Source organism: Dyella psychrodurans (genome assembly GCF_003363265.1).
Lineage (GTDB): Bacteria > Pseudomonadota > Gammaproteobacteria > Xanthomonadales > Rhodanobacteraceae > Dyella_B > Dyella_B psychrodurans.
Map to the genome: position 1 here is coordinate 57,672 of NZ_QRBF01000001.1, position 111,684 is coordinate 169,355.

Sequence of the window (111,684 nt, forward strand, 5' to 3'; positions counted from 1 at the left end):
ACCTGGACAGCTATGGCGCCAAGCAGGACTCCGATTCGACTGTCGCCAGGAACGCGCCGCCGCAGCCGTCCAAAGTCAGCGAATATCACTTCGATTTCGACCTGACGCCGCATCACGCCGAGTCGCCTGCCCAGGCTACGCACGCAACGGCAACGGCGGTGAAGCCGGAGCAGGAGCCGGTATCGACCTGGAATTTCGAGGAGCCGGCTGAATCGGCCCAGGCTCCGCACGCCGATCACGCCGAGCACGAAGCGGACTTCGGCGAATTGCACGACGATCCTATCGATACCAAGCTCGACTTGGCGCGCGCCTACCTCGACATGGGCGATCCCGACGGCGCTCGCGCGATGCTTGATGAGGTGATGCAGGAAGGCACCCAGATGCAGAAGGATGTGGCGAAAACATTGATGGCCAAGATCCACTGACCGTCGCATCGCATGTTTTATCGACCATCGGGCCGGCTATGCCGGCCCGATGCTTTTGGGGCGATTGAACCCGCACAGGCACGGGATTCTGGCGACAAGCTGCTACGCTTGTCGTCTTGCGGTTTCTTAGACACTCATGCGCATTGCTCTCGGTATCGAATACGACGGCACGAACTTCCTCGGCTGGCAGCGGCTGAGTCACGGTGCGAGCGTGCAGGCCAGCGTGGAGAAGGCCCTTTCGTTTGTCGCGGCCGAGCCGATCGAAGTCACCTGCGCGGGCCGCACGGATGCGGGCGTGCACGGGCGTTGCCAGGTCGTGCATTTCGACACCGAGGTACAGCGCGACATGCGCGGCTGGGTGCTCGGCACAAGTTCGAATTTGCCCACCGAAGTGGCCGTGTTGTGGGCGCAACCCGTCGCGGACGACTTCCATGCGCGCTTTTCCGCACGTAGTCGCCGCTATCGCTACACCATCCTCAATCGCGCCATTCGTCCGGCGCTGGATGCACGCTTCGTTTCCTGGGAGCGCCACCCGCTGGATGCCGCGCGCATGCACGATGCTGCTCAAGCGTTGATCGGCGAGCATGATTTCAGCGCTTTTCGAGCGGTCTCGTGCCAGGCTGCGCATGCGCGGCGACTGGTGACGATGATTCAGGTGCGCCGCGAAGATGCCTGCGTGATCATCGAAATCGAAGCCAACGCTTTTTTGCATCACATGGTGCGCAATATCGTCGGTTCGCTACTGCCGGTCGGACGCGGCGAGCAGCCAGTGGAATGGGTCGCAGAGCTGCTTGCAGGGCGCAATCGTGAAGTGGCTGGCCCTACCGCCGCGGCATCCGGCCTGACCTTCATCGGTCCGCGTTACGAACGACATTGGGGACTGCCTCCCGAGGTGAGCCAATGACACGCATCAAGTGTTGCGGCATGACCCGCATCAAGGATGCGCTGCTCGCCGCGCAGCTCGGCGCCGATGCGATCGGCGTGGTGATGACGTCGCGCAGCAAGCGACAAGTGGCGCTGGAGCAGGCCAAGGCCATCGTCGATGCCATGCCTCCCTTTGTCACGACGGTCGCGCTTTGCATGGATGACGAAGCCGATTTCGTACGGGCGGTGATCGAAACGGTTCGGCCCGCGATGCTGCAATTCCACGGCATGGAAAGCGACGAGTGGTGCGCGCAATTCGGTCAGCCGTACCTCAAGGCCATTGCGATGGGCGAGGGAGCCTCCGCACGTGCGCAGCTTCGCGCCTATCCGCGTGCGGCGGGCTTGCTGCTCGATGGTCATGGACTCGGCGAAGCAGGCGGCACAGGTAAAACTTTCGATTGGTCGCTGATGCCGAAAGACATTAGGCAGCCGCTGATTCTGGCCGGCGGCCTGACGCCGTCGAACGTGCAAACGGCCGTGCGTACGGCGCGACCGTGGGCGGTGGATGTGTCGAGCGGGATCGAGTCCGCGCCGGGCATCAAGGATCCCGCGAAGCTGCGCGACTTCATCGCGGCAGCGCGCGCGGCGACCTAGTTGCTATTTAGCTCGTTGCGCAGCCAGGTCGCGAGCGAGTCGACGCGACTGTCGTTCCTGCGCCGCGGCGTTGCCAGAATCCACGACGCCGATGTCTGGCGGAATCCCCAGGGAGCAAGCAGGCGACCGGCGCTCAAGTCATCGCGTACCAATTGCTCCGGCGCGATGGCGACGCCGAGTCCGGCAACCGCCGCTTCCAGCAGATAAAACAATCGGGCGAATCCTTGTCCATGGCGCAATGACTTCGCGGGTACGCCGCTGGCCTGCGCCCACTCGGGCCACGCTTGCGGGCGCGATGTCGTGTGCAACAGGGCTTCGTCGCACAACACCGATTCGTCGCGACCCAGCAGGCGTGCAAGGCCCGCATAGCGAGGACTGACCACCGGGCCTATGCGCTCCGGAGCCAACGCATGCACTTGCCACGCGGCCGGCCAGGGCGGTGCAGCCAGCGCCAATGCGGCATCGGGCTCCGCGCGTTGTGGTGAAAGCGGATCTTCCTCCGGCGAAAGATGGAGCCGGAGCATGGGTAGATCGCGTTCGAGTCGATCGAGGCGTGGAATCACCCAGCGCGCGAGCAGGCTGCTGGCGCAACCGAGCACGAAAGGCGAATCGTTGCCGGGGCGGCGCAGCTCCGACCAGCCGTCACGCAGCTGGTCGAATGCGGTCGTTACGCGATCGCGTAGCTGTTCGCCGATGGCGGTGAGCGTGATGCCGCGGCCTTGGCGGGTGAACAAGGGTTGCTGGAGCGCTTCTTCCAACACGCGCAGCTGCCGGCTGATCGCACCGTGGGTGACGCTCAGCTCTTCGGCGGCGCGGCTGACGCTGCCCAGCCGGGCGGTGGCCTCGAAGGCCCGCAGCGCATTCAGCGATGGCAATTCGCGGCTCACCAATCTGTGAGTTTTCCTGACGTGTTGCGGCCATCATATCGCTTTTTTGCCATGGCAATTCGCTGTATTTTTAGCATCCGGTGGTTCTATCCCAACCCCAAGCATCCGCGATTTGCACAGGATTTCTGACAGATGCCCACGATCCAGGATTACCAGAGCTGGCCCGACGCCCATGGGCGTTTCGGCGACTTCGGCGGCCAATACGTCGCCGAGACCCTGATGGCGCCACTGGCCGAACTCACCGAGGCCTATCTGCGCCTGCGCGAAGATCCCGATTTCCTCGCCGAGCTGGATCGAGACCTGACCCACTACGTAGGGCGCCCCAGCCCCATCTATCACGCCGAGCACCTCTCCAGGCACGTCGGTGGCGCGCGCATCCTGCTCAAGCGCGAGGATCTCAATCACACCGGTGCGCACAAGATCAACAACACCATCGGCCAGGCGTTGGTCGCCAAGCGGATGGGCAAGCCGCGCATCATCGCCGAGACTGGCGCAGGCCAGCATGGTGTGGCCAGCGCCACCGTTGCCGCGCGTTTCGGACTCAAGTGCGTGGTCTACATGGGCGCCGTCGATATCGAGCGCCAGAAGATCAACGTCTACCGCATGAAGCTGCTTGGTGCGGAAGTCGTGCCGGTGACGTCGGGTTCGAAAACGCTGAAAGATGCGTTGAATGAAGCCATGCGTGATTGGGTCACCAACGTCGCCGACACGTTCTACATCATCGGCACCGTCGCGGGGCCGCATCCGTATCCGATGATGGTGCGCGATTTCAACGCCATCGTCGGACGCGAAGCGCGTTCGCAGATGTTGGCGCAGTATGGTCGCTTGCCGGATGTGCTCACTGCATGCGTGGGCGGCGGTTCCAATGCGATCGGTTTGTTTCACGCGTTCCTCAACGACAGCGATGTACGCATCGTTGGCGCCGAGGCGGCAGGCGAAGGCATCGCCACGGGACATCACGCAGCATCGCTCGCGGCAGGGCGTCCCGGCGTGCTGCATGGCAATCGCACCTATGTTCTATGCGACGACAACGGGCAGATCACGGAAACGCATTCGGTTTCCGCCGGCCTCGACTATCCCGGTGTCGGCCCCGAGCATGCATTCCTCAAGGACGCCGGACGCGCCCAATACGTCGGCGTGACCGACGACGAAGCGTTGGAAGCCTTTCATCTGCTGGCGCGCACCGAGGGCATTCTCGCCGCGCTCGAATCCAGCCACGCCGTTGCGCAGGCCATGAAGATCGCGCGCGAACTGCCGAAGGATGGGATCGTGCTCTGCAATCTTTCCGGACGCGGCGACAAGGACGTACACACGATTGCAGCGCGCGAAGGAGTGCAGGTATGAGCCGCCTCGATCGTCGTTTCGCAGCGTTGAAGGCTGCTGGCCGAACCGGGTTGATTCCGTTTGTAACCGCAGGCGACCCGTCTCCGGAGCATGCCGTCACATTGATGCATGCGTTGGTGGATGCGGGCGCCGACGTAATCGAACTGGGCGTTCCGTTCTCCGATCCGATGGCCGACGGCCCGGTGATTCAGCACGCGAGCGAGCGCGCCATTGCCAAGGGCGTTGGTCTTGCCGCCGTCTTGGGCTGGGTCGCAGCATTCCGCGAACGCGACGAAGACACACCGGTTGTGCTGATGGGTTACCTCAATCCTGTCGAAATCCACGGCTATCAGCGTTTTGCCAGCGAAGCGATTGCTGCAGGCGTGGATGGCGTGTTGCTGGTGGATTGCCCGCTGGAAGAAGCCGCCGTGCTCGCGCCTTTGCGTGCGGCCGGATTGCAGCAGATTTTGCTGGCGGCACCCACCACCGCACCCGCGCGTATGGCGGAATTGTGCAAAGCGGCCGAAGGTTTCCTGTACTATGTATCGTTCGCCGGCATCACCGGGGCAGGTCGCTTGAGCACGCAGGATATCGCCGCACGCGTGGCGGATATCCGGGCTCATGCGAAGGCACCGGTTGCCGTGGGTTTTGGCGTGAAGGATGCGCAGAGCGCAAAAGCGATCGCCGGTTTTGCCGATGCCGTCGTGATCGGCAGCGCTCTCGTCGAGCGGCTCGATGGCGCGACGACGGCGCAGGATATCTCGGAGCGAGTCGAGCATTTCCTCGGCCCGATCCGCAAGGCGCTGGATACGCCGTCAAGTTCCTCTTGAGGAGGGGGAACGGGGCATGGGGTCGATGCCCGCGACAGTACGGCGATGGAACGTACTTTTCGCGGAGCGGTCATACGCATGACCGGGCTCGCGCTTACCGTCCTTGAAAAAGGTCTGGTGTCGCACGAAGTCGCCCCCATGAAGTTCTGACGGTCCCTGGTCGTCAGATTCAGACTGAGGTTTTTATGAATTGGTTGCAGAAAATCATGACACCCCGCGCGCGGACGCAAGGTTCCGCGGCAGGCAAGGGCAAAGTACCCGAGGGTGTATGGGAGAAGTGCGCCGGCTGCGGAGCCGTGTTGTACAGGCCGGAACTGGAACGCAATCTGATGGTGTGCCCCAAGTGCAGCCATCACCATGCCATCGGTGCGCGCGAGCGGCTGTTGTCGTTCTTCGACGAAGGCACCACGCAGGAACACTGGGCCAGCATGGAGCCCAACGATCCACTGAAATTCCGCGATTCCAAGAAGTACCGCGACCGCATCATCGCCTCGCAGAAATCCACCGGCGAAAAAGATGCGCTGATCGCCATGAGCGGCAAGCTCAAGGAAAGGCCGCTGATGGCCGTTGCGTTCGAGTTCTCCTACATGGGCGGCTCGATGGGTTCGGTGGTCGGCGAGAAGTTCACGCGCGCCGCGGAGCGCGCACTGGCTGAGCGCAGCGCGCTGGTCTGCTTTTCCGCCACGGGCGGTGCACGCATGCAGGAAGCATTGTTCTCGCTGATGCAGATGGCCAAGACCTCGGCCGCGCTGGCGCGTCTGCGCGAGGCAGGCGTGCCGTACATCAGCGTGCTGACGCATCCCACCACCGGTGGCGTGTCCGCCAGCCTCGGCATGCTGGGCGATATCAACGTGGCCGAACCGAAAGCGCTGATCGGCTTCGCCGGCCCGCGCGTCATCGAGCAGACGGTGCGCGAGACCTTGCCTGAAGGGTTCCAGCGTTCGGAATTCCTGCTCGACCACGGTGCCATCGACATGATCGTCGATCGTCGCCAGATGCGCGACAAGCTTGCCGACGTGTTGGGCATTCTGCGCAAAGTGCCTCGCGCGGCGTAAGCGCGACGTGTGCAAACAAGAACGATGCCGCCTTCGGGCGGCATCGTCGTTTTCGCGCTGTTATTTTCAACGTGTCATCCCCTCACCGTCATTCCGGCGCAGGCCGGAATTCAGTACAAACATGCTGTGCAACGCACTCAAAATAGGTTTTGTGTGCTTCGTACTACGTATTCAAACTGGATTCCGGCCTGTGCCGGAATGACGATGAGGGCGCCACAGTTTTCCACAGCATGTGTGGACGCTTTCCGGAAAACCCTGTGGAAAACTCGCATACGCGACTTAGCGATCAATCACTTGCCACAGCGTGATGAATTTTTGCGCAGATAGTTCGCGTACTTTTCCACAGCGATTGTGGAAAGTATCCGGTAGAGCCTGTGGATAGATACGCTATCTCGTTGAACGCAAAGCGCGTAACGACGGCGTGTGCAATGATTGATCACGCCAACAATTGCGGTGCGCTGTGCACGATCCACAGCGACAGCGCACCGAGGCCACTGCCAACGAAGATCGCGGCGAGCACGTCGCTCGGATAGTGCAGGCCGAGAATCACGCGCGATGCAGCCACCAGCGCCGTGAAAGTGAGCAGCAGCGGCGCAAGCAGCGGATACCACGCGAGTGCAACGATGGTGAAGCCCACCGCCTGCAAGGTATGTCCGGATGGGAAACTGAATTCGTCCAGCGGCGGTACGTGGGCGATCACGCCGGGGCAGGTGCGAAACGGGCGCGGCCGGCGCGTCCAGCGCTTCAGAATGCGATACAGCAACAAGGCCACCAGACCGGTGACCGCCATGTGCGCCGCCGCTTCGAGGCCGCGCCGGCCATCGATCAGCGCGAGCGCGAGCATCAGTGCGTACCAGAAGATACCGTCGCCAAGGCGACTGATGATGCCAAAGAACAACCCCACGGCGTGCCGTGCGCCCCAACGATTGGCGGCAATGCACATGCGTCGGTCGAACGCATGGCGCGGAAGCACGACCTGGTCAGGCAGGTGCGATGGTGACATGGCGCTCATGCACGTTCTCCTCGACCAGTTCGCGTAGCTGGGTTTCGAATTCGCGGATGACTGCATCGGGCGAAAGCCGCGCGACACTCGCTTCGGCAGCATGTCCCATGTGGCGGATCAGGCCGATGTCGCTGGCCAGCGTTACCGCCGCCGCAGTGAAAGCGCTGGCATCGCCGGAAGCTATGCGGAATCCGTTGATGCCGTCGATCAAGTGCTCGCGTGCCGCGCCTTCGGCATAGGCCACGACCGGAAGACCCGCGGCGAGCGCTTCCAGGATGACGTTGCCGAAGGTTTCGCTCAGGCTCGGAAACGGGAACATGTCCGCGCTGGCGTAATGCACGGCCAGTGCTTCGTCGCGTTTCATGCCGGCGAAGATGAAATCCGGATTGGCCTCTTGCAGCGCTGCACGGGCCGGACCGTCGCCCACCCACACGTAACGCGCCTTCGGTGCGTGCTGCTGGATGGCGCGGAATGTTTCAACCGCCAGTTCGAGATTCTTTTCCGGCGCGATGCGCCCGACATACAGCACGACCGGCGTATCCGCCTCCGCGCCCCAGCTTTCGCGCAACAAGGGATCGCGCCAGGACGGATTGAACAATTTGGTGTCCACCGCGCGGCGCAACAGGCGCGCATGATCGACACCCATTGCCGTCAATTCCTGCGCCAATGCATCCGTGGGAACCAGCGTGATGTTGGCGCGGCAGTGGAAGCGGCGCAGATAGTTGTGCACGATCGGCGTCAGAAAACCCACGCCATAGTGATCGGCGTAGGTGTCGAAGCGCGTATGAAATCCGGTAGCGACGGGTATGCCCAGGCGCACCGCTGTTTTGACTGCGGAGCGACCCAAGGGGCCTTCGGTGGCCACATAGATGGCATCCGGGCGCCGTTGCATCCAGCGCTTGCGCAGTGTGCGCGGTGCCGGCAAACCAAAGCGCAGGCCGGGATAGCGAGGCAGTGCCGCGCCGCGCGTTTCGAGTGCGTCGATACCGGGTTCGTCGACGTGGCTGACGGCTTGGCGGGGACGGATGAGGTCGATCTCGTGGCCTTTGGAGGCCAGACCGGTCGCCAGACTATGAACGGTGAGAGAAACACCGTTGATCTCGGGCGGATACGTCTCGCTGATGATGCCGATACGCATGGCGCATCCTCGTCTTGTACGGCGGTAGCTTGCGCCGAGGTCGTTTCGCGGGCGTGGCGGGAACGTGACAACGTGGTTACGCGTGTGACGAAACGGTGCAAACGCCGCCGACACGCGAACATCGCGATGCGAATGGGCTAGATTGATCACTCCACTGGACCAGGAGAGGCACCCATGAAACGTCTGTTGCTTGCTCTAGCGCTGGTAACTACCGCAGGGTCGATCTTTGCCGCCGATGCGCCGGGCTTGCCGGTCACCAAGGCCACGGCCGGTGCGGAGGTCTACATCATTTCCCCGCAAGATGGCGCCACCGTTTCACAAAGCTTTACGGTGCGCTTCGGACTCAAGGGCATGGGCGTGGCGCCGGCGGGCGTCGTCCATGAGAACACTGGCCACCACCATCTGTTGATCGATGTGAAAGAGCTGCCCGCTGCCGGGCAGCCGATCCCCAAGGACGAGCAGCACCTGCACTTTGGCGGTGGCCAGACCGAGACGACCCTGAAACTCGCGCCCGGCACGCACACCCTTCAGCTGGAACTGGGCGACTCCAACCACATTCCCTTCGACCCGCCGATCGTGTCGAAGACGATCACCGTCCACGTGAAGTGATTCCGCAGCGCCCGGCCCTCTACCCGTAAGGAAAGGGGGCCGGGTGAGGGTGGGGCGATATCGGCTAAAATGCGCAGTTCCGTATCGCGCCACACGTGAATCCATGACCGTTCGCACCCGCTTCGCTCCCAGCCCTACCGGTTTCCTGCACATCGGAGGTGCCCGTACCGCGTTGTATTGCTGGCTGGAGGCCCGTCGCCGCGGGGGCGAATTCCTGCTGCGCATCGAGGACACCGACCGCGAACGCTCCACCGACGAAGCGGTGCAGGCCATCCTCGACGCCATGCAGTGGCTGGACCTGAGCGCCGACGAGGCGCCGATCTACCAGACGCATCGCCTGGCCCGCTACAAGCAGGTTGCCGACGAGCTGCTGGCGGCCGGCAAGGCCTACTACGCCTACGAAAGCAAAGAGGAAATCGAAGCGATGCGCGAAGCCGCCATGGCGCGAGGCGAAAAACCCCGCTACAACGGCTATTACCGTGATCGCAACGAACCCTGTCGCGACGACCCGAACCGTGTGATCCGCTTCAAGAACCCGCTCGAAGGCTCCGTGGTGTTCGAGGACAAGGTGAAGGGCAGGGTCGAATGGTCCAATGCCGAACTGGACGATCTGGTGATCTTCCGTTCCGACGGCTGGCCGACCTACAACTTCGCCGTGGTGGTCGACGACATCGACATGGGCATCACCGAAGTGATTCGCGGCGACGACCACGTCAACAACACGCCGCGGCAGATCAACATCTATCACGCGCTCGGCGCGAAGGTACCGGAGTTCGCGCACCTGCCGATGATCCTGGACAAGGAAGGCAAGAAGCTCTCCAAGCGCACCAATTCGGTCAGCGTGATGGAATACCGCGAGAACGGCTTCCTGCCGCACGCGATCCTCAACTATCTCGTGCGCCTGGGCTGGTCGCATGGCGATCAGGAAATTTTCTCGCGCGAAGAAATGGTGAAGCTGTTCGACGTCGCCGACGTCAACAAAGCCGCATCGCGTTTCGATACCGAAAAGCTGGAGTGGCTCAATCAGCACTACCTCAAGACGGATGATCCGCAGACGCTGGCACCCGAATTCGCGTGGCATCTGGCTCGCGCGGGTATCGACGCCAGCCAGGGTCCCGCGCCCGCGGACGTGATCGTCGCGCTGCGCGACCGCGTGCACACGCTGAAGGAAATGGCCGAGCGCGCGAAGATCTGGTACGGACCCCTCACCGAATGGGACGACAAGGCCGTCGCCAAGCATCTGAAGAACGACAGCGCCGTGCAGGTGCTGCAAGCCGCGCGTGAGCTACTTACGGGATGCGAATGGAAGCCGGAGCCGATCCATCAGGTGATCGAGCAAGTCGCTACCAGGCTCGAACTGGGCATGGGCAAGATTGCGCAGCCGTTGCGCGTGGCGATGACGGGTACCCAGGTGTCGCCGTCGATCGATCACACCATTTACCTCACGGGTCGCGAAGCGGCGCTCAAACGCATCGACGACGCGATGGCCAAGGCGCAGGGTTGATCGTTGGAACCCACGGCTTTCGAAGAACAGCCGCACGTCACTCTCCAATCTCGACGGCGGCTGTAATCTAAAGCACCGTCATCGATCAGCTTCACGACAGCGAAGCGGGTCAATGACGAGCACAGAGCGTGGCGTTCCGTCAGCTAACGAGGCACAAATGGAAGAACTGCTGGCCAAGGCGATGAAAGGCGTCGATCCCGATTCTCCCGGTGCGTTCTTCCACATCTTCATCAACCTCATGAACATGGTGCCGTGGGCAGCCTTGTTCTGGTGGAACCTGATCTTCGTTGCGGTAGGCGCCTTGCTGGGCTGGTGGCGTGGCCGCCTGATGAGCGGGATCGTCTGGGCGCTGGTGTTGGGGCCGATCGGCTGGATTATCGTGTTGATGACCCCCAAATTGGCCAAGCCCCCGCCGCTGCCGCGCTGAGGTAGGTGCCGGGGTGTATGATCGAAATCGAGGTGAACCCGTTGAGCGAAAGTTCCTCCATCAAAGCGCACGCGCATCATCATCACGAAGGTCCCAAGGAATTCGTGGCGGCGGTGGAGCACGCCAGTGAAGAACGCGGATTGCGCCTGACGCCCTTGCGCAAGGAAGTGCTGGAACTGATCGCGGCTGCCGGCAAGCCGGTCAAGGCCTACGACTTGCTCGACCATCTGCGCGAGCGGCACGGCAACGCGGCGCCGCCCACGGTGTATCGCGCACTCGATTTTCTGCTCGAGCACGGCTTCATTCACAAGCTGGAATCGATCAACGCATTCGTTTCCTGCCATCACCCGGCCGAAGCGCATCAGGTGCCGTTCCTGATCTGCGATGTCTGCTCCAGCGCGCAGGAAGTGTGCGACGAGCGTGTCGCCGAATTGATCGAGGCGCAGGCCAAGGCGTTCGGTTTCCGTCCTCAGGCGCAGACGCTGGAAGTGCACGGCGTCTGCAAGCAGTGCCGCAAGGCCTGAGTTGATCCCGCGTCGATTGCCTGGCCCTTAGCGGGGCGGGTTGCGTGCAGGCCAGAGATGTTATATTGTATCAAAACCATGCCGGGCCCCACCGGCTAGCCAGTACGGTGTAGTCCCTACATGGATTCCACGCCAACGCCGCCGCCCACCCGCTGGTGGAACCTAGCCGACAGAATCGGCGCGACCGCCTCGTTCCTGTGCGCGATCCACTGCGCGGCGTTGCCGTTCGTGCTGGCGATTCTTCCTCTGCTGGGCCTGAGCTTCCTTGCCGATCATGGCTTTGAGCGAGGTTTCGTGCTTTTCGCCAGCACGCTCGCGCTGTGGGCCCTGGTGAACGGATATCGCCGCCATCATCGATCGCTGCCGCTGCGGCTGGCCTTGCCTGGCCTCAGCTTGCTGGTGATGGGCGTCACCTTCGCCGAGAACTACTCCATCGTGCTGCACAGCGTGCTGGTGACGTGCGGCGGTCTGCTGGTTGCCAGCGCGCACTTCGTGAATCTTCGATTCGATCGCACGTACGGCCACGTGCACGGTGCCCACTGCGCTCACTGAATGCTTTGTGCGTCAGTGATTGTGTAACGGCGGCACCGCTTCCTAGCATTGTCGAATGAATCACGCGCACAGCCACGCCTGCGACCATCACGACGATCATTCCCACGCGACGGGAACGGTCGGTCGCGAGCGCAAGCTGCTGTTCGCTTTCGTGCTGACCACGGGCATGATGCTGGCCGAAGTGGTGGGCGGATGGTGGTCCGGCTCGCTGGCGCTGCTGGCCGATGCCGGCCATATGCTGGTCGATGCGCTGGCGCTCATGCTTGCCTTGCTCGCCGTACGCATGGCGCGGCGTCCCGCCGATGCGCGGCGCACGTATGGTTACGGCCGCATGGAAGTGCTGGCCGGTTTCGTGAACGCGCTGACGCAATTCGTGCTGGTCGGATTTATTGCCTACGAGGCCGTCGAGCGACTCTTCAAGCCGGTGCAGATTCTTTCTGGCGTCATGCTCGGCGTGGCTTTGGTGGGACTGCTGGTGAACCTCGTCGTGCTTCGCAGCCTGCACGGTCATGCGCATGACGACGTGAACCTCGGCGCGGCCAGCCTGCATGTGCTGGGCGATCTGATGGGTTCCGTCGGCGCGGTGCTTGCCGCGCTCGCCGTACGCTGGATGGGTTGGAATTGGGCGGACCCGGCTCTGTCGCTGCTGGTATCGCTGCTGATTCTCAGCAGCGCATGGCAGCTTCTGCGTCGCTCTACTCACATCCTGCTCGAAGGCGTGCCTGAGGGGATGGACCCGCACGAGGTCGAAGCAGCATTGCGGGGTGCCGATGCATCGATCCGCGATGTACACCATCTGCACGTCTGGCAGCTCGCATCCGGGTCGCGCATGGCCACGCTGCATGTCGAGCTTCATGATCAAGGCGACGGCGCGCGCGTACTCGCCGCAGTGAACCGGACGCTGTTGGATCGCTTCGGCATCCGACACGCCACCATCCAGATCGACCCGGGTGACTGCCCAGACGAAGGCCCGGGCTGTAACGCCCACCATCACCACTGACCCAGCGCCGGCCTTGCGCTTTGGGCCGCCGCTGCTAGGATGTTAGGTCGTCAACAGCATTACGAGTCAAGGAGTTTCCTATGGGTAAGGGCGATCGCAAGACCCGTCGCGGCAAAACCTACCGTGGCAGCTACGGCAATACCCGCGCGCACTCCGTGCAGCCCGCCGTGGCCGGCGCCAAGCCGACCGTAACCAAACCGGCCGCTGTCAAGAAAGCCGCACCGAAAAAGAAATCGGCCTGAGCCATTCGCTCGCCGACACAAAAGCCCCCGCGTGCGGGGGCTTTTTATTGGGGGCGAGTCCAGGCGTGCAGAAGAGCCTGGTTGCACGTTCATAAAGCATTCCTCCTAGACTCTTCTCGCCGGTAACAGCCGGCTGGTGTGGGCACTGTCGATGTTTCTGTTCTTGCTGCATTTCTGGTGGTGGGAGTTTCGCCTCACCACCGTGCAGCACTGGAGCTTCAACCTGTATCTGTTCGTCGTGATCTACGCGCTGCTGCTGTATCTGCTTTGCGCCCTGGTGTTCCCGGAGCAGATCGGCGATTACAGCGGGTATCGCGAGTATTTCTATTCGCGTCGCGCGTGGTTTTTCGGAACGCTGGCGATGATGTACGTGGTCGATTACGCCGATACCTGGATCAAGGGCTCGGACTACTTGCGAAGCTTTGGTGCCGAGTACGCGATACGCAACACCTGCTGTGTGGTGTTCAGCCTGATCGCCATCTGGACCCGTCGTCCGCGTTACCACGCAGCATTTGCGTTAGCGGGCGTCATCTATCAGCTCTCCTGGATCGCTCGCGAGTTCGAAACGCTTTGAGCGCCGATCCACACCCGACGCACCTACGCAATTCGCTCGCTTGGAATATTGGATTACAGTTCATAGCGGCGTTCGAGTTCAAAACGACCCTCTACCGGCGATGCGATGACATTCTGGTGCACGCAACCGGGAAAGATGTTGCTGGTCTGCTCGGCATGATTGTCCGCGTTATAGAGATACGGGACATGAGACCAACAGCGATAGCCAAGATCCTTGATGGCTTGTATTTCAGCCTCGACCTGTTCGATGCCAGCCAAACGGTAGTACAGGAACGGACGATGTTTGCGAATGGTCTCGGTCGCGCCCGCCAATAATTCGAGCAAGCTGCCAGGCACGTTGATTTTAAGCAAATGCAATGCCTCGAGACCGAGGCCGTCGACGGTAGTGATGTTTACGATTTCGTCCTGTGCATGCTTCAAAGTGGCGTTGTGCGGTAGTGATGCCAGTGATGACGGGCCTGTCGATCGACCCAGCCAATTGAGGTGGGTGTAGACATTCGTCAATTGATTGATCGCGATATTGGCGCATAGTTGCTGGAACGGAATGCGGCGCGGCTCGGCGACATGCACTTGTCCTTTCTCGCCGACGGCACGGGCCAACCAAAGTGCGTGAGCACCGTATTCGCCGCCAAATTCCATAACGCTCTGACCATCTTGAATCAGGCCGCTCAGCAGATTGATTTCTTGTTCGGCCCATTCGCCGTAAAGCTGCAGCGAGCGGGCGGCCGGGGTGTCGGCTTTTACAGCGGTCATTAAACCGTAGCGGGTATTCCACAGCCGCGAGGTTTGCTCGGAGGTGTTGACTTGTATGTTCATGGCTGAAGATCTCGAGGTTGAAGTTGATGGGAAATCCGCTTTAGCGCATAGCGCTGGCGATTCGCAGTTGTCTTACCGCGTCACGATACGCTGCTTCTGTATCCGATTGCGGCCCTGACAGAGCCCATTGATCGCAGGCTTCACGCCAGGTGGATAGAAGTTCTGCTGTCACGCTACCGAGTTGCCAGGCCCTTTCGCATAAGTGGCATGCACGGATGAAATCGGCGTTGCGTAGAAACATCTCGGCCATACGCCGGAGGGTTTCTGGCCGCTGGCCCGTTAGCGTTTCGAGTCTGCTTGCCAGGGTCACGGCGACGTTGCCTTGAACAGGCATGCCGGGAAGTCGTTCATAGGCAACCTGTATGGCCAGCCGACACTCCATGCTTTCGGTGCGCCAGCGAGGATCGGCTTCTGCCAAAAATGTATGCATAAGGGCGTGCGAATACGCTTCTTTCGCTTGTTCGGGTGGCAGTACGTCTCCCTTGTCCAAGGCGACCTGAGCGATGGCCAGGGCAATGGCCGCCGTCGGTGCGCGTGCATACAGTTCGTCTAGCAGTGCTTGCGCCGTTTCGAGATGCTGTAGTCGCAGACCGCCATCCTCGATCGCAGCGCGTTGTCGAAGAATGTCAGCGTGGCATTGCTGGGCGTAATCAGCGTGCGAAGGCAGTCCGTGTAGGCGCATGCAGAGCGCCTGAGCTTCCGTATATTTCGATAGTGCGCCATCTCCATATTGGCACTGTGCCCAATATACGATCACCTCGATCCAGGCTTTCAGCAACACGGGTTCGCCACGCTCGATGTCGGACGTGTGACGGGCTTGCATATCCCGCAAGTGAAGCAAACGGGAGGCCCCCTTTTGCCGCTTGGCTTTGGCAAGGTCGATACCGATCCGTTGCGCCTGCCAGTAGGGCTGTTGGACCACGTCGACGGCAATGTAGTGGTGCAGAGCGAGTTCGGAAGCCTCCGTATAGAGCCGATCCGCTTCGACTTTGCTGCAGCCTTCCGCGCGCATCATGAGCGTCTGCAACAGCAGCCACGTCATGGCGATGCGGTCTTGCGTCTTATCGGCCATCGCTTCGCGAATGGCAGACTCCCATTGCAACAACAACGCCGCAGGCGGTGGCTCTTTTGCAAGTCTGCGTATGTTGGGAAGGACACTGTCGCGTTCGACGAGCAAGGCAGGAGGTGCGTCGGGACGTTGCGCTGCCAAGTTTTCCAGGCGGTCGAATAGTGAGAGCTCAGCATGTTTGTCGTCGCCTGGAGGTGCGGACAGAGCCGGCTCCTCATGCGATTCCGCTGGGACTAGTGCGTTAACAACAGGTTCGGTCGTAAACATATCGGTGTCTTCGATATCATCAAATATTTCAGGCTGAACCGAACGGGCCTCGGCTGGATCTGCCGCTGCTTGTCCGGAAGAAAAAAACGGCGACGTCATAAGGTTGACCGGTTCATAGTGAGACCATGCCCGCAGAGTGCCGGCGTCCTGCGGATCGCCATCCACTGGCCGGTAGAACCATGGCTCTGGCGGACGATACGACTGCCTCGGGTCATGCCAGTTAGGCCGGCATGGGGTGGCTTCTGACGAGGGCGTCGCGATTGCCGCAGGCTGTTTTTCCGCCTGCGGGATGGGTTGGTGACGCGTGTCGTCGGGTGTGAGCCTGATGCCATCGATGGTTCGAGATGGAGCAGATGGCAAGCGCGATCGCAGGAGCCACAGCCCAAAGCTTCCGCAAATTGCCGCGACAAGCAGCAGCAATCGCCAGAGCGAAGATTTGTCGAGCATGCCGCTTTTGTCGCTGACTGCCATGCCGGGTATGGCAGACGAGGGCGACACGTTGGCAAGGGCAGGTGAGCCTTCGCCCGAACGTGCGGCGCTTGACGGAGAAGACGATGCGGATGCTGCCGTTGGCAGCGTGGTGGTGTCCGCACCGAGCTGATCTTCACTGGCGGCGATGGTTGACGATGCGACGGTGTTCGTTGATGCATGGGTTGCGTCGTTTTGTACGTACGGCATCAGGCCGTGTTTATCGGCGTGTGCTATGGCTGAAGGCGAGCCTTGTCGTGCAGACGATGTATCGGTCGATTCGGACTCGCTCGATGAACCTTGCGTCCTATCGGCCGTGCCGTCTTCGGCGGCGTCTTGCGCAGGTTTTGATAGCGAAGGTGCAACCGTTCTTGATGCTTTATCGGCAGTCGATAAGTGTCGCGAATGCATGCCCTGGCTATCGATAAACGGATGGCTGCAAGCCGCCAGCAGGGCAATCACCACGATCAACCAGTGGCCATGTAGGTGACCTGCCGTGGACCGGATGATCACTCCCATTCCCGCACGCGACAGTCCAGCGAGGGGTAGTGACAGGCGACGCGCTTGGTTTGTTGAAGCCCCCATGATCACTCCTGGCCAACCATGCCGTATCGAACGTCATGTCGACTAGGCAAGGGGTCTATCGGGATGAGGTAGTACGCTGCACGCTCGATAATTCATCGAGAAGAAATGCATCGGATGGTGCTCGAATGCATCGGGAATTCATTGCCTTGCACGCGTCGACAGTGACTGGTTGCCGCCATCGTGAAGGCGCCCAGGCATAGTACGGATATGTAGGGGGTGGTCCTATGGGACGAGTCTTAAAACACTCGATCGTTCAAGTGGCGCGACAGCCATTCAGCTGCACGTCGGGGCGACTTTATGGAGCTGCGAGCGTCGCTTTCATATCGGCGATACGGCCACGCCACCGATCCACACCTGACGCACCAGCCCGCCGCCGATCCAGTAGCACAGCTCGGCAGGTTGTTTCGCATGCCATACGACGAGATCGGCCCGCTTGCCGATGGCGAGCGTGCCGCGATCCGCCAAACCCAGCGCACGCGCAGCGTTCACCGTGATGCCGCGCAGCGCTTCCTCCGGCGTGAGCCGAAATAGCGTGCATGCCATGTTCGCTGCCAGACGCAACGAGAGCAGCGGCGAGGTGCCCGGATTGCAATCGGTGGCAATGGCGATGGAAACGCCGTGCGTGCGCAATGCATCCACCGGCGGCAGCTTTGTTTCGCGCAGTGCATAGAAAGCGCCGGGCAACAACACCGCCACCGTGCCGGCACGCGCCATCGCCTGGATGCCCGAGTCGCTAAGGTATTCGAGGTGATCGGCTGACAACCCCTTGAATTCGGCCACCAGGGCAGCACCGTCCAGGTCGGACAGTTGCTCCGCATGCAGCTTTACCGGCAAGCCCAATAGGCGCGCATGCTCGAACACACGCTGCGTTTCCGCGCGACTGAAACCGATTCCCTCGCAGAACGCATCCACGGCATCGACCAGCCCTTCGTCGGCCAGTGCGGGAAGCAATTCATTGCAGACCAGGGCGACGTACTCATCGCGTCGGTCCTTGTATTCGGGCGGCAACGCATGCAGCCCAAGGAACGTGGTTTGCACGCGAATGCCAAGCGCAGTGCCCAGGCGGCGTGCCACGCGCAGCATCCTTCGCTCCGCGTCCAGTTCCAATCCGTAGCCGGATTTGATTTCCAGCGTGGTTACGCCATCGGCAAGCAGCGCGCGGGCGCGGGGCAGCGATTGAGCAAACAGTTCGTCTTCGCTCGCGTGGCGTGTGGCGCGCACGGTGGAGACGATGCCGCCGCCGGCGTGCGCAATGGCTTCGTAACTGGCGCCATTGAGGCGCAATTCGAACTCCTGCGCGCGATCGCCGCCGAAAACGAGATGAGTGTGGCAATCGACCAAGCCGGGTGTCACCAAAGCGCCGTCGAGGTCATGCACCTCTCGCGCTGTCGAAGCGGATGCCGACGGCAGATCTCGCATGGCGCCAATCCAGACGATGCGTCCATCCTGGCAAGCCATCGCCGCGTCGGTAAGCAGTCCGTGGCTGGCTTCACCGACGAAGGTCGCCAGGGACGCATTGGTCAGGAGCAAATCCCAGTTCATCGGTCGGAGTCTTTTGCGGGTGTCTCGGTGGGTTCGACCGGTTCGCCGTAGGCATCCGTCGCGCCGATCTCTTCTACGTCATCGACGTCGTTTTGCTGCTTTTCCGCTTCCGCATGCCATGCGTGCTGACGCTCGAAATCCTGCATCATGCGTTCGGCGAAATCCTTGTATACCGGCGTGGGGCTGAAAATGGACGCTGCCGCTCGCGCCAGCAGGCACGCCGCCATGATCGGAATCACCATATCCTGATTGTTGGTCAGTTCCATGGCGATGACGGCTGAAGTCAGCGGTGCGCCCGTCACGCCGGAAAGATAGGCGCTCATGCCGAGCAGCACCACGGCCGCCTCAGGCGCATGCGGCAGGAAATAGGCGATGTTGTGGCCGATGCCGGCTCCCACCGCCAGCGCCGGCGAAAAAATACCGCCGGGAATGCCGGCCCAATACGACACGACATTCGCCAGCAGCTTGTAAAGACCGAATGCGTGTCCTGCCGTGACCGGGTCCTGCTGCACGAACTCACGCGCTTGCGCATAGCCGGTACCGTAGACGGCGTTGTGGGAAATCACACCGAGTACCGCCAGCGCGAACCCGCAACCGACGGCAAACGAAACCGGGTAGCGCTCGCGCAGGCGACCGACCGCGGCCAGCGGCCCGCGCCGGCTCAAAAGGATCAACCGCGCGAAAAGACCGCCCAGCAGACCACCGACGACGCCACATTCCAGCACCGCGAGCCACGCATGCCCCAGCGGAAGGCTGGTTTCCACCGTGCCGAAGTAAGCGTAATTGCCGTTGATGCCCAGCGACACCACGCCGCCCACGATCACAGCCGTGAGCAGCAGGCCGCTGAAGCGATGCTCGAACGTGCCGGCGAGTTCCTCGATGGCGAACACCACGCCGGCCAGCGGCGTATTGAAGGCTGCGGCAATGCCCGCCGCGCCACCGGCAAGGATGAAGCGAGAAATCGCCTTGGCGTCTGTAAAGCCGAAGCGTCGACCCAGCGAATAGAACAGGCCCGCGCCCACGTGCACCGTGGGGCCTTCGCGGCCGATCGATGCGCCGACCACCAGCGCGAGTATCGTCAACACCATCTTGCTGGCCGCGATAGGCAACGCCAGCATGCGTGCGCGAAAGCTCTCGTCTTCGATATGGATGGAGGCGATGGCCTGTGGGATACCGCTGCCGCGCGCCGCGCGCAGACGGCCTTGAGTGACCCAGCACAACAGGCCGAACACCGTCGGCGTCATGATCAGCGGAATCCAGATGCCATGGGCCACGATCTTCTGGAACAGGCCAAACGCCCAGTCGCTGGCCCTTGCGAACAGAATGGCCGCCAGCGCCACCAGCACCGCACCGCTCCACAAGGCGATACGCCGTTTCCACAAGTAGGGAGCGAAGAACTCGTGCCCCAGCACGGCGCGCAACCGTGGGTTGGAGGCTTTTGGCGTGGGCGATGGCGATTCCGGCATCCGCGCATTATGGCAGGCCGTTCGTGCCGAAGTCAGCGCGGGTGCCTCAACCAGCGCGTTTCGTACAGATCGAAGCGGCGATCCTTGAGGTTCTGTACGGCGCCGGCATTGCGCGCCATCGCCAGGCTTTCCAGCCGCAGGTCTGCAAACAGCACCGTTTCGATATTCGGCGTGGAGTCGGCGGCGACGCCGTCGCGCGCGAACGGAAAGTCGCTCGGCGTGAGAATGCAGCTTTGCCCATACTGGATATCGAAGTTGTTGACGCCCGGCAGATTGCCCACGTTGCCGGAAAGCACGACATAGCACTGGTTCTCGATCGCACGCGCCTGCGAGCAATAACGCACGCGCAGATAACCTTCACGCACGTCGGTGCAGAACGGCACAAACAGAATCAGCGCGCCCTGGTCGACCAGATGCTTGGCGACTTCGGGAAATTCCGCGTCGTAGCAGATCATCACGCCGATGGGGCCGCAGTCCGTCAGGATGGTCGCCGCCGTATCGCCACCCGTGACGTTCCACACATTCCTTTCGCTGGGCGTCGGGTGGAGTTTTTCGCGTTCGTGGATGGAGCCGTCGCGCAGACACACGTAGCAGACGTTGTGAATGTCGCCGTTCTCCTGCTCGGTCGGATGCGAGCCGGCGATGATGTTGATGTTGTAGTTCATCGCCAGGCGGCTGAAAAGCTCCTTCACCTGCGGCGTGTAGTGGCTGAGTTTGCGGATGGTATCGACCGGCGACAGTTCTTCGTTCTCGATGGAAAGCAGCTGCAACGTGATCAATTCGGGGAACGTCACGAAGTCGGCGCTGTAGTCCGCAGCGATGTCGGTGAAGTATTCGACGTGCGTAACGAATTCGTCGAACGATTTGATGCGCCGCTGCAGGTACTGCACGGTCGCCACGCGCACGGAGTCGGGCAGGTTGCGCGTGGATTTCACGGCCGGAATATCCGGTTGATCCAGCAGGGCCGGATTTCGCCAGACCAGGTGCGCGGCGTAGCCGAGCGACTCGTAGTCGGTCGGCACATAGGCGCGCAGCAGTCCGATGATTTCGAAATCGTTGGCGAGTTGAAAACTCAGCGTGGGATCGCGGCGGCGTCCCTCGACCACAGCCTGCACGTATGCTTCCGCGCTGCCGTAGCGCTGAATATTGCGCGACAACCCCGGAACGCGTCCGCCGAACGTGATGCCGCGCAGTTTGAGATCGGTGCACAGCCGCTTCCGTGCCTGGTACAGGCGTTGGCCGATGCGCATGCCGCGATAGTCCGGGTGCACCACCACTTCCATGCCGTACAGCCAGTTGCCGTCCGGATTGTGGCGCGAGGCCATGCCGCCGCCGGTAATCTGCATCCAGGTATGCGGTTTCAGGGCGACCGATTCGTCGATACGGAACGTGGCGCAGTAGCCCACGATATTGCCCTCGTATTCGACGACGAACTGCCCCTCGGGAAAGTGCGTCTGCTGGGAGCGCAGCATTTCCGCCGAATGACCCCATTCGGGCGTGTAAATGCGGGCGGTGAGATCCACCAAGGCAGGGACGTCACCGAAAACAGCCTGCCGCAAGGCCAGTATTGGCGCATTTTCGTTCTTCTTGGCCATTTCTCCATCCTTCCTTAAGGAAAGTGAAGAGGACGCGAGTGAGCAGGTTACACTTTGTAAGTCTTACGGAGATTGTTCATGAGCGATATGGCCACGGTTCACGCTTTCCAGGCACGGCAACTCTGGCATGAGGCGGGTTGGCGCAGCGATGCCACATTCGCCGTCGACGAGCGTGGCCGGGTTGCGCACATGGAGAGCGGGACACCGCAATACCTCGATGACTGGGTATTGCCGGGCATGCCCAATCTCCATTCCCATGCGTTCCAGCGTGCCATGGCGGGTCTGGCGGAACGACGTGGTCCCAGCGACGATTCGTTCTGGACCTGGCGCGAAACCATGTATGCCTTCGCGGCGCGTGTCGATCCCGATACGCTGCAGGCGATTGCCGCCCAGCTCTACGTGGAAATGCTCAAGGCCGGTTACACGCAGGTCTGCGAATTCCATTACCTCCACCACCAGCCCGACGGAACGCCTTATGCGCAGCCGGAAGCGATGTCGCTGGCTTTGATCGAGGCTGCGCGCGAAGCAGGCATCGCGCTCACCTTGCTGCCGGTGCTCTACATGAGCGGCGGTTTCGATGGTCGCCCACTCTCGCCGCGGCAGCGTCGTTTTGGTCATGACGTCGACAACTATTTTCGATTGCTTGCCACGCTGCGCAAGCTGGAAAGCGACGACGTGCGCTTGGGTGTTGCACTTCATTCCCTGCGCGCGATTCCCGAACAGAGCTGGCGTGGCGTGGTCGAAAGCGAAGCGCTGAAAACCGGTCCTGTTCACATCCATATTGCCGAACAGATCGGCGAAGTGCAGGACTGCATCGCCACGCGCGGCGCGCGTCCGGTCGAATGGTTGTTTCAGCATGCGGCGGTCGACCGGCGATGGTGCCTGGTTCACGCCACGCATCTCACCGAATCGGAAACCGCGCAACTTGCGCGCAGCGGTGCGATTGCCGGCCTGTGTCCCACCACCGAAGCCAATCTGGGCGACGGTCTTTTTCCGCTCGCGCGCTATCTCGATGCGAACGGCGTGATCGGCATCGGTTCCGATTCGCATATCTCCATATCGCCCGTGGAAGAGCTTCGCTGGCTCGAATACGGCCAGCGCCTGCAGACACGCCACCGCAACGTGGCTGCGCGACATGCCGGCGACAGCGTGGGTGAAACCTTGTGGCGCGCGTCGCTACGCGGTGGCGTGCAGGCCGCCGACATGGCGATCGGCTCCCTGGAACATGGAAAGCGCGCGGACTTCGTCGTGCTCGATCACGACTCGCCGCTACTGGCCGCACGCGATAGCCGTTCCGCCATGGACAGTTTTCTGTTCGCGGGCAATGTTCCGCTGGTGCGCCACGTCATGACGCGAGGCAGATGGGTGGTGCGCGATTTCAAACATCACGATGAAGCGCGCATCGCCGCGCGTTACCGTTCGGCGATGGAACGACTGACGAACGCATGATGCGATGGCGCGCAGCGATGGCTCGCGCGGAGGATCGTGTTGTTCAGAAGGTTTGCAGCCGGAGCCGGGTCATTGGGAGGCTGCTGCCCGCTACCTCGCATGGCGGCTTCCGGCTGCAAGCCTTCTGAACATCAGCGCGTTGTCTTTGCCGTCCTGAGTCGGCGCGATGCGAATGATGGCGAGGCCGGCATAGAAATCGGATAAAAGATCCGATCACTGGCGTAGAAATTGCGTAATTTCCGAACGCGGCCGATGGGTCGACGAACCCGCCTGAACGCTTCAATCTTTCGCGCCGTTGACTTTCTTTCGAGGCGCGCGCGGCAGCAACGCACTGGCTTTCACTTGCCTGACGCTGGGGCTGAACCATTGGCATCGGTTCAGGTTTGTCGCGTCATCGCGGCGCGTCGAGGCCGCGTTTCCCGGCGTGAGTTTCCACTCACGAGGAGAAACACCATGCGCCGTTATCTGTCTGTTTTCCTGATCGCTCTCGCTGTGCTGGGCGGCACACTGGCGCAAACAGGTTGCATTGTCGTCGCACCGCGCCCGGCTCGCGTGTGGGTGCCCGGTTACTGGGGTCCTAGCCACGTTTGGGTTGGCGGTTATTGGCGTTATCGCTGAGTGGGCTGACGTTTGATCGCGAGGCGGCTCTTCGCAGCTGCCTCGCGTTTGCCCCATTCACGAACGAAGTCGATAAATACGCGCAGTTTTGGCGGTACCTGGAACCGGCTCGGGTAGTACAGGTAAAAACCGTCAAAGGGCGGCAGCCAGGGGTCGAGTACGCACTCCAGTGATCCCGCGTCGATGGCGGCGCGCGCGGATGCTTCCAGCAAGCACGTCAGGCCGATGCCGTCCTGCGCCGCACGCAAGGCAAGCGAGATGTCGTTGACGGTCAGGCTCCCGTCAACGGCCATCTCGAACCAGCGACCTTTTTGCGCGCCACTGCGATGCGCAAATTCCCAGCGATAAATGGCGCCGCTGCTCGCCATGCTGGCGATCACCGTGGATGCCCATTGATACATGGGGACTATCGAGTCGTACCTGCCGAATTATCGATCATCCGCGTGTCACGGATTATGCTTGTGCCATCTTTCCCGATCCCATCGCGATGAGCACAAGCCTATCCGAGCAGGCACCGGCCAAACCGGTGGCCTGGAGCGACGAAGACCTGATTCGCCACGGTACGCCGGCGTTCCGGCATACCAATCTGGCGTTGTTCGCCGCCGGTTTCGCCACGTTCGGCCTGCTGTATTGCGTGCAACCACTGATGCCGCAATTCAGCCAGCACTATGGCGTCAGTGCGGCAACCAGCGCCTTGTCGCTGTCGCTGACGACGGGCGTGCTTGCGTTTGCCATGCTGTTCGCCGGCGGCGTTTCCGACGCGGTGGGGCGCAAATCGGTGATGGTGGCGTCGCTGCTCTCCTCCGCCGTATTGGTATTGCTGACCGCGTTGATGCCGACGTGGTATGCACTGTTGACGATACGCACCTTGCTCGGCCTGACATTGAGCGGCTTGCCGGCGGTGGCGATGACCTACCTCACCGAGGAAATGCACGTCGAATCGATCGGCCTCGGCATGGGCCTGTACATCAGCGGCAGCGCCGTGGGCGGCATGAGCGGGCGCCTGATTGCCGGCGTAGTGGCCGATTATTTCGGTTGGCGTGCCGGCGTCGGCGTGGTAAGCGTTGTCGGCCTGATTTCAGGTTTGATCTTTTGGCAGGCGCTGCCGCCATCGCGTCATTTTCGTCCGCGTCCATTGGAGTGGCGCGCATTGTTCGGCCGCTTCGCGGGCATGTTTCGTGATGCCGGGTTGCCGTGGCTGTTCGCCGAAGGTTTCCTGCTGCTCGGCGCGTTTGTGACGGTTTACAACTATCTTGGTTATCGTTTGCAGGCGCCGCCATACAACTTGAGCCAGACCGTGGTCGGCCTGATTTTCGGCATCTATCTGGTCGGTACCTTCAGTTCTGCATGGATGGGTCACCTCGCGGGCCAGCTGGGTCGCCGCAAGGTGTTGTGGACGGCCCTCGCATTGATGCTGTTCGGTGTCGGTTGCACGATGATGGCACCGCTTTGGTTCATCGTGCTTGGCATCACAGCCATCACCTTCGGTTTTTTCGGCGGGCATTCCATCGTCAGCAGCTGGGTCGGCAGGCGCGGTGGTGCTGCGAAGGCGCAAGCCTCGTCGATGTATCTCTTCAGTTACTACATGGGTTCGAGCGTGGCTGGCGCCAGCGGCGGTTTGTTCTATGCTGACCACGGCTGGACCGGCGTGGCGTTGTTCGTTGGCGTGATGGTGCTCGCCGGACTGCTGATCGCCTTGTGGCTTTATCGCGTCAAACCGCTGCCGCAACTCATCACGCCACCCACGCCGATGAGCAAGGGAGCCATGCCATGAAGCTCGACGATATCTAGGTTGCTTGACGCGTTTCCGCCAGCAACAGCTGGACGAAACGCGGCACGAGCGGCGAGCGTTCGTCTTCGCGATACACCACGTGAATCTCGGACATGCTCTCCGCGTCGGCCAGCGGCACGTAGCTCACGCCGTCGACGCCGCTGTGACTGCATGAAGCCGGCAGAATCGATACACCGAGGCCAGCAGCAACCAAGCCGATGATGGTTGACGCTTCGCGCGCCTCCTGTGCGATGCGAGGCGTAAAGCCAGCGTTGTGGCACAGTTTGAATACGCGCTCGTAGACGCCTGCGCCGGCACTGCGCGCGAACACCACAAAGGGCTCTTGCGCCAGGACCGCGGTCGAAAGCTTGCCACGCGAGCCAGCGCGCTTGAGAACCGGATGATCCGAACGAAGCACGACGACGAGCGGATCGCGAAACAGCCGCTTCGATACCAGCGAGCTGGGTAACGAGTCGGGACGCAGAATGCCGATCTGCAGGCGTCGCTCAAGCAAGGCATCGATCTGTTGTAGCGAATTCAATTCCTGCAGTTGCAGATGCACGGCGGGAAAGCGCTGCCGGAATTCGAAGATGGCGCGAGGAATCTGCTGCGACAACGGAATGGTGCGAGTGAATCCAATAAACAGCTCGCCAAGTTCACCGCGTTGCGCACGCTTGGCCATGTCGGCGGCGCGGTCCACGCGCGCCAGAATATCGCGCGCCTCCTGCAGGAACAGTCTTCCCGGCTCGGTCAGGGCAACCCGGCGGTTGGTGCGCGTCAGCAGGCGCGCACCCACCGTCTCTTCCAGTTGACGGATCTGCTGGCTGAGCGGCGGCTGCGACATGCCCAGCCGTTCCGCTGCCTTGCCGAAATGCAGGGTGTCGGCCACGGCAACGAAATAGCGCAGATGGCGCAGTTCGATATTCATGCCGCTACTTTCGCGGCACGGCCTTCGATACTCAAGTGGTTTCTAGCCGGGCCCGCGTTTCATTGCGCGGCTGGCTGCGCCGTGGGTTTGAACATGCCCTGGACGTCTTCGAGACTGCCGTCGTTGAAGCGCGGCGGAATGCGAAGCAGCTGGGCCATCAGCGGGTAGACATCCACGTTGGAAAAGCTGTGGAAGCGCGCGCCATTCTGGAACGCCGGGCCGTGGGCAACAAAGATGGCCTGCATCGTCGGATCGGCATTGTCATACCCATGCTCGCCGACGTGCGCAGGGTTCTTGCGCTTGGCCAAGGCTTCGGTAGTGGTGATGCGCCAGCCCACGTCGGCTAGGCATACCAGTTGCGGCACGCGTGCGTTGCTGCCGTAGTTGAGGCGCCTGGGTACACGGGTCTTGTCCCAGCAGTGCATGTGCTGCTGCGGTTGTTCCAGTTGCTCTTCGATCGCATTGAAATCGTGCTTGCGCCTGGGATTGAAGCCGGCGAGGACGCCGAGCGTCACCGTGTCCACATCCTTCATCGAAATCAGTTTGTCCATGAGGATGTTGTTGTCGGCCGGAGCGCTGGCCATGCCGTGATCGGCGACCACGATGATGTTCATGTGATCGTACAGGCCCCGCTGCTTAAGACCCTCGACAAGGCGTGTCATCGCTTCATCGGTATCCTGGATGGCCTGATTCACCTGCGGCGAATCGGGACCATGCTCGTGGCCTGCGGTATCTACCGCGTTGAAATAAAGGGTGACGAAGCCGGGGCGCTGATCGGCCGGAAGATCCAGCCAGGCAAGTACCTGATCGACGCGTTGATCCGCCGTCACCTTCGCGTCGAACGGTTTCCAGTAGTCGGGATGATGTCCCTGGATCGGCGCTTCGGAACCAGGCCAGAACATGGTCGCGGTGCGTATGCCATGCGCGTCCGCCGTTTCCCAGATTGGCGTGGCCTGGTCCCACCAGAACTCGTTGCCCACGGCCTTGCGATCGCTAAGCGTGAACTTGCCAAGTTCGGGATCGAACATGGTGTTGTTGACGATGCCGTGATGATCGGGCACCAGTCCGGTCACCATGGTGTAGTGATTGGGAAAGGTCAGGGACGGAAAGGATGGTTGCATTGAAGCGCGCACACCGGATGCGGCGAGTGCCTGCAAGGTGGGGCTGAGGCCGCGGTCCAGATAGTCCGCGCGATAGGCGTCGATGGAGATCAACAGCAGCGGTGTGGTGGCAGTTGCCTTGGTCTGCTGCGTTGTCGTTTCGGTTGCCTGTGCCGGCGTGGTGCTGTGCGATGCGCAGCCTGCGCCGACGGCGACGAACGAACAGATCAAGACGCGGGACAACCAATTCATAAGGGACGATCCGTGAATGACGATGGACAACCCCTTCATGATGGCGCAGTTGTGTGACTAAAACAGCTCTTGCGCAACGAGCAGACATGCGTTCTCGCGCAAGTTCTTGTGGGCAATGCTGTCCTTCATGCGCATGGCCAGGGCCCTTTCCCGCAGGAAAGGGCCTGGCTCAAACGGCGGGGATCCATCAAGCCGCAGGCCGCATCAACACCTTGCCGGTAGCCAATTCGTATACCGCGCCAACGACGCGTACGCTGCCTTGCCGCACGGCCTCGGAAATCACCGGTTGTGCCGACGCTACGCGCGATACGTTGTAGTCGACGTTGCCGTCGATGGCATTGGCCAACATATTGCCTCCGCCAGTTTCCACGGCCTTGGCGACACCGGGCCGAATGGCATCGACGATGTCCCAGATATGTCCGGGCAACGGAGCGGGTTGCTTGATTTCGTTGAGCGTGGCCTTGACGGCGCCGCAATCGGCATGTCCGAGAACAAGGATCAAAGGCACCTTGAGTACCCCCACGGCGTACTCAAGGCTCGCCAGACTATCGCTGCTGAGGTAATTGCCGGCGACGCGCACGACGAACAGATCGCCGGGACCTTGATCGAACACAAGCTCCGGCGCGACGCGCGAATCCGCACAGCTCAATATCGCGGCAATGGGGTATTGCGCCTTGGCGCGCGCCGCACGGCCCACCGAGAAATCCTTGGCATCGATCTTGTTGGATGCGTAGCGCGCGTTGCCGTCGAGCAGACGGCGCAAGGCGGCATCGGGTGTAATGGCGTTCTGCGGCGGCGACGCATCGGCCCACGCAAGAGGCGAGGCGAATGCACTTACTGCAAGCAATCCCAGGCTTGCTTCAAGAAACTGACGGCGGGACTGCATCGAATGCGAAGGAAGGTCGCACATGGCACGTCTCCAATCAGGTGGGTGAGTTGTTCCCCTGCAAGGTCAGCTACAGCGTTCCGGAGGGTACAACCATCGACCTGAGAGCGTCGTGATGACTTGCATTATTGCGGTGACAGGTTCTTGAACCATGCTGCGGCACCCAGTCCCGCCCGGCGGCCGCTCGCGAAGCAGGCCGTCAGCAAATAACCGCCGGTGGGCGCTTCCCAGTCCAGCATTTCACCCGCGCAGAAGACCCCGGGAAGGCCATGGAGCATCATGCGATCGTTCAGGGCTTCAAGCCGCACACCGCCTGCGGTGCTTATCGCCTCGGCCATAGGGCGTGCTTGCTTTAGGTGCAGCGGCAGTCGCTTGATCGCTTGCGCAACGACGCTGCCGTCCAGCAGCTGTGGCTTGTGGAGCGCTTCGTAGAGCAACGCCGCCTTGACGCCGGCGAGGCCCGCTTGGCGGCGCAAATGTTCGCTGAAAGATCGGCTGCCGCGTGGCTTGGAAAGTTCGTGCTGCAAACGCTCCAGTGTCCGATCCGGAGCGAGATCGAGTTCGAGCGTGGCATGTCCGTGTTGGGCGATGGCATCGCGCAGCGATGCCGACAGGGCGTAGACGAGACTGCCTTCGATGCCTGTACTCGTAATGACGCACTCGCCTTGACGCAGATGTTCCTGCCCATGCGCGTCGCGCCAATAAGCAGCCACCGGTTTCAATGGCGCACCCGCGTGATGTGTGGCGAGATGTTCGCTCCAGCCGATATCGAAGCCGCAATTGGACGGCTGCAGCGGCGCGATATCCACGCCACGGTCCGCGAGCCAGGGTGCCCACGCGCCATCCGAACCCAGTTGCGGCCAGCTGCCGCCACCCAGCGCCAGGACAACGGTCGACGCGGATACGGAGCGTTCTCCCTCCGGTGTCGCGAAGCGCAACGCACCGTGTTCATCCCAGCCGAGCCAGCGATGATGGACATGGAAATGCACGCCGCTTTCGCGCAAACGATGTACCCACCCGCGCAACAGCGGCGCGGCTTTCAGATCGCTCGGAAACACGCGGCCCGATGTGCCGACAAACGTTTCTATGCCCAGATCGCGTGCCCAGGCACGCAGCGCATCGGCATCGAAATCGTCGAGCCACGCACCGACTTCATGCGCACGTTTGCCATAACGCAGCACGAAATCGGCCTTGGGTTCACCGTGCGTCAGGTTCATGCCGCCTTTGCCGGCGATCAGGAATTTGCGTCCGACGGAACCTTTGCTTTCGTACAGATCGACCTCGATGCCTCGTGTGCGCGCCGTTTCGGCCGCCATCAATCCGGCAGGGCCGCCGCCGATGATGACCAGTCCCGGGGGATTGGAATGCGCAGAAGACATGCTGAAACGAGAGAGAGACGGCTGGGTATTGTACATCGACCCGTCTGGCCTCTTCTTTCGAAGATAGCGCGGAAGGCGTGATTGCGAGACGGGCAGCCAGACTTATCCGCTCAGTCGATTTCCTCGCCACCGCCGAGCATTTTTCGCTGAATATGATCGAGATACTCGTCCAGTTCGTCCATGCTTTTGAACACCTCGTTGACGGGAACGGCCTTGACGATCTCGAACACCTTGCCGACCTGCGGCTGCGGATTGAGCAACAAGGTGTAGCCGTTGCGCGCACGCATCGTTTTGCGGATCTTGGCGACGCTTCGCAATCCGGCGCTGCTGATGTATTCGAGCAAGGACAGATCGAGCACCAGCGTGCTTCCTTCCTCCAAGTGCTGTAGCTCGCGCGCGGCCGCTTCGTCGAACTCGCCGAAGGTCAGCGCATCGAGTCGGCCCTGTAGATGGAGTGTGGAACGCATGGGTGACGTGGCGTCACTGCGAAGGCTGAAGGTCATGGTCTTGCTCCGGCCGATTGGCGTGAACGAAACGAAGTTGCAGATGATTGCCGTGCTCGTCGTGCGTGTAGTTCAGATCGCTGGCCATCGCACGCACCAGGTGGATGCCGAGTCCGCCCAGTTCTTCCGCATCGGCGCAATCGCCGCTGAGCGCGGGAGGGGGCGATTGCAGCGGATCGAAGGGTTTGCCGTCGTGATGCAGCTCCACCAGCACCGCATCGTCGGCCAAGGTCAGGTGCAGGCCGATGTTGCCCTGGTGTTGTTCGAGGCAGCCATGCTGCACCATGTTGACCATCAATTCTTCGAGCACCAGTCGCACGTCGTCGCGGACATCGTCTTCGATGCCGGCGGCTTCCAGCGTCTGGTCGCAGCGTTCGAGCGTGTCGAACACGTCTTGCATGGATGCGGCGAAGGTGATGTCGAGCATCGATGCGCTCCTTTCCGTTCCGGCGTGATGCCAACGCAATGCCAATACGGTGATGTCGTCGGCCTGGCCATACCCGGCCGCGAAACGTTCGACATCGGCCACCAGGCCCCCGACAGGATCCTCGTCCGGCGTGTCGGCGTACCTAGCCAGGCAGGCGAGCATGCGTTCTTGCCCGTATAACTGCAGCGCCTCATTGGTTGCTTCGGTAATGCCATCGGTATACATCAACAAGGTCTCCCCGGGCTGAAGACGCACGCGATGCGCCGGGTAGGTGGCCTCTTCGTCCAGCCCAAGCGCGGGACCGGTCTCCAGCTGCAGCAGGTGCGGCGCTTCGCGTCCCCAGCGCACGGGAGGTTCATGACCGGCGCTGGCCATGATGAGGTGGCCGCGAACCGTATCGAGAAATCCGCACAGCAAACTGACGAACATGCAGCCGTCGTTGTTGCGGCAGAGCTCCCGGTTAAGCAATTGCAGCAATTGCTGCGGCGATTGCGCTCGCGGTGCGAGAGCCTTGGCCAGCGTGATCGCGCGCGCCATGAACAGCGCGGCGGGAATGCCCTTGTCCGAGACGTCGCCGACCATGATGCAGAAGCGTTGGTCGTGCAGCATGAAGTAGGTGTACAGGTCGCCGCCGACGGTTCGAGCGGGCTGAAGCGCGGCGTGCAGTTCGAAATTGCTGCAACGTGCATCCAGATAGTGCGGGCCGGGTAGCAGGGCGGTCTGGATCTGGTGCGCGATTTCCAGCTCGCTCGCCAGGCGTTGTTGTTCGCGTGCCACCCTCGTCAGCTCGGCGATATGCATGGCCAGTTCGTTGCGCATGCGATCGAACGCATGCGTGAGGCGGCCGACCTCGTCATGTTCGCGCGTTGCCGGCAACGCAAAATCGAGCGCGCCGCGCGCGACCTGTTCTGCGCGGTCCGTAAGCACCACCAGCGGCGTGATGATGCGCCGGATGATGACCAGCATAAGTAGCGAAAGAATCAGCAGCGCCAGTGCGCCGACGATGAGTGTCGCCATGAAGGCGTGCCGAACGCCCGCATAGATTTTCGCCTCGGGCACGGTGAGTCCCAGCTGCCAGTTCGTTCCCTTGATCGGCGCGCGATAGATCCAGATCGGTTCATCGGCGTTGTTCGACTCCGACGGCAGCATCCGAATGGCCGCGGCGCCGTGGGTGTTCAAGGTCCGAAGGAGTTCGGCATCGGCATGCTGCCCCACCAGTTCGGTGGTGTCGTTCGCCAGAAAGGTGCCCTGCTGATCGACGACGAAGGCATTGGTGCCTTCAGGCTTGTCCAAGTCCTGCAGGATGCCTTGAAGCCATTCGAGGGTGATATCCGCATTGAGAACGCCTACTGCCTTTCCGTCCGCGACGATTGCCGTCGAGTAGCTCACCAGCCTGCGGCGCCGGGATTGCGAATAAAAAGGCTTCTGCCAGCAACCGTTCATGCAGGACAGGCCTGCCTGGAACCAGCTGGCATTCCAGTAAGGGGTAGGGTCCTTCAGCAGATCGCGGTGGGTCAGCGAGCCATCATCCGTTCGGCTGACAAAGGGGGACTGCCCGGATGCCAGCGCCGCAGCGGAGCCGGGAACGAATGCCGAAGCCAGGCCTGACAAGTCGGGATTGTGCGAGATGGCATCGCGGAGCAGGGGTTCCGCATCGACCGGTCGCGGACCGATGATGGCCGCGAGCACCTGATCGGTGTTGGTGACCATGTCCAGTCGTTCCTGGATGCGGTTGCTCGCGTCGCTGGCCAGCGCTTCGGATTCTCGATGCGTTTGCGCCAGGATCTGGTGCCCCACCAGCTGAAAAAGCAGGATTCCGCCGACGCTCAGCACTGTTACGGTCCCCAAAAGGACCCACAGGGCCAGCTTTGAAGCAATACTGCGCAACGCCATCGGATCCCGTCCCCTTATGGTCAGAATCTTGCTAGTCGGCGCGAACGCCTGCAAGAGAACCCCGTCTCAAAGGGGGCATGCCGAGTGTACGCGGAGTCAACGGGCGCATTAAATTAACTGACTTCTTGGCCTATTAACTTAGGTCAATCGATTTACCGATCGCATCAGGCACAACGCATGACTTGGAACTACAGTGTGACCATGGGTGATGACCGCCCGTCACCGGCGACGCTACCACCCGCCCGGCCTTTCGATCTTTTTCCCACCCGCATTTGGCAGGCCCAACTCACGCATCTGGAGCCTCATTTCGCGGGGTGGGCGGAGGCGATTCAAGCCATGCGCGAAGCCGAGCCGGTGCCGGCGGGGCGAACCAATCGCGGAGGCTGGAACAGCGTCGATAACGCGGTATTGAACCAGTCGATTTTCGAGGCATTGCATCAGGCCGTGCGGCATTACTGCATGCAAGCGTTCAGTGAGATGGGCGTGGGCTCGCGCGCGTTCAAGGTTCAGTCGTGGGTGAATATCCACGATCGGGGCGGGTTCAACTTTCAGCACATGCATGAGGGTGCATTGCTTAGCGGCACGTTCTATTTGCAAGTGCCGCAGGGATCGGGCGTGCTGGTATTCAAGGACCCGCGGCCTGGAGTGCTGAACTCCTATGCCAGGGGCGGTGGCGCGAATGCATACAAGGACGTCCAGCTTAAGCCTTCCGCTGGATTGTTGGTGCTGTTTCCGCACTGGCTGGAACATTTTGTGGAGCCGCACGACAACGATGTGCCGCGACTCTGTATTCCGTTCAATGCGCTGCCTGGTTGATAGCGTGCCTTGCAAATCATTCGTGCCAAGCGTGGCTTTTCGCTCGCTTGGTCGATCCGCTCACCGGCAACCTGCGAATTCTTCATCACCTCGTTCGGCAAAACGGCCGTATTTCGATTTTTGATTTGTGATGAAAGTCGCATCGACGTCAAGGTCAACATGAGCATCGACTATCGCCGGCGTTGTCTGGAGACACTGATCAATGCGTTGCTGCTTGAGAGCAAGGCGATGCCGATCGCGCACGATCGCTATGCATTGTCGTTGTCGTCCAACATCGGGATGACACAAAAATTCGGTATATCTGTAAGAAAAATTTCATTGAATTGGCGGTACCCGATCGCGCACCAGGGGACTCTTTAAACAGGAAACCCGGATGCAACACGCACGATGCGACACGCATCCGTCCTTCGTTTATTGCCACAAGGTCCCTCATGCGCAATCGTTTAGCACTGCATATAGCCCTGGTTCTGGGCACCAGCATCCCGTTGACCGTCGTGGCGCAAGCATCGACAGCGACACCACCCACCAGCGCCATTGCACCTATGCCACTTGCCAGGGCATTGGAGAATTTTTCGCGGGAAACGAACCTGCAGATCGTGTACGGCTCCGACATTGCCGACAGCATCCAAAGCCATGGCGCGGCAGCAGGGCTGACGCCGGAACAGCAGCTGCGCCAGTTGCTGGCAGGCACGGGTCTGAACTATCGCTTTGTAACCCCGAACACGGTGACGATCATCTCGGGAAACGTGGCAACCAATGCGGGCAACCCGGCCTCCGCTGCGGTAACGACGGCCGGTAACGCAGTTTCCAATGCAACAAACGGCGGCACGTTGTCGCCGAGTGCCGACAAGACCGCCAAGGACCTCGCAAGCGTGGTGGTGACGGCGCGCTCAGGCGTCGAAGTGCGCACGCGCGCGCAGACCAGCTATTCGATCACCACCATCGACGAAGATCGATTGCGCATGCAGGCACCGACCAGCGTTACCGAAGCGGTGAAGTCCGTGCCGGGTTTCTGGGTGGAATCGTCCGGCGGTGAAGCGAGCGGCAACATCCGCGCGCGCGGCATTCCGGTCGACGGCTATGGTTCGGTGAACCTGCTCGAAGACGGCATTCCGGTGCAACACGATCCGGCGTTGGGCTATCTCAATGCCGACCAGGCGTTTCGCCTCGATGAAACGATCGATCACATTGAAGTCGTGCGCGGCGGCCCTTCATCGATCTTCTATTCGAACGCACCGGCCGGTGCGATCAACTTCATCCCGCGCCAGGTCGACGACATGGCCGACGGCCTTATCAAGTACACCGTCGGCAACTACGGCCTCAACCGTCTGGACTTCTGGTACGGCACGCCGATCGGCGATGGCTGGAAATTCAGCACCGGCGGTTTCTGGCGCGTCGATGACGGCATTCGCAAACCCGGTTTCACCAATGACGACGGCGGCCAGCTGCGCGCCACGCTGTCCAAGCAGTTCGAGAACGGGGATATCAGTTTCGACATCAAGCGCCTGGACGACAAGGTCGGGTTCGACCTCGGCATCCCGATGTATCGCAATTCGAGCGGCGACCTGGTCTCGGTACCCGGCTTCAACGGCAACTACGGCACCGTGGCCGGACCGGAAACCGAGCACGTGCAGTTGCAGCAGGGCAACGGAAGCAACTACAACTTCGACGACAGTCTCGGTACCGATGTAAAGCGCACGCAGTTCACGGTGAAGTTCGACTACAACTTGTGGGACGACTGGAAGCTGTCGGAAGACATCCGTTATAGCGACACCGATACGGTTCGCAACGGCGTCTACCCGAACTCCATCGAAACCGCCTCGGCCTTTCTCGCTTCGGCAAAATCGCAGCTCGCGAAGTACTACCCGAATGCTGCCGGCATGCAATTGCAATACGTCAATTCGGGTGCGGTGTTCAACAACGCCAACCAGAATGGCAACGGACTGGTGATCCTCGGCGGCCTGCGCGGCATCACCATGCCGATGCACGAGATCACCAGCGATACGCGCCTGATGCGCAAGTTCGAATTCGGCGACCAGACCCACGACGTGACGTTTGGCTATTACCACGCGTACTTCAATCAGAGCTTCGACCGTTTTTCGTCCACCGTGCTGCTGGATACCTCAGACAACGCCAAGCTGCTGAATTTGGTGGCGGTGAACGCGCAGGGTGCCCCGATCGGCACGCTTACGGACAATGGCATCTACAACAACGGTTACGAATGGGCACACGCGGCCGGCACGTCCAACACCGACGCGTTCTACTTCTCGGACGAGTGGCAGGCTACCGACAAGCTGCGCATCGATGGCGGCGCGCGCTGGGAGCGCGTGAACACCACCGGCTGGACCGAGCTGCCGGCCACGGTCAACCTGGGTACGCCGTGGAGCTCGAACATCCTCACCGGTAGCGGACAGTTTGCCGACTACGACCACACCTTCAACAAGCTGGGCTGGACACTGGGCGCGAACTATCAGTTCACCGACCAGCAAGGTGTGTTCGCGCGTTACACCTCCACCTTCCGACTGCCTAACTTAAGCTCGTACATCACCACGCCGACCGCCACGCCGATCACTCAGACGATGGTGTTGCCGGAAGTCGGCTACAAGTTTGCAAACCGTTACATTGAAACCTACGAGACGTTCTTCTACACCAAGTACAACAACGTCGGCTTCAGCAACTACGTGTTCAATCCCACGTCCGGCGCATCGACCGCGGAAACGGGTTACGCGGATACCGAAACCTACGGCCTGGAGCTGGAAGGTACGGTCTATCCGTCGAAGTGGTTCGACATCCAGTACAACGCCACGCTACAGGACCCTCGCTACAAGGGCCTGCGCTACACGACCGTCACGGCTGGCGAGCCGGTGCTGCTCGACTATGACGACAACCAGCTGATTCGCGTGCCGCGCAAAAGTGCCCGCATCGTGCCGGGCGTGAATCTGCTCGACAACAAGCTGCGCCTGCAGATGGCTTACGAGTACGAGGGCAAGCGCTTCTCCGATACCGCCAACTCCGTGGAGCTGCCGCAATACACCACACTCAGCTTCAGCGCGCGCTACCAGGCCACGCCGGATCTGTCGTTCTTTGTGTATGCCGACAACATCACCAATTCGTTGGGCCTGACCGAAGGCAACCCGCGCTCCGGCGAATTGAAGAGCACCGATGCGGGCGCGACGGTGTTTATTGCACGACCATTGCTCGGCCGGTCGTTCAGGGCATCGGTGATGTATCGGTTCTGATTCACGCAACGCTTGAAATAGTTGGCTGCGGTTCGTTGATGGTTTTCGTCATGCGCATGGCGGAAACCATCGACGACAAGCTGGCGTTCCAAGGTGCATAATGGACTGCCTCGATCCCCTCTCGGGTATAGCCATGTCCGTCAACGCCGATCAGCGTCCACCCCTGCCGCCATTCACTCGCGAGACGGCCATTTTGAAAGTGCGACTTGCGGAAGACGCGTGGAATTCGCGCGACCCTGCGCGTGTCGCTCTTGCCTATACCGTCGACAGCCGCTGGCGTAATCGTGCCGAGTTCATCAACGGCCGCGATGCCATCGTCGCGTTCCTCACGCGGAAGTGGGCGCGCGAACTCGATTACCGCCTGATCAAGGAACTGTGGGCGTTCGAGGGCAATCGTATCGCCGTACGCTTCGCGTACGAATGGCACGATGATTCAGGCAACTGGTTTCGTTCCTGCGGCAACGAGAACTGGTTGTTCGACGAAAATGGCTTGATGGCTGTTCGTCACGCAAGCATCAACGACGTGCCGATCACCGCGGCCGAGCGCAAATATCATTGGCCACAAGGGCGCAGACCCGACGATCACCTCGGATTAAGTGATCTGGGCCTCTGATCGGCTGGAAGCCTGATCCTGTACAAAGAGATCGCCGTGCGATACGCGATCTTCCAGCGCAAGCAGGAAGCGTTTGGTCGGCAACCCGCCACCAAACCCGGTAAGGCTGCCGTTGCTGCCGATCACACGATGACATGGCAACACGATCGGCAGCGGATTGCGCCCGTTGGCGGCACCTACCGCGCGCACGGCCAGCGGTTGACCGATGCGTCGCGCCAGTTCGCCATAGCTGATGGTGGTGCCGTAGGGAATCTCGGCCAACGTCAACCACACATTGACTTGAAACGACGTTCCAACAGGATGCAGCGGCAGATCGAAATGCTGCCGTTCGCCCGCGAAGTACTCATTCAGCTGCCTGGCCGCGAGAGCCACCTTCGCAGGGTTGTGCTGCCATTGCGGATCGGGCTCTTTCTTGTGCTTTCCGGTTTCGAACCACACTTCGCGTAACCCTTTCGTGTCGGCAGCGAGCAAAAGCTTGCCGATAGGCGTGAAGACGTAGTCGTACCAGACGGTTTCCTTCGAGGCATTCATGCTGTCGCTCTCAATTTGGGCAGATTCGGTAATGCCGCAGGTTCGCTCATGCTGCGCCACAAGTGCATCACTGCGTACGCACGCCATGGGCGCCACGCTTCTGCCAGTTGGGTCAATGCCTTCGTGCTAAGCATCTCTTCGTCGCGCGATGCAGCGCGGCGCAATATCAGGTCGGCCGCAGGAAATGCGTCGGGATGACTGAGCGCGCGCATCGCCATGTAATGCGCAGTCCACTCGCCAATGCCCGGTAACGCCACCCAGCGCTCGACGAATTCGTCCAGCGATTGTTCGACGCGAAAATCAACACGGCCATCCAGCACCGCGCGCGCCACGCCGCGGATGCTTTCCGCACGCGCTGTAGTGATGCCTAGTGCGCGAAGGTCGGCTTCGGCAAGCACTTCAGGTTGCGGGAACAGACGTTCCAGACCGGGTGCCATCGGCGCAGGCAGTGGTTGGCCGTAACGATGCACGATGCGCGATGCCAAGGTTCGTGCCGCCGCCACGCTGACCTGTTGGCCAAGAATCGCGCGCACGGCTACTTCAAACCCATCCCAACTGCCGGGCAGTCGCAGACCGGGGCGTTTGCGTAGCAGCGGCCGAACGTGCGAGGTGGTTTGCAACGCGGCGCTGATCGCTTGCGGATCGGCGTCCAGATCGAACATGCGTCGGATGCGTGTGACGATGGCGAGCATTTGCGCCGGTTGCGGACAATGCAACTGTAAGCGAAGCGCGTTTTCGCCGTTGGGCCATGCGCTCAACCGTAGCCAGCCTGGCGCATCGGCAGGTCCGAAGACGCGCGAATAACTTGCCTCGTCCACCAACTCGATGCCGGGCAGGGCGCGCCCGCGCAGAAAGGTCAGCAGCGACGCAAAATCGTACGGCGGCCGATAGCTGAGCTTCAGGCTCAGGCCGTCGTCGCTGCCTGCATTCGGGTGACGGCGCAGGTCGCGCGGAGCAATGCGGTTCGCTTGGGCAAACGCCGCATTGAAGCGACGCAGGCTGCCGAAACCCGAGGCGAGCGCCACATCCGTCACCGGCATGCGCGTTTCCGTCAGCAATTGCTTAGCGAACAACAGCCGGCGGGTTGTGTGCACGTCGATAGGCGGCGCGCCAAGGCGTTCCACAAACAGGCGGCGCAGTTGCCGCGCGCCCACACCCACGCGTCGCGCAAGTTCATCCACGGGATGATCTTGCAGTAGACCGCCTTCGATCAGTTTCAATGCACGTGTGACGACATGGTCGCCGCGTTGCCACGCGTCGTTACCCGGTGCGAGTTCGGGCCGGCAGCGCAGGCAGGGACGGAAGCCCGCTGTCTCCGCCGCAGCCGCTGTGGCGAAGAAGCGTACGTTTTCACGTTTGGCCGTAGGTGCCGGGCACACAGGGCGGCAATAAATACCTGTGCTGCTGACGGCAATGAAGAACAGGCCGTCAAAGCGGGCATCGCGGCTCAGGCGAGCCCGTTCGCATGTCTTCTGGTCAAGCGCTGGGGTAGGGGCGGTTGCTGGCATGTGCTCAGGCTAGCACCGTTGCCGGCCGTAAACTCGCCGTTTTCGGACATCAATACCGGTCACGGCCAAAGTGCTTAAAGGATGCGATTGTGCGCACCTCATCATTCACCTTAGTCTTTTGACGGTTCGACAGCCTGTGTTGGAATGTTCCCGATGAAGCGATTAATCGTTGTGCTGCTTGCAAGTGCCTGGATGGCGGGTGTTGCGTCGGCAACGGATCAACAAGCCTCCTCGCCGGTTATGCAGCATGATCGCATTCAAAGCACGGGCAACAACCCGGTTACGCCACCCAAACCCATGGTCTCGGCGCAGGCCGAACTCGATGCCGCGATAGCGATTGTTCGCAGTTACGCCCTGCGCGCGAGTCAGGTGGACTGGTCGGTCGTTGAACCGCGGATTCGCGCAACGGCGGCTCATGCGAAGGTGTCGAGCGACGCCTATCCAGCGATTCGCGCGCTGTTGAAGGCGCTCAACGATCGGCACAGTTTGCTGTTGGAGCCCTTCGCGCGCGAGGCCGTCGACAAGGAGAGCAGCGGCGATGCCGATCCCACCGTGAGTGTGCAAGGCAGCGGGATCGGCTACGTGATGATGCCGGGATATGGCAACACCGATCCGCAAGCGCAAAAAGCATTCGCCTCGGACATCGCTGCCCGCCTCTACAAGACCGCACCGCAAGCGCAATGCGGCTGGATGGTCGATTTGCGCAACGACCACGGCGGCAACATGTATCCAATGCTGGAAGCTTTGACGCCGCTGCTCGGAAGTCCGCCATGGGGCAGCTTCCGTGACGTGCATGGGCGCCTGTCGCCATGGTCGGTCACATTGAATTTCTATGCCGAACGTTGGGTCAATCCGGATCTTTCGGTGGCTCCCGTGGCGCTCTTGCTCGGCCCGCACACCGCCAGTTCCGGCGAAGTTGTGGCGATTGCATTCCAGGGACGCGCCAACACGCGATCGTTCGGCGCTTCCACGGCGGGCCTTACCATGGCCAATCGGATGTTTTCGCTGCCGGATGGTGCCTTGCTCTCGTTGGCATCAGCCATCGACGTCGATCGCAGCGGTCGCGAATACGGCGACAAAATAGAACCCGATCAACCGGTTTCGTCGGACCCGACCAAAGATTCCGATCCGGTCATCGATGCGGCCAAGGCGTGGCTGGCCAAACAAGATAGCTGCAGGCCTTGAGCGAGGGTTTCACGGTGCGACCAACGTCGCACCGTGAAACCGCGATGCGGTCACTTGGGCCGATAGCCGGTCATGCTCGACAGCACGCCATCGCGGCGAATCAGTCCGTGATAAAGCGCTGCGCCGAGATGTGCCAGGAACGTGAGGAACAGCAGCATCGCAAGCCATGCATGCATATGCCTCAAGATCGCGAATGCTGCGCCGCTGACGGGAAAGATCGGCGGCAATCGCAGCGAATGGCTCAGCATCACCGGATAACCGCCGGCCGAGAGCATCGCCCAACCGACCAGCGGAATCAGCAGCATCAACACGTAAAGCAACCAATGCGATGCATGCGCCGCCAGTTTCTGCACGGCGGGAAGGTCGTCAGGCAGGGGCGGTGGCGGGTTGCGCAGGCGAACGATCAGTCGCACGACCGCGAGGATCAAAATCGCGATACCCAGCGGCTTATGGATGCTGAGCAGCCACGCATGCCGCTCCGATACCGAGGCCACCATGCCGATGCCGATAAACAGCATCGACAGGATCAGCAGCGCCATCAGCCAATGCAGTACGCGAGCGGTGAACACGAATGATGTGGATGACGTATTCATCACTTGGTCTCCGGCTGCGCGTTGGGCTGAACTGTGCCAGGCAGACGAGCTTCTTCGCTCGTACGGCGCAGATAAGAGGTTGCGTAGGCTGCCGATCGCGCGGGCAGGAGCGGATCGTCGGAAGCTTGAATGCCGTTGGGCAGCACCAGAGGGTCGTAATTGATATCGCGGCATGCACCGCTTTCCTGCGGTTCGGTGCTGGTGAGCACGAGTGTGCCTACGTCGATGTCCTGACGATCCGACGGCCATTCCTTGGTTGCATCGTTCGTCGGATCGCCGGGATTGGCGAGTGTCACGATCAAGTGCCAGCGCTGCGGACCTTGCGCCAACCGCTGCGTGAGATCGGCATCGAGGTAGTCAGGATTGCTTCCGCCGACGCCTGCATCGTTGGCTTCCGGCACCATGCGCCAGCGCACCGCATGCCGCTCGCCTTTGGCATCGACAAAGACAAATGCGTTCAAGCTCCAATAACCTTCCGTGGCGAAGCTCGATGAGGGCTTGGCGGTCTTCACCCACGCGAGGAAGGCGGCTGTTTCAGGATGCGCGGCGAAAAATCCCTTGACCTTCGCGGGATCCGGTTTGTGCGTGGAAGGGTCCGGTTGCTGGGCGACCAGCTGTTCGTAGAAAGCTTGCGGCGTAGCGACCGGAAACACCGGCATGCTGTTCATGCCCGTGCGCCATTGCTGGCCGTTGGATTGCGTGAATCGCAACGCCATGCTGCGAATCGGCACGCTGCTGTCCGGCGCATACGGGTTGCCGCCGGGGATGGCGAAGCGTCCCACCACCGGCGTGCGACCTGGCGCGAACACCTCCGCCGCCGAATAAGCCTGCGCCTGGCCGTTGCTGTCGAAATATCCGGCTACGCAAACGCCTTTGGCATGGTTGCGGCGATATCCGGAAAACACGCCCGCATTCGCCTGCAGCTGATTCACCATGCGCTGTGCGGTGAGCCGCTGCGGTGCGAGCCAGCCGCCGACATAGCCGAATAAAAGCACGATAGCGATCAGCACGATGCCAATGAATGCGAATCGCAGAAATATCCGGCGGTCAGAGAGGGGAGGTGAAGCATGCATAGAGTCGTATCCTGGCCGATGAAATGTCGTAGGTCCGCAGGGAGCAATCCTCTGCACCCTGGGGACTAGCCTGTTTCCTTCGCACACCAACCGCAAACGGTTACATCTTTTACGCACACTGCTCGGCCCAGGCACATAGGTGCTTGTTCCAAAAAACGCGCCAGGTCATGCGCCAGACGCGTCGAATCCGAAACTGTCGGGCCGCAGTTTTTTGGTTGCCGGTTATTTCACCGGGGCCATCAAATGTTCGTAAGGCGTATCTGCCCACATCACATAGGGCATGGATGTGTCGGGATCCGGATTCTTCGGATACATGTCGTAGAAGCTGGAGTCGGCGCCTACGATCATGAAATGCGGTCCGGTCTTTATCCAGTGATTGTTCGGCAGCGGTTTCGTTGCATAAGGGTCGGTATTGCTGGCATCCGTACCGCCTTCGAGCATATACATCACGCCGATTTTGCCGGCAGGCGGCGGCTTGTGGGACATGTACGCCTGGGCCCACTCAAACGCGTTCTTGTCCATGCACATGGGGTCCGGGCCGGGGGTGGCCGGGTTGTCGGGCATGCAGGTGTAGCCGTTGGTGCCCTGGCGCAGCGTGCGCATCGTGCCATCGGCATTCATGGCGACGATGGTTGCTCCTTTTGCGACGCCCGGTGGCGCCGCCCGCATGGCGCTGGCAATCAGCTGGGCATCCTTGGGCGTCTGTTTGTCGGCTGCCAACCCTGTGCTCGCGACAACGAGCATGACAGCGACGGCGGCGGTCCGGTACATCGAGCTTGTCGCACTCATAAGTAAGGCCTCCCGCGTCGGTTGAGCAGGCCATTCCGGGATTCCGCCAGCGAGTCTGGGCGCCGCTTCCGGGCGTGTCAATCGGAGGTGAACGGTGCAGCTGCCCCGGTTTTTGCGGCGCTGCAGTTGGCGGCCGGGAAACGGGACGCCCATAATTGGGGACTTCCCTAGGCAGTCCCAGGAATTCCGATGAACGCCCCCACCCGCATCGACACCACGCGCACCATCCACGCCCCGCGCGGCACCGAGCTCACCTGCAAGAGCTGGCTCACGGAAGCCCCGTATCGGATGCTCCAGAACAACCTGGACCCGGCCGTGGCCGAAAACCCGGCAGAACTGGTGGTGTACGGCGGCATCGGCCGTGCCGCGCGCAACTGGGAATGCTTCGACGCCATCCTGCGCGCCCTGCGCGACCTCAACGACGACGAAACCCTGCTGGTGCAGTCCGGCAAGCCGGTCGGTGTATTTCCGAGCCATCCCGACGCGCCGCGCGTGCTGATCGCCAACTCCAACCTGGTGCCGGCATGGGCCAACTGGGAACACTTCAACGAGCTCGATAGGAAGGGCCTGATGATGTACGGCCAGATGACGGCCGGCTCGTGGATCTACATCGGTTCGCAGGGCATCGTGCAGGGCACCTACGAAACCTTCGTGGAAATGGGTCGCCAGCACTACAACGGCAGCCTGAAAGGCAAATGGATTCTCACCGCCGGTCTCGGCGGCATGGGTGGCGCGCAGCCGCTGGCCGCCACCTTGGCCGGCGCGTGCTCGCTCAACATCGAATGCCAGCAGAAGAGCATCGATTTCCGCCTCAAGACACGCTACGTCGATGAACAGGCCACCGATCTCGACGACGCACTCGCGCGCATCGCCAAATACACCAAGGCCGGCGAAGCGAAATCCATCGCGCTGCTCGGCAACGCCGCCGATGTATTGCCCGAACTCGTGCGCCGCGGCGTAAAGCCCGATGCCGTTACCGATCAGACCAGCGCGCACGATCCCGTCAACGGCTACCTGCCGCAGGGCTGGACGGTGGAGCAGTGGTTCGAGCGTCGCAAGAGCGATCCGCAAGGCACGCGCGACGCCGCCAAGAAATCCATGAAGAAACACGTGGAAGCCATGCTCGCTTTCCACGCGCAGGGCATTCCCACCTTCGACTACGGCAACAACATCCGCCAGATGGCGAAGGATGAAGGCTGCGCCAACGCCTTCGACTTCCCCGGCTTCGTTCCCGCTTTCGTGCGTCCGCTGTTCTGCCGTGGCGTGGGTCCGTTCCGCTGGGTCGCGCTATCCGGCGATCCGGAAGACATCATCAAGACCGACGCCAAAGTGAAGGAACTGATCCCCGACGACAAGCACCTGCACAACTGGCTGGACATGGCCGAACAGCGCATCAGTTTCCAGGGCTTGCCGGCACGCATCTGCTGGGTTGGCCTGGGCCAGCGTCACAAGCTGGGTTTGGCCTTCAACGAAATGGTGCGCAAGGGCGAACTGAAAGCGCCCGTCGTGATCGGCCGCGATCACCTCGACTCCGGCTCCGTCGCCAGCCCCAACCGCGAAACCGAAGCCATGAAAGACGGCAGCGATGCCGTGTCCGACTGGCCGCTGCTCAACGCGATGCTCAACGTGGCCGGTGGCGCTACGTGGGTAAGCCTGCATCACGGTGGTGGCGTCGGCATGGGTTACAGCCAGCACAGCGGCGTGGTGATCGTGTGCGATGGCACCGAAGCGGCGGACAAGCGCATTGCGCGCGTGCTATGGAATGATCCGGGTACGGGCGTGATGCGTCATGCGGATGCGGGATACGACATCGCGGTGCAGTGTGCGAAAGAGCAGGGGCTGAAGTTGCCGATGATTTGAAGCGGCGGCCACAAGCCATTGAGCAAGCCATTACACCCTCACTTTTGAGGGTGTAATTTTTTATGGGGCGGATTTGTCGTATAAACGAGGAAGGGGGAGACGCGTGTGGCGTTGTTGCAAGGGGTGCGCCTCATTTCTGGGGTCGAATTAGAGTTAGATCTAAGGGGGAAAGTCAATGTAATGCTTTAATCACCAAGACCAAGCCGCGATAGGTACGTGCAAGCATTGTTGCAAAGGCCTTTGCTCGGCATGCGTGACAGATCTAGGCTACGGGTTGGCTTGTCGCGAAACGCAAGAAGAGCAAGTGACGGCTATACATTCCATGGTTACAAAAGCCGCGCGAGTTCAGTCAGTCAATCGCTCCAATAAATATTCGTCACCCGCGTTGTTTACAGCCCTTGGTTCCGTGTTTGTCGGTTATGGCCTCATCAATGGCGGTGCAGCGACAAGCTTCACTGTCATTTTAGGTGCAGTATTTTTGGTGTATGGCCTTTTCCTTTTTAATGTGGTGCGTAAGGCATATGCACAGCCAAAGGCCTAGCAATTCGTCACTCAGGCGTTAGATGCGGATTCCGGTCGTACTGAACGCCGATTCCGGCCAAGGCTGATCGACAAACCCACGCGAGCTGCAATAGGCGCCGGGGCTTTCATGATGCGACAGACGACTATGGGGCTCTCAACGCGATGGCCGCGTGAGCGCTATCAGCCGCATCACCAACCACACCCCGAACAAGCCCACGAGGGGCGATGTCAGCAGGCCGGGAAAATATCCACCAACGGCGAGCGACAGGATGGGATGGGCGATTAAGTTGACGAGGCATGAGATGGCGAAAAACCAAATAGGAAACATCGCTACGCGATAGCCGGCACGCAGTCCGATGGACGATAGAATCCATACAGCGAGCCATAGCAAGTTGAATACAACGAAGAAGTCATCCGGCCAAGGCGGAAGACCCAGAAGCTCGGGTAGCCGTACAGGAAAATGCGTCAGTGACTCTTCCATGAAGTGCAGACACTGCGCAGCTAGGCCGAACAAAAAGACTCGCGAAACGCGTTCGATGCTGACGGTGTCTGTCCAGCGAGGGCGACGCAACATGGTTAGGACGATGGAGATTAGGGCAGCAATGCCGAGGGCCGATGTTCCAATCAGTTCACTTGGCATGAGGTCTTCCTACACTATGGATAGGGCCGCAACTCAATTTATCACCGTAGGCGCTTTAACTCAGGCTTCAGATGGAAGGAGATGAAATGCCACTCTTGGTTTCCGCAGGTAAGGCGTTTGCAGGTGCTCTCGTAGGTGTCCTTGCGACCATGTATGTATTGGGCTTTTTTGTGCCTCACGGCGTCCAACTCTGGCCTGCTTTCGGCATCGCAAGCGGTATCGCATTAGCTACGGGTATCCGTTCCCAATGGTCGCTATCGACAACGGTTGGCGCAGTACTCGTCGGCGTTTTAGCTGCAACGGGGGACGTCGTCGGCATTTGGTTATCGGCGCGCCCCTAACTATTCGACCAAGTGGACGCACGTACCACACGCCATTTAACTCAGGCGTTAGACCACAGGAAAAACCTTGGCTCGTAACATACTTTTTATCTGCAGCCAGAACCGGCTACGCAGCCCCACGGCTGAGCAGATCTTTGCCGATTGGCCCGGGATCGAAACTCGTTCGGCTGGCTTAAACAATGGCGCCGAAACGCCCGTCACACCCGAGTTGCTGGACTGGGCTGACATGATCTTCGTCATGGAGCGTGCTCACCGCTCCAAACTCTCGGCCAAATTCAAGGCCTGCCTAGGTGGCAAGCGCGTGATCTGCCTGGAGATCCCAGACAATTACGCGTACATGGAGCCCGATCTAATTGCACTGCTAAAAAATCAAAGTGCCCGGGTACTTGCCGGCTCTCTGACGTCTGCCGTAGCCTGCGATATAACCACTCGTCCAAGCGGACGCTTATTACGCCGCTTAACTTAGACGTTAGGTATCAGATGAGCGACACATTGATCTTGGCGATAGTAGCCAGTACTTCCGCGATCCTGGGCAGCTTCGTGACGGGCTGGTTCACGTACCGCGCCGCCGTCAAGCAACGTGAAGCCGAAAGATTCAAGCGAAAACTGATCCAGGCATATAAAGACATTGCCGCATTCCATCGCTTGGAGGAACGCTACACTGTCGCGCTTGCTAAGACGTCAGACGATAGGAGCGCCGAGTCTTGGAAGCGTGATGTGCGCAAGGCGCTGCGAGACGATGGTTTCGCATCGCCGAGCGATGATGCCACTGCACATAGAGCGGAGCAGCGTGCCAGCGAGTTGGGTTGATGCAGAACTATGCGCTCAAGCGGGCCGTGAGAGAGGGGTTCTTGGTGCATCCATAGGTAACGGGTCGCACGGCCGCTTAGCTTTGGCGTTAGACATTCCTGCATCACATCGATATTGAGGTGTGTCATGTCCGAGATATCAGCATTCCGTTTGTACGTACTGAGGGCCGCGTACGCGCTGATTGCGGTCGGGCTCGCCCTTATGGTCTGGCCAAAGCTGATTCAGCACACCAGCGAGTGGGCCCTGAAGGATGGCGATACGTTCGGCCTGCTTGCCGGAATCCAGGTCTTGGCCATGCTGGGCGTCAGATATCCCATCAAGATGCTGCCGCTGCTCTTCTTCGAGCTGACGTGGAAATCGATATGGTTGCTTGCGATCGCTCTCCCTTTATGGCACGCCAATCAAGTCGATCCGGGAACCACCGATTCCATCCAAGCTTGCGTGATGGGGGTGGTGGTCTCTGTAGTCGCCATTCCCTGGCGATATGTTTGGGAGAAATTTGTGCGCGAGTCTGGAGACAGTTGGCGATGGAGCACACGAAGTGCTTAACAACGCTCCACCTAGGTATTCATCAGAGCGGATGCGCGAAAGCCGCCCTAACTCAATAAGCGTCGCCAAACCCAAGAATGCGCTAGCGAGATGTTTGCTATTGATGTTGTCGGCTTGATCGAGCGCTTCACCCAGGCTTCGAGCCAGGTCCTGCACACTGCCTAGCGGCCGGTTGGCATCATCGAGCAAGTCGAGTGGGTTGCCGATGGGGCGATGAAGTATTGGGTGTTGAGGGTAATCCACGGCCGGCAGACGGGGTCTTTCATCGGACATTCCCTTGTGCGATTTCGCAATTATCCACTACGACGGTCAGGCGGTCGGCCAAGTGTTCAAAGCAGTGGGCCAGCGTGTTGCGGTACAGCGTGAGCTCGCGATCGTAGGGTAGGTGAGCTGCGGCGAAGTCGGCCATTCGGCGCAAGTCGTCACGGATTTCGCGGAGGTTTTCGAAGGCGGCCTCGGGGAGCTTGTAGTGGGTTTCAGGGAATGGTTGGGTGGAAGTAGGGATGTGGCCTGCCATGGCGGTGTCTCCTGGTCGATAGGGGTTCTTAGCTGTTTGCCTTTGACGAATCTGTCATTGCACCCATTTCATTTCAAACATAATACACAAAGACTGTGTATTGGAAGCTGCGCTATACGGTAGGTGCCCGACTGACTACGGAGCGGGCAGATGGCGGCAGCGCGAAAGTCGACGAAACGGGCACTCAAGTCGCTATACCGATCGGAAAACCAGGTATTCCTTGCGACCTTGCGCGCGTTACGGCAGGGGCAGGGTCTCACGCAGGTGCAACTGGCTGAAAAACTGGGCCGCAATCAGAACTTCGTGACCGCTGCCGAACGTGGTGTAGTGCGTCTTGACGGCCTGCAATTAAGGGATTGGTGCCTGGCTTGCGACAGTAACCTGATCGCTTGGGCTACGGAGATCGAGCGTCAGCTTCGTGCGGAGCAGCGGAGAGTTTCTACGCGTAAGGCGAAAAAATAGGTCGCCAGCTAATCGGGGAATGCTGCCGTTGTACATTGCCTCTAGTTTTTCTCGCTGCACGTTCGTAACGGAAAGCGGGAAAATCATGATCGCGGAAAGAACGACAACGGCCTTCGGCTGGCGCGTTTACTAAAGCAGGGGTTAAAGCAGGGGTGGGGTGTACTTTCGTCATATAGCTTCATGCGAAGTAATTAGTGCAAGATCAAGGCTGATTTCGAAAGTCCGACGTGACGCCTGTTTTGGAAGATGACCGGGAGCGGTTGTGAACCTTGAACAGTACAAGCATCAATACGGAAACCGAGACGATGCGGCTCCCGGCTGGGACGCCATCGATGCACAGTTGGGCCGGGTTTATGGAGATCAAAAACCCAGGCATTGGGGGACGGTGCTGAAGCACATGCTCGGCGGTCCCGATCCCATTGATGGAATCAGTGCGTTCGAGTGCCGCGATCGGCAACCTCATCTGCATTTCTGCACGTACGGCTACTCGTCGCTGTATTACGACGAAGCATCCGTGGGTAAGGATTTCAGTCGCTTCGGTTTCGAAATGACGTTTCGTCTGGCGGGCCCGTTGCCGCCGGCCGAAGAGCCCATTTGGGTTTGCAATCTTCTACAGAATCTTGCGCGTTATGTGTTCAAGTCGGGAAAGTGGTTCGAAAGCTTTCACTGGGTGCCCGCCAACGGCCCGATTCGTGCCGGCTTTGAGACGGATATCGTTGGGTTGGCTTTTGTGACCGATCCGATGCTGCTACCCATCGACACGCCGCACGGGCGCGTCGAGTTCATTCAAGCTTTTGGCCTGACCGAGTCGGAGCTGGCGCATCTGAAGGCACGCACCAAATCCTGTCAGGAGATCGTGGAGCATCATCGGCGTGCCAATCCGCTTCTGGTGACCGATCTCCTGCGTCGGAACGTCGCCGGCGACTTACTCTGACTGCTTGTAAATCACACCGCCCTTCATCACGAACGGCACATGTTCGATCGCGCTGATGTCTGCTGTCGGATCGCCTTTTACTGCAATGATGTCCGCGTCTAGTCCAGCCTTCAGCTGCCCGAACGTGTCTTGTTGACGCAGTATCTTTGCATCGACAGCCGTGGCGGCCAGTAATGCGCGTGCCGGTGACATGCCGTCGCGCACCATCCACTCCAGTTCCTTGTAGTTGGTGCCGTGCGTAAACACGCCAACATCGCTGCCGCAGCCGATGGTTACGCCGGCTTGCATGGCGAGCTTGAAGGCGTTGGCGGCTTGCTGCATGTCTTCGGTATAAGGCTGGCCAGGCTTCCATCCGTGGAAGTATTCGGAGTACGCAGCTTCCGCTTCGAGCGTTGGCATGTAGGCGACGTTGTGCTGTTTCATTAGCGCAAACACATCGCGCGTACCGCCATAGGCGTGCTCGACGGTGTCGACACCCGCCATGATGGCGCGGCGCATGCCTTCGGGCGTGGTGGAGTGCACGGCTACCGGCAGGCCCATCGAGTGCGCCGTTTCCACGGCGGCATTCAATTCTTCCTGGGTGAAGGTCGGCACGGCGCCTTTGCTCTTGCCGCAGTGGTAGTCGGCGTAAAGCTTGATCCAGTCGGCACCGTGGCCGGCTTGGTCGCGCACGGCGTCGACCATCTCGGCTGTGCCGCTGACGGGAATGCCGCCTTGCGGCAGATCGATGTCGGTGCGGAAGCCCATAGGGCCGGGGCCGTAGCAATGCGCGGCGATAGTGGCGCGCGTGGAGACGAACAGGTGCGGGCCGGGAATCAGGCCATCGTTGATGGCGTGTTGCACGTCGACATCGGCGTAGCCGGCGCCTTCGGTGCCGAGATCGCGCAAGGCCGTGAAGCCGGCCATCAAGGTGTCGTGCACGTGTTGCACGGCTCCGATGGTGCGATAAGCCAGCGTTTCCTTCAGTACCTGATCGTTCCAGAGTGTTTCGTTGTACGGATGCAGGAAGATGTGCGAATGCGCGTCGATCAAGCCAGGCAGCAAGGTGGTGCCGGGCATGTCGATGGTCTGCGTGCCGGGCGGGGCGCTGACCTGCGAAGCCGGGCCGACGGCAGCGATCTTGTCGCCTTCCACCAGCACCACCCAGCCGCTATGTGCCTGTTCGCTGCGTGCGTCGAAGACGCGATCCGCCTTGAGCAGCCACGGATGATCGGCCGGTTTGTCGACGGTTGCGGCGGGAGTGGCTACCGTCACGCAGGCCAGTAGCGCAGTTGCGCAGAATGCGGCCAGGGTGCGCTTCGATTGACGCATCAGCATTGCCTTCTCCCCATTTTCGGTTCCCCTCGTCTTTGTAACATTTAGCAAAGGTGTAGAGTGCATGCCAGTGCGGAGATGCACAGTTTGACCCTGGCCGAGGCATCGGCAGGTTCACGGATTCATGCGGATCATTGAGGAGGTACCTATAGTGACTTCTCCAACGGCTCACTCAAGTGATGTCGCGGGCCTGATTCGTTTCAGAAGTCCTTATTCCTTCGACGATACCGTGCACCGATTGCTCGCAGCGTTCGCGGATCGCGGCATTAAAGTTTTTGCGACGATCGACCAGCAGGCCGAGGCGCTTGCGGTCGGGCTCTCGATGCCGCCAACGACCTTGATACTTTTCGGCAATCCCAAGGCCGGTACGCCGTTGATGCTTGCCAATCCGCAATCCGGTGTGGACCTTCCGCTGAAGGCGCTGGTCACGGAGTCATCCGCGGGCGAGGTGGATGTGACGATGAATGCCGGCGCCTACATCATCCAGCGGCATGGTTTGCCGGCGGAACTGCTTGCAAACCTTGCGCCGGTCGAAGGCCTTGTGGCAAGTGTGCTAAGTGTCGAGCACTGATGGTTGAACAGCTGTCGATCCGGCACTGCACCGTTCGTCGTGAGATGGAGGGCGTCAAACCCGGCGTCCAATCAACCTAATTGTCGCGGAGCGGATCATGGGCAAGCTGATCATGTGGAATCTCATGACGCTGGATGGCTTCTTTGAAGGCACCCAAAACTGGGATCTGGATTTTCACCGGACTGTCTGGGGCGATGAGCTGGAGCGCTTCGCCATCGGTCAACTGAGTTCCACCAGCCGGCTGCTGTTCGGCAGGGTTACCTACGAAGGAATGGCCGCGTATTGGAAAACCGCCGAAGGCACTGTCGCCGACTACATGAACAGGCTTCCCAAGGTGGTGTTTTCGCGAACGCTGGAAAACCCCGACTGGAACAACACCATCCAGGTTCGCGACAACGCGGCTTCTGTCGTGCGTGCATTGAAGAAGCAGGCGGAGCAGGATCTTTACGTCTTCGGCAGCGCCAACTTGTGCGAGACGCTGATCGAGGCCGATCTGTTCGACGAATATCGCATCGCCGTCGCGCCCGTGATGCTTGGCAGCGGCCGGCCGTTGTTCAAGAATGGACTCACCCGTCACAACCTGAGGCTGATCGACACCACGACTTACACCTCCGGGTGTGTGGTGTTGCGCTACGCGAACGACTGATGACCTTCGATGAAGCGATGGCCTTTGTACGAGAACACGGTATTGTGCTCACGGCTGCGCAAGGGCCGGTGCCGCGACTGACCGAAGCCATCGCAGGCGAACCCATCAAGGGCAGCTGGTGGGCGCATCCGAAAAGCCACCAGATCTTTGCGCTGCTCCAGAAACTGGAGGCATCGCCCGATATTCTCGTCTGCCGCTTCGTCAACGGAAAGGTGACGATGATTCATCGTCGTCTGTGGCCCGCGCTGGTGAAGCTCTCGGATCGCATCGACCCAGGCCGGCTTGCGCAAGTGCGTCAAGAACACACGGCCAAGGGGCATCACGAAACGCACGATGTGCCTTATCCCTCGTGGGTGCCGGCCGATGTTTTCGCCGAGGCGAGACGCCTCGGCGACGAAGAGGCTACGCGCATGCTGGGGCCGTTGGCGCCGCGCTGACACGCATCGCGGGTTACTTGAGCGGAAGAAAAATATCCGTGACCGCTTCGTGTTCCGCGACATCGGGAAAGAAACGCACGCGCTGCAGGTAGAGCGGAAAATTGCGCGGCTCCTCGCCGCTTTGCGGCAGCCATTTCGCGTACAAGTAGGAGATGGATTGGCGGAGCGTGTCGTCCGAACCGATATGCCGCAATACGGCGCACCGGCCCGCGGGAATGATCTTGCCCACGATGCCGAACGCGTTGGGCTCGATATCGCGATCGACGGCCACGCAGAGGTCGAAGCGATATTCGCCGGCTGCCACTTCTTCAGGATCGTCGTAGAGAATGTTGAAGGTGGCGTATCGACTGGGATGTAGATGGTTCTGCTTGCGCCATGCGATGAATGTGCGGATGGAATCGCCGAGATGGTTCGGATCGCCACGGTGCTCGAGCACGGCGATCTTCGTTTCTTCGACATCCATGGGTTGTACGTGGTGTGCCTGGGTGGGCTTGTGCAAATGCAGGATCTCCTTGGCGATCGTGAGGCTACCCGCCGGCTCGCGATCGCGCCTGACAGAAATTGCTCAACGACCGTAAAGTCCCGTGATCCGGCCTTCGGCGAGCACATGTCCCCGCACGGAAGCGGCCAGTTGATCGCGTGCCTGACCGGGCGGCAGGGCAGGGTTCACGTCCAGCGCATAGACGTGGAACACGTAGTGATGAGGTGGTCCGGATGGCGGGCAGGGGCCGCCGTAACCGATATCGCCAAAGCTGTTGACGCCTTCGGCGGCATGATCGAAACGTTTGTTGTGCGTGGAGGCGCCTTCCGCCACATCCCGGGTGTCGGGCGGAATGTTGTAGGCGATCCAGTGCGTGAATCCCAGCGGGGCATCCGGATCGTCCATGACGATGGCAAAGCTCTTGGTGTCCGAGGGTGCCGAGAGCCATTGCAGATCGGGCGAGATATTGAGTCCGTCGCAGGTCAGCTTTTGCGGCATGGTGTCGCCGTCCTTGAAGCTGCCGCTGGTAAGAGCCAGTGGAGCAACCGGCGCGCTGCCGGCCATATCCGACTGCCCGCCTGCTTTAAACGCGTAGGCGGCTCCCAGGATAACCAGCGCCAGAACAAGCACGCCGCCGCCGAATCGACCCGACCAGATTTTCGAAGCCATGGCTGCTCACCGGGTTGCCTGACCTTCCAAGCTTAGCGCCAATTGCCGGCTTCATGATCCACTTGAAACGTATCGCGCAGCGGCCTAGTTTTGAACGATGACCTATTCGCCTCGCATCGTTCGCCGCGACCTGCATTTCGACATGCAGGCGGACATTCCGCGCTACTGGCTGAACGGCGATGCGCACCAGACGCGCTATTTCGACGCCTTGTCGCTGATGTTTCCGGATGGCGAACGGTTCTTTATCGACAGCGTGCGCGCGTTTCGCCCCGAGGTTGCCGATGACGCGGCGCTGGATGCGGCGGTCGGCGGATTTATCGGGCAGGAGGCGATGCACAGCCGCGAGCATCTGGCTTACAACGAGCGTCTGGAAAAACAGGGCGTCGGCGCATACGACCTGATGGGCATCGTGCGCGAGGTGCAGGATCAGCGTGCCCGAACCTTGCCGCCGATCGGGCAACTCGCCGTAACGATCTGCCTGGAGCACTTCACCGCCATGCTGGCCGATCATGTGTTGCGCCACCCTGGCACGCTGCAAAAAGCCGATCCCCGCATGGCGGCGATCTGGCGTTGGCATGCGCTGGAGGAGACCGAGCACAAGGCGGTGGCGTTCGATGTTTACCAGCGCGTCGGCGGTTCGGCGTTTGTGCGCTGGCGCCGCCGCTGCCGCGCGATGTTCTGGATCACGGGACTATTTACCTATCGCACGTGGCAATTCATGTGGCGGCTGTCCAAAGCCGACGGTACACGCAACGATCTGCGCGGCTGGTTGCGCCTGCTGCGCTTTCTGTTCGTTTCGCCCGCGCCCATCACGCGCATCGGCGCTCAATGGCTGAGGTGGTTTCTGCCTGGCTTTCATCCGTGGAAGCACGACAACCGGTCACTGTTGGAAGCGGCGCGTTACGAGTATGACGCGCGAGCGAGCGCAAAAGCCTGAAGGGTAGGCTGGACTTCTCCCTCCAGGCTCAAGCTCGCAGCTCGATTATTGCTGCGCTTTACAAGACAGCGACAACAACTTCGCAGGCACATCGCCGCCGCAGGACCATTGGATGTGATTGTTGCTGACGTATGGTGTCAGCGTCAGCACATGATCGCGTAGCGCCACGTTCGCGAAGCTGACAGTCAGCTCGCCATTGGCGCCGAGGTCGATGCTGGAGACGTTTTTGTCACCGGCAAAAGGCTGCAAACCGGCCTGATCCAGACTTGTCGGCCACTGCTGGTGACTGATGCCGTATTGCGCGATGGCTGCGCGATAAGGCTCGGTGTCGGCCATGGCGCTAGTGACGGTCACGCGATTGATGTACTCCTGATACGCGGGAATGGCGATAGCCGCCAAGATGGCGATATAGGCTATGAAGATGACCCCGCCAAAGGCGCCCATGCCAGGTACGCGCGGCAAAAACAGGCTGAGAACATAGGCGAACGCATTGCGGCTACCCAACCTTGGTTTGCGTCTGTCGGCCAATGCACGCAACCAGGCGTGACGTTTGCTCAGCCAGGGATAATCGCCAAGCAGCTCGTGCAGCGACATCCAGAAGCCCGGTGTGACGGCTGCGCTTGCGCTGTACTCCTCCAGGTCGACGTTGCGCCAGCGCCGTTTGCCGGCGGCGAGTGCAACCAAGCCATATTGCGCATCTTCCGGGTTTTCGCACACCGCCAGGCCGTGGCGGTCGCAGGTGTATTCACGCGCACGTGAATACGCGGCGCCCAATAATGGCATGAACAACGCCGGTGCCAGGATTTTCGACCAGGTCAGGTGATGACAACGCAAGTGGCCCAGTTCGTGGCCGATGTAGAAATCCAGGGCACCGGGCCGGTCTTCCATGCTGTCGACTACATCGGACAGCAGCACCACAAAATTGCGCCCGAGAAAGCGCGTGGCAAATGCATTGAGCACGCCGTTGCCGTTGACCAGATAGGCTTCCGGTACCTGCATGCCAAACTGATGCGAGCAGCGACGAAGACGCTCGTACAAATCGGGCATCTGCTTCGCGCTGATGCGGATGGCGTTTCCGCGAAGGTGTGCGATCAGTGCCGAGTGCGCGATCAGTGCAAACAGCGCAATGATGAGCGCGTAAATCAAGATGATGCCGACGGTGCCGAGCAGCAGCAAAAGCCATACGGCGATAGACAGCACGAGCGCGATGGTGCGCAGCGTCGTCTCGTTCCTGTAGACGAGTTCGTTCACTTCCCTTTCTCCCCTTGATGGCGCATCCCCCGACGCGCCAGGGCAGTTTAGGGCCTGTTCCCAGTGCGCGCCAAGGAAGGCTCAGGTTCCGCCACCGAAGCTCAGCACAGCCTCGACCGCGCGTTTCCAGCCTGTGTAGAGTGCGTCCCGGCGTGCTGCATCCATGCATGGCTCGAAAGCTCGCTGCACTTGCCATTGCCGGGCGATTTGCTCGCGGCTTTCCCAGAACCCCACCGCCAGGCCGGCGAGGTAGGCCGCGCCGAGGGCGGTGGTTTCGCCCACCACGGGGCGGGCCAGCGTCACGTCGAGTATGTCGGCCTGGAACTGAGCCAGAAAATCGTTGGCGATGGCACCGCCGTCTGCGCGCAATGCCTTGAGCGTGAGGCCTGCATCGGCCTGCATCGCATCGAGCACGTCGCGCGTCTGATACGCCAACGACTCCAGCACGGCGCGTATGAAGTGCTCCTTGCGCGTACCGCGCGTGAGGCCGAACATCGCGCCACGCACATCGCTGCGCCAGTAAGGTGCGCCGAGTCCGACAAACGCGGGTACGCAATAGACGCCGTCGGTGGACTCCACGCGTTGCGCGTAGCTTTGCGAATCGGCCGAATCGTCCAGCATGCGCAATCCGTCGCGCAGCCATTGCAGCGCGGAGCCAGCGACGAAGATGCTGCCTTCGAGCGCGTATTCCACCTGTCCGCCGACATCCCAGGCCAGCGTGGTGAGCAGGCCGTGCTCGGAGCGCACGGCTTGCGTGCCGGTGTTCATCAGCAAAAAGCAGCCGGTGCCGTAGGTGTTCTTGGCCATGCCCGGTTCGAAACAGGCCTGGCCGAACAACGCGGCCTGCTGATCGCCCGCGACACCCGCAATCGGCATGCGCTGCCCGAAGAACTGGACGGGATCGGTATGCGCGTAGATCTCGCTGCTCGAACGCACTTCGGGCAACATCGCGGCGGGTATATCGAGCATGTGCAGCAGGTCGGGACACCAGCGACGTTTATGGATGTCGTAAAGCAGCGTGCGCGACGCATTGCTGACATCGGTGACGTGGGCCTTGCCCTCCGAAAGATTCCAGATCAGCCAGCTGTCGATGGTGCCGAACAGCAGTTCGCCGCGCGCCGCGCGTTCGTGTGCGCCGTCGACGTGATCGAGTATCCACTTCACCTTGGTGCCGGAAAAATAAGCGTCGATGAGCAATCCGGTTCGCTCGCGGACCAGCGGCTCGTAGCCATCGGCCTTCAGCCGTTCGCAGATACCGACGGTTTGCCGCGATTGCCACACGATCGCGTTATGGATGGCCTGTCCCGTGGCGCGGTCCCATACCACGGTGGTTTCGCGCTGATTGGTGATGCCGATGCCGGCGATCTGCGTGGCGCCGATCTGTGCCTTGGTCAGCACTTCGACGATGGTGCTGCGCACGCTGGCCAGAATCTCGCGTGGGTCGTGTTCCACCCAGCCGGGTTGCGGAAAATATTGGTTGAATTCGCGTTGTGCGACGCCCGACACGGCGCCGTCGCGGTCGAACAGCATGGCGCGCGAGCTGGTCGTGCCCTGGTCGATGGCTAGGATGTAGTTGCGATCCATCTTGGTTTCCGCGTGGCCGGTGCGTTGGGCGGCCGGATGACGCGCATGGTGCCAAGAGTGATCGCGCGAGGGAAGGCGGTGCTACGTGGCGCGCAAACGGTGCAATGGTTATATGCGAACCAACGGGATTCAGCTATTGGAATCGGCGAGCCTTACCGTGATGAACGTGCGGTGGAAATAACGGGCGCGCAGCGTATTGTCGTCCATGGTCGCCGCGCTGGCCGGCATGGGTTGCGAGTCCTGGTACAGCATGGGCGTCGCAAAACTCATGAAGCGATTGACGAAATTGACGCTCCACGCACCGTCCATCGTGATGATCGGAGTACTGACCACGCCGCCTAGCTCTTGCACCCAGAACGACACGTGCCCGTTTTCGGGAATCACGAACTTCTGGTTGGCCACGGCCGTACCTGCGTAATACGGAAACAGCGGAATCGTCTTGACCAGATGCATGTGCGGGCAGTCGGCGTCGCACATCGCGATCTGCATGATCATCACCGGTCGCGCATTGAAGGCATGGACGTTGATTACGTCGCCCTTTTTCAACGTAGACGTGCTCTGGAACATCACGGGCTTGCCATCGTGATTGTTCACCAGGACATCGAAAGCGGATGCATCGGCGGCGCGCGCGACTTGAGCCCAGCACAGGCCAGCAAGCATGGCCGTCAGAACAATGCGTGAGAAAAACATGATGCTGACTCCAGAGAGGATTCATGCCGAGCGATACCTTGATCGCATCATGCGCCCATTTCCCAGGCCTGTCATCCGCGCCGGAGTTGCGGCACGAGTGCTATCTCCTTGTTCGAAGACGGAAAAAGAGCGCCTTCCGGGAAGCCGGAAGGCGCTCTTTGCGAGACTCGAAGCACGAAGCTCAGGGCCAGTTGTGAACGAGGTTCGCCGCGTTGACCGTGCCAATGCCAGTGGCGAAGTCCCAGCCCGTTGCGGTTTTGTACGCAGGACCATAGGCAGCATTGGATGTCGACAGTACGCCGTAGGTAGCCCCGGGCCTGTAGCAGCTGTTGTTGCCAGTGCAATTGACGTCCATATCGCCCAGCGTAACGTCGTAGAACACGCAACTGCTGCTGACGGTATTGCCGTTGCTTGAATTGCACGCGGCGCTGCCCGAAGAGCCGTATTCACTACGAGCGAGACTGTAGTAGGTGGGATTGGGATTGCCGACCCTGGCGCCGATATGTTGATTCACCAACGCCTGGATGCCCGCCATGATCGGCGAGGAGAACGACGTGCCGCCTGCACCGGCCCAGCCACTGGGTGCGCCCGTGCATGCCGCGCCGCCGCCGGCGGCATCGGTGTAGCAGAACACGTAGTAGTGGCCCCATACGCCATTGGCCGCGAACAATGAAACATCAGGAATGTCGCGCACGCGGTCCGACGGATTGCCGACGAGCGATTGCCACGAGGGTTTCGCCGTGCCTTTGCAGGTGCCGCTCACTACACCGGATCTGCTCGGCCTGCCGCTTGCGCAGCCGCTGGGGCCGCCGCTGCCCGAGGTGGTCGTAAGAAAATCTTGCCGGCCCAGCGAGCTATTGCAAAAACCGTTTCTGCCGTACGTTGTGCTGTAGCCGGCATACGTGGCGATCAACTGGCTGGCACAGGAATTGTTCCAGGGGATTTCCGGGATGTACGACCTGGCCGAGCCGTAGGTGGATGTATTGGCCGCATTCCAATACGTGCTGTTGGTACCGCTGTACGTGTCGCTGAAGTCGGTGCCGCCCACGGCCACGTTGTACGGTGTGGTGGCAAAACCGCTGACGCCGATGCCGTGCGTGGCATTGCTCAGATTGGCGTCGCAGCTTGCCGCGCCTTCATCGCCCGATGAAACGAAGACCGACACGCCTTCCGCGGCGGCTTGCTGATACGCGGAGATATACGCGGCATTCTGCGTCGCGCCGTTACGCACCTCGCACTCGCCGTAGCTGATGCTTACGATCGCAGGCGGCGAGCCGGTGTTGACGAGGTTGTTCAAGGCGATGAGTCCGCCGAATTCCGTCGACGTATCCGCGCACGATGCCAACTCGAGCGTCGCGCCCGGCGCCGCGGCACCTGCATATTCCACGTCGAGTTCCGCTTCGCCGTCGTTGCCGACCAGCACGCCGGGGTTGGTGCAGCCACCGGGGTGAACCTGGCTGAAGCTGGCAGCAGGAAGACCAAACGCCGAGCGGAACGTGGCGATATCGGCAGTCGAATACACATTGGTGTCTTCGATAAGCACGATGGTCTGGCCTGAGCCGTTGATGCCGGAGGAGAACAGCGGATTCAGGTTGTAGATCGTCGCCAGGTCGGCGGGAACGACCGCCTGATAGGTCGCGCCGCCGCTGGTAAATGTGTAATCGAGGTGTTGCCGGTAGTTGGTGTGCGGACGGAAGTCGTTCAACGACACAATGCCCGTCACGACCGATGCGAACGCCGAAGGAATTTCGGGATCGCTCATATTCGCCACATGGTTCTGGCCGTTCACGCTGAGATGATGGATCTCCGCATTGAAGGCGCGGCGCACCTGGCCTGCCGTTCCCGAGAAGTCGATCAACGTGCCGCCTTCATAAACGCGGTTGACGGTGAAGCCTTGTGACTTGAGCCAGCTCGTGATCGCATCGATATCAAGTTGCGAAACGCCGAACTGTTCGCCGAACTGCTCGGCCGTAAGCCAATTGCGGTAATTGGGCGAGCCTTTCGTCTGCTGTTCCTGCATGAACGATTCGAGCGCCTGCTCGCGATCGACGGGGCGTTGCAGCAGCAACTGCATGTGTTCCAACGCAACACTGTCGTCGACGCGGCCACGATCGTTGGCGGCGATGGCGAACGGCGAGACGTTGCCGGGCAGGGCGACGCGATCGTTGTTGTCCGGAGCCCGCGTGATCTGCGGGCGCGAGAGCAGGCCGATGGTGGCTGCATGGCCGGATGCGGAGACAGATGCTCCCACCCCGACGGCAAGCAGCGTCAATAAAAGCCGAGCGGTTCTTGCACCGCCGCGATATGCCGATGTCATGTCCCTTCTCCTCGAAACGTTGCAAGAATTCAATCCGTGCAGCATTCGCTGCACTTCCTCGTGGCGACGGGACATGCCCCGGCATCACCATGCAAAGCTTCTTGGGCGGCACACGCACTTGCCTGAATCCATCCCCGGCAGTCCGGTGGCGGACTGCCGCGGCCTGCGAAACACGCAAGCCGCTCTCTACGGACACAAACCCCTTTCGCAAGGTTCCTTGCGACCAGCAGAACTTGTTCGTCGCCCCTGACGACACCCCTGGCACCGGCGCCGCGCTGGCGCGGGCACCGTAAAAAACGTGTGATGAATTTTTCACACGCAGTGCTACGGAAAGAGAAAGGATTTGTATAACAAGTGTGATGCCGGATGCGTGGGCGGTTGGCTGCACTCGCTTGCATGGAGGGGCGCAGCCCCCATGTCCCCCGTTTGCCTGTATCGAGGATGGCGAGTCGATGAAGATCCTGATGGTGGGGGCCGGCGCGACCGGTGGTTATTTCGGCGGCCGCCTGCTTGAAAGCGGCCAGGACGTCACGTTCCTGGTTCGCTCCAGGCGTGCGGAGTCGCTGGCCCGTACGGGCCTGGTCATTCGCAGCGCCACGGGCGACTTCACGGCACCTTTGCCGAAGACCGTCCAGGCCGATGCCCTGCATCAAGCCTTCGACCTGATCGTGGTGAGCTGCAAGGCGTATCACCTGCCGCAGGTGATCGAGGACATGGCGCCTGCCGTCGGGCCGCAGACAACGATCCTGCCGTTGTTGAACGGCATGCGGCACCTGGATCTGCTCGACGCGCGTTTCGGCGCGGAGCGCGTGCTGGGCGGCCAGTGCGTGATCGCGGCCACGCTGGATGCGGACGGCGCGGTCCGTCATCTCAACACTTCCCACAGTCTTACGTTCGGGGAGCGCGACGGCTCGCGTTCGGCGCGGGTCGAACAGATCGCGCAGGCCATGGCGAAGGCCCGTTTCGAACCGCGGCTCAGCACGACGATCCTGCAGGACATGTGGGACAAGTGGGTGTTTCTGGCGTCGCTTGCCGGCATCACCTGCCTGATGCGCGCGCCGGTCGGCGACATCATGGCGGCACCGGGCGGCAAGCAGGCGACGCTCGGCCTGCTGGACGATTGCCGGCGCGTGGCCGAAGCCCATGGCCACGCACCCAGTGAAGCGGTACTGCAACGCGCCCGCTCGGTGCTGACCGAGCAGGGTTCCACGCTGACCGCATCGATGCTGCGCGACCTGGAGCAGGGCGGCGCTATCGAGGCCGACCATATCGTGGGCGACCTGCTTGCGCGGGGCGAGGCGTCCGGCCTGGACCTGCCAATGCTGCGTGTCGCCTATGCCCATCTGAAGGCCTACGAAGCGCGGCGCTCGCATTCCGGCAAGGGTTGAGGTCGCAGCTTCGTCCCGTCGTCCCGCCGTTCGTCCCGGAACCCGCTCCGCACATCCCTTCGAGATGGTTGACTGACCTCCAGAGGCGGACAGTCGCCGCCATTCGAGACCCATGACGGAGAGGTTGTTCCCATGAACAGGCGTGAGGTTCTAAAGGCGGCGCTGGCGATTCCGTTTCTCTCCGGCGTGATGAGCGGAGGACTGACATCGGCCTTGGCGGCCGTGGGCGGGCCGGTCTCCGGAGCACCAAGGTCGAGGGTACGACCGGGTGAACCGGGCTGGCCCTCGGCGGCACAGTGGGGGCAGCTCAAACAGGACGTGGGTGGCCGTCTGTTGAAGCTGGAATCCCCGTTCGCGAACTGCACGGCGACTTCGACCACGGCGGCGTGTCGCGAAGCGCTCAAGCACCTCAAGAATCCGTTCTACATCGGCGACCAGCCGGCACTGACCCAGACCAGCGGCTGGGTGGATGCATGGACATCGCAGCCCAGCGCCTACGCCGTTGCCGCGGAAAGTACCGCGGATGTCGTGGCGGCGGTGAACTTCGCCCGCCGACACCATCTACGCCTCGTGGTGAAGGGTGGCGGGCACAGCTACCAGGGTACGTCCGACGCACCCGATTCGTTGCTGGTATGGACGCGGCACATGAACGCCGTGACCTTGCACGATGCATTCGTCGCGCAGGGTTGCGCAGGCACCCAGCCACCACAACCGGCCGTGAGCCTGCAATCGGGTGCCATGTGGATCGATGCCTACGATGCCGTCACCACGCACGGCGGGCGATATGTGCAAGGCGGCGGCTGCACCACGGTGGGTGTGGCGGGCCTGATTCAGAGCGGCGGCTTCGGCAGTTTTTCCAAGAACTACGGCACTGCGGCGGCGGGTTTGCTGGAGGCGGAGATCGTGACGGCCGACGGCATCGCGCGCATCGCCAATGCGTGCACGAATCCCGATCTTTTCTGGGGCATCAAGGGCGGTGGCGGCGGCAGTCTTGGCGTGGTGACAAGAATCACGCTGCGCACGCGCGAGTTGCCGGAATACTTCGGCGGCGTGTTCGGTGCGATCAAGGCATCGTCCGACGAGGCTTATCGCGCGTTGATTGCGCAAGCCATCCGTTTCTACCATAGCGATCTGTTCAATCCGCACTGGGGCGAGCAGATGGCATTCGATCCCGAGAATGTGCTGCGTATATCCATGGTGTTCCAGGGCCTGGATGAGCAGCAGGCGCAGGCGGCCTGGGCACCGTTCGTGGATTGGGTGCGCGCGCGCAAGGAGTATGTCTTCGTGCAACCGCTGAAGGCGGGCGCCGTACCGGCTCGGCATTTTTGGGATGCGGAGTTCTTTCGCCAGCATGCGCCGGGCGCCATCGTGGATGACGATCGCGACGGTGCGCCACGCAATCACATGTTGTGGTCCGGCGATCACGGACAAGTGGGTTGGTTCCTGCATGGCTTCAAATCGGCATGGATGCCTGCGTCGCTGTTGCGCGAAGATCGGCAGTCCGCATTGGTCGATGCGGTGTTCGCGTGCTCGCGCCACAAACATCTGGAGTTTCACTTCAACAAAGGCTTGGCCGGCGCAACGAAGGAGACGATCGACGCGGCGCGCGATACGGCCACCAACCCGCAGGTACTCGACGCGTTTGCACTGGCGCTCGTCGCGGGCTACAGCGGGCCGGCTTACCCGGGCATGCCGGGCCCGGGGCCGGATCTGGCCGAGGCGCGGGGGGATGCAACGAATATCGGCAGGGCCATGGACGCGTTGCTGAAAGTCGCGCCTGATGCAGGTACCTACGTTTCGGAAAGCGATTACTTCCAGCGCGATTGGCAGACCGCATTCTGGGGTGCGAACTATCCGAGGCTTGCAGCCGTGAAGCGCAAATACGATCCGGATGGATTGTTCTTCGTGCATCACGGAGTGGGCAGCGAAGCATGGAGCGCCGACGGGTTTACGCGCTTGCGCTAAGTAGTTCGCATCACTCCCTCTCTCCTCCGGGGAGAGGGAGCGGACTCGCTAGCTTTGTTCGAGAACTGATCCATGACACAACGGTGACCGTCATCACGCGATCGTCACATGCGACGACCGCGCAAGCGACTGTCAATAATGCTTCACCAATCGTGATTACCGTAGCGGTGTTGTGCCCCCTGTAACTCCGTTTACACATTCACCCGGAGATCACGATGACTACGACGTTGCGCTTCCGCTTTGGACGCTGGCACGCTGCTGCGGCCCTTACACTCACGGCTCTTGCGGCAGGTGTCGCCGCTTACGCTGACGACTCCTCGCACAACCGGGATTTTCATTTCCGGCCCGGCAACCTGGTCGTAAGCCGTAGCGTTTACGACAACAACGCCAGCAATGTGCAGGTCGGCGAAATCCTGCCGCCGAATTGCCCGCCGTCCAGCGGCGCCTGCGGTGCCGCTCCCGGCGCACCGTACGATGGCACGTATCCCTACGTGTGGAACAACGATGTCTACGACGGCAGCTTCGGCATCACGTCGCGCATCTATCTCGATCAGATGACGCCCGATGGCTGGCTGATCGATTCGCTGGAAGTTCCCAACAGCCTGCGCCCCGCTGCGCGCGAAGGCGAGATGGTGACGAGCTTCAGCTCCAAGTCGGAACTTGGGCTGCATCTGTCGCTGGACGGCAAGTACCTTACCTTCATGGGTTACGTGGCGCCGGTCAACGCGATCGACGTCTCCAATTCGAATACGCCGCTGGCGATCGATTCGACCAATCCCGACGGCGGCAGTTTTTATCGCGCGGTGGCGACCGTGGACAGCCACGGACACTTCCAGTTCACCCAGACCAATGCGTACAGCGGCAACAACGGCCGTGCCGCGATCTTCAATAACGTGGATGGCGCGAATGTTTTCTATACCTCGGGCAACGCCGGCAACGGCAGCAACCCGCAGCCGGATGGTGTGATCCTCGGTGCCGGTGCGCAGTTCATCACGCCGTCTTCGCTGCCCGAGGCATTGCAGAACACCGGCAATCCGACACCGCTGGCCAGCTTCTCCGTGACCGCGCTGGGCGATAAGGCCGACAAGATCGGCAAGGACGATAATTTCCGCGGCATCGCCGTGTTCAACAACGTGCTGTATTACACCAAGGGCAGCGGCGGCAACGGTGTGAATACGGTTTACTTCGTCGACACGACCGGCAAGGCGTGCACGAACGGCGTGGGTGTTCCGATGGCGGGGGCACCGCTTCCCACGTCGGCACTGTCGTACAACGCGAGCACGCTGCAGACCTCGGGCCTGCCGACCAACATGTGCGTTCTCGCCGGCTTCCCGACCACGCCGGCCAAGACGGCGAAGACGCTGTCTTATCCGTTTGCCTTGTGGTTCGCCGATGCGAACACGTTGTATGTGGCGGATGAGGGCGATGGTTACGTGGGCGGCACCGACCTCTACATGCATGCTGCTGCGCAAACCACCGCGGGTCTTCAGAAGTGGGTGTTCAACACGACGACAAATTCCTGGACGCTTGCCTACACGCTGCAAGCAGGCTTGAACCTCGGCCAGCCGTACACAGTGCGCAACTATCCCACCGGAACGAATGCCACCACCAACCTGCCATGGTCGCCGGCGACGGATGGACTGCGCCAGATCACCGGCCGTGTCGACGAAGACGGCAAGGTCACCATTTGGGCGGTGACGTCCACGATCAGCGGCAACGGCGATACGGGCGCCGATCCGGATCGCCTGGTCGCGATTCGCGACGACTTGTCCAACACCACGGCGGCCGGCGCCGCACAGGAACACTTCGTGACGCTACGCACGGCGAAGTTCGGTGAAGTGTTGCGCGGCGTGTCGTTTGCGCCGGACTCGGATCGGCACGACAAGGGGCACTAAGCGTCGATCATCCGGAAGCCCCTGCGATGCGCATGGTGGCTTCCGGATGCCGCGCCGAACTTACTCATTGTCCCGTCTTGAACGGGACAATGAGTCTTAGAGATCCATGAAGGTCTTGAAGCCTCCCCAGAACATGCGCTTCCCATCGAATGGCAACGCCTTCGGGTCCATGTAGCGGGCCATGCGCGGATCGCCGAGCACGTTCTTGGTGATGCGGTCACGCTGGGCCCGGGATGCATAGACGATCCAGGAAAACACCACCGTTTCGTCCGGCTTGAGTTTCACGCTTTGTGGAAAGGATGTGAATTTTCCGGGCTTCACGTCGTCGGCAAGGCACTCGGTATAGGCCAGGGCGCCATGCTCCATCCAGATCTTTCCGCATTGGCGCGCCATGCGCCGGTATTGCGCCAGTTTGGCGACAGGTACTGGCACCACGAAACCGTCCACGTAGCTCATAAGCCCCTCCAGGCCATGGTCGATTCGACGCATCCGGATGCCTTGGCATCCACCCTCCATGATGCGCCCGACGCGGCTTGTCGGCGACCCGGCCGGGCGACACAGACAGAGGTGCAACGCGTGCGAGAGGCGACCACTATTGGAGGGCCGGGACTGCCCAATGGGCCCTGGTGCCAGCCGAGGCCTCGGCTGAGACGACCCGAAGTAGACACCTAAGTGGAGAAAGTCACATGCACGCACATTTCGAACGCACCGGCCCTCTGACTGAAATCGCCAGCTACCCGAGCTGGGCGCAAGACATGGTCGCGGAATGCGAAGAGACAAAGCAAAGTGTTGTTACCCATGATCTGTGGCCGATCATGCGGGAAGCCAGGCTCAATCACGGTGCCACGCGTCATTTCATGGTGGGCATCTGGCCGGTGATCGAGCGTTTCCCCGGCTACATGGCCATGAACCTGCTCAAGACCCGCTTCGGCCGCAGCGACGGCGACAATATGGCCAGGCGTTGGCTGGTGCGGAACATCCGCGTCGAGCAGAATCACGCCGAGTACTGGCTCAATTGGGCCGAGGGTGCCACTATTCCTCGCGAAGAGGTTCTTCACGGCGTGGCGCCCGCCGGAACGGACGCCCTGGCCAATTGGTGTGAAGAAATCAGCAAGAATGGTTCACTTGCCGCAGGCATGGCCGCCACGAACTATGCGGTAGAAGGGGCTACGGGGGAATGGTCCCAGTTGCTCTATGACAGCCTCACCTACAGGGAGAGCTTCCCTCAGAACGTTCGTGTGGGTAGCCTGCGCTGGCTACAGTTACACGCGGCCTATGACGATACACACCCATGGGAGGCACTGGAGATCATCTGTACCCTGCTAGGCAAGTCGCCCGCGCCGCATGATGTGGCGCATATTACGGAATGCGTGAAACGCAGCTACATTTGCATGCGTCTTCTTGCGGATCGCTGTGTGGAAGCGCGGTTTGAACCGTTGGTAGTGAGTGAGGCGGCAGCTTAAAACGTATGGCCTTGGGCTTTACGCAGCAGCCGTAGGGATGTATCGGTAAACTCAGGCTAAGGACCCGATGCGTATCGCTCGTACCGTATTGCAGAAGCCGCTTTCGCGACGCCTTATGCCGCTGGCCTACGCGCTGGTGGGTATGGTGGCGCTCATACTTGGCCTCACCTGGGGCGCGATGAAGATTCAGGTCACTCTCGCCGGTTTTCTCAACGGCGAGAGTGTTTGGTCCAAGGCGCAAAAGCAGGCGGTCATCGATCTGCAGGCTTATGCGTCCAGCGGTTCCCGGCACGACCTGGAAGGCTTCAAGACTAACTACGCCCTGCTGGGCTACGACCGGTGGGTGCGCGACGTCACCGCCTCCGGTCATTACGACTACAACGAAGTCAAGGCGGCCCTGAGTCATGGCAACGCCATTCCCGAGACGATTCCGGGCGTGGTCTTCATGTTCCAGCATGTCAACCAGGCGCCGTACATGAGACAGGCCCTGGCGGCCTGGCGATCCACCGATGACGCCATCGCCCAACTGGGCACCATCTCCGAAGAACTGCAGCACGCCTACGCCAGCGGTGGGCCGAGTGCGCAGGAGATGGAGCGCCAGCGATCGCGCATTCGCGCATTGAACGATTTCATCGAACCCCGCAGCGACGATTTCTCGCTGCAGATCGCTCACGGTGCGTTGTGGATGGGCGAGGTGTTGTTCGTCGGCGTGCTGTTCGCCGCGTGCCTGGCTTCCGCGTTCTGGCTGAGCCTGGCCCGACGCATCCTCGCGCGCATACGTGGCACCGAGGACCGCTTCCAGTTGTTGTTCGACAGCGCTGCCGACGCGATCGTGATGGTGGACGAATCGCACGGCCGGATTCTCAACGCGAATCGCACGACCAGCCTATGGAGCGGGCGCGATCCGCTCGAGCTGGTCGGCATGAATTTCCAGGACCTGTTCGTGGATGGCAGCACGCGCGCGGCGGGTTCGTCGACGATCGGCATGCTGCGCACGATGAATGGCATTGCGCGCACGGTCGAGACGCACAGCAGCCTTACCACCTGGGGCGCGCAGCCAGTACGTCAGGCGATCATGCGCGACATTTCCGATCGTGTGGCGATGGAGCAGGAACGCCGCATCGGCGCCGAGGCCATGGCCAGCGTGGCCGAGGGCGTGATCATTGCCGATGCGGAGCGACGCGTGACGACGGTCAACGCGGCACATACGCGCATCACGGGCTACACCTTGCAGTATCTGCAACATCACCGCTTCGACGAGTTGCGCCGCATGCCCGACGGTTCGCCGCTACCGTCGTCGATCTGGGAAATGGTGGCCGATGGCGGCAACTGGGTCGGCGAAGTGCAGAGCTGGCGTTCGGACGGATCTTCCTATCCGGAGCTGCTCAGCATCAGCGCCATTCGCAATAGCGACGGCCGCGTGCAGCACTACGTGGCCGTCGTCACCGACATCACCCGCAGCAAGGCCGATCGCCAGCGCCTGGAATACATGGTGGCGCACGATCCGCTGACCGGCCTGGCCAATCGCAACGAATTCCAGCGGCATTGCACGCATGCGATCGAGACGGCCGCGCGCACGAACGGCGCGACGGCCGTGCTGTTCGTGGATCTCGATGCGTTCAAGGCGGTCAACGACAGTTATAGCCACGCGATCGGCGACCGCTTGCTGGTCAAGGTGGCGCAGCGCATTCGCCGCGAGCTGGGCGAGAACGACGTCGCCAGTCGAATCGGCGGCGACGAGTTCACGGTCTTGCTTGGTGGCTTGCGTACCCGCGAGCAGGCCGCGCAATTTGCCAATCGCCTGTTGATGAGCCTGTCCGAGCCGATGCTGATCGGCGATTACGAAATCGTGATGAGCGCAAGCATCGGCATTGCGGGCTATCCGCTGGACGGCAGCGATCCGGTTGCGTTGATCGCCAATGCCGACGCTGCGATGTACGCGGCCAAGACGCAGGAACGCAACACCTATCGTTTCTACACGCCGCTGATGCACGCCGATGCCCGCATGCGTTTGATGTTGGGCGCGGACCTGCGTCAGGCATTGATGCGCGACGAGTTCTACCTGGTGTTCCAGCCCAGCGTGGAACTGCGCAGCGGACGCATCGTGGCGGTCGAGGCATTGCTGCGCTGGCGTCATCCCGAACGCGGCGAGTTGATGCCGGACGAATTCATTCCGCTTGCCGAAAGCCTCGGCCTGATCCGGCGCATCGATGCCTGGACCATGCGCGCCGTCTGCTCTCAGATACGGCAGTGGGATCAGGCCAAACTGCCGCCGATGCGCGTGGCATTGAACGCATCGGCCGCCACGTTCGGGCATCCGGGTTTCATCGACAGCGTGAAGCACGCTTTGCAGACGAGCCAGATCTCGCCGAAGCGGCTGATGTTCGAAATTACCGAAAGCGCCATCCTGCGTTTGGGCGAGGCGACGGAACAGACCATGCACGCGCTCCACGCATTGGGCATCGGCATCGCCATCGACGATTTCGGTACCGGTTATTCGTCGTTGGCGTATCTGAAGCTGTCGGGCATCGACTTCCTCAAGATCGATCGTTCCTTCATCAAGGATCTGCCGGACAGCACCAACGACATGGCGATCGTCGAAGCGATGCTGGCCATCGCCAAGAGCCTGGACATCTGCACGATTGCCGAAGGCATCGAGACGGCGGCCCAGCACGAATACCTGCTGCGTGCCGGTTGCATCGAAGGGCAGGGGTATTACTACTCGCGCGGTTTACCCGCCTCGGAGATCGAGCGCATGCTTTCGCCCAATCCCCGGCATGAAACGTCGCGGCTGCGCCTGGTGCCGCCAAAGTATCCGCGCGCTTAGAGCTTTACTTCGACCACGCTCTGTTCCGGTTGATACAGCGCCGGTAACTGTTTCTTCAGCGCTGCCACTTTGGGCGCATCGTTGATCACGATGTAAGCATCATCCGGATGGATGCGTGCGTAATCCTGATGGTAGTCCTCGGCCGGGTAGAACGCCTTGAGCGGCTGCACCACGGTCACGATCGACGCATCGAACACCTTTGCAGCGGCGAGTTGCGCGATGTAGGACTCGGCAATCTTCTCCTGCTGCGGGCTCGCATAGAAGATTTCGGAACGATACTGCGTACCCGCATCCGGGCCTTGCCGGTTGAGCTCGGTCGGATCGTGGGCGACTGCGAAATAGACTTTCAGCAACTGACCGTAGCTGATCACTGCCGGGTCGAAAGTGATTTTCACGGACTCGGCGTGGCCGGTGTTGCCCTCGCTGACGTCGTCGTAGTGGGCGGTGTTGGCATTGCCGCCGCTGTAGCCGGCCCACACACGCCTGACCCCGCGCACATGTTCGAACACCGATTGCATGCCCCAGAAGCAACCGCCCGCCAGGACGGCGGTTTCCGTCCCGTGCGCAGCTGATTTGGGCGTGTCGTAGGCGGGGTCGGGAAGGTTGGCGTTGCTGGCCATGGCCGAGCAGGCGGTCAGGCCGCTCAGCGCGAACAGGGTGGCAAAACGGCGGGTTTGCATGGGGTGCCTCCAAGGGAATCCGGATGCCTGGTATTCGCTGGTGACGTCCTGCCGGTTACGTCGGGCGGATAAGGTTACCCGCCGCCTGCCACGACACGAATTTCCACGTCGTCCAACTGCACGATCTGCCCCGCGTGAATTTTGCAGGTCTTGCGCAGCTCCTGCTGTCCGTCGACGTATACCGCGCCGCTGGCCACGATCATTTTCCCGGCACCGCCGCTGTCGCACAGTCCCACCAGTTTCAGCAGTTGGTTGAGTTCCACGAATGCGTGGTTCTCGAGTTCGAATTCGATATGTTCCATGTCAACCGTGTGTGGGCAGTGCGATGGGATGTTCGGGGAGGCTGAGGAAAGCGAAGAACGGACGATTCTGCCCGATGGCAAAGCTGGCCGATTCATGCAGGATGGCCAGCAGCGTGTCGAAGTCCTTGCCGGCGGCTTGACGCAGATCGTTGGCGTGATCGAGCAACAGGGCATGTCCGACGCCATGCAGCCAGCCGAGGTCGCGCAGGCTGTCCACCAGCGCATCCCAGTTCTGGCCGAAGCCGGCAGGTAGTTTTAATGCGGTGGCCAGGCGCCGCAGCAGTTCGCCTTTGTCCAGGCAACCGGCCAGATCCGCGCGGCACACATACAGATTGCCTTCCTTGGCCGCAGCGGCGAGTGCGTCGAAGTCGGCCGCGTCGACGAAATACACGCCACCATCGTTGGCCTGCGTCAGATCGAGGGCGCCCTCTGCGCTCATCGGTTCACCTGGAAAGGCTGGAAGCTCTGGTAATGATCGCCGGTGTAATAGAAAACCTGCGGAGGTGTACCGCCGGTGATGATGCGCCGGGTGGCGCGGTTGCGCGCGCCGGGTGTGTCCACGGTGTACTCGTGATAGTAGCCGCGCGGCTGCGATGGCAGGCGACCTTCGTAGTTGCCGAAGACCACGCCGTCCTGACTGTAGGGAAATGGACCGCCCTGAAGAATGCGCGCAAGCGTGTCGCAAGCTTCCGGCGGCATGAAGGCGGGCAGGTCGGTATGGGCGGCAGGGCAGTTGACGTGGCTTGCGGCAGGCAACGACATGTCGCCCTGCGAAACGACGGCGGTCGGCTGCGACGCATGGCGATTCCAGAGCAGAAGTCCGCCGACCAGAATCACCAGCAGCAACAGAGAGGTAAGGCGTGATGTAGACACCGCAGGTTCCTTGTGGTGAGGCGATAAGTGTAGTGCGTTCAGTGGCTGTAGGCGCTTGCGATGACTTTAAGGACATGCGACCCCGGTCGGCGCTGGCTATACAGAAGCCCCCACTCTCCGCAGGAACAACGACATGATCCGCAAGCCTTTCTGGTTAGTGATTGTGGCCGGTCTCTATGGCGCGACCGGTTCGCTGTTTGCCGCAGATGTTGCTTCGAACGATCCTCAGATATTCGCGCCAGGTGTGATTTCCGGACCGGCCGGCGAGGCATGTCCCGCATTCACCCCGAATGGAAACACCGTTTATTTCGATGTGGGTTCGATGATTCTGGTATCGCATCGCGCGCATGGCGCGTGGTCCAAACCGGAGATTGCGCCGTTCTCGGGACAGTGGCTGGATCACGATCCGTCGATGTCGCCGGATGGTTCCTATCTCGTGTTTGTTTCCAACCGGCCTGTAACGCCAGGCGGCGATGCATTGGGCGCAACGGTGCACGGCAAGTTTTATCCGGCGCGCGGCGGCCACTTGTGGCGGGTCGATCGCAAGGGCGACGGCTGGGGACAACCGGTGCATTTGCCGGATGCCGTCAACGCCAGCGATCGCACTTACGCACCCAGTGTCGCGGCGGATGGCAGCCTGTATTTCATCCATCCGGATGCAGGCGGTGTGTTTCATATTTACAGCTCGGCCTTCGCGCACGGTGCGTACCAGCCTGCCGTGCAGGTTCCCGTGGGCGATCCGGCGGCATCGACGCACGATCCGGCGATCGCTCCGGATCAATCCTTCATGGTGTTCAATTCGACGGATGCGAAAGACAGCGGCATGGGCGATTTCTACATCGCGTTTCGCGACGGCGATCATTGGGGGAAACCGATGGATCTCGGTGCGGCGATCAACGGCAAGCCCGGCAAATGGAGTCAGTGGGGCGCGCATCTGAGTCCGGATCACCGCACGCTCTACTACACCAGCGATCGCACGACCGAAGTGACATACCCACTGACACCCAAACAGGCCAAGGCGCGACTCGCGCAGATGGAAAGCTGGGACAACGGCAACGACAACATCTGGTCGGTGTCGCTTGCGCCATGGCTCGATGCTCATGGTGTCGGCCAAGGCAAGCAAGGCAGTGGTACCTGACCGCCGTGGTCGATCATGAAACGCCCGGGTCAGCCATAACGGCTGGCCCAGGGCCACATGACTTCTGGGCTGGAAATCGCGCTCGTCAAGCAAGCTAGACTGCGGCTTTGCCACACGCGGAGCCGCCATGCCCCTGTCATCGTTGTCCCTGCGCCTGACCGGGTGCTGCGCTCTTCTGGCTTTTGCGTCGGCCGCGTCCGCGTGGCCGACCGCGGTAGAGCCCGAGTTGAAATCGGTTGCTGCGCAGCAAAATACCCAGGCCAACCTGCCGCCCATGCTGCAGGACTTCGATGCCTACGTGGACAGCACCCGCAAGACGTTCAACGTGCCGGGCATCGCGGTGGCCATCGTCAAGGATGGCAAGGTGGTGTTCGAGCAAGGCTATGGTTTGCGCGAAACGGGCAAGCCGGACAGGGTCGATGCGCATACGTTGTTCGCGATCGCGTCCAACACCAAGGCCTTCACCGCCGCGGCGCTGCAGATGCTGGCCGAACAGGGCAAGGTGGACATGGATGCACGGGTCACGGATTACCTCCCGTGGTTCCAGATGTCCGATCCCTATGTGACGCACGAGATGCGCGTGCGCGATCTCCTGGCGCATCGCAGCGGCCTCAGTCTCGGCGCGGGCGATCTGCTGTACTGGCCGCCGACCAGCTACACCACCAAGGACGTGGTCGAACGCCTGGCCAAGGTGCCGCTTACCAACGGTTTCCGCAGCCACTACGCGTACGACAACATTCTGTTTGCGGTGGCCACGCTGATCATCGAAAAAGCATCCGGACAGACGTACGCCGATTACATCCGCGATCACATCTTCAAGCCGGTCGGCATGGACGAATCGTTGATCGACATGACCTACCTCAAACCCGGCATGGATGTCGCCACGGGTCACGCGTTGTTCGATTTCAAGGATCTCAAGCCCGTACCGCCGATGGCGTGGCTAAACGATCCGGGCGCGGGCGGCATCTACGCCAGTGTGCATGACCTTGCCAAGTGGATGAACGTGCAGCTCGCGGGCGGCGAATTGCCGGCGACGGATGCGAACGGCAAGCCACGCCACCTCTTTTCGCAGGACAGCCAGAACCAGATGTGGACGATGCTGACGCCCATTCCGGTCAACAAGCCGCCGATTCCGGAACTGGAGCCGTTGATGCCCAACTTCTCCGGTTACGGCGAGGGCTGGTTCCTGAGCGATTACCACGGCCAGAAACTGGTGTGGCACACCGGCGGTTGGCCGGGCATGGTGTCGCGCGTGACCTTGGTTCCGGGATTGAAGCTGGGCGTGGTCGTGTTGACCAATCAGGAATCGGGCGCGGCTTTCAACGCGGTCACCTATCGCGCGCTCGATGCTTACCTCAACCCCGACAAGAAGACCGATTGGGTGGCGGTCTACGACAAGGCCGTCAAGCACGCGCACGGCGATGCGGACGAAAGCTGGAAGAAGCATCTTGCTTCGCGCGATGCCGACAGCAAACTGTCGCTGCCGCTGGCAAGTTATGCAGGAACGTATCGTGACCCGTGGTATGGCGACATCGTCGTCACCAACGAAAACGGCAAGCTGCGCCTGCGCTTCAGCAAGACCAGGCAGCTGATCGGCACCATGGAACCGTGGCAGCACGACACCTTCATCGTGCGCTGGGACGATCGCGCGCTCAACGCCGACGCCTTCGTCAACTTCGCGCTCGATAGCGACGGCCATGTGCGCGAAGTGCGCATGGAACCGGTGTCGCCGCTGACGGATTTCAGTTTCGATTTCCAGGATTTGCGTCTGGTGCCGTTGAAGAATGCCGAAGCGTCGGCCAAGGCTGAGTAAGTTCGGGCGTTGAATTTCGGGTTCGTTGAACGTGGGCTTCCAAGACATATTTCAGGAGAGAACTATGCGTCGCCGTTTGCTGATGTCCGGTGCATTGCTTGGCCTTGGTCTGTTGAGTGGCGTGTATGTCTGGGCTCGCCAGGATGTGCAGAGTGTTCCCACGCATCGCTTTTTCCACGTGCAATTGGGGGCCGGCGAAACCCAGCCGGTATCGGGACGACTGATCCTGTTCGCCATGGATGCCACCACGGCGAAGGCGCAGTCGAAGGACGGCAAGGTGACCGAGGTCGATGCCAATCCGTTCGAACCTACCGGCGCTTCCATCGCCGCGGAAAACATCGACCGCCTGGCGCCGGGGCAGACCGTCGATATCGATGTGGACAAGCTGGCTTTCCCCGCGGCATGGTCGAAGTTGCCGGCGGGCGATTACGTCGTGCAGGCGGTGCTGGATGTGCATCACGACTACAACTATTCCGGTCGTGATGCCGGCGATATCGTCAGCAAGGTCGCGACCGTGCACTTGCCCGGCAACGACATCGCCACATTGACGCTCGACGAAACCTTGCCCAGCGTCGATCCCTGGACGCCGCCCGCCATCATGCCCAAGACGTGGCTGCCCGCTTTCGACGAGGCGCACAAGACATCGCAGCTGGTCGATTTCGTCAGCCCAAGCTTGTCGGCATTCTGGGGGCGTCCGGTTCATATGCTCGGCCGCGTGTTGCTGCCGCCAGGTTACGATGCGTCATCCAGCAAGCACTATCCCACCGTGTATTTCACGCACGGTTTCGGCGGCAACATCGATCGGTTCTCGCGCTTCATGGCGTATGTCGAAGGCGCGATGACCAGCGGTCAGATGCCGCCGATGATCTGGGTATTCCTCGACGAATCCAGTCCGACGGGCACGCACGAGTTTGCCGATTCCGTGAATAACGGGCCGTGGGGGCAGGCGCTCACCACCGAGCTCATCCCATATCTGGAATCGCATTACCACATGGATGCCAATGCGAAGGGCCGTTTCCTCAATGGCCATTCCTCAGGCGGCTGGGCCACGCTGTGGCTGCAGACGCGCTATCCGGCCGTTTTCGGCGGCACCTGGTCGACCTCTCCCGATCCCAGCGACTTCCACGACTTCACCGGTCCCGATCTCTATGCGCCGCACGCGAACGTGTATCGCAAGCCGGACGGCACGCCGTGGCCGCTGGTGCGCGACAAGGGCAAGGTCATCGGCAGTTTCGAGCAGTTCGCCAAGATGGAGCGCGTGCTTGGCTCTTACGGCGGACAGCTGGCTTCGTTCGAATGGGTGTTCTCGCCGCGCGGCAAGGATGGCCGGCCTGAGCAAATGTTTGACCGCGATACCGGCGATGTCGATCCGGCCGTGGTGGCTTACTGGCGCGATCACTACGACATCGCCTATCGACTGCAACACAACTGGCCGGCCTTGAAGCCGGACCTGGATGGGAAGATCCACCTCTACGTCGGCACCGCCGATACGTTCTATCTGGACGGTGCCGCACATCGGTTGAAGGCCGTGCTGGACGGGCTGCATGCCCATACGGAGTTCCAGTTCATTCCGGGCCGCACGCATTTCGATCTTTACAAGATCGGCGACGATCCATACGGATTGCTGAAACAGATCAGCTGGGACATGTACGCCGTGGCCCGACCCGATTCGAAGCTGAAACCGGGCATGAACCAATCGCCGTGATCCCGCAGGAATTTGCTGGCGGGCATGCCTGCCAGCAAGATTTTCAGGCATAGTTGCCGCCGCAGGCGCTGTAGGTGAATGGCGCTTGGGTTTGTCGTTTCGGGCTGAAACGACGTAAGCGGGAACACCGTTCATCAAGGACGGCGCGCTTCCTGTATCGGGGGCTTTTCATGTCGGAGGGAATCACAATGAAATCGTTCGGGTTGATTGCAGTAGTGGCGGCCGCGTTGATGGCTGCCCCGGGTGTTTATGCGCAGCAGGCCGCTTCGCCCGCTGGCAGCATGACGGTGCAGTGCAAAGACGGAACGTCCGTCACGGTCACCACCATGAAGGGCGCCTGCCATGGGCATAAAGGCGTAGACAAGTCGGCGAGCAGTTCCTCGGGTTCCAGCTCGAGCAATGCGAGCAGTGCCAGCAGCAATGCATCCATGTCTGCTGCTTCGACAACGGCTGCTTCGTCGAGCAAGTCCAGTATGTCGTCGAAGTCTGCGCCAGCGGCCACGCCGGCAGCGGGCGGCGGTCCTGGCCAGGTATGGGTCAATACCTCTTCCAAGACCAAGGCGTATCACTGCCAGGGCAGCAAGTGGTATGGCACCACCAAGCAAGGCAAGTACATGAGTGCGGCAGATGCGCAGGCAGCCGGCTATCACGCTGCCAAGGGCGAGAAGTGCTCGTAATTCCGTGCTGATGTGACGTTCCGACAACGGGCCGGTATTTACCGGCCCGTTTTTTTATTGCCAGGGGTTGAAGCTGCCGAACCACCAAAGGTGCCCCTCCGGATCGCTGCAGCCGTAGCCCGCGCCGCCATATTCCTTTTCCGCATACTCGTCGATGATCACCGCGCCGGCGGCCTTGGCGCGCTCGTAATGCGCCCTGCAATCGGTGACCGTGACGGCCGCGCATTGCGTTTCGCGACCCTGGATTTCATCCGGCTGCGCCATGTGCTTGCCGAAGCCGTCGGGACTGACCTCGCCGATCATCACCATGCCGTTGCCGTAGACCAATTGCGCGTGCATCACGCGGCCCTGGTCGTCTTCATAGACGGCTTGTTTCTCGAAACCGAAGGCTTTGCATAACCATTCGATGGCGGCGTGGGCGTCGCGATAGCGCATCGCGGGAATGATGGTGCTGCCGTTGACGACCTTGTTCATGGCGAGGGTCTCTGGCTGGAAGGTGTCCAGAGCCTAACTCTCCGTTATGACAACGTCTCGTAGTTTTTTTTAAGCGGCACTCCAGCGGAGCATGGTTGCGGGGGCGATGCACGTGAAACCCATGGCTGCTATCCGGGGGCGGCGGGGCTGTCTTCGCCTAGCGGACCGAGGTTGCGCACGATCATGCTTTGCGGTGTGGACAACGGCAACTGCGCCTTGGCCAGTCGCGCGAGAATATCGAACAGCAGTTCGCTCTTGACCGCCGACGCCTCACGCGGACTGTGCACGTAGGCCACGCCGGTGAATGTCATGGCGCTGCTGGTGATGTCGTCCAGCGTGACGGTGGGTGCTGGCGTCGGGAGCGTCGCAGTGTTGTCTTTCAGCGCTTCCAGCATGATTTCGCGCATTTTCGCCGCATCCGTGCCGAGCGGCATGGGCAGGCTGAGTTTCACGCGACCCAGCGCATTGCCGTGCGTCACATTGCGCAGGTTCTGCGTGATGAACTGCGAGTTGGGCACGATCATGGTGGAGCGGTCGCTCAACTGGATCTCGGTAGCGCGCACGTTGATGCGGCGAATATCGCCTTCCACGCCGGGCATGCTCACCCAGTCGCCGACCTTCACCGGCTGTTCGGCCAGCAGGATCAGGCCAGAAATGAAGTTCGACACGATCGCCTGCAAACCGAAGCCGATACCGACCGACAGCGCACTGGCGATCCACGTCAGGCTTTGCAGGCTGACGTCGGCCGTTTTCAGCGCAAGCGCGAAAACGATCACCACCGCCACGTAACCGAGCAGCGTGACGATGGAATTCTGCATGCCATGATCGAGCGATGTCTTGGGCAACAGTTGCTCGGCCAGCCAGCGCTTGACGATACGCACGATCATCAAGCCGATGGCGAAGACGATGACGGCATTGAACACGGCGCCAGGCTTGATGGTCAGCTGACCGACCTGCAATCCCGTGAAGACACCGCCGATATGCGAAAACAGATCATGCGGACTGCTGCCGAACGGCAGCAACAGCGTGCCCACCGCGACCAGCAGCAGGAGCACGCGCAACACGGCGGAGAAAATGGTGGCCGACTGATCGAGCGCGCCCGCTGCGATGCCGAAGGACGATTGCAGCCGCAGGCCGCTACGCGAATGAGGCGAAAGCAATGCCGCCAGCAGATCGTGTTGCAGATGCGACAGCATGTAGAGCGATGCCACGATCATGCCGATCCACAGCATCTGCCATGAAATAAAGAAGCCGAACGCGATGTAGCCGATGAATACCGAAAGCCACGCCACGACGACCGCGATGGTCGCCAGGCCGGCGAAGGCGCCCACCCACAGGGCATGCTTGACGGGTTGGTGACCCTCATGGACCGCCGTCTTTCGCGCGCGCTTGGCGCGTATCAACGCGGCACCGACCAGTCCGGTGATCAGCAGAGCCAGCATGGCGCGCGTGCAGATCGTCGCAGGCAGACTGCCACCGGCAAGGTTGTTCACCCGTTCGACAATGCCCAGCAGCAAAAACGCACCGCCCAGCAGCCACGGAAACCAACGCAGATCGCGCGCGGTGCTGTTCGCCATGGCAGGGAGACGCCACGAGGGATGCTTGACCGAAAGCAGGGCACGTCCAAGACCGGCGATGAAGGCGGAGAAAAACACCGAGCGCACGATCGACTGCGCGAAGGTGGCGACATCGTCTTCCAGCGTGTCGTTCCAGTTGAAGCCCAGGTACACCAGGCACGCGGCGAATCCGATCGACAGCGTCACCGTCAACGTGAAGATCACGGCCAGCGCGCTGCGTCGGAGATGACCCTCGGGCATGTAGCGGCTTGCCAGCGCCAGCACCACGCGCTCGACCAGCCAGCGGCCGGGGACAATCAGGAGCAGGGCGCCGAGCAGGCACAGTATCCAGGTCAGGCGATTTTCCGGCTGCCACGCATCGCTTGCGCCTTGGGCAAGCAAGTTTCCGATTTGTTTGAGGTGGGCACTGTCGTCGGGAAAGGATTGCGCGACATTCGACCAGAAGCCCACGGTGAGCGGCGAGCCGTTGCGCGTGGTCAATTGCAGCTGGAACTGCTCGTTGCGCGTCTCGACGATTTGCGTCGTCAGCTTGGCCGCATCCTGGCTCAGCAATTGCGCCTGCTTGATCTCGCCATCGAGCTTGTTCTTGTCGCGCGCGAGCTGCTTGCGCTGCTGGCTGACGTTCGCCGGTTCCGGCAGGGCTCCGGCCGCGGGGGCAGGGCCGAGAACGGTCAGGCGCGCCTGCAGGCTGTCCATCTGCGGAGTCAGCGTTTCCAGCCACTGCTCGGCCTGTTGCTGCACAGTCCCGGCCTGGCTGCGCAAATCGTTCAATGGCGCATTGGTCGATTTGCTGCTCAGCGTGCTCTTGATGTCGTCCAGCTGCTTGTTGAGGCCCACCAAAGCCTGCGCCGGATCTTGCGTGGAACTGGCGCTTGCCGGCGCGGAAGACGACGAGGCGGGGCTCTGCGCGTACAGCGGCAGCGAACCGGCGACGAGCGGGCTGAGGATGAACGTCAGGACGAAAAGCTTACGAGAGAATATGTGCATGCCGGGCATGATCCGAATGACGTGCCGGACGGTCAATGTATTCTTGCGATGATTGCTTTTTCGCAGGCAGTTGGCATTCAGGCTTGGAGCGAGCGGTATACCGGCCAGGGAAATGTGAAGGTCGTGCGACGGCGACCCTGTATATTGCCCCATACAATCCCCATCTCAGTGGCTCGACAAATGGACGACGCGCCATGATTTTCCGCTGGTTTGAATCTCTGATCGACGCCTTCAAGGACCCCGTCGACAGCATGCCGCCCAAATCGGTCGGGCAGTTCTACGTGTTCTATCTGCGCCAGGTCTGGCCGGTGTTTGCCGCCGCGATCGTGGTGGGCTTTGGCGTGGCGCTGGTGGAGGTCTCCCTGTTCGGCTTCATCGGCCGCATCGTCGACATGGCCAAGGGTGCGCCGGCGCAGGATTTCTTCAAGGTGCACGGGCGCGAATTGCTCTGGATGGGATTCGTGGCGCTGGTATTGCGTCCGGTGTTCATCGGCGTGCACGACCTGCTGGTCAATCAGTCGATCGTGCCTAATCTCACCAATCGCATCCGCTGGCAGAACCATCGCTATGTGATCCGCCAGAGCCTGGGCTTTTTCCAGAACGACTACGCCGGACGCATCGCCAACCGCATCATGCAGACCGGTGCGTCGCTGCGCGAATCGGCGGTGCAGATCGTGGATGCCATCTGGTACGTCGCCATTTACACCGGCAGTGCCATCGTGATGTTCGCCAAGGCGGACGTCTGGCTGGCGGCACCCTTGGTGGTGTGGCTGTTCGCCTATGTCGGCACGCTGTCCTTTTTCATACCGCGTACGCGGCAACGGTCGTGGCTTGCCTCCGAGGCGCGCTCCAAGTTGATGGGGCGCATCGTGGATGGCTACAGCAATGTGCTGACGCTGAAACTCTTCGCGCACACGCAGCGCGAGGAGGCATACGTCGCGCAGGCGATGGGCGAGCAGACCGAAAAGCTGCGCAGCATGACCCGCCTCACCACGGCGATGGATGCCACCATCACCACGCTCAACGGATTCCTGATTGTCGGCACATCCGCGCTGGCGGTGTGGCTGTGGAGCCAGGGCAAGGTCACGGTGGGTGCGATCGCGCTCTCCACGGGACTGGTCATCCGCATCAACAACATGTCCGGCTGGATCATGTGGGTGGTCAACGGCATCTTCGAAAATGTCGGCACGGTGCAGGACGGCATCACCACCATCTCGCAGCCGCGCGCCGTGCAGGATCGCGACGGTGCGATGCCGCTGGAGGTGGTCGCCGGCGAGGTGCGTTTCGACGACATCCACTTCCACTATGGCAAGCAGGGTGGCGTGATGTCAGGTTTGAACCTGCGCGTGCATCCGGGTGAGAAAATCGGCCTGGTCGGTCCCTCCGGCGCGGGCAAATCCACGCTTGTGAACGTGCTGTTGCGCCTGTACGACCTGGAGGGCGGCCATATCCGGATCGACGGTACGGATATCTCGCACGTCACCCAGGAAAGTTTGCGTTCGCAGATCGGCGTGGTCACGCAGGATACGTCCCTGTTGCATCGTTCCGTTCGCGACAATCTGCTTTACGGTCGCCCCGATGCCAGCGAGGCGCAGTTGCTCGAAGCGGTGCGCAAAGCGCGCGCGGATGAGTTCATCCCCAACCTGATTGACGGTGAAGAGCGCCGCGGTCTCGACGCGCACGTGGGCGAACGCGGCGTGAAACTTTCAGGCGGCCAGCGCCAGCGCATCGCCATTGCGCGCGTGCTGCTGAAAGACGCGCCGATTCTCGTGCTCGACGAGGCCACCTCCGCGCTGGATTCGGAAGTGGAAGCGGCGATTCAGGAGAGCCTGGAAGTGCTGATGGAAGGGAAAACGGTGATCGCGATTGCGCATCGCCTCTCGACCATCGCACGGATGGACCGGCTGGTCGTGTTGGACAAGGGAATGGTCGTGGAGACCGGAACGCATGCGGAGCTGATTGCACACGGCGGCCTGTATGCACGACTGTGGCATCGGCAGACCGGCGGATTCGTCGCTGCCGACGATGCGCTGGCGTGACGTTCTTCTTGCGTTTCTGCCGCGTCTAAAAAACTTCAGGTTGCCCGCCGACGACGGACAACCTGTGTTTTTCCGAATAAAGAAGAGTGGGACGGATCAGGAGGCGTCCGCTTTCCCACCCAAGTGCCGAGATGCCTCTCGTGCCTCCTTCAATCTCCTGGCATGCGCGCATAGCAAGTCGCCGCGCGTCACGATGCCGACCATCCGGTGCGGAATGTGCTTGCTGACGACGATCAAGCGGCCGACGCCGGACTCGACCATGTGGTCGGCTGCTTCGCGCAGCGTGTGGTCTTCGCGCACCACCAGCGGCGGCCGCTGGATCAGCGATCCCACCAACGTGTCGTGGCCTAGCGAGATGTCGTAGACGCAGCGGCGTGTAATGACGCCCATCAGTTCTCCCTTCTCGCTGACGACCGGGAATCCCTGATGCTTTGCCGCCGCCTGTTCGGAGGCCAGCCACTCGCGCACTTCCGTGACGGTCTGGTCGGCGCGCAAGGTCACCACGTTCCGGCTGCAAGCATCGCGCACGTAGATCTGGTCGAGATAATCGGCGGCGTAGTCGGATGGAACGCGCACGCCGCGGCGCACGATCTTCTCCGTCATGATCGTGTTGCGCATCATCAGGCCGGAAATGAGATACGCGGCCGCGCAGGCACCGAGCAGTGGCAGCAGGCCGTGCGGTTGCTGCGTGGTTTCGAACGCGAACACTACCGAGGTAAGAAACGCGCGCGACGCACCGGCAAAGATGGCGGCCATGCAAACCAGTGCGGCCATGCGCGGATCGATCTGCAGCCACGGGGCCGTTGACGCCAGTCCGAGGCCCAGTACGCCGCCCAGCGCGCCGCCGATGGTGAACAAAGGCGCCAGCGTTCCGCCCGACGTGCCACTTCCCAGTGCCACCGACCACGACAGCAGTTTCAGCAGGCAAAGCGCGAGCATGGCGCCGAGGCCGATCTGTCCTGCCAGCACGGCGGCGATGTTGGTGTATCCCACACCCAGCGTCAGCGGCGCGAAATAACCGACGATACCCACCACGATGCCGCCCAGCGCCGGCCACCACATCCAATGGATCGGCAGCTTCTCGAAGGCGTCTTCGATGGCATAAGTAAGTTTGGTCACGCCCACGCTGGCGATACCGACAATCAGTCCCAGCACCACGTAGGTGGCGAGTGCCGGCAGCGTCGGCGAGGCGATGTTGGGCATGGGGAACATCGCCTGGTTGCCTTCGAGCACGTAGCGAACGCCCGTGCCGACCGTGGTGGCCATGGCCACGGGAATCAGCGAACGCGCACGACGTTCGAACAACAGCAGTTCGATCGCCAGCAGCACGGCCGAGATGGGTGCCGAAAACACCGCCGCCATGCCTGCCGCCGCGCCTGCGGCCAGCAATGTCTTGCGTTCGTCGGCGGTCACATGCATCAGCTGCGCGATCAGCGAACCGAGCGCGCCGCCGGTGGCGATGATCGGACCTTCCGCACCGAACGGGCCGCCGGTGCCGATGGCGATGGCGGACGAAACCGGCTTCAACCACGTCATGCGCGGCGGAATGCGGCTCTCGTTGAGCAGCACCTGTTCCATCGCTTCGGGAATGCCATGGCCGCGAATGGCGCGCGACCCCCAGCGGGCCATGATGCCCACGACGATGCCGCCGATGGCAGGGATCACGATGACCCACAGGCCAAGGTGATTGCCGGCGGGGCTGGCGAAGCTGGTGTCCCAGCGGCCGTAGAACGCCAGGTTGGTGATAAGGCCGATCAGCGCTGTCAGCACTTTGGCGACGATCGCGACGGCGACACCCAGCACCATGGCGACAAAGCCGATCCACAGCACCCGGCGATCCAGCGGGCGGAACTGCCGTGGCATGTGAGCAGCGGCAAGGGTTGGGTCCAGCGAAGGCGCGACAGGTAGCGACGCACGGGTATGTGCGTCGGTGTTCTCAGAATGCATGTGAAGGGGGGTTCCACCCAGGGTAAGCGTTAAAGATTACCGGGATAGCGGCGCCGTAGCTGGCTGGAAAATGAACGGAGTTCAGCACACCCGGTTGGGCGGTGGTAAGCGCCGTCGCCGCGCTGGATGCGCATGTCGTGAGCAGACGCTGGCGTAGCGTAATATCCCATTCACAGCCGTGGCACAGCGCGGCTGGATGGTGAGCATGTCGGCCGGGAGGCCCATGTCATGTCACGGCGAGGATGGGTGGTGTTCAGTGCCGCGTTATGCGCCGCCATGGCGCTGGCGTGGACTCGTTCGACCGTCGAAGCGCCCGCGGCGCAAACAGACTCACCGTTTGTCGCGCGCATCGAATTGACGGGTCCGGTTGGGCCGGCTGCCGCCGAATACGTGGATGGCTCGATCCAGCGCGCGAATGACGACGGTGCCAGAGCCATCGTATTGCAACTCGATACGCCGGGTGGTCTGGTCGAATCGATGCGCGACATCATCGCGCACATCCTCGCGTCGAAAGTACCTGTGCTGGGCTATGTCGCTCCGTCGGGTGCGCGTGCCGCGTCGGCGGGCACGTACATCCTCTATGCGTGCCCGATCGCCGCGATGGCGCCCGCGACGCATCTCGGCGCGGCGACGCCGGTCGATATCGCAGGCGGTACACCGATGCCGTCGCCATTGGATAACGGGCTGCCCAAGTCCAGTCGTTCATCGGAAAAGAAAGCTCCCGACACGGGAGTTCAACCCGATGCGGAATCCAAAAAGGTACTCAATGACGCCATTGCGACCATCCGTTCGCTGGCGCAAATGCATGGACGCAACGCGACGTGGGCGGAACAGGCCGTGCGCGGCGCGGCAACGCTGACGTCCAGCGAAGCGGCCGCGCAGCATGTGATCGATTTCGTCGCGCCGGATATCGACTCGCTGCTCGCGCAGGCCGACGGTCGCGTGGTGCAGGCAGACAATCAGGCTATCACCTTGGCGACGCGCGATGTGCCGGTGCGGGATTATCTTCCGAACTGGCGTGCGCGCTTCCTGGGCATCATCACCAATCCGACCATCGCGTACGTATTACTGCTCGCGGGCATCTACGGACTGATTCTGGAAGCGTTTCATCCCGGCTCGTTCTTTCCTGGCGTCGTGGGCGGTATCTGCCTGTTGATCGGGCTCTACGCGCTGCAGCTGTTGCCGGTGAGCTATGCCGGCCTGATCTTGATGGCGCTCGGTGTCGCCTTGTTGCTGGCGGAAGCTTTCATACCCACGGCGGGGGTGCTGGGCGTCGGCGGCGTCATCGCCTTCGTGCTGGGCTCGATCATGCTGTTTCGCACGGATGTGCCGGGCTACCGGGTGAACGTAGGTGTGATCGTGGGCATCGCATGCTGCGCGATCGTCATGCTTGCACTCCTGCTGCGGCTGGTGATGCGCGCGCGCCGTGCGCGCGCCTTCAACGGCGACAAGCAGATGCTGCAGGACACGGGTGAATTGCTGCAGGCCGTGATGGCCGGCGGCGAAGCTTGGGCACGCATCGGCGGCGAACGCTGGCGCGTGCAATGCGAGGCGGCGCTTCCCGCCGGTGCGCCTGTGCGCGTGATCAGCCGGCAAGGCTTGCTGTTGCAAGTGACGGCCGCGCGCGCGGGTGAAGGAGAATCCACATGATCGGATTTACGGGCGTTATCGTGCTGGTCGTGATTGCGCTGTTGTTTACGTCGATCAAGGTGTTGCCGGAATACCAGCGTGGCGTGGTGCTGACGTTGGGTCGCTACACCGGCACCAAAGGCCCTGGTTTGTTCATTCTGGTGCCGCTGGTGCAGCGTATTACACGCGTGGACCTTCGCGTGACCGTGATGGATGTGCCGCCGCAGGATGTGATTTCCCGCGACAACGTCTCCGTGCGCGTCAATGCGGTGGTGTACTTCCGCGTGATGGAGCCGGACAAGTCGGTGCTGAAAGTCGCCGATTTCTTTCAGGCAACGAGCCAGCTGTCGCAGACCCGCCTACGTTCGGTGCTGGGCCAGCATGAGCTGGACGAAATTCTGTCCCAGCGCGATTCGATCAATCACAGCCTGCAGAAGATCCTGGACGAAGCGACCGATCCCTGGGGCATCAAGATCACCAACGTCGAAATCAAGGATGTCGACCTCAACGAAACCATGGTGCGGGCGATCGCCCGCCAGGCCGAGGCCGAACGCGAGCGGCGCGCCAAGGTGATCCATGCCGATGGCGAGCTGCAGGCTGCGGAAAAACTGCGCGACGCGGCCAGCATGCTGTCCCAGCAACCGCAGGCCCTGCAGCTGCGTTACCTGCAGACCCTGGCCAGCATGTCCAGCAGCGGTCAATCGAGCACCATCGTCTTTCCGTTGCCGCTGGATCTTCTGAAGCCATTGCTCGACAAAGGTTCATGAGGTGACGCCTGTCAGATACGACGGATGACGCGCGTGCCTGTGCTCGCGGTCGCCTGAGGCAGATGATTTCTCCCGCACCGATGGGGTGCGGGAGGATCGAACCATGAACGCTGTGAACGACACACGCAGTACGCTGGAAAAATACATGCCGGTGCTGATTGGTCTTCTGGTCGCTTTCCTGGCCGGCAAGGCGCTCAAGCGCGCATTCTGGACGTTGTTCGGCATGTACTGGGCCCTGCATGCAACCGGAATGCACCTCTTCTGAGGAGATTGTGCAGACGGCTTGATGCCCTTATGTTGCGCGGGCCTGCAACCGGAGTCCCGCGTGAAACCCACCACCCTCGACGAATGGCTGGATTACCAGCAGCACATTCACGCACTGGGCGTCGACCTGGGTCTGGATCGGGTACGCGCCGTCTGGCAACGCATGGGCGCACCCTCCGTGGCCCGGCAGGTGATCACGGTGGGGGGCACCAACGGCAAGGGCTCCACGGTCGCCTTCCTGGAAGCCATGCTGGCCGCCGCCGGACAACAGGTGGGCTGCTATACCTCGCCGCATTTGATGCGTTACAACGAGCGCATTCGCATGGCCGGCATCGATGCCGGCGATGCCGCGCTGGTGGAAAGCTTCGAGCGCATCGAACTGGCCCGTGGCGAGATCTCGCTGACTTATTTCGAATTCGGCACGCTCGCCGCGTTCGATCTGTTCTCGCGCGCCGATCTCGATGTCGCCGTGCTTGAAGTCGGGCTCGGCGGCCGTCTCGATGCCGTCAACCTGATCGATGCCGATGCGGTGGTGATTACCACGGTGGATCTGGATCACGTCGAATGGCTGGGCCCGGATCGCGACAGCATCGGCCGCGAGAAAGCCGGCATTGCACGCCGGGACAGGCCTGCGATTGTCGGAGAACTCGACCCGCCCGAGGGATTGCTGGATGCGTTGGACAAGCAGGGCGCGCAGGTCGAGCGGGCAGGGCGCGATTTTCGCGTCGAACGCGAGGCGCACGGCTGGCGCTGGTTGCATCGCGACGGTACGACGCTGGCCTTGCCCGATCCCGAGCTTGCGGCGCCGGTCCAATACGCCAATGCATCATCGGCGATCGCCGCGCTTCACGCGCTGGGTATCTTCGACCCGGCGCAACTGGCGCGCATGTCGGCCGGGGGCATGCATTTGCCGCACGCACCCGCGCGTCTGCAATGGCTGGGCGGCGATCCGGCGCTGATTGTGGACGTCGGTCATAACCCGCAGGCAGCGAGAGCGCTTGCAGAATGGCTCGATGCGCAGCCGCCGGTGCGCGTCCACGCCGTCTACGGGGCGCTTTCCGACAAAGACGTGGGCGGCGTGATGACAGCATTGGGTGTGCGCATCGCGCACTGGCATCTGGCCAGCCTGGACCAGGACACGCCGCGCGGTCTGCCCGCCAGCGTGTTGGCGGGCGTGCTGCATCAGGTGCTGCCCGGCGCGAGCTACGACACGCATGCGGACGTGAGTCATGCGCTGGTGGCTGCGCGCTCGGCGGCCAGGCATGGCGAACGCGTGCTGGCGTTCGGATCGTTTTTCGTGGCATCGGCGGTGCTGGCGCAAGTGGCTGGCTGAACCGCTTGTTCGATTCTGTCATGTCAGGAGGCAGGGACAGGTATAATCGCGGCGTCACGCACAAGCTGTTGGCCTGGAGTCCATCTTGAACACACGCCTTTTGGGAGCTGCCGTCCTCGTTGCACTGGCGGTCCTGTTCGTGCCGATGTTCTTTTCGAGCAAGACACCTTCGACGGGCACCGATCAATCGGTCAGCCTGGCGATTCCTCCTGCGCCCGATCGCGATCTGCAAACCAAGACCATGAGCCTGTCCGGTGCTGCGCCAGCATCCAGCACGGTCGCGCCGGCCACCACCGCGGCGCCGAATGCGAACGGCATGGCCACGGTGAACACTCCGCAGTCCTCGAGCACGACGTCCGCTCCGGCTATTCCAACTCAGACCCCACAGCAGCCTGCGCAACCGGCCATCCCCACGGTAGCGCCTGCCGCGGCCAACGTCGGCAGTCGCCCGGCCATTGCGCCACCGTCGCAACCGGCCGTTCCCGCCTTGCCGCCAGCCACGGCGGCGCGCGGTATCTACGGCGTCAATCTCAGTGCCTACGCCCCGGAAGGCGCCAATCGCCTGATGCAGCGCGTGCGCGCGCTGGGTTATCCGGCGCATGGCGAGACGATCCAGCGCGCGGGCAAGACGTTGACCCTGGTCAGCGCGGGCCCGTTCGAAACGCGTGCGGCCGCCGAAGCGGCGCGGCTGAAGATCAGCCAGTCGATTCAGGGAGTCCCCGCCCGCCTTGAAAGCGGCGCCATAACCCCGCAGGGCGATGAGCCAGCCTTCAATGTTGCCGGTCCTGCCAGGGCGGGCGCATGGGCGGTGCAGGTGGCGGCGATGGGCAGCCAGTCGGACGCGCTGGCGTTGCGCGACAAATTGCGCGCGAGCGGTTTCGACGGTTTCGTGGATACGGTGAACGCGGGCGGCAAGCGGCTGTGGCGCGTCAGGGCGGGTCCGCAGACCCAGCGGAACGACGCGGTGACGCTGCGCGACGAGATCAAGGCGAAGCTCGGCCTCGACGGCAACATCGTCAGCGCCAACTGACCACCTGACTGACCGGACGCCACATGAACGCGGTCGACCTGATCATCATCGCGATATTGGCCGTTTCGGTCCTTGTGGGGCTCTGGCGCGGCCTCATATCGGAGGTGCTGGCGCTGGCCACCTGGGTGGTCGCATTCTGGGTGGCATGGACGTACGGCCCGGCGGCATCGGCTCACTTCGATCGGACGATCGAAACCCCGATGCTGCGACTGCTGGCCGGTTACGGCATCTGCTTTATCGGCGTGCTGATTCTTGGAGCGCTGGTCCGGTTTGTGGTCCAGAAGCTGGTGGATGGCACGGGGCTGGGTGGAACGGATCGCCTGCTCGGCATGGTTTTCGGTTTTGCGCGCGGCGTGCTGCTGGTGACGCTGGTGGTGTTCCTGGTCAACCTGACCTCGTTCGCGCACGAAACGATGTGGCAGCAGTCGGTGCTGCTGCCACAGTTCAAGGGATTGGCAACGTGGCTCGAGCAGGAGATGCCGGCGAATGTGCGCGAGCATCTTCACCCGGGCAACCTGCCGGTCCATCTGCCGGATCTGCATAACGTGTTGCCAGCGAGTTTGCCGGCGCGCGGTTCCACTTCGCCTGCTGCTGCTTCGAGCGCGGCCGGCACAACGCATTAACACTAACGGGTAGAAGCACCATGTGCGGAATCATCGGCATTGTCGGTACCACCGAGGTGGCATCGGCGCTTTATGACGGCCTCACCGTCCTGCAGCATCGCGGGCAGGACGCGGCCGGTATCGCGACCGTGGACGGGGCGCGACTTCGACTGCACAAGGACAATGGCCTGGTGCGCGACGTGTTCAACCAGTCGGCGATGAGCCGCCTGCGTGGGCGCATCGGCATCGGGCACTGTCGCTATCCCACGGCGGGATCGGAAGGGTCGACCGAAGCGCAGCCGTTCTACGTCAATTCGCCGTACGGCATCGCTTTCGCGCACAACGGCAACCTGGTGAACACCGAGACCTTGCGCCGCGAGATGTTCCAGGACGATCGCCGGCACATCAACACCGACTCCGACTCCGAAGTGCTGCTCAACGTGCTCGCGCACGAATTGCAGATTCAGGATCGGATGGCGCTGACGCCCGACCACATCTTCAAGGCCGTCGCAGGCGTTCACGCGCGTGCGCGCGGCGGTTACGCATGCCTTGCGCTGATCCTGGGTTACGGGCTGCTGGCTTTCCGCGATCCGAACGGTATCCGTCCGCTGGTGCTCGGCGAGCGCGTGACAGCGGAGGGCCGCGAGTACGCGGTGACGTCCGAATCGGTTGCGCTCGATATTCTCGGCTTCAAGCGCCTGCGCGATGTAGCGCCTGGCGAAGCGGTCTTCATCACCGACGACGGTCAGCTCCATACCCGCATGTGCGCCGAAAGCGCCGTGCATGCACCGTGCATTTTCGAATACGTCTACCTGGCGCGTCCCGATTCGATGATCGAGAACGTGTCGGTGTACAAGGCGCGCCTGCGCATGGGCCAGAAGCTGGCCGAGAAGATTCTGCGCGAGCGCCCGGATCACGGCATCGATGCGGTCATCCCGATTCCCGATACCGCACGCACCGCCGCGAGCGCGCTTGCCGAGGCGCTGGGTGTGCCGTTCCGCGAAGGCTTCGTCAAGAATCGCTACATCGGCCGCACCTTCATCATGCCGGGGCAGGGCGAGCGCGTGAAATCGGTGCGCCGCAAGCTCAATCCGGTGGAACTGGAGTTCCGCAAGAAGAACGTGCTGTTGGTGGACGATTCCATCGTGCGCGGTACCACGTCGCGCCAGATCATCCAGATGGCGCGCGACGCGGGCGCCAGGAACGTGTTCTTCGCTTCGGCCGCGCCGCCGGTGCGTTATCCGAACGTGTACGGCATCGACATGCCGGCGGCTTCCGAACTGGTTGCCGCGGGGCATAGCAACAAGGAAGTGGAAAAGATGCTCGGCGCCGACTGGTTGATCTACCAGGATCTGCAGGACCTGATCTGGGCCGTGCAGGACGGCAACGAAAACCTGAAGCATTTCGACACGTCGTGCTTCTCCGGCGAATACATCACCGGTCTCGACAAGCAGTATTTGCAACAAATCGAAATGCTGCGTTCGGACGATGCCAAGGCTGCTCGTCGCAGCGCCTAAATCGCACGTCCCTCTCCGTAGCGAGAAGGGCTTTGCGAACCGGCGCGCGTGATCATCGCCATGACCGATCTCCACGCCGCCGCGAAGCGCTGCCTCGACGCAAGCGATCCTGAAGAGAAAATACGTCTCACGCACGCCGCGTGGGACGCACTCCAGTCGGGCGCATTGCGCGCCGAGCCTGCTTCGCCCGCTCCGGTTCCCATCGGTGCACCGGGCCGCCCGGAGCGCCCGCAGCTCGTTCCCCAGCGTCAGGTTCCGCATCGCGGCCTGGGTTCGCCGGAAGGGCGTGCCGCGCTGGTACACGCTGTCGCGCATATCGAATTCAACGCCATCAATCTCGCATGGGACGCGGTTTACCGTTTTCGCGGCATGCCCGACGCTTACTACCGCGACTGGGTCAGTTGCGCGAATGATGAGGCGCGGCACTTTTCCATGCTGTCCACACGGCTCGCCGAGCTCGGCCATTTCTACGGCGATTTCGGTGCCCATAACGGCCTGTGGGAAATGGCCGAGAAAACCGCGCATCACGATACCGCACGCATGGCGCTGGTTCCGCGCGTACTTGAAGCGCGGGGGTTGGACGTTACGCCCGGCATGATCGAGCGCCTGCGCGCCGTCGGCGACGAAGGTACGATCGCGATACTGGAAGTCATACTGCGCGAAGAGGTGGCGCACGTAGCCGCCGGCACGCGCTGGTTCCGCTGGTGCTGCGAGCGCGATGGGCTTGAACCGCGCGAAACATTCCTTGACCTGTTGCGCGATTACATGGGGCGCAATCTTCGCGGACCGTTCAATCGTCCGGCGCGTCTGGAGGCGGGGTTTGATGAAGACGAGCTTGACTCGCTGACGGCGCTTGCCTTGGCGGAAACCTGATTCCCTCTCCCTTTCGGGGAGAGGGACCAAGGCGCGTCAGGGTTTATTGCAGGGGCTTGCGAAACTTGTAGATGAACTTGTCCGTCTCGCCTTTGATCTTCGGATTGAAAATCGCCAGTGAGTGATCGTCAGCGGGATTGCGAAGCACATCGCTTTCGCCGACGAACTGGAACCCCGCCGCGGTGACTTCCGTTTTCACCGCCGCAGGATCGATGCGATGCAGATCGTTCGTCTTGGATACGCCCGTTCCCGCAGCGGCCGCGTGGTCGAGCACGATGTAGATGCCACCGGGCTTGAGTGCGTCGTAAATCGCCTTGTTGATGCGCGCCATGTCCGGCGAGCCCATGAACGGGTCGTGCAGGTCGTGATAGTTCTGCGACGTCCACACGATATCGACACCTTTAGGTAAGCCTAGATTGGCGGTGGGCGGTACGGACACCGTCACGTTCGGGTAGTCCGACGTGCCTGCAAAGCTGTGAAGGCTCTTCAAGCGGGCGGGGTTGACCTTGTCCATTTCGATCGGTTGCACGGCATACACCGTGCCTTGCGCGCCGACGATCTTGCTGAAAATGCGCGTGTAATAACCAGCACCCGGCATCAGATCCACGACCTTGTCGCCCGGCTTGACGCCGGCAAAGGCGAGTACCTCGCCAGGCTTGCGATGAACATCCTGCGCCTTTTCGTCGGCTGGCCTCGCGGCGTCGACCACTGCAGCGGTGATGTACGAAGGAACATCGGATGCCGCTTTCAGCGGCAGATACGTCGATGCGGCGACCAATGCGGCCACCGCCAATAATCCGCGAAATTTCATGGGACGATCTCCTGACTGGATGCAAAGATCTTCAGAGTGCCTCACGAGACGTTTCTTACCAGAATCGCGCGACGGTTGTATGTCTTGCGGTTAACGAACGCACCACTCAATACACGTAATTGAGGGCTATGGCCGGCGTTACCGTTCCTACGGTGTTGTGACCGCCGAAAATGATGCGAGTGCCAAGCAACACACCAATACGGGGTGTCCAGTTGTATTCGATGGCCGGTGCCACGCCGTACGCTTCGCTGGCGCCGGAACTAAGCGCCACGTTTTGCACGTAGGGCAGGCCGTTTGGCGACGACAACAGGTCAACGCCGTTTACGCGGGTGTTGCTGTTGTAGCTGTAAGTCAGGTCCAGTGCCAACACCCAGCGTTGCGTGACGCTGTATTCGAAGGCCAGGTCGGCGGAGAACGATCTGCCCGGTCTGGCCGTGCCACGAAAGCCCGAATCGGTGCCATAAACGCTGACGCCTTCCACATTGGCCGTACGCGAGAACGATCCGGAGATGTCGAAGCGCTCACGCAGAATGCGTCCGTTCGGCATCCAGAAATACATCTGCGAATTCAGCGCCAGTGTCGTGGTGTACGCGCCACCGCCAAGACCGTCGCTGGGCCGGCTGCCCAACTGATCGTAACGTCCGGTGGGAAGCGTTTCCTGCAGCATGATCGCCGTCGTCGGTATCCGGCTGCCTGGTTGGAATTCGGTGAGGCGGTATTGCGCTTGCAAGGTGAGATCGCCGAAGCCGATGCTCGCACTGCTGTGTCCGTTGTTGACCCGGTTGTAACCGAAGACGGGAATGAGGCCGATGGACAGGCGATCGGCCAATCCGTACAGGATGTAAGTGCGCGACCCGAAGCTGTCATTACCCGGTGAGCGAATGTCGTAAAGGTAAGGCTCGAACAGGAAATGGCCGGGCGGCAGCGTTTCCGCCGAATTGGCGAGCATGGGGCCCGTCCACCACGCATCGCTCATCGACTGGTTGGCGACGGGCGGCGGCACGGACGGGTCTGTTTGCGCGATGGCGCGTGGAACCAGCGCGCCATTGCACAGCAAGCATAGAAGCAGGAACAACCAGGCAGGCCGACACCTTGTCATGGACTGATCCGCGTGAGAGAGGCGACGAAGTTCGGCTCCCAGGTCTTGCCGTTGTCGTCGGAGAACGATTGCTCGAAGTGGTGTGAATTCGGCTTGATGTCCGACCACACCGAGCGAACCAGAATCGTGCGGCCCTGGTAGGGCTCTTGCGAAATGAGTTCGCCGCGGCCGTTCTTGAATTCGCCGAAGGCCGTATTTTCCATCACGCCATCCTTGCTGCCGGCGTAGGTCTGGCCCCACTGATGGGTCGTGGGGTTGTAGAGAAACAGCGTCATGCCTTCGAAATGGCCGTCCGGGCCGTCGGCTTCGATTTCTTCCATCGAAGCCTTGCCGCCCCAGATCTTGCGAACGGCAACCGTGCCGTTCATTTCCTGCCAGCTCGTCGAGCCGGTGAGCGGGTGCTGGAGGGTTTTGATGTGCGTCCGCCAGGTTCCGATGTTGAAGTCGAAGTCGTGCGAACCGTCGCGATAGGCGGAGGCGGCCGGCTGCGTGGCATCGGCGGCGAAGGCGTGAGTGCAGGCAAGGCCCAGAGCCAGGCCGGCGGCGATGAAGCAGGCTTTCCTGAACGTTGTCATGGCTTTATTTCCAGGTAACGCGGGATGGCGTGGCGGGAAAATTAAGCCCGAGAGTGGTTCGCAAAAATATCCACTTTGGTACGATCAGATATAACCACTCGCAGGTGTGTGCCATGAAACGGATCGCCGCCAGTTTCCTGCCGCCTATCGCCCTGGACGCCTATAGTGGCGTTCCCATGTACGACCAGCTATCCGAGTGGTTCCGTCGCGCCATCATCGACGGCCACCTGCACGCGGGGCAGCGCGTGCCGTCCACGCGCAATCTCGCCAGGGAGCTGAACATTTCGCGCGTGCCGGTGCTCAGTGCCTACGAGCAACTGTTCGCGGAGGGTTATCTGGAGACCTTCGTCGGGGCGGGAACATGCGTGGCTAAATCGATTCCGGGGCAGGCGATAAAGTCCGCGGCCGCGGAAGGCCGGAGCAAGTCGCCCCAAACGGTCGCGCAAAAGGCGCCGCGCCGAATCTCCCAGCGTGTGGATACGCTCCAGACGCCGCCGCAAACCTGGGCCAATACGCAGGGCGCATTTCGCATGGGCGTGCCGGCGCTCGATCATTTTCCGGTGAATGCCTGGTCGAAGCTGGTGAACCGGCATTCGCGCAAGCCGCCGATCGATCAGATGATCTACGGCGATCCGATGGGCTACCCGCCGCTGCGCGAAGCCATCGCCGCGTACCTGGGTACGGTGCGCGCCGTGCGCTGCGATGCCGAACAGATCCTGATCACCACCGGCTCGCAACAAGGCCTGCAGATTTGCGCCAACGTGCTGCTGGAAGCGGGGGCGCCGGTATGGATCGAGGACCCCGGTTATCCCGGCGCACGGCAGGCGTGCAGGACCATCGGCGCCGAGCTCATTCCTGTGCCCGTGGATGAAGAGGGCCTCAACGTGGCCGAAGGCATCCGCCTCTGTGGCGATGCACGGGCTGTGTACATAACGCCGTCGCACCAGTTTCCCTTGGGCTGCACGATGAGCGCCGCGCGGCGACTGCAGTTACTCAGTTGGGCGTCACGCAGCGGAGCGTGGATCATCGAGGACGACTACGACAGCGAATACCGCTTCGGCGGGCGCCCTATTGCGTCCCTGCAGGGCATGGATACCGACGATCGCGTGATTTACGTCGGGACCTTCAGCAAGGTGATGTTTCCTTCGGTGCGCATCGGTTACGTGGTGATTCCGAAGGACCTCGTGTCCGCCTTCGCGCGCGTGCGCGACGCCTTCGATACGTTCTCGTCCATGCTGTACCAGGTGGTGCTGACCGACTTCATCGGCGAGGGGCACTTCGCGCGGCACATCAAGCGCATGCGCGCGCTCTACTCGGAACGACGGTCGGTGCTGCGGGAAGCCATCGCCAAATACGCAGGCGGCAAGCTCGAGCCCATCGGTACCGATGCGGGCATGCAGCTCACCACGCTGCTCGCGCCTGGCGTCGACGACGTGGGCATCTCCATCGCCTCCGCCAAGATCGGCGTTGCGGCGCGGCCGTTGTCCATTTCCTATTTGAAGGCGCCCCCGCGCGGAGGCTTGATCCTCGGCTATTCCAACGTCAATGTGCACGAGATTCGCGAAAGCATGCGCAAGCTCGCGACGTGCCTCTGATCGGCGCTCCGGGCAACAAAAAAGCCGGCTTTCGGGCCGGCTTTTCCAAGAAACATTTGGTCGGGGTGACATGATTCGAACATGCGACTTCTACGTCCCGAATGTAAATATATTTACTACGAAACACCATGAAATAAGCCATTCGGTGACGGCACTTGCTTTGTGGGGACACCATCGGGGACACTGTTCGCAGCGCGGAGGCGTGGGGCCACCGCACCACCAGGACGTGTCGACTATGGCATCAGGCACCCCCAAGAAAAAGGCGGCTGCGGCTGCTCCCAAGATGGCCCGCGGTGTTGATCTGCGCCCCAACGCGTACCGTTTCCGCCATCGCATCGACGTGACTGAGGACGGCCGTACAAAAAAGAAAACGGTCAACTTCGTTAACTACCCATTCCTGGACGAGGCGGCGTGCCGGGCGGCCGGCCTGCCCAACGATGACCCGCGGTGGCCTTCAAACGCGCTGGCCCAGGCCAATGAGTATTCCCGCGTCTACTGGCGGGACCTCAACCTGCCGCAGCCGGAGGAGCGACCGATCAAAGGCACCCTTCGGGAGTGGCTTGAACGGTATCGCGATGAGGACCTCCACGGTCACCTGTATGGAGACCCCGCCAAGCCAGCGCCCTTCGCGCAGGCCGAACGTTCGGACAATGGACGCACGCACGACGCGGGGCAGATCGACACGCTCATGCGCATGGGCGGTTTCGTGGTCCCAGGGGAGGAGGAGCGCCGCCGGACCAATCCTCGGGCGGCGAAGATGCTCGACAAGAACCGTCCGCTCTTTTACCCGGAGGTCCGGGACGTCCTCAACACGGAGGTGTCCCGCCTGGGCAAATCCCATTGTCGTGTTTTGCTGGACCGCTGGGCGGGAGGCAAGGGAGCGCCCTCCACCAAGCGCCGATTCCGGACGAACCTGATGGCGTGCATGGTGTACCACCGCGACCACTACGACATGGCGTCGTCCGAGGAGTGGTTGAAGGTTCCCATCTCCGATGACGGCCGAAAGCCCGCAGCGCGGGCCCTGACCACCAGCGAGTGGCGGACGATCGAGACCCAACTCAATGAGATGAATCTGCACCCGCACACGCGCGCGTGCCTATTGTTCATTCGTTGGACCGGTCTCCGACGCGGTGAAGCATGCAAAATGCGGTGGGAGAACATCTCTTGGCCCAAGGTGCGCGGCGCGGTGCCCACCGTGCGCCTGGAACGCACCAAGGCCCGGCGCGGTGTGTACCGGGAACGTGTCGTGCCCATCCCCGAAGCCGCCGAATCCGCTCTTCGGGCGTTGGTGACGGACGCCAACGGGCAGATCCGTCCATGGCCGAAATCCGGCTGGGTGTTCCCGGCTCCCCAAGATCCCAGCGCGCATATCGCGGGAACAACTGTCTATCAGGGCTTTATCAGCGTGTTCGGCACGCGCGGGCGCAAGGGGATGTCCATCCGGGACAGTCGGATCGGTGTCCCGCGTGCAGCCCCGCACCACCTGCGTCACACCGCGGCCACGGAGATGAGTGTCTACATCAGCGAACAGCAAATGATGGAACTCTTCGGCTGGACCGATCCCGAAATGCTCAACCGGTACCGCCATCAGGCGGAGCATCTGGGTCTCCTCGTGCGCGACGCCCACAACAACCTGCGCAGCGCCGCGGAGATGAAAAAGGCCGAGGACATGGTCGACTTCTTCAAGGGGATGTCCGAAGCGGACCGCGAACGCATCATGGCCCGCATGGCCGTGGTGATGGCCGAGGAGGCCGCTGCCAAAATCCAGCAGCGGAAGGGGCCGAGCGCGAAGGCCCCCAAAAGTCGCAAAACCTGACGGGCTCAGGACGCCCCTTGCCGGGCGGCCCTGATCTGCTTGACTGAGTGGACCTCGAACCACCCAGGAGCCCGTCGTGGCCGATCTCTTCAGCGACATTTTCCCGGAGTCCCACGCCGCACCCGATGCGGCACACGCGGCTCCCACGGCCCCCGTGCCGCCGCCGCGGGCCGTGACGCCCCTGTCCGAGGACGGACCGATCCTGCCCTTGGATCGGGAGGATCACAACGAGATGCTAAACGAACTGGGATGGCTCGATCAGGAGGTGTCCTACGGCGCTGAAATCACGCGGGACGACGCCAACACCCTGCGGGAATACCTGGGGGTGGTCGACACCTCCAACACCAGGCATCTCGACCCCGACGGCGCCGAGCCCCTCGCGCAACTCGCCCGCATGCCCCTGCATTACGATCAGAACATCGGTGTTCGCGACAGCGCCCTGCGTGTGATGCTTGAGCGGGGCGCCGATCCCTGGGCCACCGACGATCAGGGCCGGACCGCGTTGCACGGATCCGACAGCGCGGCCGTCAAAGTCCTTCTCGAAGCGATCCACGACCAGGACCGACAGGCGTACCTCGACTGGCAGGATCGCGACGGGTCCACCGCGCTGCACGCCGCCGCCGAACGGCACGACGGTCCCGCGATCGACGCCTTGTGCACGGCCGGCGCCGACGCCACGGTGCGCGACATCCGAAGTGAGACCGCGACCGAGCGGGCCCAGCGCACCCAGGGGCCCCAAGCGCAGATCGACCGGCTGGGCGACCACGAGGTCGCCTCCACCCATATTCGGACGCACACGCGTCGCGCCGGTCGCTGCATGTGACCAACCGCACAGCCTGGCGCGGTGCGGGCCGCGTGTGGCGCCGGGGAGGATCCGTGCCCACCCCAGATCCCGCGGTTCTCGTTATCACCATGAGGGCGTTCCCACCGGAGTGTCCGCCATGGCCGTTCGCAAGCAGCAACGCACCTTCCTCGAAACGCTCCGAGCCGCCGGCGTCACCGTCGATGCCGTCCGGCTCAACGGGCGGGGCCACATAGAAGCCCAGGTCACCTACAACGGCCATCGCACACGATTCGTGGCGCCCGCGACCCCCAGCGACTGGCGGGGCGTGCGCAACAAGGCCGCCGAAGTCCGCCGCTGGATCCGATCCTGCGCGCCCGCCCCGAGCGCTGGGGCAGGGGCGGCTCCGGTCCGCTAAGATCGGCGTCAGGATTCCACCCAGCGGAGGCGCCATGGGGCGCGTCACGATCGGCACGGCCTCCTGGACCGACAAGTCCCTCATCGCGTGCAAACGCTTCTACCCGAAGGGCTGCTCCAGCGCCGAAGATCGGCTGCGTTACTACGCCAGCCGTTTCCCGATGGTGGAGGTGGACTCTTCGTATTACGCGATGCCCAGCGAGCGGAACTCACAACTGTGGGCGGAACGCACGCCCGATGACTTCACCTTCAATGTGAAGGCGTTTCGACTCTTCACGGGCCACCAAACACCCATGGTGGCGCTGCCCAAGGACGTGCAGCAGGACATGGCTCCGTACTTTGCGACCAAGAAGAACTTGTACTACAAGGATACGCCGCCCGAGATTCGCGACGTGCTCTGGCAGCGGTTCGAGCGGGCGCTGCAGCCGCTGCGCGCCGCCAACAAACTGGTCGCGGTTCATTTTCAGTTTCCGCCCTGGGTGACCCCGGTGCGCAAAGCCTTCGATCACATCATCGAATGCCGCGAGCGGTTGGCCGACTACACCCTATCCACCGAGTTCCGCCTGGCCGCGTGGTTCGACGACGAGCACCGCGACGCCACACTGGCGTTCGAACGCCAGCACCAACTGACCCATGTGGTGCTGGACATGCCCCAGGGCTTTGCCAACTCGATTCCTCCCATCTGGGAGGTCACCAACCCCGCACTGGCGATCGTCCGCTTCCACGGCCGCAACACCGCCACGTGGGACGTGAAGGGGCAGACCGCCGCATCGGACCGGTTTGACTACGATTACTCGGACGATGAACTGCGCTCCTTCGCTGAGCCCATCCGCCGTCTCGCGGATCGGGCCGATCGTGTCCAAGGAATCTTCAACAACAACAACGAAGACCAAGGGCAGCGCAACGCCGAATCCCTGACGCGGTTTGTTGGCGACCTGTTCCCTGCGACGGGTGTCCGCTGACCCACACCGGGGCCCAAGGGCCCGCGCCTGCTCGCCCCAGGCCAACTGTTATCGACAACACATCTCCGGAACTGGGGCCCGGACGGTCCGCTTGCCTGATCGGCTCCTCTCCGGTTCCCTGTCGGCACTCAACACGCATCGCAACCACTGACACCGAATCGCCATGCGCTGACGACACGTCCCTGCCGGCCACCCGGCGAACCAACCTCCGGTCGGGTGGAGGACGACCCGCACTGCGGGACCGCCTCCCACCTGGACCATCGCCATGGCCCGTCGCGCCGCTGACTCCGCACCACCACCCCGAGCCGCTATCGCGGGCGCCACGATCACCGCGGACGGCCGGTTCGCTCAAAGCGATCCGATCGACGCCACGATCGCCAACCTGCGCGCCTTCACCGCCCAGAACGGTAAAGCGGCGCTGCTCTACTGGGATCCGCCGTGGGGCTATGGCGAGCGCGGACCCGAATCCTCCAAAGATTGGGCCATCGATCCCTCTCAGCACTATCCGCTGATCCCCGACAGCCAACTGCGTGCCCTCACGCGCAGCGCGGTCAAGGAGTGCTGCTCGTACAACGCCGTCATGGCCTTGTGGGCGCCCAACAGCCAGGTCGCGCTCGGTATTGATCTCATCCGCGACGCGGGGTTCGAGTTCACGACCCAGGTCACGTGGAACAAGATTCACGACACGGGCCGCCACGCGGCGTGCATGAGCAACGGCGCGGTCCGGCCCTGTTCGGAAGTGCTGCTGATCGCCAAGCGCGGCGGCGGACTCCCCCTGAAATCCCACGCGCCGCAGATCTCCTCCGTGGTGATCGCTCAGCGCGGTGCGCACAGCGCCAAGCCCGAGATCATCCGCGAGTGGTTGACCCGCGCCTACGACACCGATCGACGCATCGAACTCTTCTCGCGCACCCCGCGCAGCGGCTGGATGACCTGGGGCAACCAGGCCGCCGCACCCCTCTCCACCATCGCCGCCTGAGGATTTCTCGCATGGCCACGCCCAAACGCGCCACCTCCGCTCAAGTCGCCCTCCGCAAGGAACGCGTGCTTGCGCTGCACCACGCCGGCGTCGCCCCGCGCGCCATGATCGGAATCCTGCAGGCCGAAGGCTTTGCGACCGCCAACGCGCAGACCGTCAAGCACGACCGCCAGGATCTGGGCCTGCAACAGAAGAAGTGGGACACTATCGAGCAGAGGGACGCCGCGATCGCGCGCTTGAAAGAACGTCGCGCCGCGTTGCTGAAATGGGCCGACACGCCCTGGCACAAGCGGACGAAGACGGTGACCGACTTCGCCGCCGAATACGGCGTCAGCCCCCAGGCGATCACCAACGATCTGTGCCGCCTGAAGCGCTCGCGCTGCACGCTGCGCCGTCTCAACCGCGCCTCCGAAGCGGCGCACCTCATCTGCGTGCTTGGGCGCGACGCGGCCTCGGTGGCCCGCACCTTCAACGTGCACGACGACACCATCCGCGCCGACGTGCGTTATCAGTTCCCCAACTGGCGCGCGTTGCGCGATCGGGCGCGTGCCGCCTGGCTCACCGCCGGCGGTGGAGGGGCGCCCTCATGAGCACCACCATTGCCGACGGCCCGGTGACCGCTGTCGTCGTCTTCGATTGGACGCGCCCCTTGCCGTGGCGGCAGAGCAGCGCAGTGGCCCGCACCCAGGGCGTGCGCGAACTTCTGAAGCACATCCCGGCTGGACGCGTGGACCGCAATGGCTGGACGGCGGTGCACGCGGTGGCGCACAGCGGCAACGCGGCGTTGCTGCGCTCACTTCTGAAGCGCCACCCCGAGTTGGTCGATGCGCAGCAAGACACCCGTGTGGGCTCGGGGCCGACCCCGTTGCACGCGGCCTTGGCCGCCATTCGTCCCGCCGAAGGCGTGATCACCGCGCTGCTGGCCGCCGGCGCGGACCCCAGGCGCCCGGGCACGATCGACATCCGAACGACGGACAACGACAGCGCGTTGCGCGCGGTGGAGCAAACTCCCCGGGATATTTGTGAGGTGCTGATGGACCAGTACCCGGCCGAACAGCCCTGTCTCGAACGCATCCGCAACCGTTTGTTGGCCGCCGAGCGCGCGCACGATCGGCGCGATCTCGAACAGGTGGCCGCTGACGTTCGCACGCACCCAACGCGCCGCCGCGCGATGTAAGACGCCTGCTATCGCCCATCGCCGCCCGCTCGCACGAGCGGGCCGATGCCGCGTGCGCGTCCTTCCGCACACCGCCTGCAGCGGACATCCAGCACCCCCACAGCGATCACGCGGTCGACAACCGGCTCCGTCGATGCACGCATTGTCAGGTGCACCGATGCACCACACCGGGGCCTCTCAGCATCGCACCAGCGTGCGCACCTCCACACAGTTGGTCCGATTGACGGACGCCGCGTGCGCGCCAGTGTGTCCGTCCCGCATCCCGTGAGTTCACTCATGTCCGCCGCCCTCCCGATCGAACGCGATCCTTCCCTGCGCTACGACGAACGCGCGCTCAGCCCGTCCGATGTGGCTGCCGCCGCCGAGCAAATCCGAATCGCAAAAACCAAGCACGGCTACACGTTCCACCGCCATGGCGATTCCAACCAGCCGCTGGCGCCCATCCACGTGGCGCTCGCCACCCTCGAGGCCGCTCTCGAACAGGGCCTCCCCATCCACCTGGAGATCCGGTCATGAGTTACCACGACAAGCACCTCGATGAGTTCAACGCGCGCGTGATCGCGCACCTGGAGCAGGGTCTGCCGCCGTGGCTGCAGGACTGGGCGCCGGGCCACGCGCCGCTCAATCCGTGGAACCCGGCGACCGGCAAGCAGTACGCCGCGGAGAACGCGCTGTCCTTGATGCTCGCGCAAGGCGAACGGCATCTCTCGGACGCCGCCTGGCTCACGTACAAACAGGCCACTTATGTGGGCGGCCAGGTGGTCAAGGGCGCCGACAGTGTGCGCATCAAGGTGTTCGTGCCGAAAACCGAGGAGGCAAAGCAGGCCGCGCTGCAGAAGGATCCGGCCGCCTACATCGGGCCGACGATCAAATACGCCTGGGTCTTCCCCACCTCCGTCGTGCGCGGACTGCCCAAGGAACTCAGCGCGCCGCCGCACGGTCTTCCCGATGCGGAGCGTCACACCCTCTGTGAGAAACTGCTCAGGGAAAGCGGCGTCAAAATCGCGCACGACCGCAACGTGTCGTACTACCAACCCAGCACCGACACGATCCACATGCCCCCGCGCGAGACCTACGCGACCGCGGACGCATTCTACTCGGACCTCATCGTGCAACTGTGCCACGCGACCGGCCACGCCTCGCGGCTCAACCGCGACCAGTCGGCGCTGTGGCAGACGCCCGAGTACGCGCCCGAAGCGTTGATCGCCCACACCGCGGCGTACTTCATCGCCTCACGACTCGGAACCGGGCACAACGCTTCCGTGTGCGAGTCCTACCGCCCCTTCTGGATCAGCGCGCTGCAGGCCGACAACCGCCTGCTGTCCAAAGCGGCCGCGCAAGCGGAGCAGATCTGCAACCGCCTCGGGATCAAGGCCGAGCAGACCGAAGCGCTGCCGCAGGTCGAGCGCCAGCAGCGCGCGCCGCAGCAGGGCGCAAGCCACGAGGCGCCCGCTCCCGAGCGCGCGCCGACCGCTCAGGCTCCTGCGCCGACACCGGCGGCCCCCACAAAGGGCCGGGCGCAAGCCACCCGGCAACGCCGCCAGCGCAACGACCAAGATCAGGGCGTCGCCGCCTAAACCGCCCACCACCCACGCCAACGCCCGCCGATCGGCGGGCGTTGTGCGTCAGCCCCCCTCGAAATCCGCACGCGATGTTGGGTACAGATCCTCGTACACCGCGGTCGTCAGCCGGGTGAGCGGGCGCACCATCAATCGAGGAATCGCGCTCGCGGGGGCCGGTGCCAACGGGCGCGCGAACAGCCCAGGAGCCGCCGATGCCGATTCGGCATCGGCCACCGCCAAATCGTCCACATCCAGCGGCTCCGGCCTGGATGGGAGCACGGCACGTGGTTCATCCATCACACGGGAGGCGTGATCGATCAACGCCTGGGGCGCCGCGTGCAACGGTCGGCGCGGGCGGAATCGCTCGAACCAGGCGTGCTCCAGTGCGGCACCGTCCACCGCATCAGGGTGATCGGCGGGCAGGGCGCCCGCGCGCTTGAGCGCGGCGATCGCCGGGCCGTAGTCGCCGGTGGCGCCGGCGTAGGAGTACGGAGCCAGGCGGCTCCACAGGCGCGCGACAATGGGGTTCATCAGAGGATCTCAACGGGTTGGGGTGCCCTCACTGAAGCAGATCGCGCGCCGGTTGCACCCCATAATGTGAAGGGCGGCACACCACACGCGGCACACACCGCAAGCGATGCGCGCCACGTCACACGTTCTGCTTGCGGGCCGGTCCCCGTCCGCTTGGATGGGGGAACCGCACCCACACGATCGCCCGCACCCATGACGACCCTGACCGACGCCCTGACCGCATTTGTGGACGAAGCCGATGATTGGCAGGCGACCGCGCGGGCGATGTCCGTGCTCCTGACCGGCCCGCACGAGCAGTGGATCGACCCGGTGCTCTTCGATCGCGTGGGCTGGGACTTGCACATCGCGCTGGAGGGCACGCCCCGATCCGAGCGCATCGGCGCGTTGCGCGCCACGCCCCGGGGCCGCGCCGTCCTGCACGCGCTCGACCGCGAACTCGCTCAGGGGCACTGGACGACCTGGCCGCCCGTGATGCGCTTGGGCGGACCCGAGCGGCTGCGCGCCGACCTGGCGGCCTGACATGAGCGCGCCGCTGACCTCCGTGGAGCGCGCTCTGGCCGCCGTGCGTCAGCGGCGCGAGCGGGTGCGGCTGATGGCCCGCGCCCGCACCAGCATTCCCACGATTGCGGCGGTGCTCGGCACCACCCCCAAAACGATCCGCGCCGACCTGGTCGCGCTGTCGATCACGGCCCCCGAGATCCCCGTGTGGCCCCACGGAGTCGTGGTGGGACCGACCCGATCGCCAGCGGAGCGGGACGCTCTCCTCCACGACCTCCACCACGGAGGCGCCAACCCCGACGATGTGTGCGCGCACTTTCGGATCAGCCGCAGCGCCTACGACACCGCGGTGGCGGCGGTGCCGAGCACCGCCGGTACATGGCCGCGACGCAGCGCCTGCTCCGCGATCGCGCCGCGCGGGCCGAACGGTGGCGCAACCGCGCCCACGGCAAGCCCGAAGCGGCCTGAGCGTTTGGGCTCCCGGGGAATCACAACGCGCGGGGTTGTCCCCGCGCGTTCGCCTGTTCTTCCATCATCCGAGTCCGGATAATTTCGGATAATTACCACCGCGGCGCGTAAACGACGCGCGGGGCGTACCCGTACGGCGCGTACCCGTACGCGGGCGCCACCACGACCGGCGCGGGCGGAGCGTACGAATACGCCGGATACACCGGGTAGGGCTGCTGCACCACCACTGGCGGCGCCACGGCCGCGTCGATCGCGCCGGCCACCAGGCCGCCCACCACCGCGGTTCCGATCACCGCGCCGACGCTCGGACCGCGCCAGCCGTAACCGTGGCGGTATCCGTGGTATCCGTGCGCGCTCGCCCCCGCGGAGCCCAGCACCAGCGCCGCACCGACCACCGCCGTTCCCATTGCCTTGATCATGTTGGTTCTCCAGTGCGACGGACATCCGCCGCGTTGAGCCCACCCTACAGCGCGCCGACCAACCCGCAAGGGTCCCCCCAACGAGCCACATCGAGGCCCATCCGCCCCGATCTTGACGGCCGTCACGAATCTGCCAGGGTGGGTGCAACCCGATCCACCCCACGGCTTGTGGGGAATCCGCGGCGCTGGTTGCACCCCCACCCTTGGAGTTTCCCTGATGAATCTGAAGACATACGTGCCGGCGCTGCTCGGCGCTCTCGCGTTGACCGTTGGCGGCAGCGCCATGGCCGGCACCTCGAGCACCTCGTTCGGCGTGTCCGCCACGGTCGGTCAAGCCTGCGCGGCCACCGCCAACCCGCTCACCTTCGCGGCCGTGGGCACCACCTCCAGCACCTCGGGGTTCGCGGGTGAGGCGAGCACGAGCACCATCGCGGTCCAGTGCAACGCTGCTTTTCCGGTGAGTGTCGGACTGACTCCCGGCGCGCTGACGATCGGCGGCCTTCCGGTGACCTACAACCTCTACCAGGACTCGGCCCACACCCTCCCGTGGGGCACGGGCTCGTCCGCTGAGTCGATCACGGGCACCGACGGCACCCAGATCCTGACGGTGTACGGCGAACTGCCGGCGCAGGCCGACCTGCCGGCCGGCTCGGGGTCCACGACAACGAACGTCTCCCTGTCCTTCTGATCGACGGATCAGCCCACCCACCTCGCTTCGACCGCGATCCCGAATCCCAGGAGTCCCCCTCATGCGTTCGTTCCGCACCAAACTCACCCGCGCCCTCGGCCTGGCCGGCCTCACCGCCGCGCTCGCTCTGGTCGCCGCGACCCCGGCCGTGGCCGGCACCGCCTCGGCCACGTTCGCGACCAACGTGACCGTCACCACCTCGTGCGCGATCAGCGCCGCGCCGGCGACCTTCCCGGCCCTCGGTTTGATGACCGCGTCCTCGGGCTTCACCTCCGTCAACACAACCGCGAACCTCAGTCTGGATTGCACCGCGGTCACGCCCGTCACGCTCTCGCTGATTCCGAACAGCGGCGGCAACGGCAACGGCAACCTGACCGGCCCCGGCAGCGCCGAAATCGGGTACCTGTTGTTCCAGGACAGCGGCTTCACCAAGCCCTGGGGCACCGGCACCTCCGCCCTGCAGGTGACCTCGGTGGTCGGCACGATGTCCATCCCGGTCTACCTGGAGATCACCGCCACCTCCGCCATGTCGGTCGCCAGCGTCCCGCAGGCGCCGGGGGCGTACACGGGCACGGTGAGCGTGTCGGCGTCCTACTAAGGATCGACCACCGCAACATCAACGCAATGGGGACCTTCGGGTCCCCTTTGTTGTGTCCGAGACCCCACACCCCGCCCCAAGGGCGCCCGCGTGTGTGGCACCCCACACCTCCGCAACGCCATGCTTGCCAGCCGACGTCCCGCTGCTTCAATGACATCAACTCCTGAGCAGGCGGGACTCGCCATGCGCCCACTGATCATCGACCGCAGCGCCGTTCGCCGGCGCACCCCCCTCACGTCCTGGCCCGCGCCCAATCCCGTGCCCTCAGGCACGCTGATCCTCGCCGGCGTTCTCGCGCTCGGATGCGCCGCGCTGATCCAGGCCCACATCCCCGCGCTTCCCGTGGTCCTCCTGGGCGGCCCCTTGTTGCTCTTTGGGTGCCACGCCGAGCGCCAGGACTACCGGCGCGAAAAGCGCAACTACGACGGCTGGAACGCCGACATGGCGCGCATGGTGGCCCCCACGTCCCCCGATCGGTGGTCGGCCAACCTGGACGCGGTGCGTCGCCGGCGCCGACCCGTCGCCCAGCGCTAAGCGCAGCAGGCGGGCGATCGCTCTGTGTCCCCATGACACGTCGGTGCACGGGCCGGTTTGCCCCGACCCAGGCATGTAGGTCCAAGCCCAGTCGGCGCCCAGTCGGTCCCGGCTCGACCGCCACGGATGTGATCCGCGCCGCAGCACACGCGGCACACACCGCAAGCAATGCGCGCTGCGTCGCATTCCGCCGGGACAACCGCTGGGGAAGTGGTTGGATGGTTGGGAACCCGAGCCACCGATGGACCCACACCCATGAACCACCCCGTCACCGCCGCCGACGTCCGTGCGCTGCACGACGCCGCGCACCACCCCAACACCGCGCGCCTGGCCGCGCTTCTGGCCAACCCCGATCTGCCACGCGACACCGTCCGGCCGATCTACAACACGACGCCCCTCATGGAAGCCGCACGCATCGGCCACCTGAGCGCCGTCTCCTTGCTCCTCGCCAGCGGCGCCGACCCGCGCATCACGAACGTCAACGGCACGGACGCCCAAACCATGGCCGCGCAGTTTCCCACCACCAAACATCTGGCCTGCGTTGAAGCGCTGCACGACGCGCGTCGCGCCTGGGACAAGCGGGAACTGCAGGGCGTGGTGCGGGGCGGAGTGGGGCATGGGGAAGCGGCGCGGAGGGTGATGTGATGGACGCGTTCGTTGTTGGATACGGAACGGCGATCGCCAACGGCGCTTGCTTTCTGGGCGGGTACCTCTGGGGGCAGAGATCGAAGACGTCGCCTAACATCAATCGAGGCACCGACGTCGCTGTGGTTCATCCGGCACCACCTGCCGAAGTTGCCACCGAATCAGGTGCAAGCCTGAGGAGCGCAACGGTGTCCAACGTGGTGGCGATTTCCGCGCCGAACGTCGTACAACCAAAAGCAAAGACCTGTCGCATGAGAGAACTGCGCGAGGCGATTGCGGACTACATCACCAAATCCGGCTCGATAGATGCCGTACGTACGCGCATCGAGCAAGGGGCTCTTTCTGACACAAGTGAGCCACTCCTTCCGGCGTTGGTTTGCAGCGTCGGTGAAACCTGGAGGTCGAGTTCATGGAGGCCGGTACCGGCTGGTGGTGCTCAACGCCTGTACAACGTTGTCGACATGCTGTTGCTGGCAGGGGCTGATCCACGAGGAGAAACGGGAAACATTGGCGGCGATCGATGGACCGCCCGCCAGTCTCTCCTGAAACAACGTTCGCAGTGTGAGGGCGAGGATCGCCCGATCGTTCAGAAGATCATCCAGCGCCTCACGGATGCCGAACGCGCACTTGGTATTCCCGAATCGGAACTCAGCAATGCAGGCACAGCCAAGGAGTTGGCCGAGTGCGCGGCCGCCTACATTCGACATGACGGGAACGCAACTTATGAGGACGTGGTGCGCTTGGTTGAGCAGGGCGCCCCAATCAACGAGCAATACAGTGTTTCTTCTTACACCACGCCGTTGCACGCCGTTGTTGACGCTTATTGGAGTGCCAAACGGACTAAATTCGATGGTCCTGCCGACATGAGCAGAGTCCTGGTTCTGATTCATTTTTTCCTTGATCACGCAGGGGACCCGCGCATGATCGACAACGACAGCAACACGCCTCGGAACTACCTGGAGGCGTACACAATGGCCAAATTCACACCAACAGACCCCATCAGCGCCGAAGCCATCCGTCTCCTGGAAGAAGGCGAACGCGCCGCCGAGCGCCGCGAGTTGGAGCAGGCTGCTGTCGGCGGGGCCACCGAACGCAGCGGAACACGGAGGATGATGTGATGGGCATTATATTATTCGTATGTGTTCCTCTCCTTGGTGGATTGGCGGTTTGCTACGGACACTGGGTGCTGACCCGGGGCAATGAGCACTGGAAGCAGCGCGCCAAGCACCTCCTGGCGCACACGGAACAGCCGAATCCGCCTCAACAGCCCGAGCCAGGCGATGCAACGGTTGACGCGCGCGCCGCCTTGCGGTCCATGGCCCCGCACACGCTTGCGGCCCTCGATTCCATGGAGTTCACCGATCACCAGCGCGCGGACGTCGAGACGTACGCTCTGAGCCAGGTCGAGCACTACGATCACGTCCTCAGTAACGTGTTGATCGGATGCCGTCTTCGCTTCATGGACCACGGAGACGAATGGCTCCCACGCGTGCCCAAACGAAGCGCCAATCTCTTCCGCCACGCTCTCGTGGATCCTCCGATTTCCCTCATGAAGCACGCATCTGGGATCCCAACGATCTGGGAGGAAGCCCTAGCACAAAAGCAGGACAGACGCCGAGCGGCCGACATCATCGTCCTTTCCCCCGCACCGGACGGCGTGGTTGACGACGCCCATCCCAGCGCCCAGTCGCACCGCTCCTTGATGGCGACCGCTTCATGTTGACGCCCATCGATCGCACCATCGTCGCCGCGCTGCAGGAACTCGGCGTCTCACCCAATCCGCAGATCCTCCGGCCGCACCTGGAGCGCTTGATGCTGATCGCCTGCCACCAGGGCGACATCGCCGCGGCCTTTGCGTACGCCGCCACGCATCGGCCGGGGCTGCGCGATCCCGAGTGCGCGCAGAAAGAAACCTCCCTCAATCGCGCGGGGTTGGCCATTCTCGCCCGCGACGACGAGGCCCTGGACGACACCGCGCTCCACGACGCACGCGTCCACTGCCGACCTGGGCCGCTGCGCGATGCGCTGACCGATGCGATCGGACGGCGGACCCTTCTGGCGTTGGTGGCGGCGCGTCCCATCGACGTGGACCGGCCCCGCCGCCGTCTCTGACCGCTCTCCCACACCAGGGCCCCACCGCTGTGATCACCCCAGCCGACCGCGCGATGATCGCCCTCATCCGGCGCCACCGCGATCTGCCGCGCGCGCCCACGACCATCGAGATGGACGACTTTCTCGATGCCACGTTCGTGGCGACGGCGCGCCAACGCCTGCTGGCCGAACACGATCCGCCCTCGATGGACTTTGTCCTCATCCACCTGGCCGCCGCCAACCATCGGGTCGAGGCCCTGCTCGTGCTTCAGAACGACGCCGACGATCTCACGGACCAAGGACTGCGTGAGGCGCACTGCGCTGCGCCCGACGGGCCCGTGCGCGACCGCATCCGGGACGTGCTGTGGGCGCGCACCACGAAACAGGAGGTGTTGGGGACGCGCGGCGCCACACCGGCGCCCAAGCGGCGCATGTGAGGCGTGAACGGGCGGCAACAACCATTCGGCGGGCACGCGGCCGTGAGCGGCCTGTTCGGCCTGAAGAACAAGCCGGGCAAACGTGTCACCGTCCGGGTCACCGACGTGCGTCGGACCAACGCCAGCACCATCGCTCTGACGTGGGCCTTTGCGCCGGGCACCGCTTTCCGCTGATCCCGGGGGTGTGATCCCCTGCACAGCACACGCAGCACACACAGCAAGCGATGCGCGCCAGCGCACAGCGCCCCAGGACAGGCGCTCGGAATCTGGTTGGATGGACGGGTCACCCCCATTCCTTTCCGGAGTTCCGCCCATGCCCCGTTTTCTCGTTTCCACCACCGTCGCCCTGGCCCTCGGCTTCGTCGCCACGATGGCCGTCGCCGGCGCGACGCCCAACCCCCAGTCGACTGTGATCGCCCAGGACCTCCGCGCCGCCGCAAACGACATGGTGGACGTTGCGGCGGCCGCTGACGCCCACCGCCTGCAAGCCGACATCGCCGACGCGCAGCGCCACGGCGCCGACCCCCTCGCCACCGCCGGCGCCCCGCTCTTGATGGACCTGCTGGGCGACATCGGCGACGCATGGAGTCAGCGCAACCACGGCGGGGATTGGGAATACTCAGCCAACGCCGACCCGTCGAGCCATCAGGTCGATGCGGTGAAACTCCTCCTGGCCGACGGCGCCAACGCCTGTGCGCCCACCACGCTGGCCGCACCGCGCAACTACGATCAA

114 protein-coding genes and 1 pseudogene (2 of these 115 running past the window's edge) are annotated in these 111,684 nt (G+C 62.3%); 72 read left to right on the forward strand and 43 right to left on the reverse strand.

Features of this window, described 5'->3' with window-relative positions; all coding sequences use genetic code 11:
* From DWU99_RS00250 to DWU99_RS00260, 3 genes are all read left to right on the forward strand, one after another.
* Nucleotides 1-425, forward strand: the 3' portion of a protein-coding gene (locus DWU99_RS00250; RefSeq protein WP_115475995.1) for a motility hub landmark protein FimV. It extends 1,849 nt beyond the left edge of the window; only the last 425 of its 2,274 coding nucleotides appear in the window; the start codon falls outside the window, past its left edge; it ends in the stop codon at nt 423-425.
* A gap of 136 nt (nt 426-561) precedes the next feature.
* Nucleotides 562-1,329, forward strand: a complete 768-nt coding sequence (truA, locus tag DWU99_RS00255; RefSeq protein ID WP_115475996.1) for a tRNA pseudouridine(38-40) synthase TruA — start codon at nt 562-564, stop codon at nt 1,327-1,329.
* Complete coding sequence (locus DWU99_RS00260; RefSeq protein WP_115475997.1) at nt 1,326-1,943, forward strand: phosphoribosylanthranilate isomerase; 618 nt, start codon at nt 1,326-1,328, stop codon at nt 1,941-1,943. The genes truA and DWU99_RS00260 overlap by 4 nt, the downstream gene beginning before the upstream one ends.
* Here the strand turns inward: DWU99_RS00260 and DWU99_RS00265 are convergent.
* Nucleotides 1,940-2,830: a LysR family transcriptional regulator gene (locus DWU99_RS00265; protein WP_115477122.1), complete on the reverse strand. Its 891-nt coding sequence runs from the start codon at nt 2,828-2,830 to the stop codon at nt 1,940-1,942. The genes DWU99_RS00260 and DWU99_RS00265 overlap by 4 nt on opposite strands.
* Before the next feature lie 132 nt (nt 2,831-2,962).
* Between DWU99_RS00265 and trpB the strand changes: the two genes are divergently transcribed.
* The 3 genes from trpB (at nt 2,963) to accD (ending at nt 6,038) form a co-directional block, all read left to right on the forward strand.
* Entirely contained in the window at nt 2,963-4,174 is a 1,212-nt protein-coding gene (trpB, locus tag DWU99_RS00270) for a tryptophan synthase subunit beta (RefSeq protein ID WP_115475998.1), read from the forward strand.
* Nucleotides 4,171-4,983, forward strand: a complete 813-nt coding sequence (gene trpA / locus DWU99_RS00275) for a tryptophan synthase subunit alpha (protein ID WP_115475999.1) — start codon at nt 4,171-4,173, stop codon at nt 4,981-4,983. The genes trpB and trpA overlap by 4 nt, the downstream gene beginning before the upstream one ends.
* Nucleotides 4,984-5,168: 185 nt before the next feature.
* Nucleotides 5,169-6,038, forward strand: a complete 870-nt coding sequence (accD, locus tag DWU99_RS00280; RefSeq protein WP_115476000.1) for an acetyl-CoA carboxylase, carboxyltransferase subunit beta — start codon at nt 5,169-5,171, stop codon at nt 6,036-6,038.
* 436 nt (nt 6,039-6,474) lie between these two features.
* Here accD and DWU99_RS00290 read toward each other — a convergent pair whose 3' ends face one another.
* Nucleotides 6,475-7,050 (reverse strand): phosphatase PAP2 family protein, encoded by a 576-nt coding sequence (locus tag DWU99_RS00290; RefSeq protein WP_115476001.1) that lies wholly within the window; start codon nt 7,048-7,050, stop codon nt 6,475-6,477.
* Complete coding sequence (locus tag DWU99_RS00295) at nt 7,019-8,179, reverse strand: glycosyltransferase family 4 protein (RefSeq protein ID WP_115476002.1); 1,161 nt, start codon at nt 8,177-8,179, stop codon at nt 7,019-7,021. The genes DWU99_RS00290 and DWU99_RS00295 overlap by 32 nt, the downstream gene beginning before the upstream one ends.
* A gap of 174 nt (nt 8,180-8,353) precedes the next feature.
* Between DWU99_RS00295 and DWU99_RS00300 the strand changes: the two genes are divergently transcribed.
* The 8 genes from DWU99_RS00300 to DWU99_RS00335 all read left to right on the forward strand — a co-directional run bounded on the left by DWU99_RS00300 (nt 8,354) and on the right by DWU99_RS00335 (nt 13,611).
* The gene (locus DWU99_RS00300; RefSeq protein WP_115476003.1) at nt 8,354-8,788 is read left to right on the forward strand and encodes a DUF4399 domain-containing protein; all 435 of its coding nucleotides are present in this window, start codon (nt 8,354-8,356) and stop codon (nt 8,786-8,788) included.
* 103 nt (nt 8,789-8,891) lie between these two features.
* Entirely contained in the window at nt 8,892-10,292 is a 1,401-nt protein-coding gene (gene gltX / locus DWU99_RS00305; RefSeq protein ID WP_115476004.1) for a glutamate--tRNA ligase, read from the forward strand.
* 157 nt (nt 10,293-10,449) lie between these two features.
* Nucleotides 10,450-10,719: a hypothetical protein gene (locus DWU99_RS00310; protein WP_115476005.1), complete on the forward strand. Its 270-nt coding sequence runs from the start codon at nt 10,450-10,452 to the stop codon at nt 10,717-10,719.
* Nucleotides 10,720-10,736: 17 nt separating this feature from the next.
* Nucleotides 10,737-11,243: a transcriptional repressor gene (locus DWU99_RS00315; protein WP_115476006.1), complete on the forward strand. Its 507-nt coding sequence runs from the start codon at nt 10,737-10,739 to the stop codon at nt 11,241-11,243.
* A gap of 120 nt (nt 11,244-11,363) precedes the next feature.
* Complete coding sequence (locus DWU99_RS00320; protein ID WP_115476007.1) at nt 11,364-11,795, forward strand: MerC domain-containing protein; 432 nt, start codon at nt 11,364-11,366, stop codon at nt 11,793-11,795.
* A gap of 55 nt (nt 11,796-11,850) precedes the next feature.
* Nucleotides 11,851-12,795, forward strand: a complete 945-nt coding sequence (locus DWU99_RS00325; protein ID WP_115476008.1) for a cation diffusion facilitator family transporter — start codon at nt 11,851-11,853, stop codon at nt 12,793-12,795.
* A gap of 80 nt (nt 12,796-12,875) precedes the next feature.
* Nucleotides 12,876-13,037, forward strand: coding sequence for a 30S ribosomal protein THX (locus DWU99_RS00330; protein WP_115476009.1), 162 nt, complete (start codon nt 12,876-12,878; stop codon nt 13,035-13,037).
* 151 nt (nt 13,038-13,188) lie between these two features.
* Nucleotides 13,189-13,611, forward strand: coding sequence for a hypothetical protein (locus DWU99_RS00335; RefSeq protein ID WP_115476010.1), 423 nt, complete (start codon nt 13,189-13,191; stop codon nt 13,609-13,611).
* Nucleotides 13,612-13,664: 53 nt separating this feature from the next.
* Here DWU99_RS00335 and DWU99_RS00340 read toward each other — a convergent pair whose 3' ends face one another.
* The 5 genes from DWU99_RS00340 to DWU99_RS00365 all read right to left on the reverse strand — a co-directional run bounded on the left by DWU99_RS00340 (nt 13,665) and on the right by DWU99_RS00365 (nt 21,418).
* Nucleotides 13,665-14,426, reverse strand: a complete 762-nt coding sequence (locus tag DWU99_RS00340; RefSeq protein WP_115476011.1) for an FkbM family methyltransferase — start codon at nt 14,424-14,426, stop codon at nt 13,665-13,667.
* A gap of 40 nt (nt 14,427-14,466) precedes the next feature.
* Nucleotides 14,467-16,749: a hypothetical protein gene (locus tag DWU99_RS20740; protein WP_147292855.1), complete on the reverse strand. Its 2,283-nt coding sequence runs from the start codon at nt 16,747-16,749 to the stop codon at nt 14,467-14,469.
* 384 nt (nt 16,750-17,133) lie between these two features.
* A complete protein-coding gene (gene hutI / locus DWU99_RS00355) occupies nt 17,134-18,357 on the reverse strand; it encodes an imidazolonepropionase (protein WP_115476014.1) in 1,224 nt (407 codons plus the stop codon).
* Nucleotides 18,354-19,823, reverse strand: a complete 1,470-nt coding sequence (locus DWU99_RS00360; protein WP_115476015.1) for a chloride channel protein — start codon at nt 19,821-19,823, stop codon at nt 18,354-18,356. Before DWU99_RS00360 ends, hutI begins: the two co-directional genes overlap by 4 nt.
* Nucleotides 19,824-19,855: 32 nt before the next feature.
* Nucleotides 19,856-21,418 carry a bifunctional GNAT family N-acetyltransferase/carbon-nitrogen hydrolase family protein gene (locus DWU99_RS00365; protein ID WP_115476016.1) on the reverse strand — a complete coding sequence of 521 codons (1,563 nt, stop codon included), beginning with the start codon at nt 21,416-21,418 and terminating at the stop codon, nt 19,856-19,858.
* A 78-nt stretch (nt 21,419-21,496) separates the two neighbouring features.
* On the opposite strand from DWU99_RS00365, the gene DWU99_RS00370 reads away from it, so the two are divergent.
* Both DWU99_RS00370 and DWU99_RS20925 read left to right on the forward strand, forming a co-directional pair.
* Nucleotides 21,497-22,867, forward strand: coding sequence for a formimidoylglutamate deiminase (locus DWU99_RS00370; protein ID WP_115476017.1), 1,371 nt, complete (start codon nt 21,497-21,499; stop codon nt 22,865-22,867).
* A gap of 453 nt (nt 22,868-23,320) precedes the next feature.
* Entirely contained in the window at nt 23,321-23,485 is a 165-nt protein-coding gene (locus DWU99_RS20925; protein WP_158543188.1) for a hypothetical protein, read from the forward strand.
* Here DWU99_RS20925 and DWU99_RS00375 read toward each other — a convergent pair.
* On the reverse strand, nt 23,476-23,886 hold the full coding sequence (locus DWU99_RS00375) for a LysR substrate-binding domain-containing protein (protein WP_115476018.1): 411 nt from the start codon (nt 23,884-23,886) through the stop codon (nt 23,476-23,478). The genes DWU99_RS20925 and DWU99_RS00375 overlap by 10 nt on opposite strands.
* Nucleotides 23,887-23,972: 86 nt before the next feature.
* On the opposite strand from DWU99_RS00375, the gene DWU99_RS00380 reads away from it, so the two are divergent.
* Nucleotides 23,973-25,259, forward strand: coding sequence for an MFS transporter (locus DWU99_RS00380; RefSeq protein ID WP_115476019.1), 1,287 nt, complete (start codon nt 23,973-23,975; stop codon nt 25,257-25,259).
* Between the two features lie 13 nt (nt 25,260-25,272).
* On the opposite strand, the gene DWU99_RS00385 is transcribed toward DWU99_RS00380, so the two are convergent.
* From DWU99_RS00385 to DWU99_RS00410, 6 genes are all read right to left on the reverse strand, one after another.
* A complete protein-coding gene (locus tag DWU99_RS00385; RefSeq protein ID WP_115476020.1) occupies nt 25,273-26,184 on the reverse strand; it encodes a LysR family transcriptional regulator in 912 nt (303 codons plus the stop codon).
* Nucleotides 26,185-26,243: 59 nt separating this feature from the next.
* Nucleotides 26,244-27,536 carry an alkaline phosphatase family protein gene (locus tag DWU99_RS00390; protein ID WP_115476021.1) on the reverse strand — a complete coding sequence of 431 codons (1,293 nt, stop codon included), beginning with the start codon at nt 27,534-27,536 and terminating at the stop codon, nt 26,244-26,246.
* A gap of 187 nt (nt 27,537-27,723) precedes the next feature.
* Nucleotides 27,724-28,446, reverse strand: coding sequence for a carbonic anhydrase (locus DWU99_RS00395; protein ID WP_115476022.1), 723 nt, complete (start codon nt 28,444-28,446; stop codon nt 27,724-27,726).
* A gap of 101 nt (nt 28,447-28,547) precedes the next feature.
* A complete protein-coding gene (locus tag DWU99_RS00400; protein WP_115476023.1) occupies nt 28,548-29,801 on the reverse strand; it encodes a TIGR03862 family flavoprotein in 1,254 nt (417 codons plus the stop codon).
* Between the two features lie 110 nt (nt 29,802-29,911).
* Entirely contained in the window at nt 29,912-30,304 is a 393-nt protein-coding gene (locus DWU99_RS00405) for an STAS domain-containing protein (protein WP_115476024.1), read from the reverse strand.
* A complete protein-coding gene (locus tag DWU99_RS00410; protein ID WP_233510798.1) occupies nt 30,282-32,564 on the reverse strand; it encodes a SpoIIE family protein phosphatase in 2,283 nt (760 codons plus the stop codon). Before DWU99_RS00410 ends, DWU99_RS00405 begins: the two co-directional genes overlap by 23 nt.
* A 237-nt stretch (nt 32,565-32,801) precedes the next feature.
* Here DWU99_RS00410 and DWU99_RS00415 point away from each other — a divergent pair, with 237 nt between their 5' ends.
* From DWU99_RS00415 to DWU99_RS00430, 4 genes are all read left to right on the forward strand, one after another.
* Entirely contained in the window at nt 32,802-33,440 is a 639-nt protein-coding gene (locus tag DWU99_RS00415; RefSeq protein ID WP_115476026.1) for a TIGR02466 family protein, read from the forward strand.
* A gap of 9 nt (nt 33,441-33,449) precedes the next feature.
* Entirely contained in the window at nt 33,450-33,800 is a 351-nt protein-coding gene (locus tag DWU99_RS00420; protein WP_115476027.1) for a hypothetical protein, read from the forward strand.
* A gap of 71 nt (nt 33,801-33,871) precedes the next feature.
* A complete protein-coding gene (locus DWU99_RS00425) occupies nt 33,872-36,679 on the forward strand; it encodes a TonB-dependent receptor (protein ID WP_115476028.1) in 2,808 nt (935 codons plus the stop codon).
* Between the two features lie 133 nt (nt 36,680-36,812).
* Nucleotides 36,813-37,292, forward strand: a complete 480-nt coding sequence (locus tag DWU99_RS00430) for a nuclear transport factor 2 family protein (RefSeq protein ID WP_115476029.1) — start codon at nt 36,813-36,815, stop codon at nt 37,290-37,292.
* On the opposite strand, the gene DWU99_RS00435 is transcribed toward DWU99_RS00430, so the two are convergent.
* Entirely contained in the window at nt 37,272-37,823 is a 552-nt protein-coding gene (locus DWU99_RS00435) for a methylated-DNA--[protein]-cysteine S-methyltransferase (RefSeq protein ID WP_115476030.1), read from the reverse strand. The two genes, DWU99_RS00430 and DWU99_RS00435, sit on opposite strands and share 21 nt — an antisense overlap.
* A complete protein-coding gene (locus tag DWU99_RS00440) occupies nt 37,820-39,331 on the reverse strand; it encodes a DNA-3-methyladenine glycosylase 2 family protein (RefSeq protein WP_115476031.1) in 1,512 nt (503 codons plus the stop codon). The genes DWU99_RS00435 and DWU99_RS00440 overlap by 4 nt, the downstream gene beginning before the upstream one ends.
* Before the next feature lie 153 nt (nt 39,332-39,484).
* Here DWU99_RS00440 and DWU99_RS00445 point away from each other — a divergent pair, with 153 nt between their 5' ends.
* Nucleotides 39,485-40,516, forward strand: coding sequence for a S41 family peptidase (locus tag DWU99_RS00445; protein ID WP_158543189.1), 1,032 nt, complete (start codon nt 39,485-39,487; stop codon nt 40,514-40,516).
* A 50-nt stretch (nt 40,517-40,566) separates the two neighbouring features.
* On the opposite strand, the gene DWU99_RS00450 is transcribed toward DWU99_RS00445, so the two are convergent.
* From DWU99_RS00450 to DWU99_RS00460, 3 genes are all read right to left on the reverse strand, one after another.
* Entirely contained in the window at nt 40,567-41,109 is a 543-nt protein-coding gene (locus DWU99_RS00450) for a cytochrome b (protein ID WP_115476033.1), read from the reverse strand.
* Nucleotides 41,109-42,182 (reverse strand): catalase family peroxidase, encoded by a 1,074-nt coding sequence (locus tag DWU99_RS00455; protein WP_115476034.1) that lies wholly within the window; start codon nt 42,180-42,182, stop codon nt 41,109-41,111. The genes DWU99_RS00450 and DWU99_RS00455 overlap by 1 nt, the downstream gene beginning before the upstream one ends.
* 222 nt (nt 42,183-42,404) lie before the next feature.
* The gene (locus DWU99_RS00460; protein ID WP_115476035.1) at nt 42,405-42,971 is read right to left on the reverse strand and encodes a hypothetical protein; all 567 of its coding nucleotides are present in this window, start codon (nt 42,969-42,971) and stop codon (nt 42,405-42,407) included.
* A gap of 189 nt (nt 42,972-43,160) precedes the next feature.
* Here DWU99_RS00460 and hutU point away from each other — a divergent pair, with 189 nt between their 5' ends.
* Both hutU and DWU99_RS20745 read left to right on the forward strand, forming a co-directional pair.
* A complete protein-coding gene (hutU, locus tag DWU99_RS00465) occupies nt 43,161-44,831 on the forward strand; it encodes a urocanate hydratase (RefSeq protein WP_115476036.1) in 1,671 nt (556 codons plus the stop codon).
* Nucleotides 44,832-45,153: 322 nt separating this feature from the next.
* On the forward strand, nt 45,154-45,372 hold the full coding sequence (locus DWU99_RS20745; protein ID WP_147292856.1) for a hypothetical protein: 219 nt from the start codon (nt 45,154-45,156) through the stop codon (nt 45,370-45,372).
* 135 nt (nt 45,373-45,507) lie between these two features.
* Here the strand turns inward: DWU99_RS20745 and DWU99_RS00470 are convergent, their stop codons facing one another.
* Complete coding sequence (locus tag DWU99_RS00470; RefSeq protein WP_115476037.1) at nt 45,508-45,993, reverse strand: HXXEE domain-containing protein; 486 nt, start codon at nt 45,991-45,993, stop codon at nt 45,508-45,510.
* 408 nt (nt 45,994-46,401) lie between these two features.
* On the opposite strand from DWU99_RS00470, the pseudogene DWU99_RS00480 reads away from it, so the two are divergent.
* From DWU99_RS00480 to DWU99_RS00490, 3 genes and pseudogenes are all read left to right on the forward strand, one after another.
* Nucleotides 46,402-46,707: pseudogene (locus DWU99_RS00480) on the forward strand (low molecular weight protein tyrosine phosphatase family protein); the annotation flags it as partial.
* Nucleotides 46,708-46,814: 107 nt separating this feature from the next.
* A complete protein-coding gene (locus DWU99_RS00485) occupies nt 46,815-47,144 on the forward strand; it encodes a hypothetical protein (RefSeq protein WP_115476039.1) in 330 nt (109 codons plus the stop codon).
* A gap of 126 nt (nt 47,145-47,270) precedes the next feature.
* On the forward strand, nt 47,271-47,693 hold the full coding sequence (locus tag DWU99_RS00490; RefSeq protein WP_115476040.1) for a hypothetical protein: 423 nt from the start codon (nt 47,271-47,273) through the stop codon (nt 47,691-47,693).
* A 262-nt stretch (nt 47,694-47,955) separates the two neighbouring features.
* On the opposite strand, the gene DWU99_RS00495 is transcribed toward DWU99_RS00490, so the two are convergent.
* The gene (locus DWU99_RS00495; protein WP_115476041.1) at nt 47,956-48,210 is read right to left on the reverse strand and encodes an XAC0095 family protein; all 255 of its coding nucleotides are present in this window, start codon (nt 48,208-48,210) and stop codon (nt 47,956-47,958) included.
* A 150-nt stretch (nt 48,211-48,360) separates the two neighbouring features.
* Here DWU99_RS00495 and DWU99_RS00500 point away from each other — a divergent pair, with 150 nt between their 5' ends.
* Together DWU99_RS00500 and DWU99_RS00505 are read left to right on the forward strand one after the other, a co-directional pair.
* Nucleotides 48,361-48,672: a helix-turn-helix domain-containing protein gene (locus DWU99_RS00500; protein WP_115476042.1), complete on the forward strand. Its 312-nt coding sequence runs from the start codon at nt 48,361-48,363 to the stop codon at nt 48,670-48,672.
* Nucleotides 48,673-48,934: 262 nt separating this feature from the next.
* Complete coding sequence (locus tag DWU99_RS00505; protein ID WP_115476043.1) at nt 48,935-49,606, forward strand: suppressor of fused domain protein; 672 nt, start codon at nt 48,935-48,937, stop codon at nt 49,604-49,606.
* Here DWU99_RS00505 and DWU99_RS00510 read toward each other — a convergent pair.
* Nucleotides 49,598-50,923 (reverse strand): amidohydrolase family protein, encoded by a 1,326-nt coding sequence (locus tag DWU99_RS00510; protein WP_233510800.1) that lies wholly within the window; start codon nt 50,921-50,923, stop codon nt 49,598-49,600. The genes DWU99_RS00505 and DWU99_RS00510 overlap by 9 nt on opposite strands.
* 148 nt (nt 50,924-51,071) lie before the next feature.
* On the opposite strand from DWU99_RS00510, the gene DWU99_RS00515 reads away from it, so the two are divergent.
* The 3 genes from DWU99_RS00515 to DWU99_RS00525 all read left to right on the forward strand — a co-directional run bounded on the left by DWU99_RS00515 (nt 51,072) and on the right by DWU99_RS00525 (nt 52,574).
* Nucleotides 51,072-51,491 (forward strand): DUF302 domain-containing protein, encoded by a 420-nt coding sequence (locus tag DWU99_RS00515; protein WP_199535658.1) that lies wholly within the window; start codon nt 51,072-51,074, stop codon nt 51,489-51,491.
* Nucleotides 51,492-51,588: 97 nt separating this feature from the next.
* Complete coding sequence (locus tag DWU99_RS00520; RefSeq protein ID WP_115476045.1) at nt 51,589-52,137, forward strand: dihydrofolate reductase family protein; 549 nt, start codon at nt 51,589-51,591, stop codon at nt 52,135-52,137.
* Nucleotides 52,137-52,574, forward strand: a complete 438-nt coding sequence (locus DWU99_RS00525) for a hypothetical protein (protein ID WP_115476046.1) — start codon at nt 52,137-52,139, stop codon at nt 52,572-52,574. Before DWU99_RS00520 ends, DWU99_RS00525 begins: the two co-directional genes overlap by 1 nt.
* A 13-nt stretch (nt 52,575-52,587) precedes the next feature.
* On the opposite strand, the gene DWU99_RS00530 is transcribed toward DWU99_RS00525, so the two are convergent.
* Together DWU99_RS00530 and DWU99_RS00535 are read right to left on the reverse strand one after the other, a co-directional pair.
* A complete protein-coding gene (locus DWU99_RS00530; protein ID WP_199535659.1) occupies nt 52,588-53,073 on the reverse strand; it encodes an AraC family transcriptional regulator in 486 nt (161 codons plus the stop codon).
* Between the two features lie 66 nt (nt 53,074-53,139).
* Complete coding sequence (locus DWU99_RS00535) at nt 53,140-53,724, reverse strand: YbhB/YbcL family Raf kinase inhibitor-like protein (RefSeq protein WP_115476048.1); 585 nt, start codon at nt 53,722-53,724, stop codon at nt 53,140-53,142.
* A gap of 97 nt (nt 53,725-53,821) precedes the next feature.
* Between DWU99_RS00535 and DWU99_RS00540 the strand changes: the two genes are divergently transcribed.
* Nucleotides 53,822-54,661 (forward strand): metal-dependent hydrolase, encoded by an 840-nt coding sequence (locus tag DWU99_RS00540; RefSeq protein ID WP_115476049.1) that lies wholly within the window; start codon nt 53,822-53,824, stop codon nt 54,659-54,661.
* A 45-nt stretch (nt 54,662-54,706) separates the two neighbouring features.
* Here DWU99_RS00540 and DWU99_RS00545 read toward each other — a convergent pair whose 3' ends face one another.
* The 4 genes from DWU99_RS00545 to DWU99_RS00560 all read right to left on the reverse strand — a co-directional run bounded on the left by DWU99_RS00545 (nt 54,707) and on the right by DWU99_RS00560 (nt 60,503).
* Nucleotides 54,707-55,912 (reverse strand): M48 family metallopeptidase, encoded by a 1,206-nt coding sequence (locus tag DWU99_RS00545; protein ID WP_115476050.1) that lies wholly within the window; start codon nt 55,910-55,912, stop codon nt 54,707-54,709.
* 81 nt (nt 55,913-55,993) lie between these two features.
* On the reverse strand, nt 55,994-57,496 hold the full coding sequence (gene glpK / locus DWU99_RS00550; RefSeq protein ID WP_115476051.1) for a glycerol kinase GlpK: 1,503 nt from the start codon (nt 57,494-57,496) through the stop codon (nt 55,994-55,996).
* A gap of 129 nt (nt 57,497-57,625) precedes the next feature.
* Complete coding sequence (locus DWU99_RS00555; RefSeq protein ID WP_115476052.1) at nt 57,626-58,186, reverse strand: hypothetical protein; 561 nt, start codon at nt 58,184-58,186, stop codon at nt 57,626-57,628.
* A gap of 181 nt (nt 58,187-58,367) precedes the next feature.
* Nucleotides 58,368-60,503 carry a S53 family peptidase gene (locus DWU99_RS00560; protein ID WP_158543190.1) on the reverse strand — a complete coding sequence of 712 codons (2,136 nt, stop codon included), beginning with the start codon at nt 60,501-60,503 and terminating at the stop codon, nt 58,368-58,370.
* Nucleotides 60,504-60,955: 452 nt separating this feature from the next.
* Here DWU99_RS00560 and panE point away from each other — a divergent pair, with 452 nt between their 5' ends.
* From panE to DWU99_RS00575, 3 genes are all read left to right on the forward strand, one after another.
* Nucleotides 60,956-61,891: a 2-dehydropantoate 2-reductase gene (panE, locus tag DWU99_RS00565; protein ID WP_115476054.1), complete on the forward strand. Its 936-nt coding sequence runs from the start codon at nt 60,956-60,958 to the stop codon at nt 61,889-61,891.
* A 132-nt stretch (nt 61,892-62,023) separates the two neighbouring features.
* Nucleotides 62,024-63,856, forward strand: coding sequence for an FAD-binding oxidoreductase (locus DWU99_RS00570; RefSeq protein ID WP_115476055.1), 1,833 nt, complete (start codon nt 62,024-62,026; stop codon nt 63,854-63,856).
* 215 nt (nt 63,857-64,071) lie between these two features.
* Nucleotides 64,072-65,751 (forward strand): hypothetical protein, encoded by a 1,680-nt coding sequence (locus DWU99_RS00575; protein ID WP_115476056.1) that lies wholly within the window; start codon nt 64,072-64,074, stop codon nt 65,749-65,751.
* A 96-nt stretch (nt 65,752-65,847) separates the two neighbouring features.
* Here DWU99_RS00575 and DWU99_RS00580 read toward each other — a convergent pair whose 3' ends face one another.
* Nucleotides 65,848-66,207 carry a DUF1428 domain-containing protein gene (locus DWU99_RS00580; RefSeq protein WP_115476057.1) on the reverse strand — a complete coding sequence of 120 codons (360 nt, stop codon included), beginning with the start codon at nt 66,205-66,207 and terminating at the stop codon, nt 65,848-65,850.
* Between the two features lie 230 nt (nt 66,208-66,437).
* Here DWU99_RS00580 and DWU99_RS00585 point away from each other — a divergent pair, with 230 nt between their 5' ends.
* Nucleotides 66,438-67,214 (forward strand): iron-containing redox enzyme family protein, encoded by a 777-nt coding sequence (locus tag DWU99_RS00585; protein WP_115476058.1) that lies wholly within the window; start codon nt 66,438-66,440, stop codon nt 67,212-67,214.
* A 67-nt stretch (nt 67,215-67,281) separates the two neighbouring features.
* Nucleotides 67,282-70,041 carry a putative bifunctional diguanylate cyclase/phosphodiesterase gene (locus DWU99_RS00590; protein WP_233510801.1) on the forward strand — a complete coding sequence of 920 codons (2,760 nt, stop codon included), beginning with the start codon at nt 67,282-67,284 and terminating at the stop codon, nt 70,039-70,041.
* Here DWU99_RS00590 and msrA read toward each other — a convergent pair.
* The 4 genes from msrA to DWU99_RS00610 all read right to left on the reverse strand — a co-directional run bounded on the left by msrA (nt 70,038) and on the right by DWU99_RS00610 (nt 71,896).
* Complete coding sequence (msrA, locus tag DWU99_RS00595) at nt 70,038-70,721, reverse strand: peptide-methionine (S)-S-oxide reductase MsrA (protein WP_115476059.1); 684 nt, start codon at nt 70,719-70,721, stop codon at nt 70,038-70,040. The genes DWU99_RS00590 and msrA overlap by 4 nt on opposite strands.
* A gap of 74 nt (nt 70,722-70,795) precedes the next feature.
* Nucleotides 70,796-71,023 carry an RNA-binding S4 domain-containing protein gene (locus DWU99_RS00600; protein WP_115476060.1) on the reverse strand — a complete coding sequence of 76 codons (228 nt, stop codon included), beginning with the start codon at nt 71,021-71,023 and terminating at the stop codon, nt 70,796-70,798.
* A gap of 1 nt (nt 71,024) precedes the next feature.
* Nucleotides 71,025-71,462: a barstar family protein gene (locus tag DWU99_RS00605; protein ID WP_115476061.1), complete on the reverse strand. Its 438-nt coding sequence runs from the start codon at nt 71,460-71,462 to the stop codon at nt 71,025-71,027.
* Nucleotides 71,459-71,896: a guanyl-specific ribonuclease gene (locus DWU99_RS00610; protein ID WP_233510802.1), complete on the reverse strand. Its 438-nt coding sequence runs from the start codon at nt 71,894-71,896 to the stop codon at nt 71,459-71,461. Before DWU99_RS00610 ends, DWU99_RS00605 begins: the two co-directional genes overlap by 4 nt.
* A gap of 133 nt (nt 71,897-72,029) precedes the next feature.
* On the opposite strand from DWU99_RS00610, the gene DWU99_RS00615 reads away from it, so the two are divergent.
* From DWU99_RS00615 to DWU99_RS00630, 4 genes are all read left to right on the forward strand, one after another.
* Nucleotides 72,030-73,034, forward strand: a complete 1,005-nt coding sequence (locus tag DWU99_RS00615) for a TolB family protein (RefSeq protein ID WP_115476062.1) — start codon at nt 72,030-72,032, stop codon at nt 73,032-73,034.
* 127 nt (nt 73,035-73,161) lie between these two features.
* Nucleotides 73,162-74,847, forward strand: a complete 1,686-nt coding sequence (locus tag DWU99_RS00620; RefSeq protein ID WP_115476063.1) for a serine hydrolase — start codon at nt 73,162-73,164, stop codon at nt 74,845-74,847.
* A gap of 64 nt (nt 74,848-74,911) precedes the next feature.
* Nucleotides 74,912-76,552 (forward strand): alpha/beta hydrolase, encoded by a 1,641-nt coding sequence (locus tag DWU99_RS00625; RefSeq protein ID WP_115476064.1) that lies wholly within the window; start codon nt 74,912-74,914, stop codon nt 76,550-76,552.
* A 188-nt stretch (nt 76,553-76,740) separates the two neighbouring features.
* Nucleotides 76,741-77,229, forward strand: coding sequence for a hypothetical protein (locus tag DWU99_RS00630; protein ID WP_115476065.1), 489 nt, complete (start codon nt 76,741-76,743; stop codon nt 77,227-77,229).
* A 54-nt stretch (nt 77,230-77,283) separates the two neighbouring features.
* Here DWU99_RS00630 and DWU99_RS00635 read toward each other — a convergent pair whose 3' ends face one another.
* Both DWU99_RS00635 and DWU99_RS00640 read right to left on the reverse strand, forming a co-directional pair.
* Nucleotides 77,284-77,703: a VOC family protein gene (locus tag DWU99_RS00635; RefSeq protein ID WP_115476066.1), complete on the reverse strand. Its 420-nt coding sequence runs from the start codon at nt 77,701-77,703 to the stop codon at nt 77,284-77,286.
* Between the two features lie 128 nt (nt 77,704-77,831).
* Nucleotides 77,832-80,267 carry a DUF3772 domain-containing protein gene (locus DWU99_RS00640; protein ID WP_115477126.1) on the reverse strand — a complete coding sequence of 812 codons (2,436 nt, stop codon included), beginning with the start codon at nt 80,265-80,267 and terminating at the stop codon, nt 77,832-77,834.
* 197 nt (nt 80,268-80,464) lie between these two features.
* On the opposite strand from DWU99_RS00640, the gene DWU99_RS00645 reads away from it, so the two are divergent.
* Complete coding sequence (locus DWU99_RS00645; protein ID WP_199535705.1) at nt 80,465-82,306, forward strand: ABC transporter ATP-binding protein; 1,842 nt, start codon at nt 80,465-80,467, stop codon at nt 82,304-82,306.
* A gap of 96 nt (nt 82,307-82,402) precedes the next feature.
* Here the strand turns inward: DWU99_RS00645 and DWU99_RS00650 are convergent, their stop codons facing one another.
* Complete coding sequence (locus tag DWU99_RS00650) at nt 82,403-84,169, reverse strand: chloride channel protein (RefSeq protein ID WP_115476068.1); 1,767 nt, start codon at nt 84,167-84,169, stop codon at nt 82,403-82,405.
* Nucleotides 84,170-84,481: 312 nt separating this feature from the next.
* On the opposite strand from DWU99_RS00650, the gene DWU99_RS00655 reads away from it, so the two are divergent.
* The 8 genes from DWU99_RS00655 to DWU99_RS00685 all read left to right on the forward strand — a co-directional run bounded on the left by DWU99_RS00655 (nt 84,482) and on the right by DWU99_RS00685 (nt 92,268).
* Nucleotides 84,482-85,903, forward strand: coding sequence for an NfeD family protein (locus DWU99_RS00655; protein ID WP_325048453.1), 1,422 nt, complete (start codon nt 84,482-84,484; stop codon nt 85,901-85,903).
* A complete protein-coding gene (locus DWU99_RS00660) occupies nt 85,900-86,649 on the forward strand; it encodes a slipin family protein (RefSeq protein ID WP_115476070.1) in 750 nt (249 codons plus the stop codon). Before DWU99_RS00655 ends, DWU99_RS00660 begins: the two co-directional genes overlap by 4 nt.
* A 103-nt stretch (nt 86,650-86,752) precedes the next feature.
* The gene (locus DWU99_RS21080) at nt 86,753-86,914 is read left to right on the forward strand and encodes a hypothetical protein (protein WP_199535660.1); all 162 of its coding nucleotides are present in this window, start codon (nt 86,753-86,755) and stop codon (nt 86,912-86,914) included.
* A 60-nt stretch (nt 86,915-86,974) separates the two neighbouring features.
* Nucleotides 86,975-88,246, forward strand: coding sequence for a bifunctional tetrahydrofolate synthase/dihydrofolate synthase (folC, locus tag DWU99_RS00665; RefSeq protein WP_233510803.1), 1,272 nt, complete (start codon nt 86,975-86,977; stop codon nt 88,244-88,246).
* A gap of 85 nt (nt 88,247-88,331) precedes the next feature.
* Entirely contained in the window at nt 88,332-89,276 is a 945-nt protein-coding gene (locus DWU99_RS00670; RefSeq protein ID WP_115476072.1) for an SPOR domain-containing protein, read from the forward strand.
* A gap of 23 nt (nt 89,277-89,299) precedes the next feature.
* Nucleotides 89,300-89,899 carry a CvpA family protein gene (locus DWU99_RS00675; protein ID WP_115476073.1) on the forward strand — a complete coding sequence of 200 codons (600 nt, stop codon included), beginning with the start codon at nt 89,300-89,302 and terminating at the stop codon, nt 89,897-89,899.
* Nucleotides 89,900-89,919: 20 nt separating this feature from the next.
* Nucleotides 89,920-91,395 carry an amidophosphoribosyltransferase gene (gene purF / locus DWU99_RS00680; RefSeq protein ID WP_115476074.1) on the forward strand — a complete coding sequence of 492 codons (1,476 nt, stop codon included), beginning with the start codon at nt 89,920-89,922 and terminating at the stop codon, nt 91,393-91,395.
* Between the two features lie 60 nt (nt 91,396-91,455).
* On the forward strand, nt 91,456-92,268 hold the full coding sequence (locus DWU99_RS00685; protein ID WP_115477127.1) for a ferritin-like domain-containing protein: 813 nt from the start codon (nt 91,456-91,458) through the stop codon (nt 92,266-92,268).
* A gap of 43 nt (nt 92,269-92,311) precedes the next feature.
* On the opposite strand, the gene DWU99_RS00690 is transcribed toward DWU99_RS00685, so the two are convergent.
* The 3 genes from DWU99_RS00690 to DWU99_RS00700 all read right to left on the reverse strand — a co-directional run bounded on the left by DWU99_RS00690 (nt 92,312) and on the right by DWU99_RS00700 (nt 94,753).
* Nucleotides 92,312-93,079, reverse strand: coding sequence for a class I SAM-dependent methyltransferase (locus DWU99_RS00690; protein ID WP_115476075.1), 768 nt, complete (start codon nt 93,077-93,079; stop codon nt 92,312-92,314).
* Nucleotides 93,080-93,185: 106 nt separating this feature from the next.
* Nucleotides 93,186-94,178 carry a transporter gene (locus tag DWU99_RS00695; RefSeq protein ID WP_115476076.1) on the reverse strand — a complete coding sequence of 331 codons (993 nt, stop codon included), beginning with the start codon at nt 94,176-94,178 and terminating at the stop codon, nt 93,186-93,188.
* The gene (locus DWU99_RS00700; protein ID WP_115476077.1) at nt 94,175-94,753 is read right to left on the reverse strand and encodes a hypothetical protein; all 579 of its coding nucleotides are present in this window, start codon (nt 94,751-94,753) and stop codon (nt 94,175-94,177) included. Before DWU99_RS00700 ends, DWU99_RS00695 begins: the two co-directional genes overlap by 4 nt.
* A 113-nt stretch (nt 94,754-94,866) precedes the next feature.
* On the opposite strand from DWU99_RS00700, the gene pdxR reads away from it, so the two are divergent.
* The 10 genes from pdxR (at nt 94,867) to DWU99_RS00750 (ending at nt 104,057) form a co-directional block, all read left to right on the forward strand.
* On the forward strand, nt 94,867-96,348 hold the full coding sequence (gene pdxR / locus DWU99_RS00705) for a MocR-like pyridoxine biosynthesis transcription factor PdxR (protein ID WP_115476078.1): 1,482 nt from the start codon (nt 94,867-94,869) through the stop codon (nt 96,346-96,348).
* Between the two features lie 235 nt (nt 96,349-96,583).
* Entirely contained in the window at nt 96,584-98,164 is a 1,581-nt protein-coding gene (locus tag DWU99_RS00710; RefSeq protein ID WP_158543191.1) for a tyrosine-type recombinase/integrase, read from the forward strand.
* 76 nt (nt 98,165-98,240) lie between these two features.
* Entirely contained in the window at nt 98,241-98,987 is a 747-nt protein-coding gene (locus DWU99_RS00715; protein ID WP_115476080.1) for an ankyrin repeat domain-containing protein, read from the forward strand.
* 118 nt (nt 98,988-99,105) lie between these two features.
* Nucleotides 99,106-99,363: a hypothetical protein gene (locus tag DWU99_RS00720; RefSeq protein WP_115476081.1), complete on the forward strand. Its 258-nt coding sequence runs from the start codon at nt 99,106-99,108 to the stop codon at nt 99,361-99,363.
* A 34-nt stretch (nt 99,364-99,397) separates the two neighbouring features.
* Entirely contained in the window at nt 99,398-100,324 is a 927-nt protein-coding gene (locus DWU99_RS00725; protein ID WP_115476082.1) for a DUF72 domain-containing protein, read from the forward strand.
* Nucleotides 100,325-100,589: 265 nt separating this feature from the next.
* Nucleotides 100,590-101,303: an MT-A70 family methyltransferase gene (locus tag DWU99_RS00730; RefSeq protein WP_115476083.1), complete on the forward strand. Its 714-nt coding sequence runs from the start codon at nt 100,590-100,592 to the stop codon at nt 101,301-101,303.
* Between the two features lie 11 nt (nt 101,304-101,314).
* The gene (locus DWU99_RS00735) at nt 101,315-101,893 is read left to right on the forward strand and encodes a hypothetical protein (protein ID WP_115476084.1); all 579 of its coding nucleotides are present in this window, start codon (nt 101,315-101,317) and stop codon (nt 101,891-101,893) included.
* Nucleotides 101,890-102,480, forward strand: a complete 591-nt coding sequence (locus DWU99_RS00740) for an ankyrin repeat domain-containing protein (RefSeq protein WP_115476085.1) — start codon at nt 101,890-101,892, stop codon at nt 102,478-102,480. The genes DWU99_RS00735 and DWU99_RS00740 overlap by 4 nt, the downstream gene beginning before the upstream one ends.
* A 276-nt stretch (nt 102,481-102,756) precedes the next feature.
* The gene (locus DWU99_RS00745) at nt 102,757-102,996 is read left to right on the forward strand and encodes a hypothetical protein (protein ID WP_115476086.1); all 240 of its coding nucleotides are present in this window, start codon (nt 102,757-102,759) and stop codon (nt 102,994-102,996) included.
* Nucleotides 102,993-104,057 (forward strand): zincin-like metallopeptidase domain-containing protein, encoded by a 1,065-nt coding sequence (locus DWU99_RS00750; protein ID WP_115476087.1) that lies wholly within the window; start codon nt 102,993-102,995, stop codon nt 104,055-104,057. Before DWU99_RS00745 ends, DWU99_RS00750 begins: the two co-directional genes overlap by 4 nt.
* 48 nt (nt 104,058-104,105) lie before the next feature.
* Here the strand turns inward: DWU99_RS00750 and DWU99_RS00755 are convergent, their stop codons facing one another.
* Nucleotides 104,106-104,573 (reverse strand): hypothetical protein, encoded by a 468-nt coding sequence (locus tag DWU99_RS00755; protein ID WP_115476088.1) that lies wholly within the window; start codon nt 104,571-104,573, stop codon nt 104,106-104,108.
* A 192-nt stretch (nt 104,574-104,765) separates the two neighbouring features.
* Here DWU99_RS00755 and DWU99_RS00760 point away from each other — a divergent pair, with 192 nt between their 5' ends.
* The gene (locus DWU99_RS00760) at nt 104,766-105,092 is read left to right on the forward strand and encodes a hypothetical protein (protein ID WP_115476089.1); all 327 of its coding nucleotides are present in this window, start codon (nt 104,766-104,768) and stop codon (nt 105,090-105,092) included.
* Between the two features lies 1 nt (nt 105,093).
* Nucleotides 105,094-105,621, forward strand: coding sequence for a hypothetical protein (locus DWU99_RS00765; protein WP_115476090.1), 528 nt, complete (start codon nt 105,094-105,096; stop codon nt 105,619-105,621).
* A gap of 10 nt (nt 105,622-105,631) precedes the next feature.
* On the opposite strand, the gene DWU99_RS00770 is transcribed toward DWU99_RS00765, so the two are convergent.
* Entirely contained in the window at nt 105,632-105,958 is a 327-nt protein-coding gene (locus tag DWU99_RS00770; protein ID WP_199535661.1) for a hypothetical protein, read from the reverse strand.
* Nucleotides 105,959-106,175: 217 nt separating this feature from the next.
* Here DWU99_RS00770 and DWU99_RS00775 point away from each other — a divergent pair, with 217 nt between their 5' ends.
* The 5 genes from DWU99_RS00775 to DWU99_RS00795 all read left to right on the forward strand — a co-directional run bounded on the left by DWU99_RS00775 (nt 106,176) and on the right by DWU99_RS00795 (nt 109,541).
* The gene (locus DWU99_RS00775; protein ID WP_115476091.1) at nt 106,176-106,646 is read left to right on the forward strand and encodes a spore coat protein U domain-containing protein; all 471 of its coding nucleotides are present in this window, start codon (nt 106,176-106,178) and stop codon (nt 106,644-106,646) included.
* Between the two features lie 61 nt (nt 106,647-106,707).
* The gene (locus tag DWU99_RS00780) at nt 106,708-107,244 is read left to right on the forward strand and encodes a spore coat protein U domain-containing protein (protein ID WP_115476092.1); all 537 of its coding nucleotides are present in this window, start codon (nt 106,708-106,710) and stop codon (nt 107,242-107,244) included.
* Nucleotides 107,245-107,427: 183 nt separating this feature from the next.
* Complete coding sequence (locus tag DWU99_RS00785) at nt 107,428-107,778, forward strand: hypothetical protein (protein WP_115476093.1); 351 nt, start codon at nt 107,428-107,430, stop codon at nt 107,776-107,778.
* Nucleotides 107,779-108,033: 255 nt separating this feature from the next.
* Nucleotides 108,034-108,423 carry an ankyrin repeat domain-containing protein gene (locus DWU99_RS00790; RefSeq protein ID WP_199535662.1) on the forward strand — a complete coding sequence of 130 codons (390 nt, stop codon included), beginning with the start codon at nt 108,034-108,036 and terminating at the stop codon, nt 108,421-108,423.
* On the forward strand, nt 108,423-109,541 hold the full coding sequence (locus DWU99_RS00795) for a hypothetical protein (RefSeq protein ID WP_115476095.1): 1,119 nt from the start codon (nt 108,423-108,425) through the stop codon (nt 109,539-109,541). The genes DWU99_RS00790 and DWU99_RS00795 overlap by 1 nt, the downstream gene beginning before the upstream one ends.
* 11 nt (nt 109,542-109,552) lie before the next feature.
* Here the strand turns inward: DWU99_RS00795 and DWU99_RS20750 are convergent, their stop codons facing one another.
* Nucleotides 109,553-109,945 (reverse strand): hypothetical protein, encoded by a 393-nt coding sequence (locus DWU99_RS20750; protein ID WP_147292857.1) that lies wholly within the window; start codon nt 109,943-109,945, stop codon nt 109,553-109,555.
* Between the two features lie 194 nt (nt 109,946-110,139).
* On the opposite strand from DWU99_RS20750, the gene DWU99_RS00805 reads away from it, so the two are divergent.
* The 4 genes from DWU99_RS00805 to DWU99_RS00815 all read left to right on the forward strand — a co-directional run.
* Nucleotides 110,140-110,535 carry a hypothetical protein gene (locus DWU99_RS00805; protein ID WP_115476097.1) on the forward strand — a complete coding sequence of 132 codons (396 nt, stop codon included), beginning with the start codon at nt 110,140-110,142 and terminating at the stop codon, nt 110,533-110,535.
* Between the two features lie 53 nt (nt 110,536-110,588).
* Nucleotides 110,589-110,951, forward strand: coding sequence for a hypothetical protein (locus DWU99_RS00810; RefSeq protein WP_115476098.1), 363 nt, complete (start codon nt 110,589-110,591; stop codon nt 110,949-110,951).
* A 42-nt stretch (nt 110,952-110,993) separates the two neighbouring features.
* Nucleotides 110,994-111,125 carry a hypothetical protein gene (locus DWU99_RS21300; RefSeq protein ID WP_267897498.1) on the forward strand — a complete coding sequence of 44 codons (132 nt, stop codon included), beginning with the start codon at nt 110,994-110,996 and terminating at the stop codon, nt 111,123-111,125.
* Nucleotides 111,126-111,264: 139 nt separating this feature from the next.
* Nucleotides 111,265-111,684 carry the 5' portion of a hypothetical protein gene (locus tag DWU99_RS00815; protein WP_115476099.1) on the forward strand. 84 nt of this gene lie beyond the right edge of the window, so only the first 420 of its 504 coding nucleotides appear in the window; the start codon lies at nt 111,265-111,267; its stop codon lies off the right edge, out of view.

Coding starts and splice junctions, on each gene's coding strand:
- truA (WP_115475996.1), top strand. CDS start 562: ATGCGCATTGCTCTCGGTATCGAATACGACGGCACGAACTTCCTCGGC.
- DWU99_RS00260 (WP_115475997.1), top strand. CDS start 1,326: ATGACACGCATCAAGTGTTGCGGCATGACCCGCATCAAGGATGCGCTG.
- trpB (WP_115475998.1), top strand. CDS start 2,963: ATGCCCACGATCCAGGATTACCAGAGCTGGCCCGACGCCCATGGGCGT.
- trpA (WP_115475999.1), top strand. CDS start 4,171: ATGAGCCGCCTCGATCGTCGTTTCGCAGCGTTGAAGGCTGCTGGCCGA.
- accD (WP_115476000.1), top strand. CDS start 5,169: ATGAATTGGTTGCAGAAAATCATGACACCCCGCGCGCGGACGCAAGGT.
- DWU99_RS00290 (WP_115476001.1), bottom strand. CDS start 7,050: ATGAGCGCCATGTCACCATCGCACCTGCCTGACCAGGTCGTGCTTCCG.
- DWU99_RS00295 (WP_115476002.1), bottom strand. CDS start 8,179: ATGCGTATCGGCATCATCAGCGAGACGTATCCGCCCGAGATCAACGGT.
- DWU99_RS00300 (WP_115476003.1), top strand. CDS start 8,354: ATGAAACGTCTGTTGCTTGCTCTAGCGCTGGTAACTACCGCAGGGTCG.
- gltX (WP_115476004.1), top strand. CDS start 8,892: ATGACCGTTCGCACCCGCTTCGCTCCCAGCCCTACCGGTTTCCTGCAC.
- DWU99_RS00310 (WP_115476005.1), top strand. CDS start 10,450: ATGGAAGAACTGCTGGCCAAGGCGATGAAAGGCGTCGATCCCGATTCT.
- DWU99_RS00315 (WP_115476006.1), top strand. CDS start 10,737: ATGATCGAAATCGAGGTGAACCCGTTGAGCGAAAGTTCCTCCATCAAA.
- DWU99_RS00320 (WP_115476007.1), top strand. CDS start 11,364: ATGGATTCCACGCCAACGCCGCCGCCCACCCGCTGGTGGAACCTAGCC.
- DWU99_RS00325 (WP_115476008.1), top strand. CDS start 11,851: ATGAATCACGCGCACAGCCACGCCTGCGACCATCACGACGATCATTCC.
- DWU99_RS00330 (WP_115476009.1), top strand. CDS start 12,876: ATGGGTAAGGGCGATCGCAAGACCCGTCGCGGCAAAACCTACCGTGGC.
- DWU99_RS00335 (WP_115476010.1), top strand. CDS start 13,189: ATGTTTCTGTTCTTGCTGCATTTCTGGTGGTGGGAGTTTCGCCTCACC.
- DWU99_RS00340 (WP_115476011.1), bottom strand. CDS start 14,426: ATGAACATACAAGTCAACACCTCCGAGCAAACCTCGCGGCTGTGGAAT.
- DWU99_RS20740 (WP_147292855.1), bottom strand. CDS start 16,749: ATGGGAGTGATCATCCGGTCCACGGCAGGTCACCTACATGGCCACTGG.
- hutI (WP_115476014.1), bottom strand. CDS start 18,357: ATGAACTGGGATTTGCTCCTGACCAATGCGTCCCTGGCGACCTTCGTC.
- DWU99_RS00360 (WP_115476015.1), bottom strand. CDS start 19,823: ATGCCGGAATCGCCATCGCCCACGCCAAAAGCCTCCAACCCACGGTTG.
- DWU99_RS00365 (WP_115476016.1), bottom strand. CDS start 21,418: ATGGCCAAGAAGAACGAAAATGCGCCAATACTGGCCTTGCGGCAGGCT.
- DWU99_RS00370 (WP_115476017.1), top strand. CDS start 21,497: ATGAGCGATATGGCCACGGTTCACGCTTTCCAGGCACGGCAACTCTGG.
- DWU99_RS20925 (WP_158543188.1), top strand. CDS start 23,321: ATGCGCCGTTATCTGTCTGTTTTCCTGATCGCTCTCGCTGTGCTGGGC.
- DWU99_RS00375 (WP_115476018.1), bottom strand. CDS start 23,886: ATGTATCAATGGGCATCCACGGTGATCGCCAGCATGGCGAGCAGCGGC.
- DWU99_RS00380 (WP_115476019.1), top strand. CDS start 23,973: ATGAGCACAAGCCTATCCGAGCAGGCACCGGCCAAACCGGTGGCCTGG.
- DWU99_RS00385 (WP_115476020.1), bottom strand. CDS start 26,184: ATGAATATCGAACTGCGCCATCTGCGCTATTTCGTTGCCGTGGCCGAC.
- DWU99_RS00390 (WP_115476021.1), bottom strand. CDS start 27,536: ATGAATTGGTTGTCCCGCGTCTTGATCTGTTCGTTCGTCGCCGTCGGC.
- DWU99_RS00395 (WP_115476022.1), bottom strand. CDS start 28,446: ATGTGCGACCTTCCTTCGCATTCGATGCAGTCCCGCCGTCAGTTTCTT.
- DWU99_RS00400 (WP_115476023.1), bottom strand. CDS start 29,801: ATGTCTTCTGCGCATTCCAATCCCCCGGGACTGGTCATCATCGGCGGC.
- DWU99_RS00405 (WP_115476024.1), bottom strand. CDS start 30,304: ATGACCTTCAGCCTTCGCAGTGACGCCACGTCACCCATGCGTTCCACA.
- DWU99_RS00415 (WP_115476026.1), top strand. CDS start 32,802: ATGACTTGGAACTACAGTGTGACCATGGGTGATGACCGCCCGTCACCG.
- DWU99_RS00425 (WP_115476028.1), top strand. CDS start 33,872: ATGCGCAATCGTTTAGCACTGCATATAGCCCTGGTTCTGGGCACCAGC.
- DWU99_RS00430 (WP_115476029.1), top strand. CDS start 36,813: ATGTCCGTCAACGCCGATCAGCGTCCACCCCTGCCGCCATTCACTCGC.
- DWU99_RS00435 (WP_115476030.1), bottom strand. CDS start 37,823: ATGAATGCCTCGAAGGAAACCGTCTGGTACGACTACGTCTTCACGCCT.
- DWU99_RS00440 (WP_115476031.1), bottom strand. CDS start 39,331: ATGCCAGCAACCGCCCCTACCCCAGCGCTTGACCAGAAGACATGCGAA.
- DWU99_RS00445 (WP_158543189.1), top strand. CDS start 39,485: ATGAAGCGATTAATCGTTGTGCTGCTTGCAAGTGCCTGGATGGCGGGT.
- DWU99_RS00450 (WP_115476033.1), bottom strand. CDS start 41,109: ATGAATACGTCATCCACATCATTCGTGTTCACCGCTCGCGTACTGCAT.
- DWU99_RS00455 (WP_115476034.1), bottom strand. CDS start 42,182: ATGCATGCTTCACCTCCCCTCTCTGACCGCCGGATATTTCTGCGATTC.
- DWU99_RS00460 (WP_115476035.1), bottom strand. CDS start 42,971: ATGAGTGCGACAAGCTCGATGTACCGGACCGCCGCCGTCGCTGTCATG.
- hutU (WP_115476036.1), top strand. CDS start 43,161: ATGAACGCCCCCACCCGCATCGACACCACGCGCACCATCCACGCCCCG.
- DWU99_RS20745 (WP_147292856.1), top strand. CDS start 45,154: ATGGTTACAAAAGCCGCGCGAGTTCAGTCAGTCAATCGCTCCAATAAA.
- DWU99_RS00470 (WP_115476037.1), bottom strand. CDS start 45,993: ATGCCAAGTGAACTGATTGGAACATCGGCCCTCGGCATTGCTGCCCTA.
- DWU99_RS00485 (WP_115476039.1), top strand. CDS start 46,815: ATGAGCGACACATTGATCTTGGCGATAGTAGCCAGTACTTCCGCGATC.
- DWU99_RS00490 (WP_115476040.1), top strand. CDS start 47,271: ATGTCCGAGATATCAGCATTCCGTTTGTACGTACTGAGGGCCGCGTAC.
- DWU99_RS00495 (WP_115476041.1), bottom strand. CDS start 48,210: ATGGCAGGCCACATCCCTACTTCCACCCAACCATTCCCTGAAACCCAC.
- DWU99_RS00500 (WP_115476042.1), top strand. CDS start 48,361: ATGGCGGCAGCGCGAAAGTCGACGAAACGGGCACTCAAGTCGCTATAC.
- DWU99_RS00510 (WP_233510800.1), bottom strand. CDS start 50,923: ATGCTGATGCGTCAATCGAAGCGCACCCTGGCCGCATTCTGCGCAACT.
- DWU99_RS00520 (WP_115476045.1), top strand. CDS start 51,589: ATGGGCAAGCTGATCATGTGGAATCTCATGACGCTGGATGGCTTCTTT.
- DWU99_RS00525 (WP_115476046.1), top strand. CDS start 52,137: ATGACCTTCGATGAAGCGATGGCCTTTGTACGAGAACACGGTATTGTG.
- DWU99_RS00535 (WP_115476048.1), bottom strand. CDS start 53,724: ATGGCTTCGAAAATCTGGTCGGGTCGATTCGGCGGCGGCGTGCTTGTT.
- DWU99_RS00540 (WP_115476049.1), top strand. CDS start 53,822: ATGACCTATTCGCCTCGCATCGTTCGCCGCGACCTGCATTTCGACATG.
- glpK (WP_115476051.1), bottom strand. CDS start 57,496: ATGGATCGCAACTACATCCTAGCCATCGACCAGGGCACGACCAGCTCG.
- DWU99_RS00555 (WP_115476052.1), bottom strand. CDS start 58,186: ATGTTTTTCTCACGCATTGTTCTGACGGCCATGCTTGCTGGCCTGTGC.
- DWU99_RS00560 (WP_158543190.1), bottom strand. CDS start 60,503: ATGACATCGGCATATCGCGGCGGTGCAAGAACCGCTCGGCTTTTATTG.
- panE (WP_115476054.1), top strand. CDS start 60,956: ATGAAGATCCTGATGGTGGGGGCCGGCGCGACCGGTGGTTATTTCGGC.
- DWU99_RS00570 (WP_115476055.1), top strand. CDS start 62,024: ATGAACAGGCGTGAGGTTCTAAAGGCGGCGCTGGCGATTCCGTTTCTC.
- DWU99_RS00575 (WP_115476056.1), top strand. CDS start 64,072: ATGACTACGACGTTGCGCTTCCGCTTTGGACGCTGGCACGCTGCTGCG.
- DWU99_RS00580 (WP_115476057.1), bottom strand. CDS start 66,207: ATGAGCTACGTGGACGGTTTCGTGGTGCCAGTACCTGTCGCCAAACTG.
- DWU99_RS00585 (WP_115476058.1), top strand. CDS start 66,438: ATGCACGCACATTTCGAACGCACCGGCCCTCTGACTGAAATCGCCAGC.
- DWU99_RS00590 (WP_233510801.1), top strand. CDS start 67,282: ATGCGTATCGCTCGTACCGTATTGCAGAAGCCGCTTTCGCGACGCCTT.
- msrA (WP_115476059.1), bottom strand. CDS start 70,721: ATGCAAACCCGCCGTTTTGCCACCCTGTTCGCGCTGAGCGGCCTGACC.
- DWU99_RS00600 (WP_115476060.1), bottom strand. CDS start 71,023: ATGGAACATATCGAATTCGAACTCGAGAACCACGCATTCGTGGAACTC.
- DWU99_RS00605 (WP_115476061.1), bottom strand. CDS start 71,462: ATGAGCGCAGAGGGCGCCCTCGATCTGACGCAGGCCAACGATGGTGGC.
- DWU99_RS00615 (WP_115476062.1), top strand. CDS start 72,030: ATGATCCGCAAGCCTTTCTGGTTAGTGATTGTGGCCGGTCTCTATGGC.
- DWU99_RS00620 (WP_115476063.1), top strand. CDS start 73,162: ATGCCCCTGTCATCGTTGTCCCTGCGCCTGACCGGGTGCTGCGCTCTT.
- DWU99_RS00625 (WP_115476064.1), top strand. CDS start 74,912: ATGCGTCGCCGTTTGCTGATGTCCGGTGCATTGCTTGGCCTTGGTCTG.
- DWU99_RS00630 (WP_115476065.1), top strand. CDS start 76,741: ATGAAATCGTTCGGGTTGATTGCAGTAGTGGCGGCCGCGTTGATGGCT.
- DWU99_RS00635 (WP_115476066.1), bottom strand. CDS start 77,703: ATGAACAAGGTCGTCAACGGCAGCACCATCATTCCCGCGATGCGCTAT.
- DWU99_RS00640 (WP_115477126.1), bottom strand. CDS start 80,267: ATGCACATATTCTCTCGTAAGCTTTTCGTCCTGACGTTCATCCTCAGC.
- DWU99_RS00650 (WP_115476068.1), bottom strand. CDS start 84,169: ATGCCACGGCAGTTCCGCCCGCTGGATCGCCGGGTGCTGTGGATCGGC.
- DWU99_RS00655 (WP_325048453.1), top strand. CDS start 84,482: ATGTCACGGCGAGGATGGGTGGTGTTCAGTGCCGCGTTATGCGCCGCC.
- DWU99_RS00660 (WP_115476070.1), top strand. CDS start 85,900: ATGATCGGATTTACGGGCGTTATCGTGCTGGTCGTGATTGCGCTGTTG.
- DWU99_RS21080 (WP_199535660.1), top strand. CDS start 86,753: ATGAACGCTGTGAACGACACACGCAGTACGCTGGAAAAATACATGCCG.
- DWU99_RS00675 (WP_115476073.1), top strand. CDS start 89,300: ATGAACGCGGTCGACCTGATCATCATCGCGATATTGGCCGTTTCGGTC.
- purF (WP_115476074.1), top strand. CDS start 89,920: ATGTGCGGAATCATCGGCATTGTCGGTACCACCGAGGTGGCATCGGCG.
- DWU99_RS00685 (WP_115477127.1), top strand. CDS start 91,456: ATGACCGATCTCCACGCCGCCGCGAAGCGCTGCCTCGACGCAAGCGAT.
- DWU99_RS00690 (WP_115476075.1), bottom strand. CDS start 93,079: ATGAAATTTCGCGGATTATTGGCGGTGGCCGCATTGGTCGCCGCATCG.
- DWU99_RS00695 (WP_115476076.1), bottom strand. CDS start 94,178: ATGACAAGGTGTCGGCCTGCCTGGTTGTTCCTGCTTCTATGCTTGCTG.
- DWU99_RS00700 (WP_115476077.1), bottom strand. CDS start 94,753: ATGACAACGTTCAGGAAAGCCTGCTTCATCGCCGCCGGCCTGGCTCTG.
- pdxR (WP_115476078.1), top strand. CDS start 94,867: ATGAAACGGATCGCCGCCAGTTTCCTGCCGCCTATCGCCCTGGACGCC.
- DWU99_RS00710 (WP_158543191.1), top strand. CDS start 96,584: ATGGCATCAGGCACCCCCAAGAAAAAGGCGGCTGCGGCTGCTCCCAAG.
- DWU99_RS00720 (WP_115476081.1), top strand. CDS start 99,106: ATGGCCGTTCGCAAGCAGCAACGCACCTTCCTCGAAACGCTCCGAGCC.
- DWU99_RS00725 (WP_115476082.1), top strand. CDS start 99,398: ATGGGGCGCGTCACGATCGGCACGGCCTCCTGGACCGACAAGTCCCTC.
- DWU99_RS00730 (WP_115476083.1), top strand. CDS start 100,590: ATGGCCCGTCGCGCCGCTGACTCCGCACCACCACCCCGAGCCGCTATC.
- DWU99_RS00735 (WP_115476084.1), top strand. CDS start 101,315: ATGGCCACGCCCAAACGCGCCACCTCCGCTCAAGTCGCCCTCCGCAAG.
- DWU99_RS00740 (WP_115476085.1), top strand. CDS start 101,890: ATGAGCACCACCATTGCCGACGGCCCGGTGACCGCTGTCGTCGTCTTC.
- DWU99_RS00745 (WP_115476086.1), top strand. CDS start 102,757: ATGTCCGCCGCCCTCCCGATCGAACGCGATCCTTCCCTGCGCTACGAC.
- DWU99_RS00750 (WP_115476087.1), top strand. CDS start 102,993: ATGAGTTACCACGACAAGCACCTCGATGAGTTCAACGCGCGCGTGATC.
- DWU99_RS00755 (WP_115476088.1), bottom strand. CDS start 104,573: ATGAACCCCATTGTCGCGCGCCTGTGGAGCCGCCTGGCTCCGTACTCC.
- DWU99_RS00760 (WP_115476089.1), top strand. CDS start 104,766: ATGACGACCCTGACCGACGCCCTGACCGCATTTGTGGACGAAGCCGAT.
- DWU99_RS00765 (WP_115476090.1), top strand. CDS start 105,094: ATGAGCGCGCCGCTGACCTCCGTGGAGCGCGCTCTGGCCGCCGTGCGT.
- DWU99_RS00770 (WP_199535661.1), bottom strand. CDS start 105,958: ATGATCAAGGCAATGGGAACGGCGGTGGTCGGTGCGGCGCTGGTGCTG.
- DWU99_RS00775 (WP_115476091.1), top strand. CDS start 106,176: ATGAATCTGAAGACATACGTGCCGGCGCTGCTCGGCGCTCTCGCGTTG.
- DWU99_RS00780 (WP_115476092.1), top strand. CDS start 106,708: ATGCGTTCGTTCCGCACCAAACTCACCCGCGCCCTCGGCCTGGCCGGC.
- DWU99_RS00785 (WP_115476093.1), top strand. CDS start 107,428: ATGCGCCCACTGATCATCGACCGCAGCGCCGTTCGCCGGCGCACCCCC.
- DWU99_RS00790 (WP_199535662.1), top strand. CDS start 108,034: ATGAACCACCCCGTCACCGCCGCCGACGTCCGTGCGCTGCACGACGCC.
- DWU99_RS00795 (WP_115476095.1), top strand. CDS start 108,423: ATGGACGCGTTCGTTGTTGGATACGGAACGGCGATCGCCAACGGCGCT.
- DWU99_RS00805 (WP_115476097.1), top strand. CDS start 110,140: ATGTTGACGCCCATCGATCGCACCATCGTCGCCGCGCTGCAGGAACTC.
- DWU99_RS00810 (WP_115476098.1), top strand. CDS start 110,589: ATGATCGCCCTCATCCGGCGCCACCGCGATCTGCCGCGCGCGCCCACG.